This is a genomic window from Mangrovibacter phragmitis (assembly GCF_001655675.1).
GTDB classification, from domain to species: domain Bacteria; phylum Pseudomonadota; class Gammaproteobacteria; order Enterobacterales; family Enterobacteriaceae; genus Mangrovibacter; species Mangrovibacter phragmitis.
The window spans coordinates 115,343-229,386 of sequence record NZ_LYRP01000012.1; the positions used below are offsets into that span (position 1 = coordinate 115,343).

Annotated in this window: 115 protein-coding genes, 1 tRNA gene, 7 pseudogenes and 1 riboswitch (1 of these 124 cut by a window edge); of the genes and pseudogenes, 57 read left to right on the plus strand and 66 right to left on the minus strand. The window is 52.1% G+C overall.

Translation table 11 applies throughout. The features are described 5' to 3' along the window. The 5 genes in view from A9B99_RS10770 to A9B99_RS10790 are tightly spaced (at most 4 nt apart) and all read right to left on the minus strand, a layout consistent with a single transcriptional unit that may run on beyond the window. Positions 1-549, minus strand: the 5' portion of a protein-coding gene (locus A9B99_RS10770; protein WP_064597354.1) for a flagellar biosynthetic protein FliR. Its footprint begins 228 nt before the window's first position; only the first 549 of its 777 coding nucleotides appear in the window; its start codon is at positions 547-549; its stop codon lies beyond the left edge, outside the window. A 2-nt stretch (positions 550-551) separates the two neighbouring features. Further along, complete coding sequence (gene fliQ, locus A9B99_RS10775; protein ID WP_064597357.1) at positions 552-821, minus strand: flagellar biosynthesis protein FliQ; 270 nt, start codon at positions 819-821, stop codon at positions 552-554. Between the two features lie 4 nt (positions 822-825). Further along, positions 826-1,569, minus strand: a complete 744-nt coding sequence (gene fliP / locus A9B99_RS10780) for a flagellar type III secretion system pore protein FliP (protein WP_064597359.1) — start codon at positions 1,567-1,569, stop codon at positions 826-828. Then, complete coding sequence (fliN, locus tag A9B99_RS10785) at positions 1,566-1,967, minus strand: flagellar motor switch protein FliN (RefSeq protein WP_064597361.1); 402 nt, start codon at positions 1,965-1,967, stop codon at positions 1,566-1,568. Before fliN ends, fliP begins: the two co-directional genes overlap by 4 nt. Continuing rightward, positions 1,960-2,862 (minus strand): FliM/FliN family flagellar motor switch protein, encoded by a 903-nt coding sequence (locus A9B99_RS10790; RefSeq protein ID WP_197499267.1) that lies wholly within the window; start codon positions 2,860-2,862, stop codon positions 1,960-1,962. The genes fliN and A9B99_RS10790 overlap by 8 nt, the downstream gene beginning before the upstream one ends. Positions 2,863-3,342: 480 nt before the next feature. On the opposite strand from A9B99_RS10790, the gene A9B99_RS10795 reads away from it, so the two are divergent. The 7 genes from A9B99_RS10795 (at position 3,343) to fliJ (ending at position 9,898) form a co-directional block, all read left to right on the plus strand. Beyond that, positions 3,343-4,368 carry a sigma-54 interaction domain-containing protein gene (locus A9B99_RS10795; RefSeq protein ID WP_064597363.1) on the plus strand — a complete coding sequence of 342 codons (1,026 nt, stop codon included), beginning with the start codon at positions 3,343-3,345 and terminating at the stop codon, positions 4,366-4,368. Between the two features lie 25 nt (positions 4,369-4,393). Continuing rightward, positions 4,394-4,744, plus strand: a complete 351-nt coding sequence (fliE, locus tag A9B99_RS10800) for a flagellar hook-basal body complex protein FliE (RefSeq protein WP_064597365.1) — start codon at positions 4,394-4,396, stop codon at positions 4,742-4,744. Positions 4,745-4,805: 61 nt separating this feature from the next. Then, positions 4,806-6,416, plus strand: a complete 1,611-nt coding sequence (fliF, locus tag A9B99_RS10805) for a flagellar basal-body MS-ring/collar protein FliF (protein ID WP_414855553.1) — start codon at positions 4,806-4,808, stop codon at positions 6,414-6,416. Next, a complete protein-coding gene (locus tag A9B99_RS10810; RefSeq protein WP_064597368.1) occupies positions 6,388-7,416 on the plus strand; it encodes a FliG C-terminal domain-containing protein in 1,029 nt (342 codons plus the stop codon). Before fliF ends, A9B99_RS10810 begins: the two co-directional genes overlap by 29 nt. 12 nt (positions 7,417-7,428) lie before the next feature. Further along, positions 7,429-8,139 (plus strand): flagellar assembly protein FliH, encoded by a 711-nt coding sequence (gene fliH / locus A9B99_RS10815; RefSeq protein WP_064597370.1) that lies wholly within the window; start codon positions 7,429-7,431, stop codon positions 8,137-8,139. Beyond that, positions 8,126-9,445 carry a flagellar protein export ATPase FliI gene (fliI, locus tag A9B99_RS10820; protein WP_064597372.1) on the plus strand — a complete coding sequence of 440 codons (1,320 nt, stop codon included), beginning with the start codon at positions 8,126-8,128 and terminating at the stop codon, positions 9,443-9,445. The genes fliH and fliI overlap by 14 nt, the downstream gene beginning before the upstream one ends. Positions 9,446-9,463: 18 nt before the next feature. Continuing rightward, complete coding sequence (fliJ, locus tag A9B99_RS10825) at positions 9,464-9,898, plus strand: flagellar export protein FliJ (RefSeq protein WP_064597373.1); 435 nt, start codon at positions 9,464-9,466, stop codon at positions 9,896-9,898. A gap of 47 nt (positions 9,899-9,945) precedes the next feature. Here the strand turns inward: fliJ and A9B99_RS10830 are convergent, their stop codons facing one another. The 4 genes from A9B99_RS10830 to flgA form a co-directional block, all read right to left on the minus strand. Continuing rightward, positions 9,946-10,611 (minus strand): DUF4396 domain-containing protein, encoded by a 666-nt coding sequence (locus A9B99_RS10830; protein WP_197499268.1) that lies wholly within the window; start codon positions 10,609-10,611, stop codon positions 9,946-9,948. 62 nt (positions 10,612-10,673) lie between these two features. Continuing rightward, the gene (gene flgN, locus A9B99_RS10835) at positions 10,674-11,114 is read right to left on the minus strand and encodes a flagellar protein FlgN (RefSeq protein ID WP_064597375.1); all 441 of its coding nucleotides are present in this window, start codon (positions 11,112-11,114) and stop codon (positions 10,674-10,676) included. Beyond that, a complete protein-coding gene (gene flgM, locus A9B99_RS10840) occupies positions 11,111-11,392 on the minus strand; it encodes a flagellar biosynthesis anti-sigma factor FlgM (protein WP_197499269.1) in 282 nt (93 codons plus the stop codon). The genes flgN and flgM overlap by 4 nt, the downstream gene beginning before the upstream one ends. A gap of 115 nt (positions 11,393-11,507) precedes the next feature. Beyond that, positions 11,508-12,290, minus strand: a complete 783-nt coding sequence (gene flgA, locus A9B99_RS10845) for a flagellar basal body P-ring formation chaperone FlgA (protein WP_064597378.1) — start codon at positions 12,288-12,290, stop codon at positions 11,508-11,510. 79 nt (positions 12,291-12,369) lie between these two features. On the opposite strand from flgA, the gene flgB reads away from it, so the two are divergent. The 12 genes from flgB (at position 12,370) to A9B99_RS10905 (ending at position 22,122) form a co-directional block, all read left to right on the plus strand. Continuing rightward, positions 12,370-12,720 carry a flagellar basal body rod protein FlgB gene (flgB, locus tag A9B99_RS10850; RefSeq protein WP_064597380.1) on the plus strand — a complete coding sequence of 117 codons (351 nt, stop codon included), beginning with the start codon at positions 12,370-12,372 and terminating at the stop codon, positions 12,718-12,720. 20 nt (positions 12,721-12,740) lie between these two features. Beyond that, entirely contained in the window at positions 12,741-13,169 is a 429-nt protein-coding gene (gene flgC / locus A9B99_RS10855; protein WP_064597382.1) for a flagellar basal body rod protein FlgC, read from the plus strand. Continuing rightward, positions 13,169-13,840 (plus strand): flagellar hook assembly protein FlgD, encoded by a 672-nt coding sequence (gene flgD / locus A9B99_RS10860; RefSeq protein WP_064597384.1) that lies wholly within the window; start codon positions 13,169-13,171, stop codon positions 13,838-13,840. Before flgC ends, flgD begins: the two co-directional genes overlap by 1 nt. 30 nt (positions 13,841-13,870) lie before the next feature. Further along, positions 13,871-15,067, plus strand: coding sequence for a flagellar hook protein FlgE (gene flgE, locus A9B99_RS10865; RefSeq protein WP_064597386.1), 1,197 nt, complete (start codon positions 13,871-13,873; stop codon positions 15,065-15,067). Further along, on the plus strand, positions 15,067-15,798 hold the full coding sequence (locus A9B99_RS10870) for a flagellar basal body rod protein FlgF (RefSeq protein ID WP_064597388.1): 732 nt from the start codon (positions 15,067-15,069) through the stop codon (positions 15,796-15,798). The genes flgE and A9B99_RS10870 overlap by 1 nt, the downstream gene beginning before the upstream one ends. A 30-nt stretch (positions 15,799-15,828) precedes the next feature. Continuing rightward, positions 15,829-16,614: a flagellar basal-body rod protein FlgG gene (flgG, locus tag A9B99_RS10875; protein ID WP_064597390.1), complete on the plus strand. Its 786-nt coding sequence runs from the start codon at positions 15,829-15,831 to the stop codon at positions 16,612-16,614. Between the two features lie 16 nt (positions 16,615-16,630). Then, entirely contained in the window at positions 16,631-17,299 is a 669-nt protein-coding gene (flgH, locus tag A9B99_RS10880) for a flagellar basal body L-ring protein FlgH (RefSeq protein WP_064597392.1), read from the plus strand. Between the two features lie 10 nt (positions 17,300-17,309). Continuing rightward, on the plus strand, positions 17,310-18,404 hold the full coding sequence (locus A9B99_RS10885; protein ID WP_082917863.1) for a flagellar basal body P-ring protein FlgI: 1,095 nt from the start codon (positions 17,310-17,312) through the stop codon (positions 18,402-18,404). Between the two features lie 11 nt (positions 18,405-18,415). Then, on the plus strand, positions 18,416-18,721 hold the full coding sequence (locus tag A9B99_RS10890) for a rod-binding protein (protein WP_064597397.1): 306 nt from the start codon (positions 18,416-18,418) through the stop codon (positions 18,719-18,721). An 89-nt stretch (positions 18,722-18,810) separates the two neighbouring features. Continuing rightward, positions 18,811-20,175, plus strand: coding sequence for a flagellar hook-associated protein FlgK (flgK, locus tag A9B99_RS10895; protein ID WP_064597398.1), 1,365 nt, complete (start codon positions 18,811-18,813; stop codon positions 20,173-20,175). A gap of 18 nt (positions 20,176-20,193) precedes the next feature. Continuing rightward, positions 20,194-21,114 (plus strand): flagellar hook-associated protein FlgL, encoded by a 921-nt coding sequence (gene flgL / locus A9B99_RS10900; protein ID WP_074388791.1) that lies wholly within the window; start codon positions 20,194-20,196, stop codon positions 21,112-21,114. A 6-nt stretch (positions 21,115-21,120) separates the two neighbouring features. Then, on the plus strand, positions 21,121-22,122 hold the full coding sequence (locus tag A9B99_RS10905; RefSeq protein ID WP_064597401.1) for a hypothetical protein: 1,002 nt from the start codon (positions 21,121-21,123) through the stop codon (positions 22,120-22,122). 26 nt (positions 22,123-22,148) lie between these two features. Here the strand turns inward: A9B99_RS10905 and A9B99_RS10910 are convergent, their stop codons facing one another. Further along, complete coding sequence (locus A9B99_RS10910; RefSeq protein WP_064597403.1) at positions 22,149-22,613, minus strand: hypothetical protein; 465 nt, start codon at positions 22,611-22,613, stop codon at positions 22,149-22,151. Beyond that, entirely contained in the window at positions 22,585-23,652 is a 1,068-nt protein-coding gene (locus A9B99_RS10915) for a transcriptional regulator (protein ID WP_064597405.1), read from the minus strand. The genes A9B99_RS10910 and A9B99_RS10915 overlap by 29 nt, the downstream gene beginning before the upstream one ends. A 752-nt stretch (positions 23,653-24,404) precedes the next feature. On the opposite strand from A9B99_RS10915, the gene A9B99_RS10925 reads away from it, so the two are divergent. The 14 genes and pseudogenes from A9B99_RS10925 to A9B99_RS10985 all read left to right on the plus strand — a co-directional run bounded on the left by A9B99_RS10925 (position 24,405) and on the right by A9B99_RS10985 (position 33,953). Continuing rightward, positions 24,405-25,265: a flagellin N-terminal helical domain-containing protein gene (locus A9B99_RS10925; protein ID WP_064597409.1), complete on the plus strand. Its 861-nt coding sequence runs from the start codon at positions 24,405-24,407 to the stop codon at positions 25,263-25,265. Positions 25,266-25,539: 274 nt separating this feature from the next. Beyond that, the gene (gene fliD / locus A9B99_RS10930) at positions 25,540-26,835 is read left to right on the plus strand and encodes a flagellar filament capping protein FliD (RefSeq protein WP_064597412.1); all 1,296 of its coding nucleotides are present in this window, start codon (positions 25,540-25,542) and stop codon (positions 26,833-26,835) included. Between the two features lie 13 nt (positions 26,836-26,848). Next, positions 26,849-27,244 (plus strand): flagellar export chaperone FliS, encoded by a 396-nt coding sequence (fliS, locus tag A9B99_RS10935; protein WP_064597414.1) that lies wholly within the window; start codon positions 26,849-26,851, stop codon positions 27,242-27,244. After that, complete coding sequence (locus A9B99_RS10940) at positions 27,237-27,542, plus strand: hypothetical protein (protein ID WP_064597416.1); 306 nt, start codon at positions 27,237-27,239, stop codon at positions 27,540-27,542. The genes fliS and A9B99_RS10940 overlap by 8 nt, the downstream gene beginning before the upstream one ends. Beyond that, on the plus strand, positions 27,542-28,687 hold the full coding sequence (locus A9B99_RS10945; protein ID WP_064597417.1) for a flagellar hook-length control protein FliK: 1,146 nt from the start codon (positions 27,542-27,544) through the stop codon (positions 28,685-28,687). The genes A9B99_RS10940 and A9B99_RS10945 overlap by 1 nt, the downstream gene beginning before the upstream one ends. A 24-nt stretch (positions 28,688-28,711) precedes the next feature. After that, positions 28,712-29,182, plus strand: a complete 471-nt coding sequence (locus A9B99_RS10950) for a flagellar basal body-associated FliL family protein (protein ID WP_064597419.1) — start codon at positions 28,712-28,714, stop codon at positions 29,180-29,182. Between the two features lie 14 nt (positions 29,183-29,196). Continuing rightward, entirely contained in the window at positions 29,197-29,934 is a 738-nt protein-coding gene (locus A9B99_RS10955) for a FliA/WhiG family RNA polymerase sigma factor (protein WP_064597420.1), read from the plus strand. Beyond that, positions 29,913-30,779, plus strand: coding sequence for a flagellar motor stator protein MotA (gene motA / locus A9B99_RS10960; protein ID WP_064597422.1), 867 nt, complete (start codon positions 29,913-29,915; stop codon positions 30,777-30,779). The genes A9B99_RS10955 and motA overlap by 22 nt, the downstream gene beginning before the upstream one ends. Then, the gene (lafU, locus tag A9B99_RS10965; protein WP_064597424.1) at positions 30,776-31,675 is read left to right on the plus strand and encodes a putative lateral flagellar export/assembly protein LafU; all 900 of its coding nucleotides are present in this window, start codon (positions 30,776-30,778) and stop codon (positions 31,673-31,675) included. Before motA ends, lafU begins: the two co-directional genes overlap by 4 nt. Positions 31,676-31,709: 34 nt before the next feature. After that, on the plus strand, positions 31,710-32,519 hold the full coding sequence (locus A9B99_RS10970; protein ID WP_064598026.1) for a C40 family peptidase: 810 nt from the start codon (positions 31,710-31,712) through the stop codon (positions 32,517-32,519). A gap of 483 nt (positions 32,520-33,002) precedes the next feature. After that, positions 33,003-33,179: pseudogene (locus tag A9B99_RS24190) on the plus strand (DUF2778 domain-containing protein); the annotation flags it as partial. Beyond that, the gene (locus tag A9B99_RS10975) at positions 33,151-33,426 is read left to right on the plus strand and encodes a hypothetical protein (RefSeq protein ID WP_064597426.1); all 276 of its coding nucleotides are present in this window, start codon (positions 33,151-33,153) and stop codon (positions 33,424-33,426) included. The pseudogene A9B99_RS24190 and the gene A9B99_RS10975, both read left to right, overlap by 29 nt. 1 nt (position 33,427) lies before the next feature. Next, a pseudogene (locus A9B99_RS10980) lies at positions 33,428-33,631 on the plus strand (type VI secretion system tube protein Hcp); the annotation flags it as partial. A gap of 13 nt (positions 33,632-33,644) precedes the next feature. Then, positions 33,645-33,953, plus strand: coding sequence for a hypothetical protein (locus A9B99_RS10985; protein WP_156519042.1), 309 nt, complete (start codon positions 33,645-33,647; stop codon positions 33,951-33,953). 230 nt (positions 33,954-34,183) lie between these two features. On the opposite strand, the gene A9B99_RS10990 is transcribed toward A9B99_RS10985, so the two are convergent. From A9B99_RS10990 to A9B99_RS11010, 5 genes are read right to left on the minus strand one after another with little or no spacing between them, the layout of a single operon-like run. Next, positions 34,184-35,887, minus strand: a complete 1,704-nt coding sequence (locus A9B99_RS10990; protein WP_064597430.1) for a pectate lyase — start codon at positions 35,885-35,887, stop codon at positions 34,184-34,186. Between the two features lie 10 nt (positions 35,888-35,897). Continuing rightward, entirely contained in the window at positions 35,898-36,983 is a 1,086-nt protein-coding gene (locus A9B99_RS10995; protein ID WP_064597432.1) for a pectinesterase family protein, read from the minus strand. Positions 36,984-37,002: 19 nt separating this feature from the next. Further along, positions 37,003-38,592, minus strand: a complete 1,590-nt coding sequence (locus A9B99_RS11000; protein WP_064597434.1) for an SGNH/GDSL hydrolase family protein — start codon at positions 38,590-38,592, stop codon at positions 37,003-37,005. A 44-nt stretch (positions 38,593-38,636) separates the two neighbouring features. Next, entirely contained in the window at positions 38,637-39,386 is a 750-nt protein-coding gene (locus tag A9B99_RS11005; RefSeq protein WP_064597436.1) for an oligogalacturonate-specific porin KdgM family protein, read from the minus strand. Between the two features lie 26 nt (positions 39,387-39,412). Then, positions 39,413-40,240, minus strand: a complete 828-nt coding sequence (locus A9B99_RS11010; protein ID WP_064597438.1) for an oligogalacturonate-specific porin KdgM family protein — start codon at positions 40,238-40,240, stop codon at positions 39,413-39,415. A 475-nt stretch (positions 40,241-40,715) separates the two neighbouring features. On the opposite strand from A9B99_RS11010, the gene A9B99_RS23835 reads away from it, so the two are divergent. Beyond that, the gene (locus tag A9B99_RS23835) at positions 40,716-42,302 is read left to right on the plus strand and encodes a hypothetical protein (protein WP_064597439.1); all 1,587 of its coding nucleotides are present in this window, start codon (positions 40,716-40,718) and stop codon (positions 42,300-42,302) included. A 189-nt stretch (positions 42,303-42,491) separates the two neighbouring features. Beyond that, on the plus strand, positions 42,492-43,043 hold the full coding sequence (locus A9B99_RS11020) for a flavodoxin family protein (protein WP_064597440.1): 552 nt from the start codon (positions 42,492-42,494) through the stop codon (positions 43,041-43,043). Between the two features lie 1,526 nt (positions 43,044-44,569). On the opposite strand, the gene eat is transcribed toward A9B99_RS11020, so the two are convergent. Together eat and A9B99_RS24380 are read right to left on the minus strand one after the other, a co-directional pair. After that, positions 44,570-45,934: an ethanolamine permease gene (gene eat, locus A9B99_RS11025; protein ID WP_036116622.1), complete on the minus strand. Its 1,365-nt coding sequence runs from the start codon at positions 45,932-45,934 to the stop codon at positions 44,570-44,572. Between the two features lie 150 nt (positions 45,935-46,084). Beyond that, positions 46,085-46,210 carry a hypothetical protein gene (locus tag A9B99_RS24380; protein WP_269448067.1) on the minus strand — a complete coding sequence of 42 codons (126 nt, stop codon included), beginning with the start codon at positions 46,208-46,210 and terminating at the stop codon, positions 46,085-46,087. On the opposite strand from A9B99_RS24380, the gene A9B99_RS11030 reads away from it, so the two are divergent. Both A9B99_RS11030 and qhpR read left to right on the plus strand, forming a co-directional pair. Beyond that, positions 46,209-47,216: a phosphotransferase enzyme family protein gene (locus A9B99_RS11030; RefSeq protein WP_064597441.1), complete on the plus strand. Its 1,008-nt coding sequence runs from the start codon at positions 46,209-46,211 to the stop codon at positions 47,214-47,216. The two genes, A9B99_RS24380 and A9B99_RS11030, sit on opposite strands and share 2 nt — an antisense overlap. Before the next feature lie 187 nt (positions 47,217-47,403). Then, on the plus strand, positions 47,404-48,480 hold the full coding sequence (gene qhpR / locus A9B99_RS11035) for an AraC-like transcriptional regulator QhpR (RefSeq protein ID WP_197499272.1): 1,077 nt from the start codon (positions 47,404-47,406) through the stop codon (positions 48,478-48,480). A gap of 167 nt (positions 48,481-48,647) precedes the next feature. Here qhpR and sra read toward each other — a convergent pair whose 3' ends face one another. The 11 genes and pseudogenes from sra to yiaK form a co-directional block, all read right to left on the minus strand. Beyond that, complete coding sequence (gene sra / locus A9B99_RS23200; RefSeq protein WP_074388793.1) at positions 48,648-48,791, minus strand: stationary-phase-induced ribosome-associated protein; 144 nt, start codon at positions 48,789-48,791, stop codon at positions 48,648-48,650. 94 nt (positions 48,792-48,885) lie between these two features. After that, positions 48,886-49,356: an Hsp20 family protein gene (locus tag A9B99_RS11040; RefSeq protein WP_064597444.1), complete on the minus strand. Its 471-nt coding sequence runs from the start codon at positions 49,354-49,356 to the stop codon at positions 48,886-48,888. A 170-nt stretch (positions 49,357-49,526) separates the two neighbouring features. After that, positions 49,527-50,669 (minus strand): alpha/beta fold hydrolase, encoded by a 1,143-nt coding sequence (locus A9B99_RS11045; protein ID WP_082917864.1) that lies wholly within the window; start codon positions 50,667-50,669, stop codon positions 49,527-49,529. A gap of 177 nt (positions 50,670-50,846) precedes the next feature. Beyond that, positions 50,847-51,542, minus strand: a complete 696-nt coding sequence (gene araD, locus A9B99_RS11050) for an L-ribulose-5-phosphate 4-epimerase (protein ID WP_064597445.1) — start codon at positions 51,540-51,542, stop codon at positions 50,847-50,849. Next, positions 51,536-52,396, minus strand: coding sequence for an L-ribulose-5-phosphate 3-epimerase (locus A9B99_RS11055; RefSeq protein WP_064597447.1), 861 nt, complete (start codon positions 52,394-52,396; stop codon positions 51,536-51,538). Before A9B99_RS11055 ends, araD begins: the two co-directional genes overlap by 7 nt. Beyond that, the gene (gene ulaD, locus A9B99_RS11060; protein WP_064597449.1) at positions 52,396-53,049 is read right to left on the minus strand and encodes a 3-keto-L-gulonate-6-phosphate decarboxylase UlaD; all 654 of its coding nucleotides are present in this window, start codon (positions 53,047-53,049) and stop codon (positions 52,396-52,398) included. Before ulaD ends, A9B99_RS11055 begins: the two co-directional genes overlap by 1 nt. Next, a complete protein-coding gene (locus A9B99_RS11065; protein ID WP_064598030.1) occupies positions 53,046-54,572 on the minus strand; it encodes an FGGY-family carbohydrate kinase in 1,527 nt (508 codons plus the stop codon). Before A9B99_RS11065 ends, ulaD begins: the two co-directional genes overlap by 4 nt. Positions 54,573-54,612: 40 nt before the next feature. Beyond that, entirely contained in the window at positions 54,613-55,935 is a 1,323-nt protein-coding gene (locus tag A9B99_RS11070) for an MFS transporter (protein WP_064597451.1), read from the minus strand. A 119-nt stretch (positions 55,936-56,054) separates the two neighbouring features. Beyond that, positions 56,055-56,184, minus strand: a pseudogene (locus tag A9B99_RS24195) (DUF4862 family protein); the annotation flags it as partial. Between the two features lie 49 nt (positions 56,185-56,233). Further along, entirely contained in the window at positions 56,234-56,701 is a 468-nt protein-coding gene (locus tag A9B99_RS11075; protein WP_064597453.1) for a NanQ anomerase/TabA/YiaL family protein, read from the minus strand. Between the two features lie 10 nt (positions 56,702-56,711). Then, positions 56,712-57,710, minus strand: a complete 999-nt coding sequence (yiaK, locus tag A9B99_RS11080; RefSeq protein WP_064597455.1) for a 3-dehydro-L-gulonate 2-dehydrogenase — start codon at positions 57,708-57,710, stop codon at positions 56,712-56,714. Positions 57,711-57,936: 226 nt separating this feature from the next. Here yiaK and A9B99_RS11085 point away from each other — a divergent pair, with 226 nt between their 5' ends. The 6 genes from A9B99_RS11085 to A9B99_RS11110 all read left to right on the plus strand — a co-directional run bounded on the left by A9B99_RS11085 (position 57,937) and on the right by A9B99_RS11110 (position 64,550). Further along, a complete protein-coding gene (locus A9B99_RS11085) occupies positions 57,937-58,752 on the plus strand; it encodes an IclR family transcriptional regulator (RefSeq protein ID WP_064597457.1) in 816 nt (271 codons plus the stop codon). A 347-nt stretch (positions 58,753-59,099) separates the two neighbouring features. Then, complete coding sequence (locus A9B99_RS11090; RefSeq protein WP_064597458.1) at positions 59,100-60,641, plus strand: sugar ABC transporter ATP-binding protein; 1,542 nt, start codon at positions 59,100-59,102, stop codon at positions 60,639-60,641. After that, a complete protein-coding gene (locus A9B99_RS11095) occupies positions 60,631-61,740 on the plus strand; it encodes an ABC transporter permease (protein WP_064597460.1) in 1,110 nt (369 codons plus the stop codon). The genes A9B99_RS11090 and A9B99_RS11095 overlap by 11 nt, the downstream gene beginning before the upstream one ends. Before the next feature lie 12 nt (positions 61,741-61,752). Beyond that, a complete protein-coding gene (locus A9B99_RS11100; RefSeq protein WP_064597462.1) occupies positions 61,753-62,853 on the plus strand; it encodes an ABC transporter substrate-binding protein in 1,101 nt (366 codons plus the stop codon). Positions 62,854-62,864: 11 nt separating this feature from the next. Next, on the plus strand, positions 62,865-63,719 hold the full coding sequence (locus tag A9B99_RS11105; protein WP_064597465.1) for an SMP-30/gluconolactonase/LRE family protein: 855 nt from the start codon (positions 62,865-62,867) through the stop codon (positions 63,717-63,719). A 426-nt stretch (positions 63,720-64,145) separates the two neighbouring features. Then, on the plus strand, positions 64,146-64,550 hold the full coding sequence (locus A9B99_RS11110) for a hypothetical protein (RefSeq protein WP_156519043.1): 405 nt from the start codon (positions 64,146-64,148) through the stop codon (positions 64,548-64,550). 27 nt (positions 64,551-64,577) lie between these two features. Here the strand turns inward: A9B99_RS11110 and oxyR are convergent, their stop codons facing one another. From oxyR to A9B99_RS11155, 9 genes are all read right to left on the minus strand, one after another. Continuing rightward, positions 64,578-65,489 carry a DNA-binding transcriptional regulator OxyR gene (gene oxyR, locus A9B99_RS11115; protein ID WP_064597468.1) on the minus strand — a complete coding sequence of 304 codons (912 nt, stop codon included), beginning with the start codon at positions 65,487-65,489 and terminating at the stop codon, positions 64,578-64,580. 730 nt (positions 65,490-66,219) lie between these two features. Further along, complete coding sequence (locus tag A9B99_RS11120; RefSeq protein ID WP_064597471.1) at positions 66,220-67,230, minus strand: glycosyl hydrolase family 8; 1,011 nt, start codon at positions 67,228-67,230, stop codon at positions 66,220-66,222. A 108-nt stretch (positions 67,231-67,338) separates the two neighbouring features. Further along, positions 67,339-68,268 carry a UTP--glucose-1-phosphate uridylyltransferase GalU gene (gene galU, locus A9B99_RS11125; RefSeq protein ID WP_064597473.1) on the minus strand — a complete coding sequence of 310 codons (930 nt, stop codon included), beginning with the start codon at positions 68,266-68,268 and terminating at the stop codon, positions 67,339-67,341. A 125-nt stretch (positions 68,269-68,393) separates the two neighbouring features. After that, the gene (locus A9B99_RS11130; RefSeq protein ID WP_064597475.1) at positions 68,394-69,347 is read right to left on the minus strand and encodes a sensor domain-containing diguanylate cyclase; all 954 of its coding nucleotides are present in this window, start codon (positions 69,345-69,347) and stop codon (positions 68,394-68,396) included. Between the two features lie 98 nt (positions 69,348-69,445). After that, positions 69,446-69,904 (minus strand): cellulose biosynthesis protein BcsD, encoded by a 459-nt coding sequence (gene bcsD / locus A9B99_RS11135; RefSeq protein ID WP_036116673.1) that lies wholly within the window; start codon positions 69,902-69,904, stop codon positions 69,446-69,448. A 16-nt stretch (positions 69,905-69,920) separates the two neighbouring features. Then, positions 69,921-73,685, minus strand: a complete 3,765-nt coding sequence (locus tag A9B99_RS11140; protein ID WP_064597477.1) for a cellulose biosynthesis protein BcsC — start codon at positions 73,683-73,685, stop codon at positions 69,921-69,923. Further along, positions 73,678-76,014 (minus strand): cellulose biosynthesis cyclic di-GMP-binding regulatory protein BcsB, encoded by a 2,337-nt coding sequence (gene bcsB, locus A9B99_RS11145; RefSeq protein WP_231889174.1) that lies wholly within the window; start codon positions 76,012-76,014, stop codon positions 73,678-73,680. The genes A9B99_RS11140 and bcsB overlap by 8 nt, the downstream gene beginning before the upstream one ends. Next, positions 76,001-78,118: a UDP-forming cellulose synthase catalytic subunit gene (bcsA, locus tag A9B99_RS11150; RefSeq protein ID WP_064597479.1), complete on the minus strand. Its 2,118-nt coding sequence runs from the start codon at positions 78,116-78,118 to the stop codon at positions 76,001-76,003. The genes bcsB and bcsA overlap by 14 nt, the downstream gene beginning before the upstream one ends. Before the next feature lie 197 nt (positions 78,119-78,315). After that, on the minus strand, positions 78,316-78,708 hold the full coding sequence (locus tag A9B99_RS11155) for a hypothetical protein (protein WP_064597481.1): 393 nt from the start codon (positions 78,706-78,708) through the stop codon (positions 78,316-78,318). Between the two features lie 556 nt (positions 78,709-79,264). On the opposite strand from A9B99_RS11155, the gene A9B99_RS11160 reads away from it, so the two are divergent. Further along, positions 79,265-80,917 (plus strand): EAL domain-containing protein, encoded by a 1,653-nt coding sequence (locus tag A9B99_RS11160; RefSeq protein WP_064597482.1) that lies wholly within the window; start codon positions 79,265-79,267, stop codon positions 80,915-80,917. A 134-nt stretch (positions 80,918-81,051) separates the two neighbouring features. Here A9B99_RS11160 and A9B99_RS11165 read toward each other — a convergent pair whose 3' ends face one another. Further along, positions 81,052-81,360 (minus strand): hypothetical protein, encoded by a 309-nt coding sequence (locus A9B99_RS11165; RefSeq protein ID WP_156519044.1) that lies wholly within the window; start codon positions 81,358-81,360, stop codon positions 81,052-81,054. Between the two features lie 870 nt (positions 81,361-82,230). Here A9B99_RS11165 and A9B99_RS11170 point away from each other — a divergent pair. Continuing rightward, complete coding sequence (locus A9B99_RS11170; RefSeq protein WP_064597486.1) at positions 82,231-82,683, plus strand: YaiI/YqxD family protein; 453 nt, start codon at positions 82,231-82,233, stop codon at positions 82,681-82,683. Positions 82,684-82,805: 122 nt separating this feature from the next. Here A9B99_RS11170 and A9B99_RS11175 read toward each other — a convergent pair whose 3' ends face one another. After that, a complete protein-coding gene (locus A9B99_RS11175; protein ID WP_064597488.1) occupies positions 82,806-83,015 on the minus strand; it encodes a YdgH/BhsA/McbA-like domain containing protein in 210 nt (69 codons plus the stop codon). A gap of 212 nt (positions 83,016-83,227) precedes the next feature. Between A9B99_RS11175 and dsbG the strand changes: the two genes are divergently transcribed. Further along, a complete protein-coding gene (dsbG, locus tag A9B99_RS11180; protein WP_064597491.1) occupies positions 83,228-83,989 on the plus strand; it encodes a thiol:disulfide interchange protein DsbG in 762 nt (253 codons plus the stop codon). A 64-nt stretch (positions 83,990-84,053) separates the two neighbouring features. Here the strand turns inward: dsbG and eno are convergent, their stop codons facing one another. The 14 genes from eno to A9B99_RS11250 all read right to left on the minus strand — a co-directional run bounded on the left by eno (position 84,054) and on the right by A9B99_RS11250 (position 95,003). Further along, positions 84,054-85,346 carry a phosphopyruvate hydratase gene (gene eno / locus A9B99_RS11185; RefSeq protein WP_064597493.1) on the minus strand — a complete coding sequence of 431 codons (1,293 nt, stop codon included), beginning with the start codon at positions 85,344-85,346 and terminating at the stop codon, positions 84,054-84,056. A 25-nt stretch (positions 85,347-85,371) separates the two neighbouring features. After that, positions 85,372-85,800 (minus strand): adenine nucleotide alpha hydrolase family protein, encoded by a 429-nt coding sequence (locus tag A9B99_RS11190; RefSeq protein ID WP_064597495.1) that lies wholly within the window; start codon positions 85,798-85,800, stop codon positions 85,372-85,374. Continuing rightward, positions 85,797-86,084 carry a hypothetical protein gene (locus A9B99_RS11195; RefSeq protein WP_064597497.1) on the minus strand — a complete coding sequence of 96 codons (288 nt, stop codon included), beginning with the start codon at positions 86,082-86,084 and terminating at the stop codon, positions 85,797-85,799. The genes A9B99_RS11190 and A9B99_RS11195 overlap by 4 nt, the downstream gene beginning before the upstream one ends. 85 nt (positions 86,085-86,169) lie before the next feature. Then, a riboswitch (Fluoride riboswitch) is annotated at positions 86,170-86,240 on the minus strand. An 80-nt stretch (positions 86,241-86,320) separates the two neighbouring features. Next, the gene (locus A9B99_RS11200) at positions 86,321-87,280 is read right to left on the minus strand and encodes a YbgA family protein (protein ID WP_064597499.1); all 960 of its coding nucleotides are present in this window, start codon (positions 87,278-87,280) and stop codon (positions 86,321-86,323) included. Between the two features lie 15 nt (positions 87,281-87,295). Next, positions 87,296-87,826 carry a DUF3833 domain-containing protein gene (locus tag A9B99_RS11205; RefSeq protein ID WP_064597501.1) on the minus strand — a complete coding sequence of 177 codons (531 nt, stop codon included), beginning with the start codon at positions 87,824-87,826 and terminating at the stop codon, positions 87,296-87,298. Further along, positions 87,823-88,374, minus strand: a complete 552-nt coding sequence (locus A9B99_RS11210; RefSeq protein ID WP_414855554.1) for a hypothetical protein — start codon at positions 88,372-88,374, stop codon at positions 87,823-87,825. Before A9B99_RS11210 ends, A9B99_RS11205 begins: the two co-directional genes overlap by 4 nt. Before the next feature lie 5 nt (positions 88,375-88,379). Continuing rightward, entirely contained in the window at positions 88,380-88,868 is a 489-nt protein-coding gene (locus A9B99_RS11215) for a DUF2878 domain-containing protein (protein ID WP_064597503.1), read from the minus strand. Further along, positions 88,865-90,085: an SAM-dependent methyltransferase gene (locus tag A9B99_RS11220; protein WP_064597505.1), complete on the minus strand. Its 1,221-nt coding sequence runs from the start codon at positions 90,083-90,085 to the stop codon at positions 88,865-88,867. Before A9B99_RS11220 ends, A9B99_RS11215 begins: the two co-directional genes overlap by 4 nt. After that, on the minus strand, positions 90,082-90,804 hold the full coding sequence (locus tag A9B99_RS11225) for a DUF1365 domain-containing protein (protein WP_064597507.1): 723 nt from the start codon (positions 90,802-90,804) through the stop codon (positions 90,082-90,084). Before A9B99_RS11225 ends, A9B99_RS11220 begins: the two co-directional genes overlap by 4 nt. Beyond that, positions 90,797-92,068, minus strand: coding sequence for an NAD(P)/FAD-dependent oxidoreductase (locus A9B99_RS11230; protein WP_064597509.1), 1,272 nt, complete (start codon positions 92,066-92,068; stop codon positions 90,797-90,799). The genes A9B99_RS11225 and A9B99_RS11230 overlap by 8 nt, the downstream gene beginning before the upstream one ends. After that, entirely contained in the window at positions 92,065-92,784 is a 720-nt protein-coding gene (locus tag A9B99_RS11235) for an SDR family NAD(P)-dependent oxidoreductase (RefSeq protein WP_064597511.1), read from the minus strand. The genes A9B99_RS11230 and A9B99_RS11235 overlap by 4 nt, the downstream gene beginning before the upstream one ends. Next, positions 92,781-93,215, minus strand: a complete 435-nt coding sequence (locus tag A9B99_RS11240; protein ID WP_064597513.1) for a nuclear transport factor 2 family protein — start codon at positions 93,213-93,215, stop codon at positions 92,781-92,783. The genes A9B99_RS11235 and A9B99_RS11240 overlap by 4 nt, the downstream gene beginning before the upstream one ends. Positions 93,216-93,484: 269 nt before the next feature. After that, a complete protein-coding gene (locus A9B99_RS11245; RefSeq protein WP_064597515.1) occupies positions 93,485-94,213 on the minus strand; it encodes a MerR family transcriptional regulator in 729 nt (242 codons plus the stop codon). A gap of 85 nt (positions 94,214-94,298) precedes the next feature. Further along, positions 94,299-95,003: an SDR family NAD(P)-dependent oxidoreductase gene (locus A9B99_RS11250; RefSeq protein ID WP_064597517.1), complete on the minus strand. Its 705-nt coding sequence runs from the start codon at positions 95,001-95,003 to the stop codon at positions 94,299-94,301. 129 nt (positions 95,004-95,132) lie between these two features. Here A9B99_RS11250 and A9B99_RS11255 point away from each other — a divergent pair, with 129 nt between their 5' ends. From A9B99_RS11255 to A9B99_RS24200, 5 genes and pseudogenes are all read left to right on the plus strand, one after another. After that, complete coding sequence (locus A9B99_RS11255; protein WP_064597520.1) at positions 95,133-96,101, plus strand: LysR family transcriptional regulator; 969 nt, start codon at positions 95,133-95,135, stop codon at positions 96,099-96,101. Positions 96,102-96,156: 55 nt separating this feature from the next. Continuing rightward, positions 96,157-97,011, plus strand: coding sequence for an AraC family transcriptional regulator (locus A9B99_RS11260; protein ID WP_064597522.1), 855 nt, complete (start codon positions 96,157-96,159; stop codon positions 97,009-97,011). Positions 97,012-97,069: 58 nt separating this feature from the next. Next, the gene (locus tag A9B99_RS11265; protein ID WP_064597524.1) at positions 97,070-97,480 is read left to right on the plus strand and encodes a DUF2000 domain-containing protein; all 411 of its coding nucleotides are present in this window, start codon (positions 97,070-97,072) and stop codon (positions 97,478-97,480) included. 16 nt (positions 97,481-97,496) lie between these two features. Next, positions 97,497-97,676 (plus strand): annotated as a pseudogene (locus A9B99_RS23205) (MipA/OmpV family protein); the annotation flags it as partial. 174 nt (positions 97,677-97,850) lie between these two features. Next, a pseudogene (locus tag A9B99_RS24200) lies at positions 97,851-97,928 on the plus strand (hypothetical protein); the annotation flags it as partial. A gap of 216 nt (positions 97,929-98,144) precedes the next feature. Here A9B99_RS24200 and A9B99_RS11270 read toward each other — a convergent pair. Further along, entirely contained in the window at positions 98,145-99,011 is an 867-nt protein-coding gene (locus A9B99_RS11270) for an SDR family oxidoreductase (protein WP_064597526.1), read from the minus strand. Positions 99,012-99,119: 108 nt separating this feature from the next. Here A9B99_RS11270 and A9B99_RS11275 point away from each other — a divergent pair, with 108 nt between their 5' ends. Then, entirely contained in the window at positions 99,120-99,995 is an 876-nt protein-coding gene (locus A9B99_RS11275; RefSeq protein ID WP_064597528.1) for a LysR family transcriptional regulator, read from the plus strand. 202 nt (positions 99,996-100,197) lie between these two features. Next, positions 100,198-100,457 (plus strand): annotated as a pseudogene (locus tag A9B99_RS11280) (NADP-dependent oxidoreductase); the annotation flags it as partial. A gap of 286 nt (positions 100,458-100,743) precedes the next feature. On the opposite strand, the gene A9B99_RS11285 reads toward A9B99_RS11280, so the two are convergent. Then, complete coding sequence (locus A9B99_RS11285) at positions 100,744-101,145, minus strand: winged helix-turn-helix transcriptional regulator (protein WP_064597532.1); 402 nt, start codon at positions 101,143-101,145, stop codon at positions 100,744-100,746. Between the two features lie 99 nt (positions 101,146-101,244). On the opposite strand from A9B99_RS11285, the gene A9B99_RS11290 reads away from it, so the two are divergent. Then, positions 101,245-101,976 (plus strand): SDR family NAD(P)-dependent oxidoreductase, encoded by a 732-nt coding sequence (locus A9B99_RS11290; RefSeq protein ID WP_064597534.1) that lies wholly within the window; start codon positions 101,245-101,247, stop codon positions 101,974-101,976. Between the two features lie 71 nt (positions 101,977-102,047). On the opposite strand, the pseudogene A9B99_RS11295 reads toward A9B99_RS11290, so the two are convergent. From A9B99_RS11295 to A9B99_RS11325, 7 genes and pseudogenes are all read right to left on the minus strand, one after another. Next, positions 102,048-102,287: pseudogene (locus A9B99_RS11295) on the minus strand (primase-like DNA-binding domain-containing protein); the annotation flags it as partial. 472 nt (positions 102,288-102,759) lie between these two features. Beyond that, a complete protein-coding gene (locus tag A9B99_RS11300; RefSeq protein ID WP_064597538.1) occupies positions 102,760-104,082 on the minus strand; it encodes a hypothetical protein in 1,323 nt (440 codons plus the stop codon). 478 nt (positions 104,083-104,560) lie between these two features. Further along, complete coding sequence (locus A9B99_RS11305; RefSeq protein ID WP_064597540.1) at positions 104,561-106,891, minus strand: primase-like DNA-binding domain-containing protein; 2,331 nt, start codon at positions 106,889-106,891, stop codon at positions 104,561-104,563. Positions 106,892-106,905: 14 nt separating this feature from the next. Then, positions 106,906-107,226 carry a DUF5375 domain-containing protein gene (locus tag A9B99_RS11310; RefSeq protein WP_036116722.1) on the minus strand — a complete coding sequence of 107 codons (321 nt, stop codon included), beginning with the start codon at positions 107,224-107,226 and terminating at the stop codon, positions 106,906-106,908. After that, entirely contained in the window at positions 107,223-107,447 is a 225-nt protein-coding gene (locus A9B99_RS11315) for a hypothetical protein (protein WP_264193584.1), read from the minus strand. Before A9B99_RS11315 ends, A9B99_RS11310 begins: the two co-directional genes overlap by 4 nt. Positions 107,448-107,452: 5 nt before the next feature. Beyond that, positions 107,453-108,001: a host cell division inhibitor Icd-like protein gene (locus A9B99_RS11320; protein ID WP_064597543.1), complete on the minus strand. Its 549-nt coding sequence runs from the start codon at positions 107,999-108,001 to the stop codon at positions 107,453-107,455. Beyond that, positions 107,998-108,264 carry a helix-turn-helix transcriptional regulator gene (locus A9B99_RS11325; RefSeq protein WP_064597545.1) on the minus strand — a complete coding sequence of 89 codons (267 nt, stop codon included), beginning with the start codon at positions 108,262-108,264 and terminating at the stop codon, positions 107,998-108,000. Before A9B99_RS11325 ends, A9B99_RS11320 begins: the two co-directional genes overlap by 4 nt. Positions 108,265-108,824: 560 nt before the next feature. Between A9B99_RS11325 and A9B99_RS11330 the strand changes: the two genes are divergently transcribed. From A9B99_RS11330 to A9B99_RS11340, 3 genes are read left to right on the plus strand one after another with little or no spacing between them, the layout of a single operon-like run. Then, the gene (locus A9B99_RS11330) at positions 108,825-109,559 is read left to right on the plus strand and encodes a hypothetical protein (protein WP_064597547.1); all 735 of its coding nucleotides are present in this window, start codon (positions 108,825-108,827) and stop codon (positions 109,557-109,559) included. After that, positions 109,556-109,801: an ogr/Delta-like zinc finger family protein gene (locus tag A9B99_RS11335; protein WP_064597549.1), complete on the plus strand. Its 246-nt coding sequence runs from the start codon at positions 109,556-109,558 to the stop codon at positions 109,799-109,801. Before A9B99_RS11330 ends, A9B99_RS11335 begins: the two co-directional genes overlap by 4 nt. Positions 109,802-109,816: 15 nt before the next feature. Continuing rightward, positions 109,817-110,383 (plus strand): phage polarity suppression protein, encoded by a 567-nt coding sequence (locus A9B99_RS11340; protein ID WP_064597550.1) that lies wholly within the window; start codon positions 109,817-109,819, stop codon positions 110,381-110,383. Between the two features lie 329 nt (positions 110,384-110,712). Here the strand turns inward: A9B99_RS11340 and A9B99_RS11345 are convergent, their stop codons facing one another. The 3 genes from A9B99_RS11345 to A9B99_RS23840 form a co-directional block, all read right to left on the minus strand. Next, the gene (locus A9B99_RS11345) at positions 110,713-112,452 is read right to left on the minus strand and encodes an ATP-binding protein (RefSeq protein ID WP_064597552.1); all 1,740 of its coding nucleotides are present in this window, start codon (positions 112,450-112,452) and stop codon (positions 110,713-110,715) included. Positions 112,453-112,465: 13 nt separating this feature from the next. Next, the gene (locus A9B99_RS11350) at positions 112,466-113,647 is read right to left on the minus strand and encodes a tyrosine-type recombinase/integrase (RefSeq protein WP_064597554.1); all 1,182 of its coding nucleotides are present in this window, start codon (positions 113,645-113,647) and stop codon (positions 112,466-112,468) included. A 162-nt stretch (positions 113,648-113,809) separates the two neighbouring features. Further along, positions 113,810-113,904, minus strand: a tRNA-Sec gene (locus tag A9B99_RS23840). Positions 113,905-114,044 lie beyond the last annotated feature (140 nt).

Consider the following 114,044-nt stretch of genomic DNA (forward strand, 5'->3'; position numbering starts at 1 on the left):
AGAGGCCATGATCCAGCCCAGGCTCTCTACCAGCATCATCAGTGTGGGTGTGTTAATCGCCTGTCCAGGAGGCCAGTAAATAAAGCCTTTGAATAAAATGGTGACCACCAGCAGGTGCCCGTCCAGGGAAAAAAACAGTAATGCACAGAAGATGAAAATGACCTGGGAGATAACGGTGGTTGAGCTGCCATTCACCGGGTCGCTCATCATTGCCATCCCCAGCCCCATATTCATTGAAAGGATGTGCCCGGCAGTTTGCAGTGCAACAAAAACCAGTTGCAGCGCCATGCCAAATAACACACCCCACAGAATTTGTTCCCCTACCAGTAGCAGTGTGTGCAGGCTGAAAAAAATCCCCGGTAGTGGGTAAGGTGGCAGCATGGGCCCCATCACTGCGGTTAACGCCAGTGCCAGAGCAATTTTGCTGCGCCGGGAAAACGCCTGGTTATCCAGCACCGGGCAGAACTGCAGGAGTGCCAGAATGCGTACAAACGGCAGCACCAGCAGCAACAGGCTGTTCATTAACTGTTGAACCTCAGCACCAGACATCGTCAGCCCACCAGCGCAGCAGCCCGGTGGAATATTTCCACCGTGAAATCGGCCAGCCGGGTCAGCATCCATTTCCCGGCAACAATCAGAATGGTCAGCGTAACCAGCAGGCGCGGCAAAAAGCTCAGCGTCTGTTCGTTAATCTGTGTCGTGGCCTGAAAGATGCTCACACACAACCCGACCAGCAGGCCTGGAACAATCGCCACGGCAGCAATCAGTAATACCAGTTGAATACCCGAGGCCATCACATCCCCGGCGAGATCCATATTCATTGCGCTACAATCCTTGTACGCTGGCGGTAAGCGTCCCCACCATTAATGTCCAGCCGTCACACAAAACAAACAGCATCAGCTTGAACGGCAGTGAGACAATCAGCGGCGAGAGCATCATCATCCCCATCGCCATCAAAATGCTGGCAACAATCAGATCGATCACCAAAAAGGGGATATAAATCATGAAGCCTATCTGGAAGGCGGTTTTGAGTTCGCTCAGCAAAAATGCCGGGGTAACCACTGTCAGATCCTGCTCTGTGGCGTCGCCCTGGGCCTGTGCAATAGTCATTATTTGCCCCATTGCTTTTTTGTCGGTTTGCGCCAGCATAAACTGGCGTAACGGCGTGGCTGCCCGGGTTAACGCCTGTTGCAATGAGATTTCATCGTTCTGGAAAGGCGTAATTGCTTCCTGATGTACAGTGGTCCATACCGGGCGCATAACCAGTAATGTCAGCGCCAGCGCAATACCGGTCAGGATCTTATTCGGCGGGCTTTGCTGTAGCCCCAGCGCCTGGCGCAGAATGGCCAGCACAATAATGAAACGGGTGAAGCTGGTCATCATCAAAACCATGATGGGCAGCAGGCCCAGCAAGGTCATCATTATCAGAATTTCGATATTAACGTGGTAATCCTGGCCCGAACCGTTATCGCTGGTGCTGAATAAAGTTATATCGCCGCCCGCAGCCAGCGCGGGCAGGGCAAACAAAGTGGCGGCCAGCACGGGTAACGCTAAATACCAACGCTTCATGATGCCAGCTCGCCTAAATCGTGGCTGTTAAATTCCACAATACGCAGACCGTACTTGTCATTAATCACCACCACTTCGGCTTTCCCGAAAGGAATACCATTTACCTTGATATCCAGAGGGTCGCCCGCCAGTTTATCCAGCTCAATCACACTGTTGCCATCCACCTCCATCAGGTCTGCCAGGGTGACATCCACTGACGCCACTTCCAGAGTCAGCGTCACCGGAATACGGCTGAATAATGCCATCTTGCGCCGCTGTGCCGCGTTATCCGCCACCGGCTCCTGCCCCTGTAAATCAAGGCGCAGGTTGCCTTCAACCCGGTCTTCCATTGGCAGCTCACCCAGGTCGATATCACTAAAATCCAGTGGCATCTCCAGTCCGTTTTCTAAATCAGTCATGATGTTTCTCAATCAGGTTGTCATTAAAATCGCAAAAAAAGAGTTTCCCGCGTTCCTGGGCAATGCTGGCAGTCAGGATTTGCGCCTTATTCACAAACACTGGTACGGGTTCATTGAGCGCAATGGGAATAATGTCTCCAGGGCGGATTTCAGCCATCTGGGCGACGGTAATAGTCATGCCCGTTAGTTTGCCGTTTAGCCGCACTGGCATATGTGAAACCAGGTGTTCAAGCGCCGCAGGAGGCCGGAGAACAGCGCCAGGGGATTGCGCAACAGAACCACTACGCAGGCGCTGTAATAAACGGTCAACCAGTGCGTTATCCAGCAACAGCCTGAAACACCCTTGCTGGTAACCATCCATTTCCAGTTGAATACACCCTGCCCACTGATGAATAATGGCGCCATGATCTTGTTCGGGCTGAATATCCACCCCAATAAGCGTGTTATCCAGCACCAGAGAAATAATGTCCTGGGCGATTTTATTTTTCAGCCGCTCCTCTGTTTTGGTCACCGGAAGCGTAATTTCTGTTTGTTCATGATCAGTTGATGAATGATGTTGGGTGTCATCATTTAGCCCATAGTAATCATTAAGAATTCTCAGCAATAACGGGCGCTCAATATCGAAACCCACATGGCCATAACCGGTGGAATAAACCTGTGCAGGGCGATGGTCTTTTCCTGGCAAGAAGTTGAGCGCAGCCAATGAAACATTTACACGTAATTTTTTCAGAAAATAGATACTGAGCTTTGCATCCAGAATCTCAAAATTGTCATTTAACAATGCAGGTAACTTATGCCAGGGCTTGCCCAATTTGCTGGCGTCGAGGTAAACAAGAGGTTCTACCTCACTCACCTGATGAATCTTTATTCTTTTGCGAAACATGTCCTTGTTCATTGATACTGTCCTTACAGGCCGTAACCCTTGCATTCCATGTGAAATATATCCTGGCTTGTTTAACTTCTTGCCGTGAAGTGCCGCTTATATCTTTGTTATACATGCAAACAAAATGCATGCATTAATTAGAACCTTATAAGAACTAAAAAACAATACTAAGAAAATTATTATTTGATAAATAATCCTTTTTAATCACACAGGGATTTAATGTGTTAACTGTATGATTTTTAATGATTAATATTTTAATACTCATTAAAAATGAGACATTATCTCCCTCACTGCTCATACTTAAGAAAATTCAAAGTGAAGATTCTTAATAAGAGGCGGGCATGAAAAAAACAATCTTAAGAAAAACACTCACTCATTGGCTGATATAGCTTAAAGATAAGAGTAAATATAGTTTTAATTAAGATTTTCTTGTTGTTATAACTGATTGCTTGCCAGCAAGGCTGCTAACCTGAAAATGAATGAAGAGCACTTATGCGTACATTATTAAACACTGAAAATATGCATCCTAATCGTTTTATTGCCAGCGACCCAAATAGTATGGATGCATTTTCTCTTGCACACCGTGTGGCGCAATTTCAGGTTCCGGTATTAATTACCGGTGAAACCGGTGCCGGTAAGGAGTGCATTGCCAAATACATTCATGAGCACGCTTTTGATGAGGAGGCGCCTTATGTTGGTGTGAACTGTGCCGCTATTCCAGAAAATATGCTGGAAGCGATTCTGTTTGGCTATGAAAAAGGTGCATTTACTGGAGCAATCACCCGTGTTGCGGGTAAATTTGAGCAGGCAAATGGTGGCACATTATTGCTGGATGAAATTGGTGATATGCCAATGGCTCTGCAGGTAAAGTTATTGCGCGTATTGCAGGAAAATATGGTTGAACGGCTGGGTGGGAATCAGAAAATCCCGCTCGACATTCGTATTATTGCCTCAACCAATAAAGATTTATCAGAAGAAATGGCCTGTGGGCGTTTTCGTGAGGATTTGTATTACCGCATTGCTGTTATGCCTATTCATGTAGCCCCCTTACGGGAACGCCCTCAGGATATTTTACCGCTGGCGCGCCATTTTATTCGTAAATATCACCAGTTCCACGGTGCGGATATCCACCTGAGTGGTGATGCCTGCCAGGCTCTGGTGCAACACAGCTGGCCGGGTAATGTGCGTGAACTGGAAAATGTTATCCAGCGCGGGCTTATCCTTTGCGATGGTAAAGAAATTCATGCCCGTGATTTTGGCCTGGGCCACACCAGCAAAGAGGCGGCCGGTTCTCACCTGACACCTGCCGGGGAAACTGATTCACCACAACCACCAATACACCGTATGAAACAACAAGGCCGCCTGGCGGAATACCACTATCTGCTGGAGTTATTGCGCCGCCACGACGGGAATAAATCCCGTACTGCTGCGTTTTTAGGCATTACCCCACGCGCTCTGCGTTACCGTCTGGCCGCCATGCGGGAAGATGGTCTGGATATTGCCGCCAGCGCGAATTAATTGCACACAATGAAAGGACTCAGAAATGGCACAACCTATTTCAGGCGTAAGCCTGGCTGACGAGCAACGCGCCCTGGTTCAGGCTCTGGCACAAACCGCTGCCACGGCAAGCGCCGGTATTACCCGTGCAGCACAACCTGCAACACAGGCGGGCCAGCCCTCTTTTACCGCACTTATGAATAACGCGGTCAATAGCGTTAATCAGCTCCAGCACAGTGCTGCAACCCAACAACATGCCGTGGCAACGGGCCAGAGTGATGACCTGGCCGGGGCGATGGTGGAAAGCCAGAAAGCCAGTATTGCCTTTTCAGCGATGACACAGGTTCGCAATAAGCTGACCCGGGCGCTGGACGACATCATGAATACACCGTTGTAAGGTGGCGACCGTGCTAAATAAACTCACCACTCGCCTGCGTACATTTGCGCTACCTGGCAACATGAACAAAACACAATGGCTGATGGGCGCTGGCGGTCTGGTGCTCACCGGCGCGATTGTGTTATCCCTCTGGCGTAACGACCAGGGCTATGTGGCGCTCTATGGCCAGGCTGAAAACATTCCTGTCGCACAAGTTGTGGAAGTACTGGGCGCAGAAAACATTGCCTACCGGGTTAACCCGGTCTCGGGTGATATTCTGGTAACGGAAAAAACGCTGGCACGGGCGAGAATGGCACTGGCCGCCAAAGGGATTTCCGCCACGTTGCCCGATGGCTACGAGCTGATGGACAAAGAGGAGATGCTTGGCTCCAGCCAGTTTATTCAGAATGTGCGCTACAAGCGCAGCCTGGAAGGAGAGCTGGCACGTAGTGTGATGGCGCTGAACGCCGTGGAGCGGGCGCGGGTGCACCTTGGCCTGAGCGATGCCAGCTCATTTGTCCTGAATAATCGCCCTGAAAGCAGTGCCTCTGTGCTGGTGCAACTGGCACCGGGCAGGCAACTTGATGACGCGCAAATCGCAGCCATTATTCAGTTAGTCACTGGTAGCGTTCCGGGAATGAAGCCAGCGAGCGTCAGTGTTGTGGACAGCAGCGGCAATCTGCTGTCAGAAGCCTTTGCTGCCAGCCAGGGCAATGCGATGCAAAGCCGTGCCAGCCTGGATGCCGTACAGCGTATTCGCAATGAAACCACACACAATATCGCTGTGTTGCTGACCCCATTGGTGGGAAATGGCAACTTCCGTATCAGTGTCGCGCCGCAGGTAGACTTAAGCCACATCGAAGAAACACAGGAACGGCTGGGAGAACAACCCAAAATCCGTGAAGAAAACCTGAGCGAAGAAAATACCAGCCGGGAACTGGCTCTGGGTATTCCTGGCTCACTGAGTAACCGCCCGGTTACGCCTGCGGCCGAAGGAAGCGCTGCACAAAATACCACTAACCCGGCAGGCCCTGTTGCCAGCCGCAGCAATGCCCAGCGCAGTTACGCTTTTGACCGGGATATTCGCCATATCCGCCACCCGGGCTGGCGGCTGGAGAAACTGCAGGTTGCTGTTGTCCTGAACCAGGGGGCAGTGGCAACTCAGGCCCTGACACCTGAACAACTGGCAGATATCACCAGGATGGTTGAACAGGCGGCTGGCCTCAATGCCACCCGGGGAGATGTGCTCAGCCTGAGTGTCCTGGCTTTCAGCGATGCACCTTCTCTGCCAGATTTACCTGCAGAAAAGTGGTGGCAGGACAGAGCAATTCAGTTCTGGGGCCAAAACGCCGGGCTGCTCCTGCTGGCGCTGCTGGTATTACTGTTCGGCCTGCGCCCCCTGGTGCGGCGCTTTACCACGGTGAAAACCGTTCCGGCGCAGCCCGTTCCCGCTGAACTCCTGACGGAGGCGCAATCGCCGTCACCGCAGGCAGAAGGCAATGAAGATACACCACCAAAAGCGCTGGCAAACAGCCCTTTCCAACAGGAAGAAAATCTGCCACCGATGAGTTCCGGGTTGGAAACCAAAGTTGAGTTTCTGCAAACCCTCGCCAGCAATGAAACGGACCGTATGGCGGAAGTGATGAAACAATGGATTAGTAGTCATGAACGAAACAGCGAAAAAGAGCAGTAATCCGCAACCAGGCAACCGCACACCTCTGGAACAGGCCGCGATTCTGTTACTGAGTGTTGGCGAAGAAGCCGCTGCGCAACTAATGCAGAAATTCTCCCGGGAGGAAGTCCTGGTGCTGAGTGAAACCATGGCACGCCTGCACGGTGTAAAAGTGAATCATGTGCGCCATGCCATTAACCGTTTTTTCCAGGATTACAGCGAACAAAGCGGGATTAACGGCGCATCACGCAGCTATTTGCAGGGAATTTTGCAAAAAGCACTGGGCAGTGAAATAGCCAGTAGTGTGATCAACGGGATTTATGGCGAAGCGATTCGCTACCGCATGACGCGCCTGCAATGGGTAGATGTCCCGCAGTTAGTTGCGCTGATTGAACATGAGCACCTGCAATTACAGGCGGTATTTCTGGCCTTTTTGCCACCCGATGTCGCCGCCAATGTGCTGGACGCGCTCCCCAAATCCCGACAGGACGAAATTCTGTGGCGTATTGCCCGTCTTGATGATGTTAACCGCGACGTTATCAATGAACTTGACCGGCTGATTGACCGGGGCGTGGCGGTGATTTCTGAACATGGCTCCCGGGTTGCGGGTGTGCGCCATGCCGCCAATATCATGAACCGCATTCCGGACAACCAGCAAACACTGCTGGCCCAGTTGCGCGAACGCGATGAGCAAATCGTCGATGCATTAAAAGATGAAATGTATGAGTTCTTTATTCTCAGCCGACAGAGCCCGCAAACCCTGCAACGCATTATGGACGAGGTGGCACTCGATGCCTGGGCGATAGCCCTTAAAGGCACTGAGCCGGTACTGCGCCAGGCCATTTACAGTGTGCTGCCCAAACGCCAGGTCACGCAGTTGCAAAGCAGCACTGCCCGCCTTGGCCCGCTACCGGTGAGCCGTATTGAGCAGGAGCGCAAAGCCATTATGGCAACGGTTCGCGAACTGGCAGAGCAGGGTGAAATCGACATCCAGTTGTTTGCTGAACGCACCCTGGAATAACCGGAGACAAAGATGGAAAAACAACCCCGTCAGGCGGTAATCAGGCCGCGCCGTTACCAGTTTCCCCCATTGCGTCCGGCGCAACCAGACCACGCACCAACAGATGCCGGCCAGCAGGGTACAACCCAGCAGCAGCTTTCCCGTGGCTATAACGATGGCATGAACCAGGGTTTTGCCCGCGGGCTGGAAGAGGGGAAGCAGGAAGGTTACCAGGAAGGTGTACGCCTGGGTTTTGAAGAAGGCATGCGCAAAGGGCTGGCTGAAGGAAAACGCCAGGCCCGGCAACAATTTGACGATACCGTCTCGCCACTGGACAGCGCCAGCCTGGCTGTGAACCGCTTTTTAGCGGACTACGAGCAACAACGGCGTACTGAACTGCTGCAACTGGTGGAGAAAGTCACCCGCCAGGTCATTCGCTGCGAGCTGGCACTGCAACCTACGCAATTGCTGGCACTGATAGAAGAAGCCCTGAGTAGTCTGGCCGGGCCGCCGGGGCAAATTCGGGTACAAATGAACCCGGAAGAGTTCGCCCGCATACAGGACACCCTGCCTGAGAAAGTCCAGCAATGGGGGCTGTGTGCAGAAGCCACACTTGCGGCTGGCGAATGCCGGGTTATCACTGAGCAGGCAGAAATTGATATTGGTTGCGCACACCGTCTTGATCACTGCATGGACACACTGAAATCCACATTGTTAGCAGAGCAACCCCATGAAACCGAATGATTTTGAACAGGCACTGCGCGCTATCAACACCACTCCGCTGGCCAAAGTCGCCGGAAAGCTGGTACGGGTGCATGGTCCGTTGCTGGCCTGCACGGGTTGCCAGCTGGCTATTGGCCAGCACTGCCAGGTGGAAGACGCACGCAGTGGGTATATTGCGGCCCAGGTGGTGGGCTTCGACAAGGACATCACCTGGTTAATGCCGCTTTCTCAACCTGAAGGGCTGAGCTCTGGCGCCCGGGTTTTCCCAACCGACAAGAACGACAGGCTGATGATTGGTGAACACTGGCTTGGGCGTGTTATCAATGGCATGGGAGAACCGCTGGATGACAAAGGCAAGCTCCACGGCGAAACCCCACTTGATGCACAGATTAGCCAGGTTCACCCACTGAAACGCCGGGCGGTAAATACTGTGCTGGATGTCGGGGTCCGCGCCATCAACAGCCTGTTGACCATTGGTAAAGGTCAGCGCGTTGGGTTGATGGCCGGGAGTGGAGTGGGAAAAAGTGTGCTGATTGGCATGATAACCCGTTTTACGCAGGCTGATGTGGTGGTGGTCGGGCTGATTGGCGAACGGGGGCGTGAAGTCAGAGAGTTTATTGATGAAGCACTACAGGAAGAAGGGCTGGCGAAATCCGTGGTGGTGGCCGCCCCTGCGGGTGAATCGCCACTGATGCGCATTCAGGCCACTGAATTATGCCACCGTATTGCCGCCTGGTTTCGTGACCAGGGAAAAGATGTGCTGCTGATTGTCGATTCCCTGACCCGCTACGCCATGGCACAGCGGGAAATCGCGCTGTCTTTGGGCGAACCACCGGCAACCAAAGGCTACCCGCCTTCGGCTTTCGCCATGATCCCGCGCCTGGTTGAAAGCGCGGGGAACAGCACCAGTGCAGGCACCATGACCGCCATCTATACCGTACTTGCCGAAGGCGATGACCAGCAGGATCCGATTGTTGACTGCGCCCGTGCGGTGCTTGACGGACATATTGTGTTATCCCGCCAGCTTGCAGAAAGCGGCCACTACCCGGCCATTGATATCGGGCAATCCATTAGCCGTTGTATGAGCCAGATAACCGTGCGCGCCCATCAGGAAGCAGCCCGGGCATTTAAACAGACCTGGGCTGCCTGGCAACAGGTAAAACCCCTGATTCCCCTGGGCGGCTATGTTGCCGGAGCAGACCCACTGGCAGACAAAGCCGTGAGTCTGGCTCCCGCTATCGGGCGTTTTCTGCAACAGGATGTTAATGACGCGGTGGCTACCCTTCAGGCTATTCATGAACTCAGCACCCTGGTACAGGCAGGCTGATACTATGAGGTTGATACTATGACCAACACACTGCATACCCTTGAACAATTACACCAGTTGCGCCGCCGTCAGTTAGACGAAATGAGCCGCGACTTTTCCCACCACCAGCAACAGCAACAACGCCTCAAAACCACGCTGGATACGCTAACCCGCCTGGCAACGGAACTGCCCGTCACCACTTCGCCCAGCCCAGGCCAGTTGTGCAACCAGGTCAATTACCAGCGCACATTGCAACGGGTTATAGACGGGCAAACTCAGGCCCATGCTCTGGCGCAGTCAGAAACCCGCCGCCTGCAGGGGAAATTATTACTCGCGCGTAAAAAGCTCCAGGGGCTGGAAAGCCTGCTGGGCCAACACCGTGAACAACAACAGGAAACCCTGCGCCGTAAAGAACAACAGGTGACGGATGCCCTTGCTGCACAACATGTAAGACACCCAATGATGGGAGGGTAATACGCGGACGAGGTTTGTTTCATGAATGGCCCGCGCAACCCGGTTATTTACATGGCATGTTTGATACCGCGTTTCAGCAGCAAATAATTCGCTGGTACGGAAATCACATAACCGACGAACATAGCCACTATCATCTGGCCCCAGAATGTGACTGAGCCGGTATCCGGTGCGCTGTTGACATCGCCTCTGCGAAAAAACCACAGGCAAATAAACATACCGGCCTGGAAAACCACCAGGGAAATCGTGTCGGCTTTGACCGCCTTGATTAAGGCTGCAACACGCGATTTTTCCCCCATTTCGCGCATAGGCAGATACTGAAACAAAATACCCAGTAAAAATGCCGCAACAAACGACACCAGAGTATGCCCAAAGAAGGCTGAACCGGCCAGGGTCACTTTGGTGAAAGCCGCAACAGGCGCAGCGATAATATCGCCAGTCACGCATCCTGCGCCACAGTGCGTAGCCGAGACACAAGCATCCCGCCAGCTTATTGTGTGGTGGTGTGCGGAGTGCGCACTGTGGTCATGAGTGTCAGTGCGCTTATGTGCTCCCAGCGCCTGCCAGACAAACCAACCAAAAACCGGCATATAAAGCCCTGTTACTGGCCAGGTGACAGACATCACTTTCATATGCTGAGGATGATGGCGAATATCCCAGGCAATCCCCAGTGCGGTGCAAACACTTGCAATAATCATCAGACTGTATAAAAACACGCAACCTCCTTCACTTAACATTTAAGTTTAGACGGTCTGCGTTTTTATGCAGGCGGGCAGCTTCAGCGGTGCTGGTAGAGCCAGTTCTCCGGCTCGCTGGCATTGAGTATGCTTTGCACGATGTCGTACTGCATATTCAGCAAGGTGCCATTATACTGGTTCGCTGTCTGTGCCTCTCTGGCCTGTGTTTCTACCTGCTGCCATAAAGCTCTGCCCCTCTCCTGCCAGGCCGGGGGCAAATGGCGAATCAGGCGCTGCACACCCTGATGATTAGTGCTTATCCCCAGAGCGCTTAACAACTTTTGCCGCGTGTTTCCGGTGCTGCTCAACTTATGGTACAGGCCAAAAATTTGCTGGTTGATGGTCTCCAGTTCCTCACTATTGCGTGCCAGGATTGCCTGACGCTGGCGGAGTAACAGAGCATTCAGGCCGCGCCAGGCTTTATAGTCCTGGCTGAGGTCGTACATGAACTGCTGCAAATACTGGCGGGCCTGGTTGTTCATTGGCCCCCCTGGTGAAACTGGCACATTGCCTGGCTGAGTGCTTCAGGGTCGATACTGAACTCACCCTTAGCAATCGCTGCCTTCATTTCTTCAACTCGCGCCATATCTACCTCGGGCATGGCTTTTAGCGCTGCCAGCGCCCCTTCAGGAACCGGCTCATTTGCGGCAGATAACGGCATGATTGCCGCAATACTCTCTTCATTACCTGCCGCTTTTGCAGGCAGGCTTTCTGTCATCTGGCGGATGACAAGCGGTTGTGAGCCGGTAATTTTCATCATTTTTATCCTGTCATAAAAAGCCATCACAAATCTGGCCTGGGCGGAAAAACAGTTTCCACTGTGGTAAACGAGGAAAACGGCCGGTCCGTTCAGAAACTTAAATATTCACTGCGGATTATTCTTCTGTTTCTGCCACCACTTTTACCAGACCGGCACTTACCACCTGCGCCAGCACAATACGTTCGCTGGAAAGATTTTTGACCCGAATCATGCCACCGGCTCGCCCATTCTGGAGTGCCTCCCCCTGGGTACGGGCTTCAATTCCCTGCTGGCTGGCAACCAGTGTCACCTGCTGACCACGAGAAATAACCTGCGGTTTATCGACATGTTGCAGCGAAATAACCTGGCCTTCCCGCAACCGGCGCTTTACGGAAAATCCGCTAAGTTTCTCGATTTTCGTCTCATATCCCCCGCGAATAGCCACAATATTTTGCTTTTTCATCACCAGATCTTGCGCAGTAAGCAGATGTTCCCGGGGCAAGGCGTGGCGGGCGGTGACAACAGGCAGGAGGATCTCGGGTTTGACTGTGACAGTGGTTTGCCAGCTCAGCGCGCCAGTGCAGCGCACATTCACTTTCATCCGGCTGAAATCCTGAGCAGACAGACCACTTAACTGTGCTTCTGGTGGGGTGGCGCAGCGTGGGTAATTCGCTACATCCTGCAGGGCAAAGAGCGCAACGCGTAACTGCCAGTCTTGCCATTGCTGGCGTTTTGCTTGCTGGTTTACAGCCTGGTTTACCGCCTGGCGGGCGGCGGATTCAATCTGCAGGCGCGCGGAGGGCAGGCCATTTGCAGCAACCGTGGCGCAGGCGGAAAAAAGCCATAAAACAGCGGCGCTTACGGGGAAAAGAAACTTCCCATTGAGTGAAGAGGCTAAATGCAACTTACTGAAATACATAATATTAAATTCCTGGCACGATGATTGCTATTAAGAGTGTGAGGAAGCAACCAACCAGAAATAAACAAGGACATACTCAGTGAGTATTCATTTTGACAAAGCGTTAGGCATTCACCCCGAAGCCCTGGCTTTGCGAGTAACCCGGGCAGAAGTGCTTTCTGCCAACCTGGCGAATGTCGATACGCCGGGTTACCAGGCTAAAGATATTGATTTTGCCGCGCAGATGCAACGCGCAAATTCACCAGGATTACGCCACACCACGCCAGAAACATTGTACCGCGTGCCTTACCAGCCTGCGGCAGATGGCAATACCGTGGCTCTGGATGTCGAACAGGCAGAATTTGCCAAAAACGCCCAGGCGTTTCATATGAGCCTGACCTTCCTGAACATGAAGTTCGCTGGCCTGAAAAAGGCTATTGAAGAACGTTAACCCGCAAGGTAACCCTGAAAATGGCATTTGAAGCAATTTACCAAATATCCAGTTCAGCTATGACGGCCCAGACCGTACGGCTGAACACGATTGCCAGTAACCTGGCCAATGCAGAAACCCCGGCGGCAGCCGAAGACAGCACCTATAAGGCGCGACGTCCGGTGTTTGCCTCTGTCTACCATACGGCGCAGAACCCGCACCACAGCGCACTGCAAAGTGCCCGTGTACAGGTGCTGGATGTTGTAGAAACCAGCGGTGCGCTCCAGCGTTACCAGCCCGGGCACCCACTGGCAGATAACGGCGGCTATGTCTGGTACCCCGAAATTAATGTGGTGGAAGAAATGGCCGACATGATGTCCGCTTCGCGGAACTTTGAAACCCATGTTGAAGTGCTGAACAACGTCAAAAGTATGCAGCAAAGCCTGTTGCGCCTGGGCGAGGCCAGCTGATGAATATCAACCAGACCAGCGCCACTACGCACACCACCAGCAATAATGTAGTGAGCAACAGCACCGCGTCATCCATGAACACCATGTTTATGCAATTGCTGGTGGCACAAATACAAAACCAGGACCCACTCAACCCCACAGATGGTACCGAATATGTCAGCCAACTGGCACAGCTCACTCAGGTGCAGTCCATGGAAGTGATGTCGCAGTTAATGGCGAACAACACCGTGCTAATGGACAACCTCCAGACCCTGAGCACCGGCAATCTGGTAGGGCAACCCGTAATGGTTAATACCGACCGCTTTAGCTGCGATGGTGAAACCAGCGTAAATGGCCGCCTGACACTGGAACACCCGGCAAGTGTCGTGACAGTCATCGTCAAAGAGAGCAATGGCACTGAGCACAAGATTGAACTCGGCAGCCAGGGTGCAGGCCAGGTGGATTTCACTATCGACCCGGAAGAACTGGGCATTGAAGCCGGTGATGTCACACTGAGTGTGGTCACTGACACCGGAGAAACCACTGCCCCTATTGAAATAGGCGGTGTTGTCACTAACGTGCGAATACCGCTCGATGGCAGCGCGACGCTGCTGAACATTGCCGGACTGGGAGAAGTGGCTTATCACAATATTACCCAGTTTGGCGCATCCACCCCACCACGCGCGGCATGACGCCGCCCGTTAATACAGGACGTATTCTTTATGAGTTTCAATGTTGCAATTTCTGGCCTGAATGCCATCAACGACCAGTTGGGCGCTATTTCCAATAACATCGCCAACTCCGGCACAGTGGGTTTTAAATCCGGCCGTGCGGAATTTGCCTCGCTGTATGCTTCCAGCCAGCCACTGGGCGTGGGAATTAGCGGCATGACGCAAAGTATTACCAAAGGCGGAAGCATTGCTTCCACCGGCAACAGCCTGGACCTGGCGATTGCCGGTAATGGCTTTTTTATGGTGCGTGATGCGAGCGGGAACACGGCGTTTACCCGTGCGGGGTATTTTGGTACTGATGCCAATGGTAATTTGGTGAACAACCTTGGTATGCAGCTACAGGGTAACCCGGTGGATGCCAACGGTAATCTGCAAACGGGTACAGTTTCCGGGCTGCAAATTAATAACAATGCCATTGCGGCCAAAAGCACCAGTAACCTCGATTTTACCGCTAACCTGGATGCCCGCGCTGAAGTACCGGAAGTGACGCCTTTCGACGCCGATAACAGCGAAAGCTGGAATAACGTGTATACCACGCAAGTGTACGATTCCCTGGGCCGGGAACATACGCTGAACCAGTATTATGTGAAAACTGACGATAACACCTGGGAAGTGTGGTACACCCTGAATGGCGAACCGGTCGATTCCCCGTCAGGCCCGCAAACGCTGTCATTTACCGAGCAGGGTACGCTGGCTTCCCCTACCTCTCCAGTCGATATTCAGGTGGATATCCCCGGAACTGCGCCGTTATCGCTGGCGGTGAACTACAACGGTTCCACACAGTTTGGTTCTGATTTTTCGGTCAGCAAAAACCAGGGCAATGGTTACGCTTCTGGCCAGTGTACCGGGCAAATGATTGACGACGAAGGTTTCGTGTACGCCACTTACTCCAATGGCGAGCGCATGCTTCAGGGGCAACTGGTACTGGCAACCTTCACCAATCCGAACGGTTTATCCAGCCAGAATGGCACCACCTGGGTACACACCTCCAGCTCGGGTGATCCCATTATCGGCCAGCCCGGAACAGGGTTACTGGGCGGTATTGTTGCTGGCGCACTGGAGTCTTCCAATGTGGATTTAACCAATGAACTGGTCGGCCTGATGACCGCACAACGCAACTATCAGGCTAACACTAAAGTTATCAGCACCAATGACAATATGCTGAGCTCCCTGTTCCAGGCGGTGTAATGGATAAGCTGATTTTTACCGCTGTCAGCGGGGCTTCGCGCAATTTATCCCGCCAGCAGATCCACGCCAATAACCTGGCTAACGTCAACACCGCCGGGTTTCGACGCGACCTGGAAACGGCCAACAGCCAGTTGCTCACCGGCGCAGGTTACGCTTCACGCCAGTTGGTCAATACCGCAGCCAGTTCAGTGGAAATGGCGCCAGGCGCGTTACGTGAAACCGGGCGTGAGCTGGATATTGCCATTAAAGGCGAAGGGCTGATTGCGCTGGCTGCGGGTGACCGGGAAATCTATACCCGTAACGGGCAAATTACCCTGGGGCCGGAAGGCGACCTGAGTATTAATGGCTACCCGGTTATTGGCGATAACGGCCCGATTATTCTGCCGCCTTTTTCTGCTCTGCACATTAGCGATGACGGCGTAATTTCGCTGGTGGCAGAAGACGGCAATATGGCAACGCCGCTGGATGTGGACCGTATCAAACTGGTGAGTGTTCCCGGTGCCGCGCTCAGCAAAAATGACGCAGGCTTCCTGGTGACCGCCGCACGGGAAAACCCACGCGATGAAGATATCGTCATAGCCAGCCGCCACCTGGAAAGCGCCAATGTCTCTGTGATGGATGAAATGCTGTCCAGCATTGCGCTGAACCGCCAGTTCGAGGCGCAAATCAAGATGATGAAAGCAGCGGAAGAACTGGCGAATGCCGGAAACCGGTTATTACGCGGCGCATGATGCGCTGGCAAGAACAGAAAAGGATAAACAATGAACCCCGCATTATGGATAAGTAAAACCGGCCTCGCCGCGCAGGATGCGCGCATGGCCGCCATCTCCAACAACCTGGCGAACGTCAACACCACGGGCTTTAAACGCGACCGGGTGATGTTTTCTGATTTGTTTTACCAGAACCAGCGCGCCCCAGGTGCGCTACTGGACCAGAACAATACCGCTCCAACCGGGATTCAGTACGGCAGCGGCGTCAAAGTCACTGGCACCCAGAAAGAATTTACGGTGGGCAGCATTCAGAACACGGGCAAGGATCTGGATATTGCTATCTCCGGCCAGGGCTTTTTCCAGGTGGAAACCAGTGATGGCGATATTGCCTACACCCGGGCCGGAAACCTGCAGATTAACCCCGATGGCATGATAACCAACGCGCAGGGGCTGCCTCTGGTTCCGCAAATCGACCTGCCAGATAACGTGCAGTCACTTCAGGTGGCGCGGGATGGCACCGTGAGCGCCATTGTTGCCGGAGAAACCGACCCGGTGGAGTTAGGGCAAATCACCCTGGTCAACTTCGTGAATCCCGCGGGCCTCGAAGCGCTGGGCGGAAACCTGTACCGGGAAACCGCCGCCAGTGGCGATGCGGTAGAAGGTGTGCCTGGCGAAGACGCATTTGGGCATCTGGAGCAAGGTTCACTGGAAGGCTCTAACGTGCAAGTGGTGGAAGAAATGGTGGACATGATAATGGTGCAACGGGCTTATGAAATGAACGCCAAAATGGTCTCTGCTGCTGATGACATGCTGAAGTTTGTTACCCAGGCGCTGTAGCAAGAGGCTTAACGTGATGAACAGAACAACCATGATGATAGCCGGTGCGGTGTTCTTGCTGGCGGGGTGCGAAAGCCAGACCCTGCTGGTCCATAAAGACGATGCCCAGTACGCACCCCCCGCTATGCCTGTCGAAACGCCCGCCAAACCCGCCAATGGCGGGTTATACAGTGCCGGATACAACTGGTCACTGGTGCAGGACCGCCGGGCTTACCGGGTGGGCGATATCCTGACTATCCGGCTGGATGAATCCACTCAGGCCAGCAAGCAGGCGCGTACCAATTTCGGCAAAAAGAACGACGTTTCGATTGGTATTCCGGAAGCTTTTGGCCAGTCTGCCGAAAAACTGGCGGGCTCGGTGGATGGCAGCCGTAATTTTAATGGCAACGCAACCAGCCAGCAGCAAAACAGCCTGCGCGGGGCGATTACGGTGGCGGTTTACAGTGTGCAACCCAACGGGGTACTCGCCATTCGGGGCGAAAAATGGCTCACCCTGAACCAGGGCGATGAATATATGCGGGTAACGGGCCTTGTCAGGGCGGAAGATATTGAGCCGGATAACTCCATCTCTTCCCAGCGTATCGCCAACGCGCGCATTGCTTATGCGGGCAGAGGCGCACTGAGTGACGCCAATTCCGCCGGGTGGCTGACCCGTTTCTTTAATCACCCACTGTTCCCTTTATAAGGAAAATATCATGAAAGGATTCAGGTCATTGGTATGCCTGCTGTTGATTACCCTAAGCGCCCGCGCCGAGCGGCTGGGCAACCTGGTCGATATCCAGGGAGTGCGCGGCAACCAACTGGTGGGCTACAGCCTGGTGGTTGGCCTGGATGGCACTGGCGATAAAAACCAGGTGAAGTTCACCAGCCAGTCGGTCACCAATATGCTGCGCCAGTTTGGTGTACAAATGCCCGCTAATATTTCCCCAAAAGTAAAAAACGTCGCGGCCGTTGCGCTCAGCGCCACGTTGCCACCTGGGTATTCCCCCGGGCAGACCATTGATGTCACGGTGTCTTCTATTGGTGATGCCAAAAGCCTGCGTGGCGGCACCTTACTGTTAACCCAATTGCGCGGGGCTGATGGTGAGGTGTATGCGCTGGCACAAGGCAATGTGGTGGTGGGTGGCATGAAAGCCGAAGGCAACAGCGGGTCCAGTGTCACCATGAATACCCCCACCGCCGGGCGCATTCCCAATGGCGCAACGGTTGAGCGCCCGGTTGAATCTGATTTCCACACCAGTGGGCAGGTTACCCTCAGCCTGAAGCGCCCGAGTTTCAGTACCGCCAATAATGTGGCGATGGCGCTCAACACGGCGTTTGGCGCGGGCACGGCCACCGCTCAGAGCGCGACCAATATCAGCGTGAATGCTCCGGCAGACAGCGCCAGCCGGGTGGCGTTTATGTCTGTGCTGGAGGATGTCCGGGTGAATGCCGGGAAAGTAGTACCACGGGTAGTCTTTAACTCCCGCACCGGCACCGTGGTAATTGGCGACGGCGTGGTGGTGCGGGCTGCGGCTGTCTCTCACGGCAACCTCACGGTGACCATTAACGAATCCACCCAGGTCAGCCAGCCGGGCGCACTGAGTCACGGCGCGACTGTAGCCGCACCGCAAAGCGAGATTGGAGTACGCCGTGACCGCGGCCAGATGGTCACTATCCCGGCAGGCACCAGCTTGCGCAGTATTGTGAACACGATTAACAGCCTGGGCGCAGCCCCAGACGACACCATGGCTATTTTACAGGCACTGCATGAAGCCGGTGCGCTGGATGCTGAGCTGGTTGTGATTTAAGGAGAAGCGCCATGATAACCCCATTAACCACGACCGCCGGTTCACCATTCAGCCCTGTTGCGGGTGAAGCCCGCCCACAAAATCTGGCGGAAGCCGCCAACCAGTTTGAAGCGATGTTTCTGCGCACGTTACTCAGCCAGATGCGCAGCGCCAGCACCGCACTGACTCAGGATTCGTTGTTTAACAGCAAACAGCAAACCCTGCTGCGCGAACTTTATGATGACCAACTGGCAAACCACCTGGCGGCGCAAGGTAGCGCGGGTATCAGCCGCCTGATCCTTGCGCAACTGGACGGGCAGAATCCGCCAGCAACTTAAGAACCGGGCCTGGCTTGCCGTTTTAACCAGATAACAGCGGGCTTCCCCGCAAGGGAATATGACGATTTTTCCACCCAGGAAAACCACGGATGAACATGATCAATACCGCATACAGCGGGTTACAAACCGCCCAGATGGGCATGAACGTGACAGCGATGAATGTTGCCAATATGCTGACCCCGGGGTACAGCCGGCAAGGGATAGTGCAAAGCGCTGTCGGCCCTTATGGCACAGCTCAGGTTGGCAATGGTGTGCAGGTAGACAGCATTCGCCGCATATCGAGCCAGTATCTGGTAAGCCAGGTCTGGCACACCAGCAGCCAGGCCAGCTATTACCAAATCAACCAACAATATTTCAGTGCGCTGGAGCAGGTGATTGGCAATGACAGCACCAGCATTAGCAATGGTCTGGATGATTTTTTTAGCGCCCTGAGCGAGTTAACCACCCAGCCCGAATCCCCGGCGTTACGCCAGCAGTTTCTTAACCAGTCCCGTGCCCTGGCAACCCGTTTTAACAACACCCAGGACATGATTAATTCCCAGCGTACGTCAATTAACAGCCAGCGGGATGCTACGGTTTCTCAGGTGAATACTCTGACAACGGGTATTGCCGAGTACAACCAGAAAATCGCCGCCATGGAAAGCGCAGGTGGTAACAGCAGTGTGCTGCGCGACCAGCGTGACGAGCTGGTCAGGGAATTAAGCCTGTTAACCGAAGTGAACGTGGTGGAAGACAGCCAGGGCTACTACAACGTCAGTATGAAAAGCGGGCAGCCACTGGTCAGTGGCACCACTGCCGGGCAGATGAGCAGTAGCCGTGACGAAAACGGCCTGCCGGTATTAAGCCTGCAATTTGCCGATCACCACTTTCCTTTGCCGCCTTCTCCAGGAGGGCAACTGGGGGCGTTGTACGATTACGAAACCGGAACGCTGAATGCCATGGAAACGGCACAGCAGGGCATGGCGGAAGCGCTGGCGCAGCAGGTGAACGAGCAACTGGCACAGGGCTACGACCTGAATGGCAACCCCGGCAAACCGTTGTTTTCGTTTGACCCAGGCAACCCGGCAGGCATGTTACAGGTTAATACCCTCAGCCCTGACGAGCTGGCGCTTTCCGGCGCGCCTGCTGAGCCAGGTAACGGTGATAATCTGCAGTTCCTCCTGGCGATTCAGGAGAAAAAAATGGATCTCCCGGGGCTTGGCAATATGAGCCTGGCCGAAGGCAGCGCAGCGATGGTTTCAACGCTGGGCATCGCCAGCCGCAACAACCAGACGGAACTGACCGCCTCTCTCACCATTCTGGAACAGGCACTACAACAGCGCGATAACCTCAGCGCCGTCAACCAGGATGAGGAAGCCATCAACCTGCAAATTTACATGCAGGCTTATCAGTCCAATATGAAGGTCATTTCGGCAGGGAACCAACTGTTCAGTGATCTTCTCGGCCTTTTTTAACCAGGGAAGGAATGTTTCATGCGGGTAAGCAGCCTGAATACCAAACAGATGATGTTGTCGCAAATGCACAGTAACAATATGAAAATGAGCCAGATTATGCAGCAGTTGTCGACACAAAAGCGGGTCAATGTTCCCTCCGACGATCCTATCGCCGCAACGCGTATCAACCAGTTGCAGCGGGAACAATCCACCATTGCGCAGTACCAGGACAATATCACCCGGCTATCTGGTTCATTGTCGACCCAGGAGGCACAAGTACAAAGTGCCAGCGATCTGTTATGGGCGCTGAACGACACACTGTTGCAGGCAGCTAACGGCGCCAATGCAGATAAAAATATGCAGGGGCTTGGCCTGGAAATCAGTATGTTGCTTGATTCCCTGGTTGATACCGTGAATACCAAAAGCGCATCCGGCAGTTATGTGTTTGGCGGCACGAAAAACCAGACTGCCCCGATTCAGTGGGATGATGCCACAGAGCGTTGGGTATTTATGGGCAACCATAATTCCCGGGAAACCACGGTCGCCAACGGTGTTAATGTCACGGAAAATGTCCATCTGACTCAATGCCTGAGCCTGGGGGGAGATGACCTGGGATTACTGAATGAGTTGTATACGCTAAGTGAAAAAATGCAAGACCCGGCAGTGTCACCCGCCAGTTACCAGCAGGATATTCAGAACCTGCTTGATGCACTCAGTGATGCCCAGGACGGAATTGGGGCGATTTTTACCGAGCTGGGTGGCCGCCAGAACCAACTGACTCTGCTGCAAAATGCGCATACTGATGTCAGCATGGCGAACGGTCTGGTGCTGAGCGAACTGGCTGATGCGGATGTGGCGACATCGACCATTGAGCTGCAGCTCTATGTGAACGCGACCCAAATCACCTTCAAGGCCTGGAACATGGTCAACCAGTTGTCTTTATTTAACACGATGGGGTAACACACTATGCAGGTCAGTTTATCCCCAGCTAAAACCCGGTTGACGCAAACCGCGGCGGCGCACACCCACAAAATGCAGCAAGCCGCCCGTGTCAGCTCGCCTGCTCAGGTAACACCTGCGGCAGACTTTCCTGAACCGGCGCTACTGTCGCGCAAACCTGCTCGCTACAACATTCAGCTCAATGCGCAACTGACGGCTATTCAGCAGGCCGAAGATTACCTGCAGGGCCTGGAAGGTGTATTGCTGCATTACCGCCACACTAAAGGCCAGCCCGGTAGTCCATCGCGTGATACCGCAGCACTGCAACAACAACTGGCACAGCGTCTGCAACGATCCGCCGGTACAGTCGACCGGCAGTTGAACATCTCGCTGACCCGTGATTCACAAGTACACTTCAGTCTGGGATTCCCACGCGAAGTGTTCAGCCAGCCACAAGGCGAAACACTGATCTTTGCCGCCGGAAAAGGGTACAAACAGCTGGCGGCGGTAACGTTGCCAGAAGCGGCGTCGCCCCGGCAAATTTTGGCGCACCTTAATGCCAGCCTGGGCAAGTTTGGCATTCATGGCGAGTTCAGCCCGCGCGGCGAGTGCCTGTTTACGGCGGATGAGTCGCGTTGGGACACGCTGAAAGGGTCATTGCGGGTACGGGGGGAAGGGATACATTTTCCGGCAGACAGCTTTACGCTGTTATCGCCAGTTTCTCAGGCAAGCCCGGTTGACAGCCTGCAACAGTTAACCGGCCAGTGGGATAAACATGCGCGCCGGGAGGTTGAACAGGTGTTGCACCATATCACCCATCAGCAAACCACTCTGCGCCAGCATAAAGCCAGCGTCACTGAGCGGATTCGCGAAATGTCACCGGCACTGACCACGCAACATGTTCAGCAAACAGCTCAGGGTGTCGGGCAGCAACTTGCCAGCAGCCGTAATCATTTTGAACAACTGGCCCGGTCGCTGGCGGCGCAGGCCAATATTCCCCAGGCCACTGTCAGGCATTTACTCGGGTAACGCCAGGTTACCCGAAGTCGTGCGGCTTAGCGCGGTGGCAGGTAAATACCGCCGCTTTGCCAGACAAAGACACTTTGCCCGTCAATCACCAGCCGCCAGGTTTCAATTTCACGGCTGAGAAACAGATCCATCATGTTCTCCAGCATCAGATCATTTTTCTCTGTGGAGAACGCCACCGGGTGAAATTCGTAGAACCTGCGTTCGCCATCATTGCGCCGCATAATGAATTTACCCTGCATACGGAAGTTGTTGCCATCGGTACTGGCAAAGGTGGTAATCAATTCATTGTTAACAACTTTTGTTGTGAAATCATAGTGTTCACTTTTGCCCGAGCTGAGGTCATAGTAACCAAACGGGATAGTACCTTCCACGTTACCGCGCACCCCAACCCAGGTATACACGGCCCAACGATTCTGATACCACAGCAAGGCCACGATTGCGCAAACCAGACCGATAAGCACACTAATTTTTAGCGCAGGTCGCCAGGTCATGCATTTCTCTCCGGGTTTCTTTCAAAATCAAATCATTAAGGCGTTCTGTATTCACCCGCCAGTGGTGAATCACCATTACATACTGTTGCTGGCTACACGGGCCTTTAACAATAAAACTGTAATTCAGGGATTGCCCCAGCGTCTGGTAATACACCGACATGCTGGCGGACTTCTCGCTCAGTTCAGAATTCAGCGTATAAAACGTTTTCTGTAACCGGGCGAACAGGTTGTCCTGCCTGCTGCCACTCATATTTGGCTCTTCAATGCCATACAGGCGAATATTGCTGAACGCTTTTTCATTACTGCGATTAACATGTAAGTGCATATCATGGCGTTCTTGCCACCAGGTTTGCCCTGCAAGGAACACCAGCACCACGGCAGCAAACAATACTGACAGGTTAAGCGGGCTACGCAGCCAGCTTTTTTTAACCCGGACTTGCCGGGAATGGTGGGGAGCCAACGCAACTGACGCGGCCGCTATTTCGGCTGGTGGCACCGCTGGCATAGCAGAGTCTTCCGCATGAGACTCACCCGGTGTCGCCACAGGCGCCTCTTGCTCAGGCACTTCAGATGACGGGGGTTCAGCGGAGTCATCGGCTGTTTGCATGGCGTTTGTAGCAACGTCCGCCCTGATAAGGTCAGTCTGTAACCCAACCAGGTCTGCGGATTGGAAGGACAACCTCTGATTATCCTCAGCGGGGTTACTTCGTGGCTGTACGTGACAATATTCTGCAGACAGCAAATATCCACGCTTAGGTATAGTGCGGATAATGCGTTGTGTTTTGCCGTCATCTTCCAGAGCGGTTCGCAGGGCATGCACCGCGTTTGGCAGGCTGTTACTGCCTATCACCCTGTCCACCCAGACCATATTGGTGATATCTTCGCGGCTCAGTACCTTGCCGGCATGTTCAACCAGCACAGTGAGCAGGCGAAACTGGTACTCGCCAAGCTTGCGTAATTCACCTGTGTGGGCGTTAACAAGCGCGTTCGCTGATTCATCGATTAACCAGTCATTGATAAAATAATCGTGTTTATCCATCTTAAAACCAGTGGTCACAGACTATTCCCTTAAATGCATTTATTATCAGGTAAGCATGGCTCTTATGCGATTGCAACGCACCAGACAACGCAGAGCGCAACCAGGAATAAAACATTACCGACTCACGGCACCAGACACGGCCTGCTATGGCAGGTGGGGTATCCACCGATTTACCGCCTCCATTTGGGGTTGCAAAAGGGTGGCGGAAAATATACTCAAAAATCATGAAAAAGTTAATAATATCGCTGAATATGAGCTACATATTGTTAACTAAACTATATGCCAAAATTATAACACAGTAATATAAACTATTCATAAAACAGAATAGATGAATAAGATAACCAAAGAGGGGGCCATTTTTATTCAACCTGTTACTCATACACAACTTTGCGTTAATAACCCCCGCCTTCCGGGGTTCTCGTTATGCTTAACCAAATTAAACCTCACCAGGCCAGGCAGGCACAACAACAGGCCTTTACATGATGTATTATTCTTATTCCTGGCAGGTAGTAATAAGAATTTTCTTGACAGGCCAACGGCACGGCGCGAGAAGAATTAAACAAATAGCGCAAAATTTACATTTTTTTATCTTTTGTTTGTTTTAAAAATAACACATAAAAATCATGATGTTATGTAGTAATGGAAAAATTTCCATTTTTGGAAAAAAAGAATTTAATTTCTGGCGAGAATATTCCGTTTTATCCCAGTGACAGGAATTTACCTGATAACCAGGTCACAAGGAGATAAAACTTATGTCAATGTCCATTTTTACTAACGCTTCTTCCATGGCTGCTGTTAACGCAATGAACAAATCCAATAACATGCTCTCTACCGCCATGGAGCGTTTGGGTACAGGGAAACGTATTAACTCAGCGGCAGATGATGCGGCAGGGCTGCAGATTGCCACCCGTTTACAGGGCCAGGTCAGTGGTATGGCTGTTGCACAACGTAATATCAGTGACGCCACCGCATTACTGCAAACAGGTGAAGGCGCATTTGATGAAATGACCAATATTATGTACCGCATGAAGGACCTGGCAACCCAGGCATCGAACGATACTAACTCTTCAGCGGACCGCACAGCAATTCAGGCAGAACTGAACCAGTTGGGCATGGAGATGGGCAATATTATGTCCAACACGTCTTATGCCGGGGACAAACTGTTTGCTGAAGGAGGCAAGTTCGACAGCGAGCTGAATTTCCAGATTGGCGCCAGCTCTGGCGAAGTGATGAAACTGGATATCTCAGACCAACTCGAAGGGTTGCGCGGTGCGCTGGAAAACCTGATCCCTGAAGATGCCGATACCCCGGCCGTGGATGTCAGCAGTGCCGCCTCCGCCCAGGCGCTGATGGACACTCTGGAATCCGCTATTGATGATGTCAGCGCCATGCGTTCGACTTTTGGCGCCAACATCAACCGCCTGGGCCACTCCGCAGCGAACCTTGCGAACATGAAAGACAACACTGAGCTTGGCCTGGGCAACATTCGCGATGCTGACTTTGCGGCAGAAGCCACCAACATGACCCGCAACCAGATGCTGGCCCAAACCAGTATGTCGATGCTGCGCCAGTCCAACAGTATGTCTGGCATGGTGATGTCTCTGTTGGGCTAATCCTTGCGTAACACACCGTTTCCAAACACCGCTTCGGCGGTGTTTTTTTTACCGCGTTACTTCCGCTTTCACAAAACAGGGGGAAATTCACCTTCCCCGCTAAAAATTCAACTATTTGATTTTAAATAAAAAATAAGTTGGCATGCGCTTTGCAATCTATAAAACCATGAGGCGCAGGGTATTGCGGTAAAGCACCGTAGTCGCACATGCCAGCACCCGGTGGAAAGGAAAGGACGCGCACCTGTTTTTATTGTTTTAAGGGAAAAAATTAACCATGTCAGATTTACTCAGCCTTGATCCACAAACGCTGGCAACTCAACTGGCGTTTTACGATATCCAGCCCATGCAGAATGCGATTAAAACGCAAACCGCCACGCTGAATGCCCAGCAAACCGCATTGCGGGCCTTGCGTACTGCGCTGACAGATTTTCGCACCGCCATTCAGGGTATGAACCAGGCGGGCCAGAGCATGTTGCAAACCCAGGCGACCACCAATATGGCAGGCATTGCCAACGTCACCACCACCGATGCGGCACAAAAAGGGACCTACAACATTGAAGTGGACCAGTTAGCCAGCGCCCATCAAACCGGTTATGCCGGGCTGACGGACGAAGATATCCGCAATGCCAGCGGCACCATGACTATTGCGCTGGCAGGTGAAGAGCTGGATATCGACCTGTCTGAAATCGATTCCCTGGCCGACCTCGCCGCCGCTATCAACAACGCAGAAGATAACCCGGGAGTGACGGCTTCGCTGGTGCGCACAGATGGCAAGGTCATGCTGATGCTCAGCAGCGACGAAACCGGGGCAACCAATACGCTCGATGTACAAATCAGTGGTGATGACGCCACTCAGGCTTTGTTTGCCAACCCGGCTGAAATTTCCCCGGCTCAGGATGCTCAGTTTCGCATGGGCGAGGTGTCATTCACTCACAGCAGCAACACCATCGACAACCTGATTGACGGAGTCACTGTTGAATTAATTGGTGTTACTGATGGGAAGCCACTCACCATTCATGTGGATACCGATATCGATGCCACTAAAGACCAGGTAAATACCTTCGTTGATTCCTGGAACACACTGATGACCTCGCTCAATACACTGACCTCAAACGGCGCAGACGGTGAGCGTGGCGCCCTGGCGGGCGACCCGACAATCAGTGCCCTGCAACGCGACCTGAATACATTGCTGCGCAGCGATATTGATGGTTTCACCATTGCGGATTTCGGTATCAGCGCTGACCGCAATGGCAAACTCAAAATCGACAATGACACCCTGACCAAACAACTGCAGTCCAACCCGCAATCAGTCACCACATTTTTCAATGGCCCGGACGGCATGCTCAGCAAGATGGATAAATCCCTCGACCGCTACCTCAACAGCACAGACGGCCTGCTGAAAAGCCGCCAGGAAACGCTGGATCGCCGCCAGGAAGAAATTGATCGCAAAAGCGAAAAAATGAATACCCGTTATGACAGCGCTTACAACCGCTATCTGCGCCAGTTCACTCAGTTGCAGCAAGTCACGCTGCAAATGAACAGTACCATGAGCATGTTCGGCTTAGTTTAAGGAGGAACACCCGATGTACCACAACACAAAAGACTATTCAGACCACTATCAGGCATCTGACCTCGCGGTTCAGGTTGCCTCTGCCAACCCGCATCAACTGGTATTAATGCTGTTTGACGGCCTGCTGGATGAACTTGAACGTACTAAAAGCCACATTGTGGCGCGCCGTTTTGAACACAAAGCGGCCAGTGTGAACAAGTGTATCGATATCCTGAACGCCCTGACCAGCGCACTGGATTTCGACAAAGGTGGCGATGTAGCGGCCAACTTATCCCGGCTGTATGACTACTGCGTTTATCGCCTCTACCACAGCAGCCACGCGTTATCGGTTGAGCAGGTTGATGAAGTCACCCTGATTCTCCGCCAGCTCCAGCAGGGGTGGCAACAAATGGGCCTGCCGCATGACTAATCCACAGGCTATTTACCACCTGGCGACTGCATTGCGCCAGGCCGCCAGCGCCCACAACTGGGCGCAGGTGATCCAGGTTGACCAGCAGATTGCCACATTACTGAGTGACCTTCAGGGGGCGACACTATCCCCCGCGCAAAGTAAGGCGATTGATGTACTGCAAACCACGCATCGTCGGGTGAATACCTGGTGCCATCAGCAAAGCGAAGTGCTGCGCGGAAAAATGGAGCAAACCCGCAACAACCGAGAAAGAGCGGCAGCGTATGCCACATTTATGGATGAAAAGGACTTAGGTTAATGGCGTGGATATCGGCACCGGAACAAGGGCAGCACTGGCAGGATTCCCCTTCACTGCCAGAAAACAGCCTGCCGGCATACTCCGGCACAATCGCTTCCGGCACTGAGCAGGTACCGGAAACATTCTCCCATCTGCTGTTCAGTATGGAACAGGGTATTTTCCCGGTAGCAGCGGAGTCTGTGCTGAATGCTCCTGTATGCCCACAGGAACCGCTCATGGGCGTTAGCCTGAGTGATGAGCTAACTGCGCCCCGTGAAGTAGACCGGCTTCCGGGCACTTTGCTGCCTGCCAGTACTACAGTGCTCTCAGCGCCACAGGCCTCATTCGTGCCACCCATATCAGGCGTATTTTCTGTGGATGCAGCCCATATTCCTGCCGGTGAGCCAGAACGCTTTGCATCACTGGCTGTTACCGCAACGCTGCCAGCCACACGACAAGAGGTTGCGTGGGAAGCAGCAGGACAACAACCTGTTACCCCCGGTGATACCCGGCAGGCTCCTCACCAGCCCCAGGCGATGGAAACGATGACGACCATAGCCAGCATGGCAACACCGACAACCCAGGCAACATCAATGCCGGGCACCGGGCGTGACAACGCCAGTGTGGCCGGTCAACACCAGGCGTCTGTCGCGCCGGCACAACCGCCCATTGCCGTAGCCAGTCAGCCGGAGCCAGTTGCAACCGATGCCAGCCAGCGGCCTGCTGCGACTACGCCCACCCACCAGGTAAGTTCAGCGTACCAGCCGCAAACAGAACGGCTACAGGCCGCACTGGGTGCCAGGTTACAGATGCATATTGCTAACCGCACCCAAACCGCGCATATCCGGCTGGACCCGCCAGCACTTGGCAAAATCGACATTCACCTGCACCTGGAGCAGGGCCAGCTTCAGGTTGCACTGCACGCGCAACACGAAGACGTTGCACGGGCGCTCAGGCTGGTCAGCCACGGTTTACAGGAGCAACTGGCGGCTGACACCACGCAACGCGTCAGTGTTCAGATATCGACAGGCCATGGTCACTCGCCACGCCAGCCACAGGATGAGAGAACCCATCATCACTCCGATGAGAGCACTCCGGGTGCAGGTGTACTTACCCGGCAGGCCTCAGAAACACAGCAGGATTCAACCATCCTCCTGACGATATAACTCAGCGCAATAACAAGGAGCGTTATGAAACTCAAAGTCATTTTAGGTGCGGTGATATTAGCCCTGTGTGTTGCCGTGGGCAGCGCCGCACTCACTCTGTTCGGGTTACAGCATATGGAAAACCGGCCTGACAGGAACGAACAGACTACTGGCGATGCCCGCCGCGCCCGTACAGCTGATACCGTTGAATTTATTGAGATAACCAACCTGATTATCACCCTGAAAGGGATTCATGGTGAACCGCGTTATTTGTTACTGGAACAGGCACTGGTCACCTCGAACCCGGAGGATGCCCGGCGTACCCAGGCGTTACTGCCCGCGCTACGTGGCGCGGCTGTTGGCCTGCTTAATGGTCTGCCTTATCTGGATGTACGGGCCATGCCAGTAGAAACGCTCACGCAGCAACTCACCGCGCGTTACGACGAGCAACTTCAGCAACTCAACACCAGCAAGCCTTTTGAGGATGTCATCATCAGCAAAATGGTGTTCCAGTGAATAAGGACTACCGCATGAACACAACAAATGGATTTACTGAAGCGGCTCTCACCCCCGCTCAGGAAGCGCAATACCTCAATGACTGGCTACCCCTGGTGCATAAAATTGTGAAACAGATCAGCTGGCAGGCCAGTGGGATTATCGATAAAGACGATATGGAACAAATTGCGTTGATGGGGCTGCTCGCTTCACTGCGTCGTTATGGCGTACCCGATGAGCAATTTCCCGGTTATGCCTCCCAGCGCATTCGTGGCGCGATTCTGGATGAATTGCGCCAACAGGACTGGCGCTCCCGGCGGCTACGCCAAAAAAACCACCAGCTCAGTGATGCTATCAGCCGTTTAGTCAGCAAACTGGGTTATGAACCGCGGGCAGAGGAAATTTGTGAACGCCTCAATATTTCTGCTGATGACTACATGGAATACCAGCAACTGGAATGCGCTAAAACGCTGCAAAGCCTGGATGAACTGTTGTCTTCATCAACCCATCACGCAGTGCTGGGAAATACCTTTTCCTCACGGAAACTGGACGATGAAATCGAGATTGCCGACCTGCTGCGCCATGCACTGAGCAGCCTGGAACCACGCGAACAACTTATTCTCACCCTCTATTACCAGCAAGAGATGAGCCTGAAAGAAATCGCGCTGACGCTCAACCTGACAGAAGCACGGGTTTGTCAGATAAACAAAAAACTTGCCTGGAAGATCCAACATTTTTTTGAGAAACAGACATGCAAAAATTTATCGGCTTAATCGTCATTATGGTTTGTGTTGTCGGGGGATTCCTGATGTCTGGCGGCAGGATGGCCGCGTTCTGGCAACCCGGTGAAATCATTATTATTTTAGGGGCTGGTTTTGGCGCGACAATGCTTGCCAACCCGCGCTCAGTTCTGCAGGAAATGTACCGCCAGTTTCGTGGTGTACTGCGTAAAAATGAATACACAGATGAATACCAGCGCCAGTTACTCATGCTGCTCTTCGAGCTGCTGGAACTGGTACAGGAAGGTGGCCTGAAGACGCTGGATGAACATATTGAAGTGCCAGAAAATAGCGCGTTATTTCAGAAATACCCACGCATTATGCGTGACAAAGCGCTGGTCACATTTATTTCCGACAACTTTCGCCTGATGGCAATGGGAAAAATCAACGAACATGAACTGGAGGGCCTGCTCGAACAGGAGCTGGGCGCAATGGAAGAAAACCTGCTGTTGCCATCACGGTCGTTGCACCGCACTGCTGAAGCTATGCCGGGTTTTGGTATTTGTGCCGCTGTTCTGGGGATTATTATCACCATGCAGTCCATTGACGGTTCCATTGCGATAATTGGCGTGAAAGTGGCCGCCGCTCTGGTGGGGACTTTTCTTGGCGTGTTCTTCTGTTACTGCCTGATGGATCCACTGGCGAATGCGATGGAGCAACGCACGAAAAAACAGCTGTCTATTTTAGAGTGCGTCCGTACCGTGCTGGTCAACCATGTGGCCGGGAAACCCACCTTACTGGCGGTGGATGCCGGGCGAAAAATGTTGCCCATGGACGCCAAACCCACCTTCGCAACGCTGGATGGCTGGGTTAATGCAATGCAGGATGACGCCGGATGAAAAAGCACAATGGCCACAGTACCACAATCATAAAGCGTAGCGCCCGACGCAGCCATGCGAGTCACCATGGTGGTGCGTGGAAAGTTGCCTTTGCCGATTTTACCCTGGCCATGATGGCACTTTTTATGGTGTTGTGGATTATGGGGGCATCTACCGAAGAAGAGCGTCATGAGATAGTTGCTATGTTTTATACCGATACGCTGTTCGATATTTTTTCTTCCCGTGAAACACCGGCAGGCAGCGATACACTGCCGCTGTTCGACCCTGGCGGAAACCCGTTGCCAGTGGCGCAGGCTACTACAGCACCTGCTCTGGAGCCAGAAACGCCTCAGGCGCGGGAAGCACGTTCACAGCGGGAAATTGAGGAGCTGGCGCGTTTAATTGCGCAAATCACCTCGGCGTATAATGCCCAGTCTAACCTGCATATTGAAATCGTACCCCAGGGGTTACGTATTCTGATAACCGATGACCAGCAGCGGGAAATGTTCCAGCGCAGCAGCGCAATTCTGGCACCCTTCTTCCAGCGGTTGTTAAGCGAATTTGCCCCTGCACTGAACACCATTGAGCACAAAATCATGATAACCGGCCATACCGATGCCACCCGGTATCGTGACCAGCAGCGCTATAACAACTGGAACCTCTCTGGTGACCGGGCGTTACAGGCGCGACGGGTACTGACCGATGCCGGGCTGGACGAACAGCGCATTGTGCAGGTCAGTGGCATGGCCGACCAAATGTTGTTTCACCCCGAAGACCCGCACCATGCCGCGAACCGGCGCATTGAAATTATGGTACTGACACATTCAGCGAGCGAAGCGCTGTACCAGTTTTTCGGCCACCACGGGAAAAACGTTGTGCGCCCCATTATTGATAAAATCAGCCAGGTCTCTGAATAACCCGGCTTTCAGTAGAAAGGAGAGAATGCTGTTTATGACAAGGAGCGTCACAAAACACCTGCCCGTACCGGCATCATTATTACTGACCTGCCTGCTGTTCCTGCCACTGGATGCAATGGCGACAGGTAATGAAGAGCGGCGTAAACTGCACAATACTCGTAGCACTGCGACGAACAGCGTGGGCCAGGCCGGTGACGCCGTGCGGGCGCGCATGCGTAACCGGGACAAATTACTGGCAAAGCGCCAGTCCCGGCCCAGTGCAGTACCACCAACACCCGGCCAGCGGCAGCAACATGCCGCGAATCAACCCGTTGAGCGGGCGAAAAACCGGGAATTACTGGCGATGTATGCCAACTGGTTGCCCGGACAACATAGTGCGGCCCAATCCCCCGAAGACTCACGCTGGTCCACCGGGGGGCAGACACACACATTGCGCGAGCAGCACACCATTCACCATGTTGTGAACCGCCTGAAAGCACAACTGGGAAAGCCTTATGTCTGGGGCGGCCACTCACCAGAAAGTGGTTTTGATTGCAGTGGCCTGGTATGGTACGCCTTTAATCCGCTCCTGAACCGTAAATTACCCCGCACTGCAAACGCCATGTATCAGGACCGGCAGCTCAACCCGGTTCACCGCCAGCAACTGCGTAAAGGCGATTTGGTATTTTTTAGTATCAAAACGCCCAATGCGGCAGACCATGTGGGGGTTTACCTGGGGGACGGGCAGTTTATTGAAGCGCCCCGCACCGGGAAGAATATTCGTATCAGCGAATTAAATAATGACTTCTGGAAAGCAAAATACCTGGGAGCGCGCCGGGTTATCAAAGAATCAGTCCTGTTATAAACAGAAAAAAAGCGTGAGCAACCTGCTCACGCCCGAGTCTGATGACAAACCTTATGTCCGCACAGAACGAGAGGATGTCACCCAATAAAAAAACAAGGAAAATCAATTTATTGATTTTCGGCTGCTAACTAAAAAGAAGGAAAAACCACGTTTTTTCCTTCTTTTTCATCAATCTGAAGCGTGAGCAACCCGCTCACGCCCATGAGTTATCCGTACTGATGGTTTCCTTTCCTGAAAGGCTAACAACCCTTAAAAACAACAATAAGGAAATATGTTAGACAAGCATTAGATTAATGATTTCAATCATCCCGTACACAGCGCCATCCTCAACAATTGATAAATAAATCACCGTGAAAAATCCTAACCTGCTAATTGCATTGATTAAGCGCACAGTTCTTAAGCTAAATTTCGCTACTAATATAGCTCTTTACTCATCAATTTCAGGCTGCATTACGAGCAGACAGGCTGGCACGAAGGAGCTGGTTGCACCCCGGCCGAGTTTTTGAAGGGTGTATAACAATCGTTCATGAGTCTGATTTTGCCATGATACACAACGCCCTTATGAATACCCCTCTCATACAGGTGCCATGTATGCGGTTCCTAATGGCTCGCGGATGGATAGAGGTTGTTGATGGCGGTTTTACAAACACTTGCCCGTAGAGCGGCAAAAACAGTCTTTTTCATAGCGTCATCAATCGCTGTAGGGCGAACTTTAGGCCCTCCCGAAAATTGGGTTAGCATCAATTTTGTTCATCAGCTTGGGAGGGCCATTTATGGCCCTGGAGATATCGGAGCAGATAATTTCTGGGATCTCATGTTTTACATTGATTTTCTCACTGTCATTTCAATTACGACTGTCATCTACATCGTAACAATGAAGTTAATAACCAAAATAAGGAAAAAGTGAAATGCCAATCCCTCCATATATGTGGCTTAAAGACGACGGCGGCGCAGATATTAAAGGCTCCGTGGGCGTGCAAGACCGTGAAGGCAGTATTGAGATCATCGGCCTGAGCCACGGCATAAACCTCCCGGCAGACAATGCTAACGGCAAAATAACCGGTACCCGCCAGCACTCATCCATGCGGATTGTTGACGGCAATATCATGTACACCGATGCATGGAATGAGCGTCCGACTGCGTAAGATGAATTCCACCTCGAAGTTATTGGCTGTAATCAGGTATATCTGTCGCGCCATTCTTGTGCTGATTGCTTTCTTCTTCGCCAGCTTCATTTTTTCAGGCGTAGTAGAAGCGATGATTCCAGAAACGTGGATCGATTGGGTGCAAGGCTCGCTTAATTTTAGGCAAAGCATTGAAGGTTATTACGATGCATGGGAGTTAATCGCTTTTCTTATCAGCCTGCCAACGGCCATGCTGGCATCCTGGTTAACCTTCCGTCTATCTGGATATCTGCCTTTAATCCGCTCCTGAGCCGTAAATTACCCCGCATCGCAAACGCCTTGTATCAGCGAATTAAATAATACTTCTGGAAAGTAAAATACCTGGGAGCGCGCCGGGTTATCAAAGAATCAGTCCTGTTATAAACAGAAAAAAAGCGTGAGCAACCCGCTCACGCCCATCACCACATTCCGTGTGATAAAGAGTAACGCCAGGAATCACCAGCCTGACGTTACCCGGGGATATCATCACCGTTGTTACGGTTACTTTTTCCCGTTCGGTTGCAATTGCTCACCGACTTTCAGCCGTAACAACTCATCATCCCGGGTTGAAACACGGGCACTGCCATCAGGCATCCGGTAAGCACCTTCAGTAAACCCGGCACCGTTAATAAATGGCGCAACAGCGTCGGGTTTATTCTGCCGCGCGGCTTCCAGCGCCAGAATGGCGTAAGGGTCGATACTGTCGATGCTGGCATACTGCATATCCGGGCTATTCATAAAGAAGCCATGATGCAGGTTATGGGCAATAATGTTGTCTGCGACCTTTTCAGCCACTGCCAGGTATTGTTTATCCTGGGTGGCACGCCACAAATCAATCAGAGCAAAAATTGCGTATGGTTCACGATTACGGGTATTCAGGTCTAATTTCGCTTTCCCCGACACCACGCCAATATCGCCCAGGCCTCTTGCCAGGGCAATGCCCCGTGCGACAGCCCACAATTCCGGGTCTGGCGCAATGGCATAAGCGCGTGCGTAAGAAAGGAGAAACTCACTGCCTGCCGGGTAGGGCGTCAGTACTGTGCCTTTTTTGCCATAATAGCCATCCCGCGGGAGTGTATAACCCGACAAATCTGTGCCATTAGCCAGCATCGGCCGGAATGTATTGTCGCGGGCGTCATACGCGTATTTGGCAAAGGCTTTCAGCCCGTCCACTGTCCATGTTTTTAGTGTATCGCCTTCCGCCCCCAGGTCCGCTGCCAGTTGCAGTTGCATCAGGGCATTTTCAGAATAAAGGGTACTGGTTCGCCCTTTAAGCAGCATATTGCCTTCCAGGGCATCCGGCCCAAACTCCGGGCCAAACTGGCGCTGAGCGCGGTCGCCATATTTGGAATGAGTGTCACTGTCATCGGTGGTTTCCGCCCGCTTTAACGCCTGGGTAAACTGGTAAACCCCAAGGCCGGTTTGCTTATCGCGCGGTAGTACATATTGCTGTGCCAGGCGCAGCGCCCAGGTCAGCGCTTCGGGCTCGTGGTTATATTTGGCAAGCAATGAAGCAGAATAGATAAGGTCATTGCCCGCATTTAAAAAACTGAGCCCTTTAGTGGCGAAAAATGGCGGTTGCTGGGTGAAATCATTGCGCCATAATTTTCCCATTGGTTTACCGTATTCACCGTGACGGCTGGTCTCCAGGGCTTTCCAGTCGTATACATGGGCATTCCAGAAAGCATGAATAAACCGAACTGTTGCGGGTTTATCTACCTGAAACATCAACGAATAAAAGGGATAGGCATTCTTGAGTTCATGCACCAACTCTTTCTCGCTCGGCCCTTCGGGTTGCAAGGTTTTTAAGTCTACAAAACGGTGCCCGCCCCAGAAAAGCAAACCACTTTTATCCTGGTAATGATCAAAATAGTAACGCACCAGGGTTTGCGCCCGCTCAGCATAGCGTGGGTCGCCGGTGAGCTGCGTTAACCCCACCAGTACCCGCATAAAGTTTTGCTGGGCTGAAAAATTGGATAGCACAGCATGGCGGCCATCAGGGAAAACCCATTCCAGCTGCTGGCCGGTTCGCGGGGCTACACCATCCGCCAGCAGAGGAGAAGGCGTATCACCATGGTAGTGATCGGCCGCTTTATCCAGCACCGTATCGGCATACTGTTTTACCACATCAATGCGCGAAGCAGCCTGTACCTGAACCGCGACCAGGCTGGCACAACATAATGCAGCCAAAGACTGTTTTTTCATTGCGATATCCTTAGTCAAAAAGGGCTGCATCCCAGCCAGAGAAAATAGCGTGTAGTTGATAATGTGAGGCCAGCTCCGGCGCTAATTGATAATGTTCGCCCCCACGCCCGGCTCCGGGGCCTGTATTGTTCATTTCGTAAAAACGGCTGTCCTCAGGATAAAACCAGACCTGTTCACCCTGTTTATCTTTGCCGGACATTTTGTCCCAGCCATAGATATGGTCATCTATTTGGCACTGTATAAAGACGGCTGTGCCAATGGCATGGGGATCTGCGTAGCGGCCATCTGCAAAAGTCGTTGTGGGGTGCCACGGGCGACCAAGAGCAAAGCTTCCGGCGGGTACTCCTGGCTCTTTCGTCAGATGGCTGTGCATGAAAATAAGCCCGTAAGGTTTGTCATCCGGGGTGCTGGGTGCCGTGATATACCCCAGCGGCGGGGCGATATCACTACGATTGCGGGCAATAATGGTACAGCGGTCAAACACCGCAATACCGCCGCCAAAAATAAAGTCCACATGGCCGCTAATTTCGCAGTCAGTAAAATAGCTGCGGCTGCCATTCTTGCTGTAGAACGTGTCCTGGTAACCTTCCAGGCGCACTTTGCGAAACCGCGCCTTGTCAATATTCTTGCCAACCATTAATGCTACAGCCTGGGTGTCTTTCAGCTTGTTGGGATCGTCTGCCGGTAACGCACTGTTTGCCGGGAAATCAAAGCTGTTGCGCACTGTCAGGTTTTCCAGTGTTACACCCGAAGCCGCCACCTCAACAGTACTGGTGCGGAACGTTCCCAGTTTTTTACCCGCGGCATCCAGAGCACCTGCTGGCGTGTTGGCTTCAATAATCGTGTTCTCCCGGGATTCGCCCACTAACGTGACGGGTTTAGTGATCACCAGACGCTCATGCCAGACACCATTCTGAATTAAAATACGCCAGGGTTTACCCTGCTCTGGCGCAGCCTGAAGCGCCGCCTGGAGAGAATGGTAATGGTTGCTACCTGGTGTGGAAGACACAATGGCGTCCCAGGGGCTGGCATGAACCATCCCACTCGCCATCATTGCCATCGCGAAGCAGGTGGCAGGCAAAAATGAACGTGTCATAAGCTCAGTTCCTCCATTCTCAGGGTTGTAATTGCGTAGCGAGAGATTTCAATTGCGGGTTTTCCCGAATCAACCCGGCGACCAGGGCAGCAATGGTTTCTGCGCCTTTTTGCTGAAAGTGGGTCGTGTCAGGGTTTGCCAGCGTGCCGCTGGTTTGTGTCTGGTACCAGGGGTAACGGGCAGGATCAACCGCCAGCCAGTAAGTCTGCCAGTCCTGTGGGTGCTGGTTAGCCAGGGCGAGTGTCGCCGCTTCCAGATCAAGCAAAGGCACTGCGTTATCTGCCGCGGTTTTACGCACACTGGCAATATAGTCGCCACTGAACAGGTAGCCCGGTTTTGCCGGGGTGTGATGGCTGCTGACTACTGGTTGGGCATCGCCGTTTACAAAAGCCGTTTTCCCCCGGGCGTTTTTGACTCTGGCGGTTGGGGTAAGCAGTACAGGGTGTGCGCCCTGAGCCCGCGCCAGTGTGATATAACGCTCAAGAGAGGTTTGGTAGGACATCTCCGGATGCCCTTCCGGGAACTGGCGTTCCCCTTTGTTGTTATTGGGGTAGGTACACAGGTTTTTGACATCGGCTGCGCCACGCAGTGGTTTGCCGCTGTTACAGTTCTGGTCGTTATGCCCGTGAGCAATCAGCACATAGTCGCCAGCGCGCATAAAACGCGCCATTTGTTGGTACCAACCTTCATTATAAAAATCCCGGCTGGAACGCCCGGCACGGGCGCCATTGAGCACTACCACGCCGCTATCTGGCGCAAATTGTTGCTCAAAAACCTGGCCCCAGCCCATGCGCGGCAGGCGGCTGACTTCATAGGTTGCGGCCGTTGAATCACTGACAATCATTACCCGGGTTTTCGCCGCCAGAATGGCCACTCTCTCTTTTACAGCACGCGCATAATCAAAGGGTTCATATGGCCCGGCATTTTGCAGGCCCACCAGCGGGCGGAAACTGATATCTGTGAGGATAGTGCCTGCGGCTTCACCACTGTTATTGTCATAACCGCGGTTATGGTTGATAACGGCCAGAATCTGGCTCATCCCATCGCCCGGTTGCATTGGCAAAGTGACGGGATTTATATGCTGCGGTACCAACCCCACCTGCACCAGGGCATCATGCATTCCGGCCTGAAAACGCGCTAAAGGGGCTGCCAGTTGTGCTGTGTCGAGGGCAATACCTTTAGCCATGATCCATTGTTGCGGCCCGATATACCCGGTAGCCGTGGCAATTTCCGACACCATGCGGTCAGTAAACGGTGTGATATTGGCGATATTGGTTCGGCTGGCATCCAGCACAGGGAGCAATGACGCCATGCAGCGCGCCCGTGGCTGGTCATTATGCAGGCAATCCTGGCTGGTGACCCCTTCCCAGGGATGAGTGTTAATAGCGGAAAGACGTAAAGGGGCGCTTAACCCCTGAGCATCCAGTTGATAGCGGCCTTCATTATCCGTGACAGCAGTACGTTGCAGCCCGTAGCTGTCAGTGACAGTGACGGTGACCGCGCGAAAAGGCTGTTCAGCTATCACCATCCCTTCCAGTACCGGTGCTGCGGTGGCTGATAATGCCGGCCCGCATAGCCCGGCACAGAGTAAAAATTGACGCGCTTTCATACTCTATTTCCTGTTCAAAGCGGGTGCGAACACCCGCTGGTGAGTTAGAAGGTGTAAGTAACGCCGGTTTTCAGGAGTGCCTCGCGCCCGCCTTCCTGAGCGCTTTTCGCCACATCCTGGGCACCCACATTCAATTGCCATGCAGGGTTTACTTGCCAGTCAATATATATATCTTGTTGATAATCATGCTTTTTGTTATCTGTCAGGACATAATCAGCTTTGTGCCAGTAGGCCTTGTAACGTAGCGCCAGGTTTTCCAACAGTTGATACCGGGCACCTACTTCGTAGCGGTGACGATGGCGGTTGAGTTGCTCCCCTTTCCCGGCCCGGCCACGCGCAAGTTTGCGGTAGTCGTAACGGTATTGGGTGTATAACGACAACGGTTCTGCCGCTTGCCAGGCCAGCATCAGCCCCGGAGTGTAGCGGGCTCCGGCTGTCTGGCTGTCGCCCATCTCACCTGGCGTTCCTTCACCGCTGGTTCCCCCGGAATAAAAGCGGGCCTGCAAACTGGGGCTGAGTGTTAGTTGATTATTTAAATGGAAATGGTAACCAGAGAAGAATGAATAGGAATTAGAAACCACTTCATCAAACGCGGTATCTTTATTTTTCCCATAGAAATCGATTTTTATTTTAAACCAGGCATCTCCTTGCTCATGCAACAGGCCAAAGTTGTCACTGTGAATCCGGTTTTCAGTTGCATAACTGTGCTCATAAAAAAAGTATGTTTCCGCTGCTGAAGTGACAGACGGTAAAAAAAACAGGCCGGACAGCCCCAGAGTAATGATTTTTTTCATTATTAATTCCCTATATATGAATAAACTCAGTCGAATAAATAATTAAACCCGATTTTGTATTGCTGCTGGCGTGACTTAGAGTTACCAGAAACTGTAACGTCATCGACTTCAATATAGGGACGAAACTGTTTGAAATACCTTACTGCGATTTTGAACTGATGCTCGGTATCAGTCTTCTTACCGTTATAAACAGCATACTTATTGGCAGTGAATACACCGTTTTTATAACTCCATGAATCATTAATGTTATCGCCAATAAAGTAGTTATACACATAACTCAGTTGCAGATGAGGAATCCCCGAATAACTGATACCACCATCCAGGCGGTGACGGCCAGTATCTGAGCGGGAACGGTAGACTTCACCAGCATGCCCGTATTTATCGGACTGGCTTATGGTGCTGTAGCGGTAATCACGCGTGAGTTTTTTCAATTCATAACGATAACGCCCATAGACTGACCATTCCTTGTTAATAGAATAACTTAGTTTGGCTCCTGGTTGATAAGTCAGCGAGGTATTACCAAAGGCAAACTCCATTGAAGGTGTCAGTGTGGCTTTACGTTCTAACAGCTTAATGTCTTTCTGAAGAACAATGCCGCCAGAGCCACCCTGCATATCATCATAGGCGACATCATAATTGCGGCTACTGCCCGCAGAGGTGCCAAACTTAATTTCGAAATGCCATAGTTCGGGTGTTTTATGGATAAGTTTCAACGTATCATGGTGACGCCTGTCTGTTGTTTTGAATTTATGTTCATACTGGAAAGTTGTTCTGCCATCTGCAGCCAGTAATGAACAGGGAATACAACCAACCAGAATACCGATTGTGAGTTTATTTATGATACAACCTTTCATGACATCCTCTTTTATTGTCGGAAAGGGTGCTTACGCACCAGGAATATCATAAATCCCAGAGGTGTTTTTATAGTTATATGACTCATGCTGTGCTCAGTGAATGGCACAGCTAATAATAAACTCGCCCGGCACCTGAGCCGGAAAGCAGCGAGGTTTTGTTATTTTGACTACGGGTGATTAGTCAGGTTTTCAGAAACCTCTTTACGATTTTTGACCTGCACATGATGCATCAAAAGAAACGACGTTTTAATTTAAAAATCACAATATTTCACTTTTGTTTTTGCATTTGTGACGGTGCTCAACATTAAATAACGGCCGGGGTTGTTTTTATTCCGGGTTCTTTTAATGACAATGTGCCATGAAATGAATATTTACCTTCAGTCATCATTTCCGGTAGCAAAGACTGAGGAAGTACCAAAAAATGCCGATATATACTTAACTGTATGCCAACTACCCGGTCCACCAAGGAGGCACCATGCGTACCTGGTTCGATAAACTGACAGGCAAGAACAAACCGCCCCGGTTTATGAAGAGCTGGGCCCCGGAGCGGGAAGCGATTTACCACTGGATGGCGACCTGGCAATGTAGCCAGCACCACGAAGAGATGGCCTTGCCCGATGAGCCGCCTGCTGAAGATGAGAGCTTGCGCTGGGCACCCGGGGCGCTGGATGGCACCCTGGCGTGGCATACCGGGCAACCCGACGATGTACGCCAGAAAGTCGCCCAGAGTATTCATGCACTCCAGGCCGTACTGGCTGTGCCATCCGACGAAACGGCAATGCAGGGACTGTATCGTTTGCTGAACGAAGGTTATCCACTGAGCTATATCGATGCCCTGTTGCAAGAAATCGCTAACACGCGAACCATTGCCGCTGAACGCCTGCGCTGGCTTGCTGAGTGGCTGGCAACAGAAGCACCAGACCGCAATGTGGTGAAAGTCGCCATGGCTTTGTTGATGTTTTTCCCCGGCGAGCGGAGTGTATCAATCCTGACCACGCTGGGCGCGCATGATGAGTTTACGCTCTATGCTGTCGTCGCATTACGCGCCATGTTAAGCCAGGAAGAATACGCACAGGTCTGGTTTACACTGGCGCAACAGGCTGAAGGATGGGGGCGCATTCATCTGATTGAGCGCTTACCCACTCCACTTCCCGATGAGATTCGCCACTGGCTGCTGCGCGAAGGTTATAGCAATACCGTCATGAATGAATACACCGCCTGGCATTGTGCCAGTGGTGGAGATTTACCCCGGGCATTGCAGGAAGAACAGGACGAAGCACTGCTATTGGGTGCGGCGGGCATTATTCAGGCTCTGATTGCTGGCGGCCCCGCCCGTGATATGCGTAATTATGACGACAACGACCTGCTGTGTACCCGCTGGTTACAGCGAATACACACTCTGCCGCCTGCCGATTTACACTATTATCTGTGTGCCAGTGCTATTGCCAACTGGGCCGCACGCCAGGCAGAAGAAGATACCGACAACGCGCCACGCTGGCTGGATTTACGCCATCTGGCCGTAGATGTACTGGCTAACCCCGGCTGGGCAGAGTGCATTAGCGAAGAATTTGACCAGCCGGACTGGTCACGCTTTTATCTGGCAGTACAGGCAAGCCAGTGCCGGGGAGAAGACCCCTGGCCCAAAGTTTATGAACGCCAGAGCCGTTTTCCGAATGAAAGCCACTGGTATACGCTGCTGCAAACTCACGCCAGAGAGCGGGCCAGCATGGTTCAGGCGCTGGCAGAACAGCAATTGAACCTGGCGCAGATAGCCAGCGGCCCTTCTCTTGAGGTGGGGATTGGCACGGGCTGGCATGATCACCATGTACTGGATGGCATCTTATATGGGTTGCAACGTTTCCCGGGGGTGGGCTGGTCACTGGTGGATGCAGGGCTATACAGCCCATTGATTCATAACCGCAGTGTCGCTCTGCAAGTGCTTGAAGCCTGGTCATTACCCGACGATACGCGCTGGCGGCTGGAGCATTTATTACGTGTTGAGCCAGACGATGAACTGCGTCTGCGTATTAGTGAGCAACTGGCCACATTATCCACCGCATAACATTTTGTGCGGTTTCTCTGACGGGCAACGGGTACCCGGTTTGTGTGCCAGCCAGCATACGCTCTGATACGGGTGTTGAGGTAAGTATCCGGGGCAGGTAAAGCCCGGATAAAAGTGAGTTTGTATTCTGTCTGTTCCTGCGTTATATCCTTTTAGCAAAGTGTTAATCATCCTCATGACGGAGAGACCATGACTAAAGTTGCAGTGGTTTATTATTCTGGCTATGGACACACCAAACTGGTAGCTGAAAACGTTGCCGAAGGTGCTCAGGCGGAACTTATCGAAATTGACCAGGAAGGCAATATTCCTGAAGCCGCATGGGACACGCTGCAGGCTGCAGACGCCATTATTTTTGGTGCGCCGACCTATATGGGTTCAGCTCCATGGCAGTTTAAGAAATTCGCCGACGCCAGCTCCAAACCCTGGTTCACCCGTGCCTGGCAGGACAAAGTGTTCGGTGGTTTCACTAACAGCGCCAGCCTGAATGGCGACAAACAAGTCACCATGATTGCCATGCAAACCCTCGCTGCGCAACATGGCGGGATTTGGGTAAGCCTGGGCCAGTTGCCAGCAAATACCCTGGCATCCACCCGTGACGATGTGAACAACCTGGGTGGCTCCGCAGGCCCGCTGGTACAGTCTCCTTCTGATGCTGGCGCGGATAAAATTCCGGCAGGTGATTTGGAAACTGTTCGCCTGTACGGCGCCCGTGTTGCCTCTATCGCTGCACGCCTGAAATAAGCCACATCACTTGATGTAATCCTCTGGCGCGGTAATCTGATGCCGGGGGATTACGTATTTGGATACAGCCTCCACAGTTGCACTTACATTGCTAAAGTGAACTGAACAATCGCACCAGCCAGGGTGAACTGCCCCCGTTCTGCCAGTACTGAGCAAATTGCGCGCCGTGTCAGCCACACTGCTTTCTCTCACCAACTGCGCCCGGCGCCCGCAGGGGGCACTGGCCCCCTGCACCCCCTCTTGTGGCCGGCAAAATCGCCGCTTCGCGGACATTCGGCTTACCCCGGCGGCCTGTTCGGGTACCGCTCCGGGTCGGCTTCCTGCCTCCCGTCGCTCTGCCTGCGTCCTGCAGGCAGCCCCGGCCCGCCAGGCACGCCTCAACGATTTAGAGGCCACACCCCACACCCGCCTGTCATATCTCAGCAAAAAACACACAAAGACATACCATGCACAGAACATACAGCCACTCAGCACAACACAAACTATCCGCTACTTGCAGCGAGGGTTGTGTCGCGTAAGACCGGTGAACCGCAGAAAGGAAGACAAGGTTATTCCGCCCGGATGGCGGAATAAGGCGAACCGAGGCATGGATGCCGAGTCGAGCCGGCCGCAGGCTGACTGCCCGGAGGTGAACGCAGTGCGCAGCACCGGTCGCCCGCGAAAACGGGGATTGCAAAGGGGGCGAGCCCCCTTTAGCCCGTTCACAGGCTGTGAAGCCACATTGAGCGCATCACTTCAGGTGAACGGAACTTCCACCACACTGGTAACAGGTTCAGTAAACAGTACTCAACCACAGTAAAATGATCTGCCAGCACAGAGCCAGTTGCGCGCCGTGTCCATCACACTGCTTTTTCTCACCACCAGCGCCCGGCGCCCGCAGGGGGCACTGGCCCCACCCCCTTTTGTGGCCGGCAAAATCGCCGCTGCGCGGACATTCGGCTTACCCCGGCGGCCTGTTCGGGTACCGCTCCGGGTCGGCTTCCTGCCTCCCGTCGCTCTGCCTGCGTCCTGCAGGCAGCCCCGGCCCGCCAGGCACGCCTCAACGATTTAGAGGCCACACCCCACACCCGCCTGTCATATCTCAGCAAAAAACACACAAAGACATACCATGCACAGAACATACAGCCACTCAGCACAACACAAACTATCCGCTACTTGCAGCGGGGACAGTTCGCGTAAGACCGGTGAACCGGAGAAAGGAAGACAAGGTTATTCCGCCCGGATGGCGGAATAAGGCGAAACGAGGCATGGATGCCGAGTCGAGCCGGCCGCAGGCTGACTGCCCGGAGGTGAACGCAGTGCGCAGCACCGGTCGCCCGCGAAAACGGGGATTGCAAAGGGGGCGAGCCCCCTTTAGCCCGTTCACAGGCTGTGAAGCCGCATTGAGCGCATCACTTCAGGTGAACGGAACCCGCTACACTGACACACTGCAAGTGAACGGAAACAACCACGCTGCAAGTGAACGGAACAGTCACCGTACTGGCACCACTGCAAGCGAACAAAAAACCGCCCACGGGCAAAAAACACTACTCACTCTCCAACACCATCTCCGCATTCGCCACATCATCCCGGCGCGACTTCGTCGACAGAAAATAGAGATAACCCGCCACCATAAAGGCAATAAACAACCCACCAATTTCCGGGTTAAACCACAGCATCGCCACCAAGCAAATCACGGAACAAACCAGCGCAATCGCCGGGATAACCGGGTAACCCGGCGCACGATAACTGCGTTCCAGTTCCGGTGCGCTACGGCGCAGGCGAAACAGGCTCAGCATACTCATGATATACATCACAATGGCACCGAACACGGCCATGGTTATCATGGCGGCGGTCAGGCTCATACCCTGCAGATTTACGCCATCACAGAAAATCGCGATGATACCAATCACACCACCGGCCAGAATTGCACGATGCGGTGTCTGGAAGCGGGACAGTTTTGCCAGACCATGAGGCAGGTAACCGGCACGGGCCAGAGCAAAGAACTGGCGGGAATAACCAAGAATAATCCCGTGGAAACTGGCAATCAGGCCAAACAGGCCAATCCACACCAGCATATGCATCCAGCTGGAGTGTTCGCCAACAATCATTTTCATTGCCTGCGGCAGTGGGTCGTTAATGTCGGACAGTTTACGCCAGTCACCTGCGCCGCCTGCCAGCAACATCACACCAATCGCCAGTACCACCAGAGTAAGAATGCCGGTGATATAGGCGCGGGGAATGGTGCGTTTCGGGTCTTTCGCTTCTTCTGCGGCCATTGCAGCCCCTTCAATCGCCAGGAAGAACCAGATAGCGAAAGGAATGGCGGCAAACATCCCGGAAACAGAACTCAGTGAGAAACCATCGCTGCCTGCCCAGCCATGGGCAACAAAATTACTCATGGTAAACCCAGGGGAAACCACGCCCATAAACACCAGCAGTTCGATAACCGCCAGAATGGTGACCACCAGTTCGAACATGGCCGCCAGTTTTACGCCCAGAATATTCAGCCCCATAAAGACAATATACGCGCCCACCGCCGCATATTTCGGATCCAGCCCGGGGAACTGCACATTCAGGTAAGCCCCTATCGCCATGGCAATAGCGGGTGGTGCAAAGACAAACTCAATCAGAGTTGCCATGCCTGCAATCAGGCCGCCCGTATCGCCAAAGGCTTTACGGCTGTAGGCAAACGGGCCACCGGCCTGTGGAATGGCGGTGGTCAGCTCGGTAAAGCTGAAAATAAAACAGGTATACATTGCAGCAATAAACAATGTGGTAATCAAAAACCCCAGTGTGCCTGCCACTCCCCAACCATAGCTCCAGCCAAAATACTCTCCGGATATGACCAGACCCACGGCAATACCCCACAAGTGCAGGGCGCCCAGTGTGGGCTTAAGTTTTGTCGTCATATTTGTATCCCCGTCAGTTATCGTCGTTGTGTGAACGCGTTATTTTGTGAACGTCTTATTTTGCGAATGTTGGTGCGTTTGCTCTCTGATAATGCCGCCAGTGCGGTGGGGAAAACTTGACATCAGCGCGTCGATTCTTGCGCGCTGATGTCAAGTTGACGGGGAAAAGCGGCGGGAATAGTGGTCTGGGTCAATTTTTGCGGCTGTAGTGTCAAGCACGGCAAGGGGAAATAACTTCATGCTGAATGCACCCTGAACCAGACGGACAATATTCATGAGCGCAAAACAGTATGACACCCTGGACAACACAACTCTGACACGACTGGCGCAGCAGGCACTGCGCCGTTACCCGGCACCATTGCAGGGTGAACTTCGCCTGTTATGCCGTTCTGAAAACGCCACCTTTGTCGTGACTGCCGGGGGAAAACGCTATGCCCTGCGCCTGCACCGTGGCGATTACCATGAAAAAGTGGATATCGAAAGCGAGCTGTTGTGGCTGGATGCCCTGCGCGAAGCCGGTATTCCGGTGCCAGAGGCACTGGTTGACTGTGAAGGTGTGCGGGTACAAACATTGCCGCTGGCAGGCGGGCAGGTACGCCATGCTGTTTTATTTCACTGGATTGAAGGCGACATGCCAGACACCGGCGTGGATCCCAGAGCTTTCCGCCAGTTGGGGGAAATTACCGCACGGTTGCACCAGCACAGCAGGCAGTGGCGCAAACCGGAAGGTTTTCGGCGTATTTTGTGGGACCACCCTTCAATGGTTAGCCCGGAAGGGCACTGGGGCGACTGGCGCGATGCACAAGGGCTTACCCACCACAACCATGACGTGGTGGATGCAGCCCTGGCGCGTATTCGCCATCAACTCAATGAATATGGCCGGGATCAGGCGCGATTTGGGCTGATCCATGCCGATCTGCGCCTCACCAATTTATTGCTCTGGCAGGGTGAAACCCGGGTGATTGACTTTGATGATTGCGGCATGGGCTGGTACCTCCATGACCTGGCTGCCGCTATTAGTTTTGTTGAGCACCACCCGCGGGCTGAAGCCTGGGTGGAGAACTGGCTCGCCGGTTATGAACGAGTGGCGCATATTTCTGACGCGGATATGGCGGTGGTTCCCGCCTTACTGATGCAGCGGCGTATACAGCTTACTGCCTGGGTGGCCTCTCATGCACAAACAGAAATGGCACAAAGCCTCGGGAGTGAATGGGTTGGGCATACCGTGCGTTTGTGCCACCGTTTTATGGAAGAAGACGCCCTGTTGCCTGTTGGGGCATAACGTTTGCTGCAGTAACCCTTGTGATGCACAGTAATGACCAGGTGCACTACGAGTGGGCAGCCTGGCTCCCGGGCGCGCACCAGCAGGGGCTTCTGGCTGCTAACTGATTGATTCTGTTTAACCCCATAAGTGGTACGAATATTGCTCTCACTTATCCCATTCATTAACAGGTAAAGGTGAAGCAATGATGACAACGCCTTCGCTGCATTCGGCGCTCTCTGGTTCGCTTAACAGCGCAGCAGGGGGAAATATGGGGGTTTTATCTGCCGCCGCCTCTGGTCTGGGTGATTTCATTAGCCAGTACGGTGGCGATGCAGACCGGGTGTTTGGTATCAGTGGTGTCGACCCCGAACTGCTTGCCAGCCCTACACTCAGCCTCGGGTTGGTGAATTACTGCCGGGTAATGGAAGAAGCTGCGCATAACTCAGGTTTTGATAATTTCGGTTTACACTACGGACGGCAGTTTAAACCGCAGTCATTAGGCCTGATTGGCTATATCGGTTTGTGTTCCGGCACACTGGAACAGGCGCTGCATAACGTGGCAAACGCGTTTCCGTATCACCAGCACGACACCTTAGTGCGCATGGTGGATAAAGGCGATTGCTGGCGGCTGGATTACCAGGTACGCCATGGTGCAATTCTTGCCCGTCGCCAGGATGCCGAACTGACGTTAGGCATGTTTATGAACCTGATTCGCCATGCTATGGGTCCGCACTGGGCACCACGGGAAGTACATTTTGAGCACCCACGCCCGGAACAGTGGCACGAACACTGTAAACTGTTCGATGCGCCGGTGTATTTTGAGCAGCCTTTTAACTCACTGATAATCCCTAAACGCGAGCTTTCCCGGACCATGCCAGACAGCGACCCTATGTTGCTGCTGGTAATGCAGGATGCCATTCGCCGCCTGAACAACCGGGTGCCCAACCAGGGCATTGTTGACCAGACGCGCACGCAAGTGCACCTGCAACTGGCTATGGGTGAACCGGTTCTTGACGATGTCGCGGAAAAAATGGGCCTGTCTTGTGGTTCATTGCAACGCCGGTTACGTGAGCAGGGCGTGAGTTTTACCACGCTGGTGGATAAAGTTCGTTGTGAAATGGCGACACACTATTTACAACAGAACCAGTTACCGGTGTCGGAGATGGCACTGTTACTGGGGTATTCAGAAGTGAGCGCGTTTTCCCGCGCGTTCCGTCGTTGGTTTGGGGTAAGCCCACGCCAGTGGCGTAAAGGTGAGCAGGTTCTGGCTTATCGGGAATGATAAAGCGCCGGGAAGCGTGGGTTCTTACCTGTCGGTGTGGCTGTTATTCGGGGAAGTGTACTAAAAGAAAAACTGTGGCATTAATGCAAGCGTGCCAGTTGAGACGCGATAAAAAAATGCGTCCGGGGCTGTTAGTCACAAGGACACCCCCGGACGCATCAATTCACTTATTCACTTTGGTTGAGATGGCGGTGCCGCCCGGAGCCATGTTTTACAATGGTGGCGGTATTATCGTGAATGACCAGTTTGCGGTGGTTCGACAACCAATGATCCTGCCCTAATAACTGACGTGCCTGACGATTCGTCTTCATGCATTCTCCTTACGTTGTTCAAAGATGTTAAGGATACTTCGTGTTATCAGAGCGCCTGGCCGGAACCAGGCGCGGCCTTACTGTTATGCGACGCTTACTCCTGGTGTTCAAGTGCTTTACTGTTGCTGTTTGTAATCGCAATCCGCTGTGGTTTTTCCTCTTCCGGAATTTCCTGCAGCAGACTGATAGTGAGTAACCCCTCGTTCAGAGCCGCTCCGGTGACGGTGACACTGTCTGGCAGGCTGAAGCTTGAACGGAAGCTGGCGCGGCTGATTCCGCGATGAATCCAGCTTTCTTCACTGCCGCCTTTTTCTTCTTCATGTTTACCGGAAATAGTGAGCTGCCCGCCTGTGGTTTCAATTTGCAGTTCGTGTTCTTTCCAGCCTGGGACACTCAGAATTAAGTCGTAACGGTTATCGCCAGTGCGTTTGATATCGTAGGAAGGTGCGCCACTAAGCGGTGTATCGCCAGTCAGCTGGCTGAACAACCGGTCAATACGGTTGAAGCGGTCAGGGAACAGTGAATCTGAAAGCAATGGGAATAAAGACAAAGCATTACGTGCCATGATTAACCTCCTGAACATAGTCAATATTCAAAAAGCAGTTCATGTTTTGTGGTGGGGGTTGTGCCCTCTCCGCAATGAAATATAGGGTGCCTGGCGTTTTTTTCAACCCCAGGAAAGTGAAATTTTTTTGTCGCCAGCCCCGGCCTTGCTGGCCGGGGATGTGAGCACAATTATTGTTTGGCAGATAGCGCGTGAATCACAAACGGCACGGAGTCACGTAAGGACGGGTTAACCGTTCCACTGTGGTCCAGTCCAGGATATTCACGGATTTCAACATCTGTTCCGGCCGCTTTCACCGCACTGGCGAAGTGCTGCTGCATGGCGGTGGGCACATTGATGTCATTGCCGCCAATGCCAATAAAGACCGGGTGGTTGATATGCAGGGTTGGGTAGCGCAGTGTGGGGGTTTGCTCAACCAGAACCGACTGGATCGCGGGTTTCAGGCTGTTGGCCGCATTGAGTTTTTCAGCCATCACTGCCTGGGTCAGCGGTGTGATGCACAGCTTACGGGCCTCATTGAGTAACGGCAGGGCTTTTTGCTGAAAATCGTTTTCCGGTTTCAGTGCCGGGTTGTGGTCGGCAGCGGAAAGGTAAATATAAAACGCATAAGGAATTTTTGGGTCCCCGCCATCCCCGGTTGATTCTCCGGTGAAGAGTTTATCGGCAGAAAGCGTGTCATCAAAAAAAGGTGTGCCGGTTAACACGGTGGCGCGTACGTGCAATTCCGGCGCGTAGTCAGGCTGCCAGCCTGCACTGGAAAAGGCCGCATGCGCCCCCTGAGACTGCCCAACCAGCACCAGTTTGTTAGCCAGCGGAAAGTTTTTCAGTGCCGCCCGCACGCTGTCCAGCACACTCCAGGCTTCTGCCCGTGCGTTCAGGTAATGGTGTAAACCGGAAGATCCCAACCCGGCATAATCGGGTGCAACCACTGCGAACCCCAGCGATAACCAGGTATTCAGGTACTGGCTGTCTCTGGCGGTACGTGGGTTCAGTGATGGCGCGCAATCCCGGCCCACACCCACTGTTCCGTGTGTCCAGACCACCACCGGCCAGCCACCGTCTGGCATTTTGCCATGGGGAATAAACAGTGCGGCGGTGTCTTCGCGCGGGGTTTTCCCATCCACACCACTGACCGAGCGGTAGGTTATCAGGTATTGTTCGGCGGCTTCCTGCAAACCGTGGTCGGCAGGCAGTGCGACTTTGTTCACCAGCTCACCGGCAGTGGTATCGGGTGCGGCGGCATAAGCCAGTGAAAAGGTGAAAGGTAATAATGCAGGCAGCGCCCAGCGCGCCAGTGAGCGAGGTATCAACATAGCGTGTTCCCTGTTTGTGGCTACAAGACCGCCACCTGGCAGTCAGTTTCAGGGGGTAAGTGTAGCGAAATTAACCTGATGATGCCGTCTTTCTGCAAGGAATATTGCTTATTCCTGGTCACGACTGGCCTGGTTGTCGTTCCAGGACAGTCGTGTTGTGCGTGATGGTGTTGGCGATTATTGCCCGTAGTAGGCATTTTTCCCGTGTTTGCGTAAATAGTGTTTATCCAGCAGGGTTTGCTGCATATCCGGTAATTGTGGGGCAAGCTGGCGCGAGAACAACCCCATATATGCGCACTCTTCCAGTACCACCGCGTTATGAACGGCATCTGCGGCATCTTTTCCCCAGGCGAATGGGCCATGGGAATGCACCAGCACGGCCGGAACCTGCAGAGGATCAAGGTTGCGCTGTTCAAACGTTTCGATAATCACATTACCGGTTTGCAGTTCGTAATCCTGCGCGATTTCAGCATCATGCATCAGCCGGGTACAGGGTACTGCGCCGTAGAAATAGTCTGCCTGGGTGGTGCCCCAGGCGGGTAAATCCAGGCCAGCCTGCGACCAGATTGTCGCATGGCGGGAATGGGTATGCACAATGCCGCCAATGCCCGGAAAACGGCGGTACAACGCCAGGTGGGTGGCAGTATCAGAAGAGGGTTTCTTTTTCCCTTCCACCACTGCGCCAGTTTCCAGATCAACCACCACCATGTCATCGGCAGTCATCACGTCATACTCTACGCCTGAGGGTTTGATAATCACCACACCCTGCTCGCGGCAGACAGCGCTGACATTTCCCCAGGTAAATGTGACCAGCTGGTGTTCAGGAAGCGCCAGGTTGGCAGCCAGCACTTCATCTTTTAACTGTTCTAACATGGGAATCCTCCTTCCTGCATACGTTGTTCAATCCACTGGCGAGCCTGAATAATTTCCAGCACCGGCTCCTGGGCTTTCTCTGTCCACATCTCAATTAAAAAGGCACCGCGATAATTCAGTTCTGCAAGGGTTTTGAAGATGCCGACAAAATCGACACAGCCCTGGCCAAAGGGCACATCACGAAATTGCCCCGGGCTTTCAGCGGTGACCGCCAGCGTGTCTTTCAGGTGAATGGCGGCAATGCGGTTAATCCCCAGGCGGAGCTCACTGGCAACGTCATTTCCCCAGGCACTGAGGTTGCCAACATCCGGGTAAACACTGAACCAGGGTGAGGCAAGTAAGTCGTCCCATTTTTTCCATTTGGTAATGGAGTTCATGAACTCGGTGTCCATGATTTCCACAGCCAGCATCACCTGTGCGGCGGCTGCCTGCTCAACAGCCCAGGCCATGCCTTCAGTGAAATAACGCAGTGTGGTTTCATCGTGGGTTTCGTAATAGACGTCATACCCGGCTAACTGGATGGTGCGGATCCCCAGGTCGCGTGCCAGCCTGATAGCCTGGGTCATAATGGTTCTGGCACGCTGGCGAATGGCTTCATCTTTGCTGCCAAAAGGGAAACGGCGGTGCGCGGACAGGCACATCGATGGTATGGATACACCGGTTTCCAGCATGGACTCCACCAGAGCGGCTCGCTGGCTGGCAGACCACTCCAGGCGGGATAAACGCTCATCGGTTTCATCGACTGACATCTCGACAAAATCAAAACCACAGCTTTTCGCCAGCACTAACCTTTCCGGCCAGGTGAGGTTTTTAGGTAAGGCCTTTTCATAAATACCGAGTGGATGCTGGCGCATTATTTGCTCCCCCAAATAGTCTGAATTTGTTGGTGAAAGGCACTGGCAACAGCGGGCGGGTTGGGATTTTCAACCAGCGCACGCCCGGCAATAAATGCGCGCACTGCGATATCACGGAACAGGTGCAGGTCGTCAGGTGTGATGCCGCCGGTAATTGACAGTTCCAGGCCAATATCCGAGAGGGTTTTCATGCGGTTAAGATCTGTCTCACTCCAGGTTTGGCCGCTGGCCTGAGCATCCCGGCCGCGGTGATAAATCGCCTGGCGAATACCGGCTTTATACCAGGCGCGGGCATCATCGAAAGTCCAGTTGCCAAATAGCTCAATCTGAATATCGCCCTGATGCTGTTTAGCAACGGATAATGCTTTTTCCACCGTCGCCAGGGGGGCGGCACAAATCACGGTCATCCAGTTGGCACCCGCGGTCATTGCTTGTTGGGCCAGCGTTTCTCCGGCGTCGGCCACTTTCCAGTCGGCTACCACGATTTTTTCCGGGCAACGAGCCCGTAATTCACGCACCGCATGCAACCCTTCAGACAGGCATAAAATGGTGCCAGCCTCAATAATGTCCACATGGTGATGCAGCTTTTCCACATCCTGGAGTGCTGATGCCAGGCTGGTATGGTCCAGGGCCAGTTGTAACAAGGGTTTCATGCGTTAGATTCCTTAGCACGTTGAGATGCGGCGCAGCGAGCGTGAAACTGCTGTATGGCATCAATCAGATATTGGTAATGCTGGTATTTATGTTGATAGCGCGCGTGAGCGTCCCGGTCCGGGGTCAGGCGCTGAATGGGGTTATCCAGGTGCTGGCAGGCAACCTGAAATGAGGGATACACGCCACTACCCACCAGGGCGGCGAGTGCGGCGCCAAGGCAGCCGGTTTCTTCCACCTGGGGTAACTCCACGGTTAATCCGCTTATGTCGGCAAACATCTGCATCCAGACGGCTGAATGTGCCGGGCCACCGGTTATGCGTAAGGTGCGGGCTTCGGTAAAACGGGTTTGCATACGGTTCAGGTGAGCCATATGGCTGAAAACCACACCTTCATAGACGGCCTGCAGCAGGTGAGCCCGCTGGTGAATCGCCTGTAACCCATAGAACCCGGCGGTCATTTCCAGACCGGCGTTGCTGCCATACAGAAATGGCAGAAAGTAGACATCTGAACCGGCCTTCGGCAGGCTGGCAACCGCGTTATTAATCTCATCAAAAGAGAGTGAGCCCCACTGGTTCGTGAGCCATTCAAGATTGCCGGATGATGTGGGGCTGGCCTCATGGACAATATAGAGACCCGGGTCGGCGTAACGGCCATAGACATAACGGTGAGCTTCGTTGGGATGAATCCCGGATGTCACACCGCTGGTAACGGCCCAGGTTCCCATAACGGCATTGAGTGTGTGTTCATCCTGTAATCCGGCACAGAGTGCGGTGGAAACCACATCAAACAGCCCCCCCACTACAGGCGTACCTGCAGCGAGACCGGTCAGGGAGGCGGCATGAGCGGTGATTTCCCCGCATATTTCTGCCGGGCCAACAATTGGCGGTAGAGCGGGCATGATTTCTTCAATACCCAGCATTTGCGCCAGTTTGGGGTCATATTCACCCCGCGCCATGTGGTACAGGTTCGATTCGGAAATATTGGTTTCTTCTGCGCTTTTTACCCCTGTCAGGCACCAGCGCAGATAATCGTGGCCCATCATCACGCAGCCAATGTTCTGGTAGCGGTGTGGCTCATGGTCCTTAATCCAGCGCAATAATGATGCCGGGTGGCCGGTCCATAATGTCTGACGGGTTTCAGGATAGAGCCGTTCAGGCATACCTTCCTGTTGCCACTGGCGTACTTGCGCCATAGCCCGGCGGTCTGAGGAGAGAATGGCGTTGCCGAGAGGCTGATTCTGCTTATCGAGCAGAAACAGCCCCTTACCCTGAGCAGAAATACCAATCGCCTGAATCCGTGAGCCATTTACCTCTGCCCGGGTCAGTAACTGGCGAATGGTACTGGCACACTGCTCCCATAACGCGTGCATATCGCGCTCAGCGTATCCTGGTTGTGGGTTGAGGGTGGTCAGTACGCCACGCTGGATATAGCGTTCTTTGCCAGCGCGGTCATATAATCCGGCTTTCAGATAGGTGCCGCCGCAATCAATACCCAGCCATAAAGGCTCACTGTGTTCTCTCATCATTGCTACTCGTTTATGCGCGCCGTAGCGCGCAGGCGTCTCAAATAGTGGATTTATTAGCTACACCCTGGTGTGTTGGGTGAGTTTCATCGTTGTCGCATTTGGCAGGCAGGAGAAGCGCCAGAATGGCAGACAGCAGCAGTGAAACGGCCAGGCAATACACACCGGCATCTTTGCTGTAGAGGGTTATCAACACGCCAACTGCATAAGGGCCGCAGAAACCACCGAGATTACCCAGGGCATTAATGACGCCACGCGCGCCACCGGCCATTTCGGCGTTGAACAGGCGGGCCGGAATGGTCCAGAACACGCCCGCGGCGGATTGCAGGAAGAAACCGCAGCCAATCAATGCCAGGTACGACAACCAGACATGCTGTTTCAACGTGACGGACAGAAACATGCACAGGGCAAAACCCAGCAACGGCAGGAAAACGAATAATTTACGTTTGCCAGTGTGGTCAGACAGAGAGGAGAACAGGAACATACCCGCCATCGCGGCAACGAAAGGCAGCACTGCCAGTAAACCGACCTCGCTCATGCTACTGTGAGTCAGGCTTTTGAGAATGCTGGGTAACCACAACGTGTAACCGTAAATTCCGGTCTGGTAGAAGAAGTTCAGGGCAATTAACTGCCAGATAGTTTTGTCTGCCAGCACCCGTTTCAGTGAGGCATTGCGCACCTGTTTGCCAGCAATTGCCGCCTGTTCCTCTTTCAGTGTCCGGATTAACCACTGCTTTTCAGCCCCGGATATCCAGCGGGCTTCTTCAGGCCGGTCGCTTACGGTGAGTGACCACAGGATAAGCACGGCAACAGAGAACAATCCTTCAATAATGAACAGCCAGCGCCAGTCCAGGACAGTAATGAGCCAGCCTGAAAGCGGAGCGGTGATAATGCCAGCAATAGGAACGAACATAATGACGATAGCGTTAGCTCGCCCACGCTCTGCGTCCGGGAACCAGTTACTGACCATTGTCAGTACTACCGGCAACATCCCGCCTTCAGCCACCCCCAGCAGGAAGCGCAAGGCAAGTAACTGGTACTGATTAGTAATCAACCCGGTAAGAATGGATAAAATAGCCCAGGCAACCAGAGACCAGCCAATAAAGCGCTTGCCGCTACCATGTACCGCTATTTTTCCGCCAGGCACCTGCAGAAATAAATAACCGATAAAGAAAATACCACCGGCAAGCCCTGCCATGCTGGCCGAAATACCTAATTCACTATCCATTCCACCTGGCATGGCAAAGGCAATATTTACCCGGTCCATATAAGAAATAATACAGGCGATTAATATAGGTGGGATAATTCTCAACCAGCGCTGGCGGGGAATATGTTGAGATTGTAGGGTACGGGTCGTGTTCATAATATTATTCTCTTAGTCGTCGTGAGATAACACGCTGTGGCCTGAGTTTATTCAGGCCACTGAGGTATTCTGTTGTTATTATGTTTTTGCCTGGTTTAAAGCACAGCCTCCGCCGTGCCCAGACCACGAATATCTGCACTGCCAGCCAGTTGACGCCAAAAACTGGCTTCGTCATTCTCATTTTTTATAGTGTAATGAAGGTGCGCAAGGGTACGCACCAACAATATAACCCGGGTGTTGGCTATTCATTGTAGTGGTTCCTTATTATTTGCTGTAATTCAGTAAATAAATAACAAGGCTAGTTTATTGTGGAAACATCCACCTTCACGACAACTTTTCTAATATTGCAACTATGCTGGTTAATACAGCCCGGGCGATGCACATCCTGAGGGAAAAAAATGGCATAATTACCCGGGGTCATATGTATAAAAGATTCATTTTCTGCTGACTGGTAGAAAATAATATCCCGCTCGGCAAGTAATGATTCACTAACAGGATTGGTACCATTATCTGGTGCGATACCAATGCGTTCATCCCCACTGACTAAAAACTGAATATCAATATACCGGCGATGTACCTCAGGCAGGTTCTCCGTGACAGGTTTTGTCGTGAGATCCAGGATTTGCATGTACAGTTTCTTGCCGTTCACTTCCACCATGCCAGGGTCAAGACGCGAAAAGTCAGTTTCCCGCAGCAGTGCCAGCGCCTGTTCCAGTGGTGGTGGCAGTGAACAAGGATTGGGATTGCTTATATGGCCGAAAATCATGGTATTTCCCCTACAGAGCCTGGATTTTTTCCCATACGCTGTCGTCAACGGTGATACCGTTGCGGCGATTTTCTTCGAGCAGTCGCGCAAATTCGTGGCCTGGCAAACGAATAGCTACATTCGGGTCTGCGCGTTCAGCCGTGGTGATGTAATCCATAATGCGTTGCAGTTTTTCATCACGGGTTTTACCGTCAATAAGCCTGTCTACTTCAATGGCGATAAAGATCTGCGACACGCCATATTCATCACTGTTTTCTTCCGTGACCTGGGCGACAGAACCGCCGTTAGAGAGCAGGGTGGCAATCATGTCCAGCACAATAGACAAGCCTGAACCTTTCCAGTAACCCATTGGCAGAATGCGGCGATTTTTTTCCACGGTACCCGGGTCTTTGGTGAGGTTACCGTCGTCATCAAACCCGCCATCTACCGGTAACTGGCGGCCAGCCAGACGGTTCACTTCCAGCATGCCGTAGGAAAACATCGACATGGACATATCCACCATCGTAATTGGGTTGCCCGGTATCGCCACAATCAATGGGTTGGTGCCAATCCGGCACTCTTTAGCACCCCAGGGCGGCATGACGGCGATGGAGTTCGTCCAGCAAATACCAATGTAGCCTTTTTCTGCTGCCTGCCAGCCATAGCTGCCACCGCGCATCCAGTGGTTGGCATTACGCAATGCAACCAGCCCAATACCGTGGTCTGAAGCCAGTTCAGTGGCGCGGTCCATCATTTTTTGCGCTGTCAGGTTGCCAATGGCGCGGTGGGCATCCCATTGTTCTATGGCACCCAGTGAAAGCATGCGTTCAGGTACAGCATCCGGAATGATATCGCCAGCATCGAGTTGCTGAATAAAACGAGGGAAACGGTTTACGCCGTGGGAGTAGACCCCTGATTCGGTGGTGCGGGCGAACATTTCTGCACAAGCATCCGCTGTTTGTGGATTGACTCCCCGGTTCACCAGTACCCGGTTAAATGCAGCTTTTAACTGCTCAAACGTCACTTTCATTCCTGAACTCCTTCGGTTTGTGGGAATGGCGTGAATGAATTTTTAGCTGTAAATTTCATATTGTGGAATCTGATTTCAAATATAACTATCAAAAAATGAGATGTCAAAGCATGAATGAAAACTAAAAATAAAGTAAATTCAGTGTGTTAATAATTTATTGCACAGATCGTGAACTGAAACACACTTTGCGCTACGATCAGAAAACGATAAAAGCAGGATGAGAGACATGAGTGAAAAAAGAGCGAATGCGGCCCTGGATAAAGAGCGGCCCGCAGGCAGCCAGAGTTTGTTTCGTGGCTTGCAATTAATTGAAATTTTGAGCAATTACCCAAATGGCTGTCCGTTGGCCCACCTCTCGGAACTGGCACAACTGAACAAGAGCACCGTGCACCGTCTGCTGCAGGGGTTGCAGTCTTGCGGCTATGTGACGGCTGCGCCAGCGGCCGGGAGCTACCGGCTGACCACTAAATTTATTTCTGTGGGGCAAAAAGCACTGTCATCCCTGAACATTATTCATGTTGCCGCACCCCACCTGGAAACCCTCAACCTGGAAACGGGTGAGACCGTGAACTTCTCAACACGGGAAGATGACCACTCGATTTTGATTTATAAGCTGGAACCCACGACCGGTATGTTGCGTACCCGGGCGTATATTGGGCAGCAGCAACCGCTGTATTGCTCGGCAATGGGGAAAATTTACCTCGCCTTTGGGCAGGAAGATTACGTACAAAAGTATTGGGAAATACACCAGCCACAAATTCAGTCGCTGACGCGCAACACGATTACCCGGCTGGGAGATATGTACCAGGAACTGGCGTCCATTCGCGATAAAAACATGGCCATGGACCGTGAAGAAAACGAACTGGGAGTATCCTGTATTGCTGTGCCAGTGTTTGATATTCACCAACGGGTGCCTTACGCGATTTCTATCTCGTTATCCACTTCCCGTTTAAAGCAGATTGGTGAAAGGAACCTGTTGAAACCACTCCAAAAAACAGCACAGGCTATTTCCCAGGAGTTGGGGTTTAACGCACAGCTATAGTGCTTTGCCTGACAGTCTCTTTTCCTGCTGTAACATACCGGCGCAGTATGTCGTTTTGCATACTGCCCTTGCATGGCTATTGCTGATATTTTGCTACTAATAATTAGCTGAATAACCTTCTTATTCGCACGATTTAATAAGTGCGCTCCTCGTCACATTTTAGATAAATAAAAATAACTAATTGATAATATTGATTATTTATTTATTCACCTTCCGTGATATTTCATGTTTACTTTTTATTGTGAATTTGAAATTTGATTTCGCATATTGAAACACTGGTGCGTTTTTTTTCGATCCTGATGTGAAAAAAAACTTTGTTAGCGGGTCACCCATGAAGAGGCATCGCTATGAATCAAATTCGGGCCCAGCAACCCACGCTGGAAATGCAGCATATTGTGAAACGCTTTGGCGGCAACCCCGCAGTCAATGATGTCAGCCTTCATGTTATGCCTGGCGAGGTCCTTGCGCTGCTTGGTGAAAATGGCGCGGGAAAATCAACATTAATCAAAGTGCTGGCGGGCGTTTATTCCCGTGATAGTGGCGACATTCTGTTTAAAGGCCAGTCTATCTCTTCTGCCGCAGCAATTAAGAGTGCCACACAACAACCTATCGCATTTATCCATCAGGATCTTGGCCTGGTGGATTGGATGACGGTTGCGGAAAACATGGCGCTGGTCATGGGGTTTCCGCGCAAACTGGGGCTGATTCGCTGGCGTGAAATTGAACGCCGTGCTCGCCAGGCACTCCTGGATGTGGGAATAGATATTGACCCACAGGCCAGGGTTTTTGAGTTATCGCGCACTGAAAAATCCCTGCTGGCGATTGCGCGTGCCGTCGCCGTTAACGCGGAGTTACTGGTGCTGGATGAACCCACCGCCTCATTGCCTGCCAATGATGTTCGCCACCTGTTCAGTGTTATTGCCCGTTTAAGGGAAAAGAATGTCGGGATGATTTATGTCACGCACCGCCTTGACGAAGTGATTGAGATTGCCGACCGGGTGTGTGTGATGCGTGACGGATGCTATGTCGCAGGAGGGATGACGGCAGACTATACCGTGCGTGGTCTGGTGGAATTAATTGTGGGCGAGCAAACGGCGCAAGAACAGCGTGAACCTTTACCTGAAGGGCGCTCCCCGGTACTGGCGCTGGAAAATGTCCAGGTTGGGGAGACCGGCCCGGTGAGTTTCACATTGCAGCCAGGAGAAATGCTGGCCCTGGCCGGGCTGCGTGGGGCAGGCCAGGAAGAAATTGGTCGTCTGTTGTTTGGGCTGCGCCAGCGTGAAGGCGGCAAAATCCAGTTTTGTGCACAGCCTTATGCTGCCAGAAACCCACGGGAAGCAATGGCGCGGGGCGTTTCTTTAGTTGCCGGAGACCGGACAGGCGAAAGCCTGGTGATGTCGATGTCGGTGCGGGAAAACCTGTTTATGAACCCCTGCGCCAGCGGTCATCGGGTGCTGTCCCGCTACGGCGGGCGTGAGGAAATTGGCGAAAGCTGGTGGAAAGTACAGCTATTCGATGTCCGTCCGAAGGATGTCAACATTGATATCAGTGCGTTATCCGGAGGTAACCAGCAGAAAGTGGTGATGGCTCGCTGGATGCATCTGGCGACACCGTTGTTGATTCTGGAAGACCCAACGGCGGGTGTGGATGTCGGAGCCCGGGCGGAGATTTATCACCTGTTGAATAAATCATTGGGCGAGGGCGTGGCAGTACTGGTTATCTCAAATGATTTCGAGGAGATAGCGCATATCTGCAACCGGGCACTGGTGTTTAACCGGGGGCGTGTTGTGGGTGAACTGCGCAATCAGGATGTGACGTTTGCGAATTTATTGGCACTGGCGTCTGCCAGTTCTGAAGTCACTAAAGGGCAAGAAGATTATGTCGAATAAAACATCGGTAAAATCCACCGCGTTGGAGCAGCGCGTCAGTCTGTCCCGTGACGGCGTCAGCCCCTGGATGATGCAGGTCGTCACGCGCTATGGCTTGTTATTATTGTGCGTGGTGTTGACGCTGGTGTTCTCCCTGACAACACCCTCGTTTGCGTCCATGCTGACATTGCAGGCTATTCTTGCCAGCAAATCCAAAATCGCCCTACTGGCGCTGGCCGCCACCATTCCGATGATTGTGGGCAAAATCGACTTGAATGTTGGGTTTGGCATTGTGTTGTGGCACATCCTCGCTATCACGTTGCAGGTGCAATACGGGTTTTCCTGGGAAATGGCCATTGTGATTGTGCTGATTATCTCAGCATTGTATGGCCTGCTTAACGGTATTCTGGTGGCGCTGGCCGATATCGACAGCTTTGTTGCCACACTGGGCTCTGGCACGGTGCTGTATGCGGTTGCCCTGTGGCACTCCGGTGGGCGGCAAATCGTTGGCGACCTTCCGGATGCTTTTATTGCTATCGACCACGCTGAAATCTTTGGTATTCCGGTTGCCGCGTTTTATGTCGTGGTCGTGGCGGTGTGCCTGTGGTTGTTAACCGAACACACGCCAATGGGGCGCTGCATGTACGCGGTGGGCGGAAATCCGGCAGCGGCGCGGCTTAATGGTATTCCGGTGAATCTGTATGTGATGGGTTCATTTATTGCATCCAGTGTCCTGACTGGTTTTTGCGGGGTACTGATTGCCTCAGAACAAGGTGTCGGCCAGGCCAGTGTAGGTATGGATTACCTGTTACCGGCACTGGTGGGCGCATTTTTAGGTAGTACCACCATTCGCCCGGGCCGGGTGAATGTGTGGGGCACTGTGGTTGGCATTTGTATTTTGGCGATTGGCATTGCCGGGATCCAGCAATTTGGCGGGGCGTTCTGGGTTGAACCTCTGTTCAATGGTGCCACGTTGTTACTCTCCATTACGCTTGCCGGTTACGCACAGCGCCGCCGTATGGCGAATCAGAAAGCCGTTCAACGGCGACAAACGACAGGTAGTGCGCAGCCTGCGCAACTGTCCACACCTTCCGACGCTAATCATGTCGTTAAATCATAAGGGGTATTTTTCATGAAATATCGTTTGTTTGCATTGGGTTTGAGCTTTGCTTTGTTCAGCCAGGGGCCAGCTTTTGCGGATGATTTTATGTCTCAGGTGAAAGCGGCAGTTGCCAGCGCGACCGCACCAGTGACGAAGTGGGACGGGCCAACAACCGGGCCAGTATTGCAAAAAAATAAGAAAATTATTTTTATTGCCTCCGATATGAAAAATGGCGGAGTGCAGGGAGTACAGCAGGGGCTGAGTGAAGCGGCGAAAGTGGCAGGCTGGCACCTGGAAACTCTGGATGGCGCGGGTTCGGTAAAGGATCAGTTATCTGCGCTCAACCAGGCAATCGCCCAGAAACCCGATGGCATAGTGATTGGTGGCTGGAACCCTAACGTCGCGAAAATTCCACTCGACCATGCGGCAAAACTGGGCATTGTGTTAATCGGCTGGCATGCCATTCCACAGCCCGGCCCGGTTGAGAAATACCACCTGTTTTACAATGTAACCTCAGATTCTAATGACGTCGCCCGGATTGCTGCCGATTATGCGATTGCACGTTCTGATGGCAAAGCACAAGTTGTGATTCTGACCGACTCGCTGTACCAAATTGCGCTGGATAAAGCCAATGTGATGAAAGCGGAAATTGGCAAATGTGCTTCCTGCAAAGTGCTGGAGTTTATTGATACGCCACTGTCTGATACCTCCAGCCGTATGCCGTCGATGACATTCAGCTTGTTGCAGAAATACGGTGACAAATACCAGTACACACTGGCGATTAACGACCTCTATTTTGATTTTATGGCACCCGCGTTGAGAACAGCGAACAAAGGAGGGAAAAACGCGCCCTTTAACATTTCAGCTGGTGACGGCTCCATTACGGCGTATCAGCGCATACGTACCAGTAACAGCCAGCTTGCCACGGTACCTGAGCCCTTGAAGCTGCATGGCTGGCAAGTACTGGATGAGTTTAACCGTGCTTTTGCCGGGCAGAAGCCCTCTGGCTATGTCACGCCGGCACACCTCGTGACGAAAGAGAATATTGATAAAGATGGCGGGCAAAACAATATGTATGACCCACAGAATGACTACCAGGGTCATTACAAAGCAATTTGGGGAGTCAAATAAGCGAGGCGGGTATGCAGGTAACATGGTCAGGGGATCTGGAACGGTTATGCTCGCCCGCTCAGTGGGCGGAAGGCCCTGTCTGGCTTGAACAGGAACAGGCCGTGGTATTCAGTGATGTAAAAGGCAACCGTATGTTTCGTTGGTCTTCCGGTCACGGTGTACAGTTATGGCGGGCATCGGCGAATTATGCCAATGGCAACGCAGTTGATACTGAAGGCCGGGTGGTGACTTGTGAACATGGTCGTCGTGGTATCAGCCGCACGGAGCGGAACGGTGATGTGACACTACTGGTTGATAAACTGGAAGGGAAACGCCTGAATTCTCCCAATGATGTCGCCGTGCGTTCCGATGGTACGATTTGGTTTACTGATCCGCCCTATGGCATTGTCGGCGATGATGAGGGCTATAAGTCGGAAAGCCAGGTGATTGGGTGTTATGTCTACTGTTTCGACCCGCGTGATAACAGCCTGACTATTGCAACCAGTGATACCCAGCGGCCCAATGGTATTGCTTTTTCACCCGATGAGCGCCTGCTGTATATTGCCGATATGTCTGTTGTTGATTTCCCCGGCCAGGGACGCCGGGAACTCCGGGAATATAAAGTCGTTGGTAACCGGCTGGAAAACGGGCGTCGTCTGGCTGAGGTCGCACCAGGTTTTCCGGATGGCTTTTGTGTGGACCGCTACGGGCATATTTTTTGTAGTTGTGCCGATGGCGTTATCATTTTTTCAGCACAAGGGGAACAAATAAACAAAATTCAGGTACCTGAGCGGGTGTCCAACTGTGTGCTGGGTGGGGTTGCGCAGGATATTTTGTTTATTACGGCGACAACATCGCTCTACAGTCTGCGGTTGCAATATTTATAGCGGTTTATAGCAATATTAGATGGAATCAACTCTTCCGGCAGCGCGGGGGCATCTGTCTCCGTACTGCCGCTAAAACGTAACTTCCTCTGTGTTTCTTCATCATCTGACTATGTGTAGTGCCAGGCTGGATCAGCCCACTTTTTTATTAGTAAAACCAATGAAACCACAATGACTGATCGCTCGCATCAATAAGTGATCAATATTCACACTGATTACGCCTGGTAAGATTTATAACTTATGAATAAACAAGACATTTTTTGATATTTTAAGAAAAACCGTATGGATAAAACAGAATTTATTATCTATGTTGAATAGACAAATATTTAAGAAAATGAAATATCGGCCGATAACCATTTAATCTAGCTGGGTGGCCGATGGCATGGATTAGCAGGAACACCCTGTTCCAGGCACAAAGGATACTGAAAAGTGAAATCTGACCGTTTGTCACAACATTCCCAACAGGGATTCCCCGCAGTTCCCGTTCCACCTGTAGTGGACGCTATTGCTGTGCGCCTTGCCTGGGTTACGCGGGGTGATGAACACCAGGTTGCCGGGTTACTGGCGCAGCCTTATTTACATGGGCAGGTGATTCAGAGCGACCAGGAGCAACTTCTGGTGCAATTTCCGTTCTTTTCTGCAGTCCACTCCGGGATGACCACCAATGACTACACTCTGGCACTGGTGAATTTGTGGCTGGCAATTGAAGCACAGTACAGCATGGGTAACGTGCTTGCGGAAGATGTGCTTAACGGACTAAAGGCAGCAATGACAATCACGCGCCAACGTGATTGTCAGAGAAAATATAGCGGTATTACGGTATCCATGGAGTGATAATCGGTTCACCCGGTTATGCGATGGTCATGCGGTAATACTGTCGGCCTGTAAATACTTCTCCATATGTTTCGCAATAATGTTGCGCAGCATTTCATACTTCTTACGCATCGGGTCGCTACGGTGAAACACCAGCACCATTTTGCGTGTGGGTTCTGGTGCCACGCAGCGTAAGTATTTCACTTCATCGCGGGTTTCTTCCTGAGTGGAAAGCAGTGGGAAGAAAGCGATTCCCTTGTTAAACGCCACACTGCGGCGCAGTGTCTCAAGATGCATGGCGATAAACCGGTTATCCGGTTCCAGCTCAAACTGATAGCAATACCGCAAGATTTGGTTGTGCAGGCAGTTGCCGTCATCCAGCATCAGTATTTTGTTATTTTTGAGATGGTCCATGTTGATTTCATCGAACCGGGCATAAGGGTGTTTGTGGCTGACACCCAGTACCAGTGGTTCTTCAAACAACGGTAATTCAACATACTTACTGGTTTCTTTGCTGGCCATGACAATCGCACATTCAATGGCGTCGGATTCCAGCATTGCCAAAAGGTGCTGGGTTTGCGCTTCATGAATTTCCATTTCAACTTCCGGGAAGTTTTCCCGGCATAACGTATTCATATGGGAAAAAATGTACGGCGCAAGGGTTGGAATGATACCGATATCCAGTGTTTGAGACAGGCTGTTCTGGCTACTGTTCGCCATGTTTTTCAGCGCTTCAATTTCCCGCAGAATCACCTGAGTTTGCTCCACCAGGCGCAACCCGGTTTGTGTGAAACGAATTTTACGGGTAGTGCGCTCCAGTAATTGTAATCCCAGTTCATTTTCCAGCTTACGTAACTGGGCGCTGAGTGTTGGTTGGCTCACGTTACAGGCTTCGGCTGCACGCTGAAAATGGCGGTATTTAGCCAGGGCAACAAGGTACTCTAAATTACGAATGTTCATTTTTTTCCCCGGGTTGCAAATGCTGACGTTGTACGGGTAGATTTATATAATCTGTTTGGTTGTGATGCCTTGTTATTATTCTTAACTCGGTCATTTCTCCCCCATGAATTGCATGAGAACTAATACTTTTTTATTATTCTTCCACTAAATCCTGTCATTCTCTTATGAACAAAAAGTGCGGATTAATCTTTGTTCACAATAATGGCAAGCACTGTTGTTAATTTCATAAAAATTTCACCACGATAATACTTGTGTAATAACGTAAGTGTTCAGGTCTGTTAAACCGCGCGTCAGGCCAATCTCAAGTGAGCGGCTGGATAAGCACGCCAGTCTGGCTCTCATTTTCATTCCCGGAAGAAGTAACAGATTCTGTTGCAATGCCTTTTTATCCCATCGCTACATAGCCCGGGGTTTTTCGGTTTCTGAAAACCGTTTTACACCCTTGCGCTGAAACGCTGGTACGGACTGGTAACCAGTCAGCCCTTCCCTGCAGCTGGTCACATATTTGTTATAAAGAGCATCCTGCCAGCATTCGGTAACCCATAATGAGGGTTTACCTGGTCGTACATACTTTACGCCCAGGTGAAAACTATCGTATCCGCAAAATAATGTGACATGGAACAATATTTACCGTAGTGGTTAATAGCAATATTGCGTTTATTTTGACCTTAATCAAACTCACATTTTATGACAGTTAACGGTATACAAAAATTTTAAGCATGATTGTTTATCATCCTTTTAAAGATGCTGCAAATAAAGAGAGCATATGGAGTGCAGATAAATAGTAACCTTCGCCAGGGTGCAGTGATTTATCCATTTGATGATAATCTCCCATGGTTAAGTCTCGTACCGCCAGTATTCCGCCAGACATATCGTAAGTTGCCTGACTGTTGCCAGAAACGTCTACCCAGGCAGGGGTTGAATTCCGGGTATAGCTGGACCAAAAGTGGCGGAAATTTTCTGTCGCGCCAGGTTTAACATCACCCAGGCTGAGGTATAACGGAATACGAATGGCATCATAACTAAAACGGGCAGGCCAGTTTTTGGCGGGTGAGACATCACCGTTGTCTTTGACAAACACCCAGTCGCTGGGGAGTTGGGTTTTGCCAAAGCGCGCTTTGTCCAGTAGTGCCAGGCTGGACTGCTTCAGTTTCAGCCATACTGAATTGTGGCTGGCTTTCCAGAAGCTTTCCCAGGCCGGGAAGATAAAGTAAGACGGGTTAACAATATAGCCGTCGTCACGCACAAAACCCTCCAGCCCCGGTAACAGCAATGTCTGGTTGTCTTCCTCAATTACCAGGCAGTTGATAAGCGCATCCTGAATATGTGATGAGGCGTCGGTCCAGCTCTGCTCATGCCATTTTTCGCCAGCGAGCAGTAGCGCCCAGGCTATCAGTGTATCGCCATCGCTGGCGTTGTTGGTATCGGTCACTTTGTTGACGGCCGGGTCATAGCGCCAGGCGAACAACCACAACGAAGGGCGTAATAAGGTGTGTTCAGTCCAGCCCCAAATGCGCTCAAAAGCCGGGCGGTCGTTATTCATAACGGCCAGTAACATGCCGTATCCCTGGCCTTCAGAATGGCTGATGTTGCCATTTTCACGGTCGATAATGCGCCCGTCCTGATTCAGGTAATTGTGTTTAAACACCGCCCAGTTGTTTTCCTGAGCGGACGCGGCGAAAGAGCTCATGGTCAGCGAGAGCAGTAATAGCCATGGCGAGAACCAGATCGCTTTTAACATGATAGAGAATGTTCCTTTAGAAAACGCATATTGCTTTGTGGAACGCCGCCCGCAAAGGGCAGCGTATTCAGCGTACAGGGACACAACAGACTGTTTCGCCGCCAGAGGTTACATAACGGCTTCAGCCTGTGCCCCGGTAACAGGTTTACGTGCCAGGCTGATATCATTTTGCAGCCACTGACGGAAAGTTTCACCCGTTGCCTGATGGCGCAGCCCATATTCAACAAAGGCTTTCATATAGCCAATTTTGTCGCCGCAATCATGAGATTTACCCACCAGGCTGTAAGCTTCGACAGTAGATTCTGTCAGTAGCATATCAATGGCATCGGTGAGCTGGATTTCGCCGCCCGCGCCAACCGGTGTTTTATGCAGCAACGGCCAGATTGCTTTAGACAGGACATAACGGCCAACAACCGCCATATCGGATGGGGCGTCTTCTGTGGCCGGTTTTTCCACCATGCCCAGAATGCGGCCAAAAGCGCCTGCGCTCAGGTTCTTTCCACCACAATCGACCACACCGTAACGGGACACATCTTCATGTCTGACGCGCTCAATCATTAACTGGCTGGCACCCGTCGCCGTGAAGCGCTGGATCATCGCGGCAAGGTTATCCTGCGCCAGGTTGCAGTGGCTGTCGTCAATCAGGACATCTGGCAGCACGACAACGAAATCATCATCACCCACCAGTGGCTGTGCACACAGCACGGCATGGCCCAGGCCTTTCGCCTGGCCCTGGCGCACATGCATGATGTTCATGCCAGCCGGGCAAATGGTACGCACTTCTTCCAGTAACTGATTTTTTACGCGTTGTACCAGCAGGGATTCGAGTTCAAAAGAGGTATCAAAGTGGTTTTCAATCGCGTTTTTGGATGAGTGAGTGACCAGGATGATTTCCCGGATGCCACTGGCATAACACTCCTGCACGATGTACTGGATAAGGGGCTTATCCACAATCGGCAGCATTTCTTTAGGGATGGCTTTGGTTGCAGGCAGCATACGCGTACCAAGACCTGCAACAGGAATCACAGCCTTTAACATTCTCGTTTCCTCTGTGTTAGCGCAGCAATACACGTCGTAATTCAGGCTGATGGCAACCTGAGTTACAGAGTGTGCACAATTTAACTATTTATTTTTATTAACTATTTCGTCGTTAACGATTGACATCAGACCGACCCGACAATGCTGTGCGAGTCCGCTGTTGAGACAATTTGGTAATTAATAAAGTCGTCTCCACCCAGTGCTTTTACCTTATACAGCGCGGTATCTGCGGCCTTTAACACGGATGCAAAGTTGGTCCCGTGCCTGGGCCAGGTAGCGACGCCAATGCTGACAGACAGCGCCACCTGGTGACCAATAGTCTGCAGGTACATGGGCAGACGGGTTTGCTCAATAATCCGTTGCAGCAATAACCCGGCATCATGTTCGTCAGTCCCGTCAATAAAGGTCAGTGCGAACTCATCACCGCCCAGGCGGCCAAGCAGAGTGGTGTTGCTGATGCACTGTTTCACCCGGCTGATAAAGTGGCGTAAAACTTCATCGCCTGCGGCATGGCCCAGCTCATCGTTGATGGTTTTAAAATTATCTAAATCAAGAATGGCGACGACGGTTTCGGCACCGCTGGCCTGGGCCGCACGAAATTTTTTCCGGCTACGGATGTAATACCCCTGGCGATTCAACGTTCTGGTTAATGCATCGTTGTGCGCCCGGTAATGCAACCGTTCACGTATGGTGACATGGTGCGTGATATCAAAACACACCAGGATAAAAGCAAAAACATCACCACGTTCATCGCAACGCGGCAGTAACGTGACATCGAGCCAGAGTGGTTCGTTGTTTTTCTTGCGCAGAAAAACTTCGCCCTGCCATTTTTCACCTGTCAGCCGCGAGACTTTCAGCCCAGCCAGTAGCGAAGATGTGTAGTGCTCTTCGCCGGGCTGGAAAAGTGGGGCGTCCAGCACGTCATCTCTGTCGTATCCGGTCAGCGCGTAATAGCCTGGGTTGGCATAGCTCACCTTGCCCTGAGCATCGAGCACCAGGGAGATAAAGGCATCCTCTTCCATATAACTGATACTACCGAGTTCAAGTTTCCTTCCTGAAACAGTGAGTTCATTCAACATTATGGTCACCTGAAAGTTGATATGGCGGAATGCCTTTACCCCACGAAAAGTCACGGGCCGGTCTCAACCTGCCCGTTGATGTTGTGGAGAGAGGGGGATTATTCCGTCATGGCGTAACGAAAAATTAAAACATCTTCAGTGGTGTTTTCTTTCCAGCGCACTGGCACGCTATTGCCTGCGCCCTGGGAAACCAGCCACTGCGAGTACGCGCCTTCCAGTACATAAGCACTGGCCCGGCGCCATTGCGCTTCATCGCGGGATTCCGGGGCATGCGGCCAGGCACAATGGATCAAAATCAGTTCACGTTGTGCTGGCGCCATTTTTACAAAGCCCCAGTTGAACAGTTCCAGCACATGGTTAATGTGTTGTTCCAGTTCATTCACCGTATTTGACGGGTCTATGGGATACCATTGCGCCAGCATGCCGCCGATACGGCGCAGCGTGTCCGGGTCTTTGTCCTGCTGGCTGTTGGTGAATTCGTTAAAGAACAGATACACCAGGTCGTGCCAGCCAGCCTGATAGTTACGCTGTAAATAGGTATCCTGATTGCTAAACATGTTTATATCCCACCGATTAATTGTCTTGATCGACATAATATTTAAAATAAATCAGAGCTTTACCTTCGTTGTAACTGCCAAAGGTGTCATACCCCAGGTTTGCGCCCAGTGCGATGTTGTCATTCAGGCGATAACGGGCGTCCACACCGAGGGTGTAGCCGATACCGTTTTTCGCGGTTGCTTTGTAAACGCTGTCCACATCGTCATCTGAGCTGGCATAGCTTTCGAGTGTTGACTGCAGGCTGCTGTGGCCTGGGTAGTAATCACTCTGATCCTGTTTATAAGACTGGTAGCCGACGGAGCCACTCAGTGTCATGTCCCAGTCACCCCAGTGGCGGCTGAATGTCACAGGTAATGTCAGCGACATATAATCCTGCGGGCTGAAGTAACCGCCCTGGCCGGTGGTGAAGTAACTGAGGTTGCGCTGGAAATCCATGTAGTTAACGTTCACGCCCATACGCAATTCGCTTTCTGGCGTTTGATACAGGCGAATATAGCTGCCTGCCATTGCGTTAACAGAATGGTTCGTGGGGACGTTGGTACCCAGGTAAGTGTCAAAGCCGAGTTTGGTATACAGGCCGACCAGGTCATTATCCCAGGCATACTGTGCGGAGACGCCGTTACGGGTAATGGCACCCCATTTTTCGCCAGTGGTTTTATCTTTGGCGCCCACGTAAGACAGCAGGCTGTCTGTGACTGCGCGGCGTTCAGCTTTCAAATCCAGCGAGCTGTGGTCAGTCAGTTGTGGCTTCCACTCCACGCCACCAACCAGCCGTGTCATCTGGCCGCCAGTAGGCGTGCTGCCAACATCCAGTTTGTAGCTGTCGCCGCTCAGGGATAAATGGGTTTCCACCCCGTTGGCCTGCTGGCTGCCCTGGCTGTCTGCATTGGTGGATGTAGTGCTGGTGGAGGTTGCCGCCGCCAGTTTCGCCGCATGGCTGATAGCGCCATAACCAAAGCGGTTAGCGGATTCCCCCGACATTTCTCCGGCATTCAGCGTGACCGGTGCCACATCCAGGCTCAGGCGGGCATTGCTGTCGCCCAGCGTACCGGAAACGGTCATCGGGGCTTTGACTTCAGTCAGTTGGCCCAGCCCCGCCTCGCCGTTACGGGAACGAATTGAGACTGCCCCACCAGTCCAGGTTGCGGCTTTCTCTTGCAGAAAGCGCATCATACTGTCGATGTCATTCAGTGCGGTCAGTTGGGTTTGCTGCGCGGTTGATGGTATTGACAGCACGCTGTTGATGGCATCGTCGCCATTGCTGACATCATCGGACTGTATACGCCATCGTGCCGTGCGTAACAGTGACATCGCCTGCTGGTTTTGACCTTGTGCGGCAGCAACATGGGCGGCAAGCAGTAGATAGTCGGTGTTCTGGTTTGGTTCCAGTTGAGAGAAATACTGCTTCGCTTTGTCGCTGTCGTTACGCGCCAGTGACAGCCAGACTTCGCCGGTGAGCGCCTGCCTGTCCTGTGGGGATTTACGCAGCACATACTGATAGATTTCATCGGCTTTATCAGTCATATGGTCTGCCTGGTAAATCCGTGCAACGGTCAGCAACAAGTCAGTATTGGTCGGGTTATTGCGCAGGGCTGGCATCACCAGATCCCAGGCGGCACGGATTTTATTGTGTGCACGCAGGGTATCCGCCTGGGTTATCAGGTTGGCGAGGCGGATACGGTCTATTTCTTCCTGGCTGGAAGCGTTTTGCAATGCCGGGGCGTTAAGTACGCTTTCCGCTTGCGCAAACAGCCCGGCCTGGTTGAGTACGCGGATCTGGCTGGCGTAATCGGCCAGTGAACCCTGTAACCCCTGCGCCTGGCTGTTACGTACCAGTGCCAGCGCACCGGCGCTGTCGCCAGCCTGCATTAATAATTCGGCAAGGCGGCCAGCATCCACAGGCGCTTGTGGCGGCGTTCTGGAAAGTATACGCAGGCTGTTGAGTGCCGCCGCGCGGTTGCCTTGTTTAATATAGTTCTGGGCAATATCCAGCTGGCGGTTCAGCAAAATGCGGCTGTTAAGCGCCCGCATATCATCGCTGAAATGGGCAGTGGGTACCTGTGACATCAGGCTTTGGGCTTTGGACCAGTTGTCATCTTCGACAAAATAGACCGCTGACGCATACAGTGCATCGTTATGCTGGGTTGCTGTCAGGCCACTTTGTTGTGGCAGGGCAGACATGATTACTGCGGCGCGTTGCTTTTCACCACTTTGGCGTAATAAGCGGGCGTAATCGAGCTTAAGCCAGGCATTTTGCGGGTATTTCGCCACCGCAGCCTGCAAAATTTGCATCGCCTGGGATGTGTTCCCCCCTTTGATGGCTGCTTCGGCAGCTTTGCGCTGCTCATCGCCGTTATCACCCCAACTGGCATAACGGGTGCGCAGGCGGGCGGGCAGGGTACGCAGAATTTGCGCCGCTTCGGTCTCTTTATGCTCTTGTTTGAGGATCCAGAACAGGCTGGTGCGCGCGGTGGTGTTCTGCGGGTGTTCGTCCAGTAACTGGCGGTAGACCTGCTCAGCGTCAGACAGTTTTCCCTGGCGGCGGTAAATGTCCGCACGCAGCATATCGGCGGCCTGGCGCTGGTCAGTTGACGTTCCCTGGGCATTGTCCAGCCGGTTTAATGCTTCAGCATACTGCCCTTTTTGGGTCATTGAGCGGGCCAGATTCAGTGTGCCATAAAAATGGGCGTTGTCTGCGTCTTTGGTCCACTGGGCGTCATTGGTATTGCCGGTGTCTTGTGCTGAAGCCTGGCGCAGCAGCGTTTCTGCTTGGGTAAAATCTCCCTGACGTAACGCGACATAGCCCAGCCCTGCCAGCGCGTTGCTGTCTTTGGGCTGTGTTTTGAGCACTTCAGTGAATTTTGTTTTTGCTGTGCTCAGGTCGCCACCATTCAGTGCATCAAAGGCTGCTTTGGTTGCCCCGCCATCCACACTTTTACGGTAGTGATCCATGGGGGCGGTGTCATCCGGATGGCGGCTGGCATAAGCGGTGTATACGGGTAAATCTGTTGCTTTCGGGTTCAACCAGAGCAACGCTTGTTGTAAGGCTTTATCGGCAATTTTGTTGTCTGGGGCCAGCCCGGAGAGTATGGCGATGCCTTCGCGCCGCCCGCTTTCCTGCCAGGTCAGTGCTGAACCCAGAGCCAGTTGTGTTGCTGCATCCCCGGGCAGCATATGTGCCCGGCGGCGCAGGCCATCAACACCTTGTTGCCATGTGTCACTGTCGCCTGCCAGCGTCTGGTAATACTCCAGCGCCAGTTCATCCGGCGGCGGGTTGCCATGTAGCAGAGTACGGTATGTGGCAATCGCTTCTTTGATATGCCCGCTGCGTGCCAGATCCCGGGCGGTATTCAACTGCCCACGGGAAATGGTTTGCATTGAGTTCGCGCCATCCAGTGACGCCAGATGCGGGTCATCCGGGGAGATGTCACTGATTTTTTTACGCCAGATAGCGGCCTGTTGTGTATTGCCGCTTTGCATCTGGTACAACGCCATCAGGTACATGGCATCAATATTGTGGTTATCCACCGCCAGCACTTTTTGTAGTGCTTCCATAGCCATGTCATCGTGAGCTTTGCTGTGCCAGTAACTGGCCTGAGCCAGCAGCTTTTTCACCGCGTCATCGTTAGCGGAACCGGGTTTATCGCCCACAGTATCGCCTGCCGCCGCATTATCTGACGCGGTATTACCAGGCTGTGTGTTGCTTGCCGCGTCTGCAGGGTAACTGGCACCGACCAGACACAACAGGGCAAAGGCGTGTGTCAGCTGTTTCTTATTCATGTTTCGATGTTCCGTGCAGGCGTTGGTGGGCGTGTTTCTTCAGCCACTGGTACAGCAAGGTGCTGGACAGTAACGCAATCAGGCAGACAATCAGCGCCAGGTAAAAAATGTGCTGGCTGGCATACCACAGCACGCGCATCCACACAGGCAAATCGCCAGTGATGAACTGCGTGCCAACACGCCAGGTTTTGACATCGCCTGCCCCTGTCACGGCGGTAAAATCGCCAGATGCTACGGACTGAAACCCTTGCCGGGCCATATCCACCGGGAGTTGTTGCAACCCTTGTGAGCTGGTCGCGGTTGCCAGCACGACCACACGTTTAGCGTTCCACGGGGAGCGCAGGCTGATAAACCCACGCCAGGCACTGTTGTCGGCCAGAAAACTGGCGGCATCGGTGTAGTTTCTTCCCCAGTCACCGGTCAGCAGCGAAATCAGGCGGCTGGCAGCATCAGGAGCCTCCACCTCCAGCGTATTTTCGTTCAGTGAGAACAGGCTACCCTGTAGCAACGGTGCGATTAAGTTGCTGTTTTTCAGGCTGCCGATTGCCAGAATATCGCTGTCAGCCAGGCGTTGCTGGCCTGCATCTTGCTGAGGAATTCCGGTATAAATCTGCACAAAACTGGCAGCGACACCGGTGTCACGACCAGACTGCGCCATCATATCCATCAGTAGCGTGACATCTTCTGAGCTGGGGTGAGGCGGCAGCAGAACCGCAGTCTGCGCCAGGTCAGCGTGGCGGGTGAACGGGAACATTGCGCTGGTGAACCAGGCCAGGTTAGGTAATTGCCCAAAGTGCCATGCATGAGTGAAGTCCAGCGTGGAATCACCCTCTACCCGGCTCTGAATACTGTCATCCGCCATGGCGCTGCAGGGCGCGTTTTTCCGCACACTGGTACCAAACCAGAACCCCAGTTGGTTATTTCCAAATACGGTCCCCGGGTCGATATTGACAGTGGCGTTTTGTTGGCGGCTGGACAAACCCAGCATATCCATCACGGGGGTGAAAATACCGCCACGGCTGGCTGGCAGGCGTTTGAGAAATTCGCCATTGATGCTGACATTCAGGAACGAATGCTGGTCATCAATCCAGGTTTTCTGGGCGAAGCTGTAATTCAGGTGCAGCGGTATCGTGGTGCCATCCCACATAAATAAGTCTGGTGCAGCGCGGAATGCCAGTTGGTTAGCACCGTGCCAAATCCCGTGGGCAACCAGTGCGCCGCTGTTGGCTTCCAGAGTGCTGAGTTTTACCGGGTGTTGGGTATTCACCCAACGCGGCGCATCGTAAGCCTGGCGTTGGGCCAGTGTGATAGCCGGCACTTGCAGGGTATCGGTGTCGGGTAACCCCGGCTGGGTTAAGCGCCATGCCGCCTGGCGCAGCTCAGCTTCATTGCGGCCACTGACTACCAACAGTTTGTATGCCGGGTTAAGCGGGTTATCGATAACCTGCAATGTCGGGCCACTATTGTCGGCAATGACAACCGGGCCAATATGGTCGCCAGGTTTGCCAAACAGAATCCCATTTCCTGGGGGGAGTTCATTATATTTGGCCGCAAACTGGGTGCCTTTCTCGCTATTCATTACCCCAAACTGCGAAGCGACAATCGCCGATGCCGTTAACACAGAGGCATCCGGGTTTTCTGGAAATGCGACGTTTAACAAGGCACGCTGCATCTGCTTAACATCAAGGAAGGGGCGCGGGAAGGTGCTCAGATTTTTACGCACATCCAGCCACAATCCCTGGTAGTTCAGTGCGGAAGAAGGCATCAGAGTAACCCGGTAATTCGCCGGAAGTTCGCGCTGGCAGCTCCAGGTGTCGTTAATGATGTCGTCCCCGGTTTTTAACTGAAAACTGAGGTTGTTATGGGAGGCAATCATGGATGACGGAATATCCAGGTTCCAGAAGCCCTTACTTTGCTGGAGCTGATCCAGCGGTATGGCGCCCAGAGGCTGGCCGTTCAACATTAATTGCAGGTTTTCACCCGGTACACTGACCGCGCTCAGTTGCAGGTTAAGGTTGAGGTGCGCAGCGGTAATCACCAGGTCACCTGGCAGAGTAAACGATAACCCATTCTGCAACTGTTGGCCGGAAATCATCAGGCCAGTGGTGGCCCCCATATCTTTAAAACTGATGGTGTTGGCGACATTCTGGTTACTGTTGTTTGCCGCGGTGATACTGGCAACATCCACTGCTGGAGTATTTCCCTGCACACTGACGGGCAGGGGCAAATCCGGCAGGGCATCTGCTTTATTCTGCAATGCGGCGAAACTGGCCTGGCTGGCGGCACATAACAGGCAGGTTGCCAGAAGCGGGCGTTTAAATCGCATCATTAACCTCTGCCTGTGTTTTGGGAACTTCCGCCATTTGGGCATTAAACCCGTTAGCGTGTTTTTTACGGCCAAAGAACAATTCCCATACACATTGCAAAATGCTCAGGAAAGAGGCGATCGGGCGGTCTGGCGCATGAGGGGGTTTAAACCAGGCATCCGCGCGGGATAACACAACACGTACCAGTTTGCGGCGTTCATTCAGGGAGAAGTTGTCGAACTCCATACGCAATTCGCCCACCCCCGTACCAGTGGTGCGCAGGGGAATATGCGCCACTTCGCCACCCAACCCCAACTCCAGCATGACTGCGTTTTTATGGGCAAGGTCATGGCCTTTAACCAGTGCCACACGCGCACCACCCATGGAAACATCGAGCGTGTGTGTATCCATAGTTGAGCCATCGGAGAAGCGCACTCTTGTAGGGAGTTTGGCGGTGATGCGGATGGTTTTACGTACTTGTTTTGTCTCTTTAGCAACAGCAATAGAAGCCAGCAGAGTAATGGTACTGAAGGTGCCCCAAATAATATTGAACAGGATAACCCAGGGGTCGATACCGGTGTAGAAACCCATGTAGTAGCGCGCACCCACCCAAATCATGCTGCCAACCATCAACAACGCCGTGATGATAAGTGGGCGCACAGTGGTGGCGTCAAAATAGTCTTTATCCAGCAGATCGCCTTTGTCGGTAACGTTAAATTTCCCCAGTTTGGGTGCAATCATGGTCACCAGGGTTGGCAGTATCAGGTGGAACGCCATGACGGTTTCATAGATTTCCCCCCAGAATGCATAACGGTAGCGGCCGGTGATTTTAGAGTTCACATAGGTGGATAAAATCAGGTGCGGCAACGCATAGGAGAAAATCAGCGTGGCGGAAGAAGAAATAATATTTAGGTTAAACAGCATGAAGACCAGTGGCGCGGTCAGAAAGATGACGCGTGGCAGGCCATACTGAAAGTGCAGCATTGCGTTCAGGTAACACAGGCGCTGAGTAAATTTCAGCCCCCGGCCCAGCATTGGGTTATCTACCCGGAAGATCTGAGTCATACCACGCGCCCAGCGGATACGCTGGTTAACATGCAGCGCCAGGCGTTCGGTAGCAAGCCCGGCAGCCAGAGGAATATCCAGGAAGGCAGTATTCCAGCCACGGCGCTGGAGTTTCAGTGCGGTGTGGGCATCTTCTGTGACGGTTTCAACTGCGAAGCCACCCACTTCATTTAACGCATCACGGCGAATCACCGCACAGGAACCACAAAAGAAGGTGGCGTTCCAGTTGTCGTTGCCTTGCTGCACCGGGCCATAAAACAGTGCGCCTTCATGGGGCACATGTTTAGCCGGTGTCAGGTTACGTTCAAAAGGATCCGGCGAGTAGAAATAATGCGGCGTTTGAATCAGCGCCAGTTTCTCATCCTGAAAGAAAGCACCAACGGTGGCTTGAAGGAAGACACGGGTTGCCACATGGTCGCAGTCAAATACGCAAATCAGTTCCCCACGGGTGAGTGTCATCGCATGGTTAAGGTTGCCTGCTTTGGCATGGCTGTGCTCGCTACGAATAATGTAGCCAACGCCTGCCTCTGCGGCGAAATCGCGGAATTCGTCACGTTGGCCATCATCCAGAATATAGACGCTGACTTTATCTTTCGGGTATTCAATACATTGTGCTGCAAGAACCGTATCACGTACTACATCCAGGCTTTCATTATAGGTGGGTACATAGATATCAACGGTAGGCCAGGTGCTCTGGTCTGCAGGCATTGGTGCAATCGGGCGCTTTAAAGGCCAGGACATTTGAATATAGCCCAGCACCAAAATTGTCCAGGAGTAAATTTCTGCAGCAAATAATAGTGAACCCAGCACCATTTCAACGCTGGAGTCAAAATGCAGCGTTGTTGTTGCACGCCACCAAATATAGCGAGTTGACATTAATAAAGAAAAAACCAGCATGGTTAAAACGGCTTTTTTGTTTTTAAATCTGCCAATAATAAATACTGCCGCAACCACAGCCATGCCGAAGATGTACTGCTTATTGCTATTCATTGGTGTGAAAACAACCAATAGCGATAATGCCAGTAACAAAATTGTAAGAATGAATCTCAGTATTTTTCGCATATTTCTTATCTTGAACAGGAAAATGAGCAGGATTTTCCAGCCAGTGCCTGTAAACCGGCGACCCCAAAAAATATTACCTGCCAGTTGAATCTGGCGACAAAATCAGACAAACATGCAAATCAATAGCCGGTATGTATGATACTGGCCTGGTTATATTCCGGCTGTTAAGCCGATACGGCTAAATATGAGATGTACTGCTATTTACCAATGACGGCGAATAAGATATCCAGGCGTACCGGATTTTCTTCGCGTGCGCGGGTTGCCGGGCGGGTCATTTGGGCAACACTTTCCATAATACCAGAAGCGAGGGAACTGCCCCGGTTACTGTGCACAGGGTTTACGGGCGCAACCTGGCGTTCGGCCTGTTTATGTTTTGCTGTGCTGACAGGCGCTGCGTTATTCACATTAGTGCTCTCCAGACGGTTGATAGATTTAACATTATCAGGTGCTGTGCCAGGCGTGACCGGAGTGGCTTCATGAGTTACAGTTACATCGTCTTCTGTATCACTGGTCTGGGCATCACCCATTTGCTGGAAGGCAACACCGGACATTTGCAGCTTTGCTGTCAAAGAACTGAGATCGTCATACATAATCGTGTCTGGCCCTAATATAAAGAACGTTGTGTGGTATTCGTCTTCTTTCCAGCCCGCCTGTGTGCTGCGAGTGGTAGCATTACTTTTTCACTATTCATTCACTAAAAAAGTAATGAAATCTGTTCATATCCGACGAATTGAGAATTTCCTTATATACTGTGTGTGAGGTCAGTACAGGTCAAGTGAGTGTATCGATAAATCAAAAATGATTTATTTTGTTTGTCTATGAATAATTAAAACTTTCTCTATGAATGCCAGGGGGAATTGCCCGCCAGGCCTCATGTGACACTGGCAAAGACGAAAAAGTTATTACGGGGAAGACTATAAATAAGCGTAGTTGATAGATAATAAATAACAAAAAAATTCATACTTCATTCACAATCCACAGAGAGTTATCGGCAGACATGAGTCTCTCTTTATCAATAAATAAAAGAGCATGTATAGATACCATCTATAAATGTTTATCTTTACCAGGATAATGCTGTCTGGATATTGAACAACGGAATTCTTTCTATTAGCATGAAGGCGAACTTTTCATCTAAGAAAAATAAATATGCATTCTGATAATGAGGTTTTCGGCTCTCAGAATATGCTTGTTGCATTAGAGCATGTTCATGATGCTGTTGTGCTATTAGACAGTTCGCAAACAGTTATTTTCTTCAACCATGCGGCAGAGAAGCTTTGGGGTTATCCGGGCGTTACCGTATTTGGCCGCCGGGCGGCAGAGATCCCGTTATTTTATACACCAAAACAAACAACGGCATCTCAGCAGACAACGCAGCTGACAGTGATTACCGCAACGGGCGAAGAAAATGCCTTAAGTGCAACCATCAGTTATGAAGGCGAGCAAGGGCAAGAAGTGCCGTGCATGATAGTTGTGCATGTCGACCAGGAAAAAATCACACAGCTTGCTAATTTTGATCATCTGACCGGCCTGCCAAAACGCCGCGCACTGCATCAGTATATTGATACTCTGATTGCCGGAGATGAACACGCGCGTGCCGCGTTGTTTTTCCTCGACCTGGATCATTTCAAAGATGTGAATGACGCGCTTGGCTATGCGGCTGGCGACCAGGTGCTGGCAGAGATTGCCCGCCGCCTGAGTAGTGAGTTTTCGCGCCAGGCTTTTGTCAGCCATGCCGACAGCGACTCGTTTGTAATGGTTATGCCGGATTGCGATGTCACCAGAGCGACGGCAGTGGCCCAGAAAATCCAGGCGTTGTTCCGCATTCCGTTTAATGTGGCTGACATGGCTTTGAACGTGACGGTCAGCACGGGTGTGAGCCTGTACCCTGAGCATGGCGCTGAGCGGGATATGTTACTTAAACAGGCCAACCATGCATCGCACCAGGCAAAAGCCGCTGCGTCTGGCGGGTACCTGTTCTTCCACAGTGAAATGAACCAGGTGGACCAGGAGCGGCTGAAACTGGCTGCGGCACTGAAGCTGGCGATTGCGGGTAATCATCTGCACCTGCATTACCAGCCACAAGTGTGGCTGAAAAATGGTGAGCTTTATGGCGTGGAAGCGCTGGCCCGCTGGACCGACCCTGTGCTGGGCGATATTCCCCCAGGAAAATTTATCGCGCTGGCAGAAGAGACGGGCGAAATTGAAGCCATTGGCCGCTGGACACTCCATGAAGCTTGCCGCCAAATGGCGGAATGGCGCAATAACAAAATCATGGTGCCTGTGGTGTCTGTGAATTTGTCGCCAATCAACTTTTATAACAGCAGCCTGCCACAATATATTGGCTATTTGTTGCGCCAGTTCCGTATTCCTCCAGAATGCCTGACTATTGAAATCACCGAAGGAGTGATGATGGATAAGCGCCCGGAAACCATGGAAGTGATTTGCGCTGTCCGCGAGCTGGGGGTAGGTCTGTCGATGGATGATTTCGGTACCGGGTTTTCCTGCCTGTCGCGTCTGGCGCATTTGCCAATGACTGAACTGAAAATCGACCAAAGTTTTATGCGCGATTTAAACGACGGCAGCAAAATGAAAGCCATTGCCACGACAGTAGTGAAAATCGGCCAGAGCCTGCAACAAACGGTGGTGGCGGAAGGGGTGGAAACGGAGCAGCAACGCAGCCAATTGTGTGAGCTGCAATGCGATATAGCTCAGGGGTATTTATATTCCCGTCCGCTTAATGCATCTGCTCTTGCTGTCTGGTTGATGAGCAGCCGCCCGCGGGTTGAAGTGGTGTTGTAACCGGGATAAGTCTTTTAGCGGTAATATTCAACAGGGAGCATGGTGCTCCCTGTTGTGCAGAACAGGCAGAATACTGGCTTTCAGCTCGTTTATTAATATCTTTCCGCCTGCCGTTCTCTGGATGGAAACCTGCTTCAGTTATAGTCCACTGTCACTAAATACATATTTTCCGCGGTTTTCCGGTAAGAAATTGTTTTCACCAGTGGTGAGAGGGTCGGTCGCCATGTGGTGTCGTTTATGGCAAAGGTTTGCTGAACTTTCCTGCTGTTATCGGCACACTGCAGGTTTACAGATTTTGCAGCAGGGTTATTTTCGATATTGCATACCGGGTTTACAATACTGCCCCGAAACGTAATGGTGCCGCCCTGGGGCGGTGAGGCAAATAAATACGGTGAAAACAGCAGCGCTGAGCTCAGCACCACAGGTATTATGCGTTTCATCATGGATACCTCGGTTGGCGACGCATGGCGTCAGTATGTTCGAGTGTATGCAGAGGATGAAAAGCTGTTGTGAAGAATAAAGACTGTTTTGTAGGCTATTTCTGCATTTTGGGTTGTGCGGTATTCACAAAAAGACCACGCCAGCGGTGGGGCCAGCGTGTGGAGAGAATTAGCTAATTAGCTTTAACCCCAGTGCAATAAGTAAAAAAACAATTATAGCCCAAAGCATTTGCCTGCCTGAGCGGTAGACTGGGTTGCTGTCAGTCGTTTTTTCTTGTGTATTGTTTATGCTCATATTAATTATTAGAAAGTGATTTTAATAATTCGCCTGAAAATTTATACAGGCAATGCTATGTGCACAGAACAAACCGTATTAATCCCAGAATAAGAAGAATGAAAAAAATCAAACGGGGGAATAAGCCCCATTTTAACTGCGTCCTTTGTGTATAAGACACGATGCTCTGGAGCTGCGCAGAGCCTTGTGTTACCTGAATCAGTAACTAAAGCGACCACAGCCCATCTGGGATAACATAACCCACTCTAAACAACTTAAATGACGGCCAGGTGACAAAACTAACCGCTCAAAAAATATCGAGTGAGAATTTATTATGAGTGCATGTGTAATATACATGAAAAAATAAGAAAGAAAATGCTTATAAAAGAGATGGTTGAATAAATAGTATGCATCTATTATTAATATAATGCTTAAGAGATAACATCAATAATTTAACCAGAAATAAATCTTTTTTGATTAAAAATAAAATTTCTTTGCAGTCTGGCTAAAGTCTCTCGCCAACTTCGCTTCCTGGTTCATAGGCGGAGAAGGTAAAGGGCGTTAAGATATGTGTATTGACTACAGCCAGAGGAAACGGAATGTCGGCTATATGGGTGGATGCAGATGCGTGTCCCAATGTGATTAAAGAAGTGCTGTTTCGGGCGGCAGAGCGGGCGCAGGTTCCTCTCACTCTGGTGGCGAACCAGATGTTGCGGGTTCCTCCTTCACGGTTTATTCGCACCATGCGGGTCGCCAGTGGGTTCGATGTGGCGGATAACGAGATTGTGCGTTTGGTCGAGGCTGGTGACTTGGTGGTAACCAGTGATATTCCGCTGGCAGCCGAAGTTCTGGCAAAAAGTGCCTGGGTGGTGACCCCCCGCGGTGAACGTTACACCGAAGAGACGATTCGCGAACGACTGACATTGCGTGATTTTATGGATACGTTGCGCGCCAGTGGCATTCAGACTGGTGGCCCGGCGGCGTTGAGCCAGAAAGACCGTCAGCAGTTTGCCAGCGAGCTTGAGCGCTGGTTACGGGAAGCATCACGTTAAGGTTTTGGAAATTAACCGGGTGGGAATAAAGAAATTGAGGAATTATTCAGGGGGAATAATGGTAACTCGCTGTCAGTAAACAGGGCGGGCAGCAGAGTGGCCCCTGCCGCGCCCGGAGTAACTTATTTGCTCAGTTCTGCAGTCATATGCACCTGGTTACCCGCATATGCTTCGGTAATGTGGTAATCAGCGCCTGCCTGTTTAGCCTGAGCGGCGATTTTTGCTTCTGCACCATCTAAAGTGGATGCTGATGCACTCACGGTTTGTGCGAAAGCGCCGAAAGACATAACAGAAAGAGCAGCAACTGCAACGAAAGTTTTGACAGAATTCATGGTCGTATTCCTTAATGGTTTGTTTGTTAGTAAGGCGTTTTGCCTTGATGTGATAAATCATAGCCCCGTCTCTCATCGATCAAAAGCTGAACAATTTGCTCATATTGTTCGAATATTTTGAATGAAAATATAGCAAGGTCTGCAACGGGCTCACTGCTATGCTGTGTGTGCCGGGCACGGCGTTGTTGTGCCCTTTTCCCTGAGAGGTTTCCATGAAAATAAGAACAGGTATTGCCGTCTGTCTGGTGTTATTCAGTGCAATGCAGGTACAGGCAGATGAGCCCTTACCTCCGGCGGTGGCGCACATTGCCAGCCAGGGCATTACTATTATCAAGAAAATCAAAGGGCCTGGTGGTATGCAGGGCTGGCTGGGTCAGTACCAGGGCATGGGGGTGACGATTTACCTGACGCCCGACGGAAAACACGCCATTTCAGGTTATCTGTATGATGAAAAAGGCAATAACCTGAGTGAAGCGTTGTTTAAACAGGAATTGTATATTCCACAAGGCCGGGCGCTGTGGAAGAAAATGATCCAGGGCCCGGTGATAAAATCTGGCCGGGATGATGCGCCACGCAAACTGGTGGTGTTCGCTGACCCATTCTGCCCTTACTGCATGCACTTTCATGCTGCGGCGCAACCCTGGGTTGATGCCGGTAAAGTACAACTTTATACCCGCCTGGTGGCGGTGCTGAAACCACAAAGCGGGCGCTATGCGGCGGCTATCCTCAGCGCCTCTGACCCGGCGAAAGCCTGGGATGCCTGGGAGCAGTCCGGTGGGAAAAAATCACCGGCTCCTGGAGAAAAAACGCCGCAAAGTGTTGTGCAGGCATTACAGGTGAATCAACAACTCATGGATGAAGCTGGTGCCAATGCCACGCCTGCCATTTATTACCTCAACCAGAATAACGAATTGCAACAAGTGGTGGGGATGCCAGATGAGCAACAAATGGCGGCAATGTTTGGGCCGAAATAGCACAAGGCAGAAATGACTGTGTGGAGCAGGCTAACCCCGGCATGGAGTCAGCCTGCTGTTGATATCAGGCCGTGTGGCGTACAAACGCTTTCGGCCCGGCAAACTGAGCTGCTGCGCCCAGCATCTGTTCAATGCGCATCAACTGGTTGTATTTTTCCACACGTTCGCCACGGCAGGGTGCGCCGGTTTTCAGGTGCCCGGCACGCAGTGCCACAGTCATGTCCGCGATAAAGCTGTCGGCGGTTTCCCCACTGCGGTGTGAAATAAATGTCCCCCAACCATGCTGCTGGCACAGCGCGACAGCATCAAAGGTTTCACTGAGCGAACCAATCTGGTTGAGCTTAATCAGCGCGGCATTCGCCACATTTTCTTCAATGCCGCGTTGGATGTATTTAACGTTGGTGACAAACAGGTCATCACCCACCAGCTCAATCTGCTGGCCCAGGCGGGCGTTCAGGTGCTGCCAGCCGCTCCAGTCATCTTCCGCCAGGCCATCTTCCAGTAACACAATCGGGAACTGCCCCAGTAATTCAGCATAGTAATCTGTCATTTCTGCGGCAGTGAGGGCGCTGTGCTCGGTACGCAGGTGGTATTTGCCATCGCTGTAGAACTCGCTGGATGCCGGATCCATACAAATACTGATATCTTCCCCCGGGCGGTAACCGGCTTTTTCTATTGCCTGCACAATCAGCTCCAGTGGCTGGCGGTTAGAAGTCACGGCTGGTGCAAACCCACCTTCATCGCCCACTGCGGCAGACAGGTTGTTATCCAGCAATATTTGGCGCAGGGCCTGGTAAACTTCGCTCCCCTGGCGCACGGCTTCAGCAAGGTCTGGTGCGCCAAGGGGCGCAATCATAAACTCCTGGAAGTCTGCTCCCTGGTTGCGGGCATGCACCCCGCCATTAATGATATTCATGCAGGGTACGGGCAACAGATTCGCCCGGGCTCCCCCCAGATAGCGGAACAATGGCTGGCGGGTGGAAAGTGCTCCCAGGCGTGCAACAGCCAGGGAAGCCCCTAAAATCGCATTGGCACCCAGTTTGCTTTTATTGTCGCTGCCATCCAGTGCCAGTAAAGTGTTATCCACCTGGCGCTGGTCGCACACCTGCAGGCCAGCCAGGGCTGCGTTGATTTCATTATTGACGGAGGCCACCGCGCCCAGCACACCTTTGCCGTTGTAACGGGCTTTATCGCCATCGCGGCGTTCTATGGCTTCCCGGGAACCGGTGCTGGCTCCGGAAGGTACGGATGCGCGAGCCATCAGGCCTTCGCTACTGAATGCCTCAACTTCTACCGTTGGGTTACCCCGGGAGTCGAGAATTTCGCGGGCGATAACTTTCTCAATTGTTGTGCTCATAATCTTTCCTCGTAGTCAGTTTGACTTACAGATGCCGGATAAGAACGTCGACATTCAGTTGGTTGATATAGGTCATAGAATGGGATGTCAGCAGCCCTAAAAAACGGTTGTGGTGCCCGGCAATAACCAGGTCTGCCACCTGCCGCGAGATACAAGCCTGCAGGTCTTTTATGCCCAGCGTCACCAGTTCACAAGTGTCCATATCCACTGAATCTGTGTTATCGAGTTCACTGAATATTTCACTGAACATGGCTTTCGCGCGGATAACTTCCTGTGAGACCGGGTCGTCCATCATGCTGTCGGAGACAAAATTGAGTTCGCGGTAGTCATCACTCAGGTGAGCAACCGTCACTTTGATATGCCATTCATGAGCCAGAACCAGTGCATGTTTCAGCAATGGTACGCCGTCTTCTTTGCCATGAATCAGTACCACCGCATGGGTATAGCCAGTCATGGTTTTCCTCCTGATAGCGTGAGTGGGTTTTCCAGCCAGCGAAGTAGCTGTTTTTCCGGCTGAGCATGCCGGGAATGGTGCAGGATTTGGCACCGCACAGCGCGGAGCCAGTAAAGTGAAGGCAGCAAGCGGGCTGACTGATGCCGGTAAGCATCAGTATCATCCTGCCCGAAGGCTGGTTTGCCATTTCGGCCTTCTTGCTGCGGCAGCAGCCATTTGGCGGTCACCCACGCGCTGCATATGGCATCGCTGTCGGGATTAAGGTGGCCAACAACCTGTATCATAATGAGTTCCTGAAATCAGGAAGCATGCCGGGCGGGGAAAGCAGGGAATCAAGACCAGCCTGACATACCTCTTGTGGAAATAAGAGTTACGCCAGGCGTCATCAGCCCCTTGAATGGGGCGGTTGGGTAAGGTGGAACACCATCACCTTGTGCTTTGCAGTGTGGATCTCATCGCGCTCTTTTGCAACCCCGTAACCTGGCAGAATCTGTTACGGGGTGTGAAGTGGTAAAGTGAGTTAATGCTCTGGCAAGCGCAGGCGTAGCGGTGCAGGGTACGGGGAAAAATACTTCTGGGTGGATAAATAGTCGTCCGGGTATTCAGCCAGGTAATGTTGCAACAACGTCAGTGGCGCAAGAATCGGCAGTTGCCCGCTGCGGTATTCAATAATCACATTTCTCAGTTCCGCACGTTGCCGGGCATTGAGCTGCTCGCGGAAATAACCCTGAATATGCATCAGTACATTAGTGTGGTTGCGTCGGGTGGCTGGGTGGCTCAGCAGAGCCATTAATTTTTCACGGTAGGCGTTGAAAAAGGCACCGAGGTCTTCCCATTCATGCAGGTGAGCGACAAAACGCCCCAGTTCCCGGTAACCCGCCTGGTGGTGCGCCAGTAACAGCAGTTTATAACGGCTGTGGAAAGCAAGCAGGCTCTGGCGAGTCAGGCCACTGGCGTATACCTGGTTGAGTTCGTGCAGCGCATAAATACGCAACACGAAATTCTCCCTGAGCATGGGGTCGTGCAGGCGACCATCTTCTTCAACTGGCAGCCAGGGGTAGCGGGCCATCAGCGTGGCGGTGAATATACCTGTGCCCGCTTTTTTGCCGCGCTGGTTTGCTTCATCGTACAACCTGACCCGCTCCATGCCGCAACTGGGGGATTTGGCGCAGACAATAAAACCACTTAACGAGCCGATATTATTCACGTACTTATCGGAAAACGCCTGCATTTTTTCAGTAATGTCTTCGTGTGGTTCACTACTGAACCGCAACCGGATTTCGTGTTCCGGGGTTTTTACCAGGCGAAGAGCCGGGCGGGGTGAAGGCAGGCCGACGGCCATTTCCGGGCAAACCGGGCGGAATGTTACCCAGTTTGCCAGTTCATCCATGACGAAAGGCATCCGTTTATGGCCGCCATCAAAACGCACGGTGTCGCCGGTGAGGCAGGCGCTGATACCAATTTCTGGTTTGCTGTTCATTGTCTGTTCCTTGTTTTATGGCGCTTTTTTAGTAAAAAACAGCGTGACCGTCGCGGCGGTGAAGCCGAATTTGGTCATAGTGGTTTTGTTAAACAAATGCCGGTCATCCTGCAGGTACATCCAGTCATCAAAGCTTAGCAGCCAGGTTTTGCCTTTTGCCGTGACATTCATTTTGTAGTGCCAGTTAAATGCGTTTCCTTCCGCCTGCCCAACGGCAACACCTTCAATGTCGTTTGCCGTGCCGGTGTACTGGTGGTTGGCTGTGCGGCGAATGTGCCAGACACGCTGCTGTTTTTCGCCGTCGTCATATACAAAGTGTTCATTAAGAGTGAGCGTATCGCCAGTCACCTGGCCGGTTATTTCCACATGAAAACGGCGCAATTGTTTACCGCTCCGGTCCTGCACCATTCCCCAGGCCTCGGTTTGCCCATTGAAATAGCTGAAGATATCCAGCGGAGGTTGTGTGCCCTGGTAATCGTTCAGGGTGGCACTGCAACCGGTCAGCAGGGCAAGTAATGCCAGTGCGGCACGTTTAAGGAGTGTCATGGTTTTTCTCCCGTTAATTGCTGTCTTAAGTTTGGGTAAGTGGTGCGTGGATCCAGCCAGATAGCCAGAAAACGCTCGCTGAACAGGGACGACTGCTGTGGCCCGAGTTGTGAAAAAGGCGTGCCAGAACCGGGCCGATACCAAAATTGCCCCCGGTGCTGCGTGGTCACAAACGCCAGCTGGCTACCGGGGGTGACGTCAGGCCACAACTGTGCCAGTGCCTGGAGCCACATTGTGCTTTGGGGCGTATTCTGAAGAATGCCGAGTGCCTGCCACTGGTCGCGGGTGGCATCCACCAGGTCGGTATGGCTGATAGCGCGCTGGTAAGTGATAACCAGTGCCAGATCACTGCCCAGCCCGTGGTAACGGCCATCCGGGGACAGTAAGCGGGCGTGGTACAGCGTAAACGGCCCCCAGGTAAAGGTGGCCGCGCCAACATTATGCCAGCGCAACCAGTCTGCGGCTTTTGTCGCCACGGGCGTCAGCAGACATGCCAGTAACGCCATAACACAGGCCAGCGTATTCAGCCGGTTGTTTCTTTTCCGCATGCAGATCATGGCTGGCTCCTGCGTAGTAACCCACACGATAACAGTGCCAGGCAGGCCCAGCCGGTGGACAGCCAGGCTAAGGCCTGCCAGACGGACCCATGAAAATTCATCGCGCCCAGGTAAGCACCCAGCAAATAAGCCAGCGGGCCTCCTGTGGCGGCGAACAAAACCAGCAACCAGGGTGGGATTGCCTGGCTGCGGGCTATCACCGACCAGACACAAGAGAACATCAGCCATAAGGCCACCATCCATAGAGGCACGAGTGTACTGCCCTGAAAGGCGATGCGCCCGGCGAGCACATGGAACGTATCCAGACCGCAACCCACCAGTGCAATAATCAGCGCATGACGCCGGGTTCCAGGTGGCAACATGAAATACACCACCAGTGCCATGCCCAGCCACAACAAAATGCCGCGTTCACGAAACAGCACAACCAGCGTCCAGTAGATATCGAACGCTATCGCGGCCAGCCCGGTACGCAGCAGGTTGTTCATACCCGCTCCGCTGTGATTTGCACCACACTGATGGTGCGGGCGTTAAAACCGGCTTCGCAGTAGCCGAGGTAATACAGCCACATTCGGCGAAAACGTACATCAAACCCCATGCTTTCTATGCGCGGCCAGGCTTGTAAAAAACGCTGCCGCCAGTGAGCCAGGGTCCGGGCATAATCTGGCCCCATATCAAACACGTTGCGCACAACAAAATCGGTGTGACGGGTCATCAACTGGCTCATGGCGGTGAGGCTTGGCAGGAAGCCGCCGGGGAAGATATAACGCTGAATGAAGTCCACGCTGTTGCTGTAATCCTGGTAGCGCTGATCCTGAATCGTAATGGCCTGAAGCACCATTTTGCCGCCCGGGCGCAGGCGCTGCTGGCAGGTGGTGAAAAAGTGTGGCAACCAGGCTTTGCCCACCGCTTCTATCATTTCCACCGAGACAATTTTGTCGAACTGGCCGACAAGATCACGGTAGTCGCTCAATAATACGGTTACCTGGTCCTGCAACCCGGCAGCATGGATACGTGCCTGCGCGTAATCGTATTGCTCGCGGGATAATGTGGTGGTGGTGACCCGACAGCCATAATGGCGGGCGGCATATTCTGCCAGTGCTCCCCAACCGGTGCCGATTTCCAGCAGATGATCATCGCCAGTAAGCGCCAGTTGTTCACACAGACGCTGCATTTTGGCGGTCTGCGCACTTTCCAAATCCTGGTCTGGCGCCTGGAACAGGGCGCTGGAGTAGAGTAGTTCGCGGTCAAGAAACGCGCTGTAGAATTGATTGCCCAGGTCGTAGTGGGCGGCAATATTCTTGCGCGCCTGGCGGCGATGGTTGCGGCGAAACCAGTGGCGCAGGCGTTCTGCTGGCAGGCTAAGCCAACGAAAACCGGTTTCCAGTTTGCCCAGTACTTTGCTGTTGAGTGCCACCACCTGCAACACCTGTGTCAGGTTAGGAGAATCCCACTCACCATCCATCCAGGTTTCGGCGGCTGCCATACTGCCCCCGGTTAATATTCGCCAGTAAAGACGGGGAGAGTGAACGTGTACTTCCGCCTGGAGCGGCGCATGGGCATCACCAAACTGGCGATACTGTGAACCTTCGTGTATTACCAGGCTGCCGTGTTTTAACTCAGCCAGCAACCGGAACAACGCTTTGCGGGCCAACCGGCTGTTATGGGGCAGACTGGATTCAAGGGCGTATACAGGGTCGGTCATGAGCGGGGTCTCCGGTTTGCCGGGTGCGAGTGAACCGGCACGCGTTTTAACAACAGCAACAGCGCCTGCCAGTAAATCGCGGCGACAGTTTTCACCGTCATCAGTGGGATTTTGATTAACAGGTAGCGAAGGTTTTTGCGGGTAAGCGGGCAACGGGCCAGCGTTAATGTGGCATCGAAAACTTTCGCCTGCTGGTGGTTTTCAATGTGCATATGCAACGTTTTGCCAGGCGTGTTAAAGCGCCAGTGGTACACCATCTCCATAGGGTTGAAGGGCGAAACATGGAAAACTTTATCAACCGGTTGGGTGTTGATGGCATCAATCGCATAGTAATGGCGTTCGTTCCACGGGGTGTTACGCACTTCAGCAAGGATCCAGCGCAGCTCACCTTGTTCGTTGTGGCAATAGTAAAAATTGACCGGGTTAAAATGGAAACCGAAATAGCGCAACTGGGTTAACAGCATCACTTTGCCATCCAGCCGTTGGCCGGTCAGTGTGGCGAGCCGGTCCAGTACGTTTTGCCGTAAAGGTGCGCCCAGTGGGTAATCGCGAGTATAAAACGAGGCCGCTCCCCAGCGGTTAATCCGGATGCCTGCCTCCGGCAGTTGCGCCAGCTCATCAAGGTCAATCCAGGCCATAAATACCTGGTAACTGAAATGGTGCTGGCGTGGTTGCCAGCGGCGGTGGCGTAATACCCCGTGGTACAGGCAGCTATTCATGGTGCCCCCTTGTGGCGGCAATTCCTGCCACCACATCCAGCGCGCTTCGCACACCATCTTCATGAAAACCGTTGTACCAGTAAGCACCGCAAAACCAGCTGTGTTGCTGGCCGTTGATTTCCCCCCGGCGTGCCTGAGCCTGCCAGCTTTGCGGGTTAAAGACCGGGTGTTCATAGCTAAAACGCCGCCACACCAGGTTTTCATCAATAGGCTCGGGTGGGTTGAGTGTGACGCAGAACAGTGGGCTGCCTTTCGGTAACCCTTGCAGAATATTCATGTTGTAAGTTACGCAGGCCCGGGCGTGCTCCGCGTTGTTGTTGCTCAGGCGGTAATTCCAACTGGCCCAGGCGCGCTCGCGGTCCGGTAACCAGCGCCGGTCACGGTGCAGGATAACGTCGTTTTGCTGCCAGCCAATCGCGCCCAGCACCTGTTGCTCTGCCGTGCTGGGGTTGCTGAGCAGCGCCAGGGCCTGGTTTGCATGGCAGGCGAAAATCACCTGGTCGAAATGTTCCTGAGCGTGGTTAACCGTAATTTCTACACCGCCCTGGTGGCGAGTGACCTGTTCGACAGGGGTGTTACTGCGGATGTCCAGACAACCGGCAAGGCGGGTAGTGATAGCGCGAATATATTCACGGGAGCCACCAGGCACGACATACCACTGGGGGCGCTGGGTAATATCCAGCAGGCCATGGTTGTTAAAGAACTGCAGAAACAGCGCCAGGGGAAAACGGCGCATTTCCTGCAGTGAGGATGACCAGATAGCCGCACCCATGGGCAGAATATAATGCCGGGCAAAAAAAGTATTGAACCGGTGGTGTTCCAGAAAAGTTTGCAGGGTGTCGTCATCGCCAACGGGCTGATGCAGCGCAGATTTCGCCAGGCGGTTAAAGCGCATGATTTCCGCCAGCAAATGCCAGAAACGGGGGTTGACCAGATTGGTGCGCTGGGCAAACAGAGAAGCCAGTGTGTGCCCGTTATACTCCATCCCGGTGATGGGGTTGTGCACCGAAAAACTCATTTCTGTTTTCTGGCCCAGGATCCCCAGTTCACTTAACAGCCCCATAAAACGCGGGTAGGTGCGGTCATTGTAAACAATAAACCCGGTATCAATGGCCCAGGTGCCCTGGTGTGTGTCTACATCCACTGTGGCGGTATGCCCACCGAGTGTGGGGCTGGCTTCAAACAATGTTACCTGGTGGTGCCCGGCAAGACGCCAGGCGCAGGTTAACCCGGCAATGCCGCTACCGATAATGGCGATATTCATGGTCGTACCATCCTGCGTAATAAAATGTGTTGTACGCAGGCGGGGAGTAACCCCAGTGCGCGTAACAGGAAGCTGAACCCGCAAGGAAAGGCGATATGATTTCGTCCTTTTGCCAACCCGCGGCGAATGGCTTTCACGGCCTGGTCAACGCTCACCTGGCCTGGCATAGCGAAGTCGTTGCGGCGGGTGAGTGGTGTATCGACAAAACCGGGGGAAACCAGGGTTACTGCAATGCCTTTGGGTTCCCAGTCCAGCCGCAGGCTGTTGGCAAACCAGGTGAGCGCAGCTTTTGAAGCGCCATAAGCTTCTGCGCGTGGGAAAGGTAGCCAGTGGGCCATTGAACTGACCAAAACCACACGGCTGCCGGGTTGCAGCTGTGTTTGCAGCGCCGCCAGGCAGTTTACCGGGCCAAGAAAGTTGGTGCGCATCACTCTGTCCACCAGACCGGTATCGATAGCGCCATGGTCAAGGTATTCGCAGGTTCCGGCGCACAGAACGGCGACATCCACCTGGCAGTTGAGCAGTGCCTTCTGGCAGGTGTGGGCATCGGTGATATCAAACTGGCGTGTGGTGATATTAGGGCTGTAACTTGCCAGCGCATCCAGCCTGGCCTGATCGCGCCCACAGGCGATAACCTGTACACCATCATCCGCCCAGGCTTTTGCCAGCCCTGCGCCAATACCCGAGCTGGCGCCGGTGACCAGCACCCGTTTCATGATGCCACCCGCTGTTTAACATGGCGTACCGCAATACCCAACAGTGGGATATGTTCATAGACCATACTACCTGCATCGTAGTAGTCCTGTTGCCAGGTAATACGCCCCTCGCGCACTAACAACATGGAGCAACCGGCTAATGCCAGTGGTTCACCACCCCGCAGTTTGGGGTGTGCCCAGTGCATCACCCAACTGAGTGCCGCGCGGTCGCCCTCGCACAGTGGCTGGTCGACATCGAACCAGCAACGGGTCACGTTGCCCAGCAGATGAGCAAAGTAGTGTTCGATTGCAGAAAGGCCCTCGTGCTGGCCAAACGGGTCGATAAGCCGGGCGTCATCGTGGTATAGCGCACGTAGTTTACTGAGCGACTGGAGATCCAGCGCCCTGTAGAACGCGATGCAGTTTTCCATGACTAAGCGGGTATCGCACATAGTGTTACCTTGGTAAGTTCTTCTTCCGGAGATGACCTGGTATTTATAATACTTGTACAAAATTAATTTTTTGTACAAGTATTTGTGAAGGTATTTTTAATTTTGTTTATATTTCAAAGAGATAAAAGTTACTTTTTTTGTGAGAAAAAGCAGGCGTTTTTCCATCGTAATGATGATGAAGCGCAGGATAAGAAGGTGATGCTGGCCGGGTAACAGGGTTGTTGGAGGGACCGGTGAGCGCCGCAGAGCAAAACGACGGCGGAGGCGTTTTACAACAGAATGACATCCAGGGAAGCGACCTGGTCACGCCATTTTTCCAGATCTTTTTGCCGGGCCTGAGTGAGCTTACCGGTGGTGACCAGTACCCAGTGGCGCTGAGGGAACAGTGCCGGAGCCAGAATGGCTGGAGACGCAGGCAACACATCTGCCCGGCTACCCTGGCCTGAACGTTTCAGGGCTTCCAGCCACACTTCACAGGTGTCGGCCAGTTGCCAGCCCGCCAGTACATAGTTTTCGCCGGGTGCTTTGCGGTCACCATCCAGGCAAAAAGCGGTATACCCGATGATAATTCCGTCCAGCACTTCCCGTAGTGTCATCATGGAGGCAGTGTTTGCCGCAAGGCGGCTGCGCAGGGGGCGAAGTACATTGGCGACCAGTTCCGGCCTGGGGTAATCCCGCCCGGAATTAAAGATTAACTGGCGCAGTGATTCGATTTTGCCCTCCTGCAGGCGTTGCAGCATAGTTTCCTGTAACGCCTGCCAGTTATTGGTCTGGCGTTGGGTTGGCCGCTCCAGCAGGGGTTTTATCTGGCTGACTGGCACACCTTTTTTAATCCAGTCGAGAATTTTCAGTGCCTGGGTTACATCATCGTCGTTGTACTGGCGGTGACCGCCTTCAGTGCGCAGCGGTTTCAGCAGCCCGTAACGGCGCTGCCAGGCACGCAATGTGGTGGCGTTAATGCCACAAAGCTGTGCGAATTCACCGATGGAGTAAGACATGATGCGTTTCCATTCTGAGTAGTACGACGATTTATATTATGGGTAAACGTTGGTGGAAGGGAAGTGGTCTGTTGTTACCTGACATTTACCACGGCACTGTGTTCCCTTTGAAATCAAGGTATTCCAGGCCTGGTCTGGCTTGTTTCTCCAGTAACACATTCACCAGGCTGGGAATCGTTTCTTCGAGGGTCAAGGGCGCTTGTGGCCCACCCAGCGCTGTGCGGATCCAACCGGGAGCCATACTCACCAGCGCCCGCTCTGTGCCTGCCTGGCGTGCAGCAAAGCTGCGCATAAACATGTTTAGTGCGGCTTTACTACCCCGATACAGTTCACGCTGGCCGTTAATATTGTTGGTAATACTGCCCTGCCCGGAAGACATCACACCCAGCAGGGCGCGGGAATGCGTATGTTTTTCCAGCTTTTCCAGAACGCGCATGGGGGCCAGCGCATTGGTGGTCATCACCTGAATAAATTCCTCTGTGGTGATTTCGCCAATAGTTTGCGACGGGTCCCGGTTTGTGGTGCCAGCGTTCACAAACAGCACGTCGAACTGGCTGCCGTTAAGCCGTGCATCCAGAGCGGCCAGTTGCAAGTCGTCGCACATATCCAGTCTTTCAATCTGCAGTTGCCCGGGCCAGGCATCCGCCAGTGCATGCAAAGGGGTTTGTTCACTGCGCACTGTGCCGGTGACATGCCAGCCTTTTGCCAGAAATTGTTCCGCCATGGCCAGGCCGATACCACGAGATGCGCCAATCAGCAGAACAGAGGGTACAAACGAAGGAAGAGACATAACAGCTCCTTGAATAATATTGGGTGACGTTTCTTACTGTAGTGCGGTGTGATATAAGGCGGAAGACGCAGGTGATGCATTAATACCCTGCACCAAACGCCCTGTATCAGCATTCCGGCAGGAGGACAAATGGCAGAGGCCGACCTGAACTTACTGATTGCGCTTGATGTTTTGCTGGCGGAAAAAAGCGTGGCTGCAGCGGCACGCCGCCTGGGGTTGAGTGAATCCGCTATGAGCCGCACTCTGGGAAGGTTGCGCCAGACAACAGGAGACCCATTACTGGTGCGGGCAGGCCGCCATATGGTGTTAACGCCACATGGCGAACAGTTGCTTGAGGCCGCGCCTCTGGCTGTGGCACAAGCCCGTGCATTGCTGAAACCCGCCGCCTCCGCGCTGAACCTTGCCACCCTGGAGCGGGTGTTTACGCTGCGAACTAACGACGGCTTTGCACAAGTGTTCGGCCCGGCTTTGGTGGCGGCACTGGCGCAGTCAGCCCCTCACGCAGGGCTGCGTTTTGTTGCCAAACCTGAAAAGGAAGATGGCCCGCTAAGAGAGGGGCTGGTGGACCTGGAAATAGGCGTACTGAAAAATATGGGCCCGGAAATTTACCTTCAGGCGCTGTTTCAGGACCGGTTTATTGGCGTAGTGCGTGCAGGCCACCCGTTGGCACAGAGCACAATACTGACGCCACAAGCATATGCGACATACGGGCATATCGTGGTTGCCCGCCACGGCACTGGCCGTGGGCCGGTAGATAACAAGCTGTCTTCCCTTGGGCTGGCACGCCATATAGTTGCTGTGGTGCCGGGGCTTGGTGCGGCGTTGTCCATTGCCCGGCAGTCGGACCTGGTGGCGCTGGTGCCTGCGTCGTTTTTCCTGCACCAGGCGCAGAACAGTGGTACAGGCAGTGTTCCCGGGCTTGTTGGCTTTGAGCTACCTGTGCAAACAGGCGCGATAACTGTTTCGCAAATGTGGCACCCCCGCCAGCATAATGACCCGGCTCATCGCTGGCTGCGCGAGTGCCTGCGTGAGGTGTGTACGAGGCAGTATGCTATGTTAAATGCAATGGCTGGTGTCGTTGTGGTCAACGGACAATAACCACCAGGCCTGTTTTATTCCAAAGTGGGCATGGTTATCAACCAAAGGTGTGCTAATGGGCAGTGTTAACAGCAGACACAACCAGCAGGATTGGGTGGATATTCGCCATGATGGCGAAACGGGGATTGAAACCATTCAGGCTCATTTTACAGGCCATGCCTACGATCCTCACGACCACGATGAACTTTTGTTAGGTGTAACTCAGCAGGGGTTGCAACGTTTCCAGTGTAACCGGTTTGTGCATACCAGTTGTCCTGGCCGGGCTATTCTGATTGAACCGGGCGCGATGCATGACGGCCATGCAACGCAGCCTGAAGGGTTTACTTATGCCATGATCTACCTGCCGCAACCCTGGGTTGCCACCATGATGCAACGGCGCAAAATGGGCGATATTGCTGGTGTGGGCGCTGCGTTTCGCCATACGCTCACCGATGATCCTCATCTGATAACGGCCATCAGCCAGGCCTGGTGTTCGATGCATTATGGCGAAGGCCGGTTGGCCCGTGATGAGCATCTGGATAATTTGATGACGCTGTTATCTGCGCATCTTGCCCTGCGGAAACCTTCAACCATGAATGCTTCTCTGGTACAGATGAACCGGGTCTGTGAGTATTTGCGCGAGAATATGGCTCAGGATATCGGGCTGGATACGCTTTCCCGTGAAACCGGGCTGGATCGCTTTCGTCTGAGCCGGCAATTCAAAAAGGCATTTGGTCAGTCACCTCACGCCTGGCTTGTACGCCTGCGTTTGCGTACTGCCCGGCGTATGCTGGCGCAGGGGATAACGCCGGTTCAGGTTGCTTCACTGGTTGGTTTTGCAGACCAGAGCCATCTGGGCAGGTGGTTCCAGCGTGCTTACCGGGTGTCTCCTGCGGCATATCAACGTAAGTGCACAAACGTTCTAGACTGACAGCCCCGCATTTTTCGAACATAGGCCTTCACGAAAAACAGATGGAGACCGGGGTGTAATGTTTGATACTAAAATAGCTTTTGTTGTGCGTAATGATTTGGCTGTGTGGCAGCGGTTAAATGTGGTGGCTTTTCTGGCGACGGGTATTACAAGTGCTGCGCCGGAAATTATGGGAGAAACCTATATTGATGCAAAGGGCCATCACTATGGCAATATTTCTCGCCAGCCGATGCTTATTTTCGAAGCGGATCTGGCCGCTTTACAGCGTACCCACCGTAAAGGGCTGGAGCGGGAACTCACGCTGATCCCTTATGTGCATGCTATGTTCTCAACTGGCCATGACGCTGACAACCGTGCGGTATTCCTGGCGGAAGACCCGGAGAATATGAACCTGGTTGGCATTGGGTTATTCGGGCCGAAGAAAGCTGTAGATAAAGTGATAAAAGGGCTGTCACTTCATCAAGGATAAACAGCAAACCTGACCCGCCAGTGCGGGAATTTATGCCTGGTCAACGAATCTTAACTGGACACACAAGTTCAACCAGGACTGGAGCATGGTTGCCGTAGCAGGTGTTACGCAGTTGACGGGTGATGCGCGCAATAGCCCGATTGTGCAACGACAAACATCGCCCACGGGAAGCCTGCTGGTGACATATCGTTTCTGATTGTTGTTCGTCGTGTGCTTCCCGCCAGCTTATGGCTCTGCACGGCCAATAAAACCTCTTCGATCCGCCCCGGGTTCAGAGAATGGGGCGGAGCTCGACACATTGAAAATTCGAAAGCATCAGCCCCAGGCCAGGATAAAATCTATTCACCGCCGCTGACACATCACAAAAGCGAACGAGAGACCGAGAAAAACACTGAAGTTCAAAACACCGAAAGAGATAATTGAAAAGGGTGTTGCGTTGACAGGTTGAATCTACAGCTACGCTTTTTAAAATTTGTTAGCGGAAAAAGCGCTGGCGAGCAGCAAAGAGAAAATTGAACAAATTGCCTTTAACGTGGCATTCACACAATATGTGGGTGTTCCACCTGGTGTTTTCAGACGCCAGAAGATCCCGCAAACACATTCCCCAGCCCTGAGCAAGGCGCGGGCTTTCCCTGAGCCCGCTCCCGCCTGTCAGCAATGCATTTTATTGCGCGACAAGTGCCGTCACGACGTCGCGGTAGGTATGCAACGGGCGGCCAAGAAGCGTGACCAGACGCTCCCTGTCGCCATCCTGTGGGAGCATGCCGTGGCTGACGTAGCGCTCAGCCATCAGACGCATTTCGTAGGCCATCCATTTCGGCATAAATTCTGCCATGCTTGCTTCAAATGCATCCGGGTTATCTCCGCCGTAAATAATCTCACGGCCCAGCACCTCACTCCATACGGCGGCGGCACTCTCCCCCGTCAGCGTATCGGGACCAACGAGATTAATCGTCTCGACAGGCAGTTTTCCGCTCGCCTGATCGCGTCGTATCAGTTCAATGGCCGCTACCTCGGCAATATCGCGTGTGTCTACCATCGCCAGGCCAATACCGCCGATCGGTATCGGGTAAACACTGTGATTCATGACCACATCCTTAATCATGACCTCATTGTCGATAAAGTAGGTTGGCCGCAGAATGGTGGCGCTAAAGTCCATCTCTTTAAGCATGCGCTCGGCCCCATATTTCACGGCGAAGTGCGGCACATTGACGGAAACATCGGCGCCAAAGACAGAGAGATATACTACGCGCTCAACGCCGCACTCGCGGGCAATGTTGAGGGTAATAATCGTCTGGGTATACTCGTCACCCGCGACCGCATTCAGTAAAAACAGCGTGTTGATGCCGCGGAAGGCGGTGCGTAAGGCGTCGATATCCAGCAAATCGCCTTTCACAACGTCGACATTTGCGGCAAAGCCCGCCTTAACGGGGTCACGGGTCAGCACGCGGAAATCAGCGCCGCGGCGAAGAAGTTGGTTAACGACATTGCGGCCGACGCGGCCGGTGGCTCCGGTGATCAGGATGGTCATGGTATTTACTCCGTGATGTTTGGTTGGTGTAAACAAACAGTATCGCGATCCATTTTCGCTTTGAAGATGCTATTTTTTAGATAGTTCGTTCCATAAATGAGACACTTCATGGATATTAATGCCCTTAAAGATTTCCACCTCATCGCGGCTTCTGGCGGCATCGGCGCGGCCAGTCGCGCCAGCGGAAAACCCAAAGCAACCCTTTCACGCAGGCTGACGGACCTTGAAGAGGCACTCGGTGTGCGTCTTATTGAGCGCGGCGGGCAGAGATTGCACATCACTGAGGCCGGTGAACGCCTTTTGTCACATACCGTTGGTGCTATACGTGACATTGATGAAGCGGTCGAATCTGCACGGGAAGCGTCGGCAAGTCCCTCCGGATGGCTGCGTATTGCGGCCCCGCTGCTATTTTCACAACTGGCTCTTGGGCAGCTTTTGGCTGCGTTTCGCCGTCGTTATCCGCGCATTCATGTTGAAGTGATTTCTGAAAACCGGATGAGTGACTTAGTGGATGAGCATTTTGATGTCGCGATCCGCATTAATCCGCATAAAAACAGTACGCTGGTTGGCAGACAGTTTGCCAGAGACAAACTGGCGCTGGTGGCGGTTCCCACGCTTGAGATGCCGCCTGGCGATGCACAAAACGCGCCTGAGATCCCGGCGATCGTGATGTCAACTTATTCGGATGGAGAGGTCTGGACTGTTCAGGGCGGGAAGCTTCATTTCGCGCCGCAACCGGTGATGCGCCTCTCTTCCCTTCTGACCGTGCGGGATGCCACCCTGGCGGGTGCCGGCGCGGCGATGCTTCCGCAATCTATTGTCAGCCAACAGTTGGAAAAAGGTGAGCTGGTGTGCTGGGGAGAAGCCGATATATTGACTGAGCTCTGGGTGCTGCATACATCCCGTCGGCTTCAGAGCCCCAAAGTTAAGGCTTTCGTGGAGTTCATCTGCGAGCAATATCCCACCGGCTGGTTCGCTGTCTGAACTGGTCTAAACGGGTATTACCGGGAGGTATATATCTGTTAAGCAAAAGATTTAGCGCAGCACAGTGATGACATTATTCTTGATTGCCCAACTACGAGCGAGTTCTCACGCTGTATTGTGCTGGTGGTCTGGCGTCTGGCGTTTGGTAAGAGAGTGTTATTCTGCGTAGAAAACCACCAACACGATGTGAGGTTCCTTTGTGGTGGGCGCGGAAGCCAGCGGCATTGTTGATGAAATTGGCGATAGCGTTTCTGGCGTTGTGGCATTTGGTTTTGGCGATGGTACCGTCTCTGAGAAAGCCATCTTCAAAAACTGGGCAGCCAAACCCGCTGCAGTATTTTTTGAGGTAGCAGCAGGCTTGCCCGTGATTGTTGATACGGCCAGCCGTGCACTTAATGAAGTAAATATTGAAAGGGACAGACGCAGTTGGTTAGCGGGGCGGCAGGTGGTGGAGAAACGGCGCCTGCGCGGCATTACCGTTATTGCTCCATATGGATATCAGCCAGGGAGCACAGACGGTTCTATCCATTCATCCTGGCTGGGCGGAGACAGCGATGGGCAAGCTGGATGGTACAGTGGATGAGGCGATTGATGTAAAAAGCAGCATCGACGGCATGATCAGTGTGATTGAGCAACACCGAAACGCCAGAAGCCACCTCTTCCTCGATTACGAGAACAACAGTTGGCCCCGGGAATAAACACCTGGGGTTAGCCTGTTCGCTGTAATTCAGAGGATCAGGCGGATTGCTCAGGCATCAACCTGACTCTCGCGTTTATTTTCATCCGCATGAGCTCGATCGTATTCAGCCTGAGCTAATGCAATGGCCGGACCAAACGCCTGTGCCCAATTCGCCAGCGCAATAAAAGGCTGCTGCAGTGACTGCGCCAGCGGCGTAATGGTGTATTCCACACTCACCGGGTATGTGGACAGAACCTGACGATTAATTAAACCGTTTCGCTCCAGCCGTTTCAGCGCATCGGCCAGCGCCTTGTGGGTAATTCCGTCCAGACGTCGGCGAAGTTCATTGAACCGGCAAGGTTCCGTACACAGTACGGTCAGAATTAATATCGACCATTTATTGGTGATGTGTTCTAACACCAGACGAGTATTTTTCTGGTCTATCAGGCAGTTATCATGGTTTTCTTGCATGGCGATATAGTCACTTATATTTGGTATAGCGAAAGTGCGTAATTGATATTAAGTATAAAATTTATATCATCTGTTTTCGACCTCAATCGGAGAAATCAGATGGGTAAAATAGAGAAAAAAGTCGCTGTGGTACTTGGTGGTGCGAAAGGAATTGGGCTGGCGATCAGTCAGCGTTTAGCCGCTGAGGGGGCCGTCACCTGGTTCACTTCCCGACGGGAAGAAGAACTTGAGACAGCCAAAAGCAAAATATCAGGAACCGCGATGCCGCTGCAGGCTGATGTCAGTCAGAAGAACGAACTGAGCCGTATCATGCAGACGGTATCAGAAAAATCAGGCCAGATAGATATCCTTATAATCAATGCGGGAATATCGGAATACGCCCCGCTTGAAGAGGTAAGTGAACAACATTTTGACCAGACGTTTGGCCTGAATGTTCGCTCCCCCGTCTTTGCCCTGCAGGCAGCATTGCCTTTGATGAAACCCGGCAGCAGTGTCGTTCTCATCGGTTCTATTGCTGATGTTCTCGGCACACATGGTTATGGCGTCTACTCGGCCAGCAAAGCCGCGCTGCGCTCTTTTGCCCGCACCTGGACATGTGAGCTTGCGGCGCGCGGTATCCGCGTTAACGTTGTCGCGCCCGGTCCTGTCGACACTGAAATGATGGCGGCAACGTCTGATGAAGTGCGTAAAAGCTTAACCAGCGCAATACCACTCGGCAGAATGGGCCAACCTGAAGAAGTTGCAAACGCCGCATTTTTCCTCGCAAGTGACGAGAGTTGTTACATTGCAGGTGCAGAGATTTGCGTTGATGGAGGCATGACGCAGGTTTAAGTGTGTATACGACGGCCATCCGAGGATGGCCGCTCAGAGTAAAAAGACCGGCATCAGCCGGTCAGGGTGGTTTATTTCGCGGCGGGTTCGTCGCATTTCGGCAGCCAGTCGGCGTTGCTTTCCTCTTTCAGTGTGAGGTTGGTCTGCATGCCCTGATTTGTCCGCCGTTTGTCGTAATTCAGGCCGTACTCTTTCAGCATGGTCGCGAATATGGTCAGGCTGAAGGTGTTATTGTAGCTGTGCGCCTCCATTTACCTCAGACAGGCGTAATAAAGGTACAGGCGCGGCTGACGCAGGACAATGTAAGCATTCCGGTAAAACAAAATACGCATTAACCGCGAATTCTGGCAGATGCCTCTGGACTAAACGGAGCAAAGATGTGATGAATAGACTGAAGAATAATGATTTTAAAACCACCGTGGATGGCTTCGGAAGACAGATGGCGGAAGATCACAGGAGTGCTGTAATCATAATAAGTAATTGTATTTATTGATATTTATTTGTGATGCTTTTCTTTTTTATACATATGTTTATACACATTTTCTTGACCGACAAACTCTCTATAGGTAAGCGGCAGTGATCGAACTTATCTAAAAAACTTTTTTTTGGAAAAACTGTTCACACTGTTCACTATGCAATTTTATGTTTAACATTCATATTGTTATGTGGTGAATGGTTGGTGAACAGTAAATACTTTACTGTTCACCCCTACTAGCCTGATCTGAGCAATAGTGGACATTAACGCCGAGTTTTGAAGAAAATTTGTCCAACAAAAGCACTTTATTAAATGCTTGAGATCAGAAATTTGATATCAAGCCCATTATAGTTATGGTTTGGCCAGTACTGTACAGTCAGTGTAATTGTTTTATTCCCAACTTTCTCGGAATGTGGGTTACAATCTAAAATGGCGCTTTTTATCTCTTGGGATAAAGGTAGATTTAAGCTTGAGATACTTAAAATTTCGGCTATGACCTCTAACTTTTCGCATGCATCGCGGGTTCTGGAAGAATCATTCACGTTCACAATGAGCTTTAGTACTTTTGCAGTGTCTTCAGAACCTTCAACATAATAAGCGATATTATCCGGGATGATACCATCGTTAAGTTCCTTCATTGGAGATGACGCAAACCATTCATCTTCGATAAATCTATTATAGAATCCAGTGCTCAACCCTTCGTTTACAAGAAATTCTTTGGCTTTATAAGGACTCCAGCCTTGTTCTATTGGCACTTCCTTTTGATTTTTCTCGGAATGTTTTGATTTAAAAATATATTTAAATGTATCAATAATATCCGAGTATGATTTTATGTCTGTTTTGGCAACTTGGAATGACCACCGTTCTAGCAGGCTAAGCCGAACATTAAAAAATATCAGTGCAAAGAATTTAGCTACACATCTATGAAACCTATTCTTTATTGAGAACCTAAGCATAACAAAGACCCTCTCATATGTTGAATAAACCAACATGAAAAAAATGAATGGCAGGTAAACAAGAGTTAGCAATGGGGGGGTTAAGAAATCATATGCAGTTTTCTCTTTCCCGAACTCACCAAAATCGGTCATTAACATGTACAAAGTGTAAATGATTAATATTACTCCAAATAAAGCTAGGCAATATTCTAGGAGATACTGAACCTGATGATACTTTCTATCGGTTTTAGCAATAGATAGCATAACTCCTAATAATACCAAAACAGGCACGAGAAGAATTTCGATCCAAAGAGAAAAGGTATATACGCTAACAACAAATTGAAGAGTTGCTAGTAATTTTAAGTTATCTAAAACCGAGTGTCTGAAAAAAGAGTGATCTTTTTTAATTTTCTCTATATTCAATAAGGATATAAAGCCAACAGAAACACACCAAAATAAAGTATTTTTTATTTGATCAAAATTCCATAATTTCCACTCAGAAAGCCAGTAAATAACAATTGCCATATAGGCAACCATTAGGAAAATGATAGTCATTATTTTTCTAACAAATAAAGCTGCTAGAACGTCTTTGGTAGCGTTTTTAAGTTCGACCATTTTCGGGGAGGAAAAAATGTAAACAGAAGCTGCTAAAATCCATAATGCAATTGCAATTTCTCGATTATTTAGAATATCCACGAAATTCCTTTATCATTTGACAGTTAGTTTAAGTTACGCAACGGCATCAAATGCACTACTCAATTTTTTCAATAGGATATTTCAGCGCCATTCTGAAGCAACTAGATCGTTTCCGGTTCTTTCCATATCCATATTGCCCAAGAGTCCCGTGATGATTCCTGCTCATCTGTATGGCTATGCATGGAAGTAACTTTCTGACATTTATAATAAAATATTAAAGCTGACACAGAATGCCAATCATAAATTCAACATGCATTAGTTCTCAAGGGTAGTCATCATATCCTAGCACTAAGCGGTCTGATATGTTTTGAAGACAAAAGTTTTTTCTGGAAAAACTGTTCACAGTGTTCACTCTGCATTTTTCTTCATTATATTCATGGTGTTATGTGGTGAACACCTGGTGAACAGTGAACACTTTACTGTTCACTCTGGCTGATTTTCAGGTAAAAAAAGACCGGCATCAGCCGGTCAGGGTAGTTTATTTCGCGGTGAGTTTGTCGCACTTCGGCAGCCAGTCGGCGTTGCTTTCCTCTTTCAGTGTGAGGTTGGTCTGCATGCCCTGATTTGTCCGCCGTTTGTCGTAATTCAGGCCGTACTCTTTCAGCATGGACGACAGCCCTTTACCGAACATGGTCAGGCTGAGGGTGTTTTTGTAGCCATGCGCCTCCATGTACACCAGATAGGCGTGATAAAGGTACAGGCGCGGCTGACGCGGGATAATGTTGGCGTTCCCCATATACATCCCGTCAGCGTCCGGCAGGGCTTCCAGATAGCCACAAAAATCAAAGGCCGGGTCAGCATCGCGCTTGATACTCAGTGCCTCGTCGGAGTTCTGCTGTGCCTGGAGTAACGTGCGGGCGCTCATCGGGTCGCTGAACTTCTGCATCAACTGGCGCACGATAACGGCCAGCTCACGGGCGATTTTGTCCTTAAGCTGCGGGTCACGGTCTTCCGGCGCAATCTGTTCCGGGAAATGGATTATCACCCGGCGGCGGGAAACGCCGCCGCTGCGGTCAGTGAAGCGCATCGGGTTGTTGTTCACCGCCAGAATCACTGCCGGAATATGCGTCGAGTACGGGTTCTGGTATTTCGGGTCAACGGACACCGCATCGCCGCCGGTAATGGCCTTGAGCCCGGCACCGTCACCGCTCCATTTTTCCTGGTCAGGTAAGCGAATCAGCGAGAACCCCGTCAGGGATGCACGTTTGCGCGGGTCTTCCAGTGTGTCAATGTCGGCCGAGGTGGCGTTATCCGCCCCGGCGAGCATCGTGGCAATTTCAGTCATAATACTTTTTCCGCTGCCACCGGGGCCGGTGACTTCGAGAAAGAGCTGCCAGTCGTAGCGGTTCGCCAGCACCATAAACAGCGCAGCCAGTATCACGTCACGTTTTTCCAGGCGGCCACCGGCGGCACGGTCGAGCCAGTGCCAGAAGTTCGGCGCATGGGTTTCCAGTGTTTCCCCTGCCACCGGCGCGGTGAAATCAACATCACACAGGGTGCGCAGCCAGTGCGATTTGTGGTGCGGGCTGAACAGGCCGGTGCCGGTATCGAGCACACCGTTACGAAAACCAATCAGGCGCCGTGAGGGTGCGCTCTGCTGCGGAATAATCAGTTTCAGGGTGTCCACCACCGCGTTAATGGCGGCCGACGAGAACGGCGCGCGCAGACGCTGAAACAGCCCGGCCACGTCACGGGCAAAATCCAGCGGCGGAATGATTTTCCAGATACCGTTTTCATAGCGGGACAGGAGCTGGCCGCCGGTGTCGACCGCCAGTGCCTCGCCGTAATGCTCATGCACCCGCGCCGCCTTTTCACTGGCTCTCATGGCAGTAAATTCCGCCTCGCTCATGGTGTCGAACGGGCTCTGTGCCGGTGGCCGCAGGGCGTCGTAAATGGCCTGACGCGTGGTGTCTTCGCCGTGCTGTATAAATGCATCATTCCAGTCACCGAACACCGGCGGCAGGGCGACCGTCCCTTCACAGGTTTTTGCGGCTGCTGCGGCTTTGCCCTGACCGTCACCGTTAAGGTCGCGGTCGGCAGCGAAAACAATCTGGCAGGCCGGGTGTTTCTGCCGGACAAGGCTCGCCAGGGAAAGAAGGTTCACGGACGACAGCGCCACCATGACGGTTTCCCCGGTCAGGTGATGCACGGTCAGTGCCGTGGCATACCCTTCGGCAATCCACAGGCGTTTCCCGGCCTGTTTCTGGCCGTTGAAGGTATGGCAAGCCCCTTTCACCTGGCCGCCTTTCAGCGTGCGTTTCTGGCCGTCTGCGCCGATAAGCTGGACATTCACCAGTGCGCCGGTGTCGTCATACAGTGGCACCACCACATCACCGGCGCAGTACGACACGCCACCGGCTTTGTGTGCACCTGTCAGCACGGCACATTCATAATCCGGGAAGCCCTTGCCGGTCAGGTAGGCGTTGCCGGTAGCCGTGCGGGTTTTCTCCATGAGCTTTACGGCCAGCGCGGCCGCTGCTTTTCGGTCAGCTTCTGTTGTGGCAGTCATTTCCGGGGCAACCGGCGGCAGATTACCGGTCACGGCATTCACCTTCCCGGCAGCCTCTGCCGCTGACACCCCGAACACCCTTTCAACCAGTGTCAGGCCGTCACCCGCGCCGCACCGGTTGCAGTACCATGTGCCGCGCCCCTCCAGGTCATCAAAGCGGAACCGGTCACTGTGCGCATCGCCACCACAAATCGGGCAGGCCTGATGGCGGTTTTTCAGCACCTTCACACCCAGCGCCGGGAGAATGCGCGGCCAGTGGCCGCGAGCCCGTTCTACGGACTCCGTTACGTTCATGTTCATGGTTATTGTCTCCCTCAGTGCAGTACCGGTGCGGTGATATGGCGGGCGCAGAGTTCATCCATCACGGCCAGCCCGAGAAAGGACAGCGACGGGGCGGCTTTCAGGGGGCCGGCTTCCATTAAATCTTCCAGTAAGGCACAGGCAATCTGGCGGCCTTTCTCCTCGCCGTGCTGGCGCAGGTAGAAGCCCTCCAGCTCGGCGGCAATGGCACTTTCCAGCGTGTCGAGGGTGAGCGTCGGGTAACGGTGCTGGCGTTCGCACAGGGTCAGCCAGGCACAGGCCACCGCACGGCGGTACAGTGCGGCACGTAATACGGGCGGCAAGGGGTGTTTCATGCGCGAACCTCCTCAGTGAGCCAGCGCTCATTACAGCGCTCGACCATATCGTCCAGCCGGGCGGTCATCAGGTGAATGACAGAGGTGAGCTGTGCCTGCTGCGCCGGGTCAGGCCGGGAAGATGCGCAGTCCTGCGCCTGCATGAGTTCGCCGATAAGCAGGCCAACGTTACGCAGGTGTTCCAGGTGCCGGAGGTCAGCGAGGGAAATGGTCAGGGTCAGTTCTTTCACGCACACACCTCCGCCACCGGCAAACGCCCGGCGAAGGCGAGAATGTAATCACGGACAAGGGAAAGGCGTGCGGCGCGTTCGTCACCAGCCACGGTGCGGAGCATACAGATACGGAAGTGACGGTCTGCACGGCGAACGGCGGCAAACACAAAAACAAACTGCGGGTGTGACAGGGTGAGGGTCGTAGCCATAAGGGCAACCTCCTTGAAGTAGCGGTAAACGCCACCACCGGAGTTCTCACGCTCTGGTGGTAGCCCAGACGGGGGTGAGAAACCGGCCTTCAAGGGAACCGGCCAGCCCGAAGGCTGCCCCGCCTGAGCCACCATTACGCAGATACAGCAACGGCTTAAGAACCGGTGCGTAAACAACAGGTGCACATAGGCATAGACACAAAAAAAGACGCATGGCGCGTCTGGTGTCGCCTTGAAGTAACTCGGGTTCTCACGCCCGGCTGTCGATTTTGCGACAGCGGGAAAACTATACCTGGGAATGACGGCAGGACGCAAGCCAGAAAAAGGGGCTTTTTGCAAAACAGTCTGTCTCATGCAATATATCCCCGGTCACGTTCCGCGATACGGTCAGCCATCCACCGGGTAATTTCGGAGTGTGCCCACGCCACATTTTTACCGCCGAGGGTCACCTGTTTCGGGAAAGCCTCCCGGCTGATGAGGTCGTAAATGGTCGAGCGGGAAAGCCCGCACAAATGCATCACTTCGGGCAGGCGGATAAAGCGTTCCTGAACGGCATCAGATACCGGCATCATTGGCGCGGCTGGGGCAGAAGGCGGGGAAGGAAAAGCAGTGTGCATCGGGCTACCTCATAAAATCCATACGGTGCCAGACGTGTCTGTCCGGCTTCGGGTAGCGCTCTATTTTCAGCATAAAACCGCGTATTGCAACAAGGGGGAGTAATGCCAGTTCTCATACATTACTGTCTATAAATCAACCAGTAATGAAATAAAGTGCATTGTAGTGCATCCTCACCCTTCCTCGCTCATTCTGCGAAAGTAAAGAACACTTATAACTATTGATTGCTTTGTGATTAATAGATATTAACAGGGAAAATTAAAGTTACAGAGAGACACCAGTGATAAAAGGCGGGTGAACAGTAGTGAACACCCTGTGAACACTTATTTCTCAACTGTTCACCTCTTATCTTACTGTATTAATTATATTTTTATTCAGAGTGAACAGTAGTGAACAGTTTTTATTATAAAAATAACCAGTGATAAGGGTTTCCTGCGACCTTTTCCTGGCAAGCCGGGTTTTGAGGTCTGTTTGTGTCATTTTTGCCACAACGGCAATGTGTCGTGTTGTTGTGTGTGACACGGCAGAATCTCCTCATCTTGAAACACTGAGGAGCCCGAACATGACCAAACCCCGTATGCCTGATTACCTGAAACCGGCACTGACACAACTGGACAGCGCCAGAGCCGCCCATCTTGAAAACGCCCGCCGGATGGATGACATCACCACCGCCATCAGCCGGGCAGCAGAGCAGAAAACCGCACTGGAGCAGGAAAACGACGGTGACACCGGCGCATGGCGCAGTGCCTTTCGTGCCGGTGGTGCCATCCTGACCGATGAACTGAAACAGCGGCATATTGAGCAGGTGACACGCCGGACGCTGGCGCAGGAATGCGAGAACCTCTCTGAAGTGCTGGCATTTGAGCGCGACCACCTGCGGGCGGCCTGTGACGGCACGGCCAGAGCCTGGCGGCAGGCACATCACCATGTCCTGAGTCAGTATGCAGAACATGAGCTGGATGCCGCATTACGCGAAACCTGCGGGGCGCTTGTCCGGGCGATGAAATTAAGCGTACTGGTACGGGAAAATCCCCTTGCCAACACCACCGGCCATCAGGGTTATACCGAACCGGAACAGGCGGTGATGCAGCAGGTGAAAAACTGGCTTGAGCAGTCGGTGAAAAACTGCAACATCCGTCTGACAGATGAACCGGTGTTGTACAAAACCGGGCTGTCGGCGGCCACACTGCCGCATATGGAACACGGTGTGGCTGCCACGCCCGTTCAGCGTCAGGTCTGGCAGGCGAAAATGCGCCAGCGTGAGTCTGACCTGAAAGCGCGGGGGTTACTGTCATGATGTGCTGCCCGTTCTGCCGTCAGGCTGCCCATGTGCGCACCAGCCGCTATATGTCGGAAAACGTCAAGGAGCGTTATCACCAGTGCCAGAATCTGGAGTGCTCGGCCACCTTCAAAACCCATGAGTCCATTTTTGAAGTGATTCGCTCACCGGTTGCGGAAGAAAAGCCCGCCCCGGTGCCGCCAGCACCCACAGCCACCGGCAGGGTTAAAGGCTGTTACCGCTCCCCCTTTCGCCACTGACCAGGAGAAACCCCGGTGACCACCATCACATTGCAGCAGGCCGCAGCGGCCTGCCAGACCAACAAAGCCGCCTGGCTGAACCGTAAATCAGAGCTGGCCGCGGCAGAACAGGAATACCGAGAACAGCTTCTGGCCGCTGATGACCCCATTCCGGCCAGAATGCAGGAACTGCGCGACATCACTGACATCAAAAAATGGGAAGTGAATCAGGCCGCCGGTCGCTATATCCGCTCACACGAAGAAGTGCAGCGCATCAGCATCCGTACCGGGCTGAATGACTTCATGCAGCAGAACGGCGCAGCACTGGCCGCGATTCTTGCCCCGGAACTGATGCACCTGAGCGGGCAGCCTGAGATGGTACGCAAACGCGCCCTCGACCGTTCATCTGATTACCTGCGTGAAGCCCTGTCGGTGTGGCTGGCCGGAGGGCATGACATTACTTATTCAGAACGGGACAGCGAGATTTTAACCGCCGCCGGATACCGGCCGGAAGCACCTTCCCGCGATGACAGCCGCGAGCAATTTACGCCCGCACAGAACATGATTTACACCCGCCGACGTGCCGACATGGCCGCGCAGTAACCTGCGTAAAAAACCGCGAAAATCCCGCCTTTTTCCCCAAAAAAAGCCATGCATGCATAAGGTGCATGGCTTTGCATGCGTTTTATGACTACCTTTAATGCTGTTCCCGCCAGTGCTGGCATGCGCTGAGACCGTTAATGCAGGTGCATTAAAACCGCCCCGGAAAGCGGGCAGGCGAGGCGGGGAAAGCATTGCGCGCTTACTACCTAAATAGCTTCGCACATTGATGCTGCACTTCTCATCGTCTGAGAGTAGCGCTGACGGACTGCCATCGCCTGCAAGTGTAGCGCTATTATGCGAAGCTATTTAGGTATAATTTCAACACGCTGCTATACTTTTTTATTTGCAATGCTATTCTCAAGTTTTAACTTAATTCTCTTTGTGCAATTAATTAGCTCTATAATGGCTCCGCACCGGAAGGAGTGTGTAATTTTTTTTTGGTAAGAGTTTAATTTTGAATAAAGAATATTTAGATAAGGTAACTCACCAGAGAGATAGTCGCAGAGGTTCGAAAAGTTATATAGAGATGATAAATAGTCAGTGAACTTTTGTATATCTCTTACGGACCAAGTTATTTTTATTCCAGAAATTATATTTTCTATTCCTAATGTTTCGATGGGGCTGTATTTGAAATCTGACTGATATATTTTTAAGTCTATAGCCGACCAACCACTGTTATTCATTTGCGTTATTAGTGATTTGATTTTTCTGTCTTTTATTATCGCTTGGTATTTTTTTAGAAAAAAATTATGCAATTCATTATCATCCTCAGCTAAAACATGAAAAGGTATGTCTTCTGATGTATTGTAATTTTCATTGAAATATAAGAGTATTTCATCATCACTAAAACTATTTTTTATTTCATTTATTTTTTTGCTTGTTATTTCCTTTATTTTTGGGATGTATTTCAATTTAGAAAGCCTAAAGTAATTGTTGGTGGAAATAATCCATGTGGATAATTTTTGAATATCTAACCTCAATATGGTTTTTTTGATTTCATCACAGTAATCAGTCTCTGTTATTTCATGTCTTTCTGGTCTGATTAATGAGGGGAAATCATCTTTCTTTATAGTCTTGTCTTTGAATATAAATGGTTTAATATCCTGAGGTGAAGTGCTATTAAAGCAGTATGGAACCATCAGGTCATTATAGGTCGTATATCCTGTTATATTCAGAAGGTCCATTTCTTCTTCACTTATAGTGTCGTCATTATTTTCATCTGAATTGTTAACTAATCTTTTTATAGATGATGCAAAGAAATTCTGCTGGTAATCATCTTCTTTATAAGAGAATTTTTCTTTAAGAATGATATGTGCGCATAGTGATCGTGTGAGAGTTTTAATTTCTGAATCCGTAGAGTTATCAATGGTAATTAATGGCATTAGCTTTGAAATGATTTTGTTTACAGTCCTTAAATTGTTTATTTTAAATTCAGTGATGGATGAGGATATTACTTCCCGATAATGACTCGTTAAAGAATTTAATCTGCTTGTCAATATTTCATCAATGTTATTAAAAGAAAAACTTACTTCATCACTAATGATTTTTTCTTTATGGTCTAAGATAACTTCACTCTGACTAGTAAAATTACCAACTAATATATAATCAAGATTGCTGTTTTCTTGATAACTTTGTAAGCAGTATGTGGAGATTTCATTGCGCAATGAAGTAGATATGCGTTCAAGATCATCAATTATAAATAATCCGACTAAATCTTTAAGGACATAACTTCTCATTGCTCCAGAAAACACGGATATTAACTGGTTTGCTAGTTTTCCACTAGTTTCTTCGTGAGTCAGCGCAGATGTCACATTTCCTGTTATCTCCTGCAACTTTTCTATTTCTTTAGTGGTATCAAGATACGTGACTCTGAGCATCTTATCTTTAAAATCATTCAGCGTAGTTAATCCCAATAATGAAATATAAAATATTGTCTTGGTATCATATAATTCCTTGAATGAATGCTGTAAAAAGTATGTTTTTCCTATTCCCCATTCACCATTTATTAATACTAGTCCATCTCTTCTTTCACTTAAAAGATGAATGAGTGTAGTGATTAATTTATCCAAGATGCACCTTCTATTATGATATGGAATAGAATGAAAAAATGTAATCAGAGTACCATTGCATCATTTGGGAACGCTTATGAATATATTGTGCATGATTATAAGTCCCCCTAATACTGTTCTTATCAACATGCGCCAATTGCATCTCAATCCAGGCACTATCAAACCCTTGCTCATGCAAAATTGTCGACATGGTATGCCTAAATCCGTGACCTGTTGCACGTCCTTTATAGCCCAGTAACTCAATCACCTGTGACACGCTTTCTTTAGATATTGGCTTACTGCGGTTGTTTCTGCCAATAAAAATGTAAGGGTAGTGCCCTGTGATAGGTTTCAGTTGTCTGAACAACTCAATCACCTGAGTAGATAGCGGCACAAGATGAGGCCTACGCATCTTCATCCGTTCTGCCGGTATTTCCCAGACACCTTTATCTAAATCCACTTCGTCCCAGGTAGCAAAACGCATTTCCTGCGTTCTGACACCGGTAAGCATCACAATCTTTGTCGCATTCTTTGTGATAATGCTGCCGGTATAGGCTTCGAGATCCCGAACAAAATGAGGTAATTCTTCGGCAGAAAGGAAAGGATGGTTTTTTTGCTTGGGAACGGCCAGTGCGATAGCTAAATCAGGAGCTGGGTTATATTCAGCCCGGCCAGTAATGATGGCATAGCGAAATACTTCCCCGCATCGTTGGCGTACTTTACGTGTTTTCTCCAGCGCACCACGTTTTTCTATGCGGCGCAGCACCTCCAGTAACTCCAGAGGTTTAATCTCACCAATTGGCCGTTTACCTATGAAGGGGAAAACGTCTTGCTCAAACGTTTTTATAATTTCTTCACGGTAGGCCACTGTCCAGCGGTCGGCTTTAGTTGCATGCCATTCACGGCTTACTGATTCAAATGAGTTTTCTGTTGAGAGTTTCTGTGCAATTTTCTGCTCTTTTTTCTCCTCAACGGGATCAACACCATTTGCGACTTGTTTACGGGCAATCTCTCGTTTCTCACGGGCTTCTGCAAGGCTGACTAACGCATAGCTACCGAAGGACATGAGTCTGGCTTTCCCGGCGAAACGGAAGCGAAAACGCCATCCTTTCGAACCATCCGGTTTGATGAGTATTGATAGTCCTTGCCCGTCGTTCAGTGTGTAGGGTTTGTCTTGTGGTTTTGCGCGTTTGATTTGTATGTCTGAAAGAGCCATGTGTATACGTGAAAAATGTGTATAAAAATTTTATACACATTACTATACATAAATTTCCCGGATTTGGGGAAATCGTCTCGGACTATCTCGGACGTGATACGTGCTAATTCACTTGAAAATAAAGGATTTTTTGGATTTCTGAGGACTTGCCCGGAAGACTGATGGCGGAAGATCACAGGAGTCGAACCTGCCCAGGACCGCTGGCGGCCCCATCTGGATTTGAAGTCCAGCCGCTTCACCGGAAACGACGATCTTCCTGCATCGATTGCTACATGGATGCGCGCGCATTATAACCCTTTTAAACCCCCTGAAAATCCCCCGACGAAAATATTTTCTTCGCTGCGAACAACTTAGCGCAAACCCGCCAGAAGACAGGCCCTGCCTGGCCTGAAATAAA

Bases quoted from the DNA above. Each gene is read 5' to 3' on its own strand.
- araD (WP_064597445.1), bottom strand. From the start codon at position 51,542: ATGTTAGAACAGTTAAAAGATGAAGTGCTGGCTGCCAACCTGGCGCTT.
- flgC (WP_064597382.1), top strand. From the start codon at position 12,741: ATGGCATTTGAAGCAATTTACCAAATATCCAGTTCAGCTATGACGGCC.
- A9B99_RS11095 (WP_064597460.1), top strand. From the start codon at position 60,631: ATGTCGAATAAAACATCGGTAAAATCCACCGCGTTGGAGCAGCGCGTC.
- A9B99_RS11350 (WP_064597554.1), bottom strand. From the start codon at position 113,647: ATGGCTCTTTCAGACATACAAATCAAACGCGCAAAACCACAAGACAAA.
- A9B99_RS11175 (WP_064597488.1), bottom strand. From the start codon at position 83,015: ATGAATTCTGTCAAAACTTTCGTTGCAGTTGCTGCTCTTTCTGTTATG.
- A9B99_RS10910 (WP_064597403.1), bottom strand. From the start codon at position 22,613: ATGACCTGGCGACCTGCGCTAAAAATTAGTGTGCTTATCGGTCTGGTT.
- A9B99_RS11160 (WP_064597482.1), top strand. From the start codon at position 79,265: ATGCATTCTGATAATGAGGTTTTCGGCTCTCAGAATATGCTTGTTGCA.
- qhpR (WP_197499272.1), top strand. From the start codon at position 47,404: ATGACAACGCCTTCGCTGCATTCGGCGCTCTCTGGTTCGCTTAACAGC.
- A9B99_RS11070 (WP_064597451.1), bottom strand. From the start codon at position 55,935: ATGAACACGACCCGTACCCTACAATCTCAACATATTCCCCGCCAGCGC.
- flgH (WP_064597392.1), top strand. From the start codon at position 16,631: ATGAACAGAACAACCATGATGATAGCCGGTGCGGTGTTCTTGCTGGCG.
- A9B99_RS10970 (WP_064598026.1), top strand. From the start codon at position 31,710: ATGACAAGGAGCGTCACAAAACACCTGCCCGTACCGGCATCATTATTA.
- bcsA (WP_064597479.1), bottom strand. From the start codon at position 78,118: ATGCGAAAAATACTGAGATTCATTCTTACAATTTTGTTACTGGCATTA.
- A9B99_RS11225 (WP_064597507.1), bottom strand. From the start codon at position 90,804: ATGAATAGCTGCCTGTACCACGGGGTATTACGCCACCGCCGCTGGCAA.
- A9B99_RS11030 (WP_064597441.1), top strand. From the start codon at position 46,209: ATGAGCGCAAAACAGTATGACACCCTGGACAACACAACTCTGACACGA.
- A9B99_RS11195 (WP_064597497.1), bottom strand. From the start codon at position 86,084: ATGATACAGGTTGTTGGCCACCTTAATCCCGACAGCGATGCCATATGC.
- A9B99_RS11055 (WP_064597447.1), bottom strand. From the start codon at position 52,396: ATGCGCCAGCATCCACTCGGTATTTATGAAAAGGCCTTACCTAAAAAC.
- A9B99_RS11240 (WP_064597513.1), bottom strand. From the start codon at position 93,215: ATGTGCGATACCCGCTTAGTCATGGAAAACTGCATCGCGTTCTACAGG.
- yiaK (WP_064597455.1), bottom strand. From the start codon at position 57,710: ATGAAAGTGACGTTTGAGCAGTTAAAAGCTGCATTTAACCGGGTACTG.
- A9B99_RS11020 (WP_064597440.1), top strand. From the start codon at position 42,492: ATGACTAAAGTTGCAGTGGTTTATTATTCTGGCTATGGACACACCAAA.
- oxyR (WP_064597468.1), bottom strand. From the start codon at position 65,489: ATGAACATTCGTAATTTAGAGTACCTTGTTGCCCTGGCTAAATACCGC.
- A9B99_RS11305 (WP_064597540.1), bottom strand. From the start codon at position 106,891: ATGAACATGAACGTAACGGAGTCCGTAGAACGGGCTCGCGGCCACTGG.
- A9B99_RS11205 (WP_064597501.1), bottom strand. From the start codon at position 87,826: ATGACACTCCTTAAACGTGCCGCACTGGCATTACTTGCCCTGCTGACC.
- flgA (WP_064597378.1), bottom strand. From the start codon at position 12,290: ATGTATTTCAGTAAGTTGCATTTAGCCTCTTCACTCAATGGGAAGTTT.
- A9B99_RS11230 (WP_064597509.1), bottom strand. From the start codon at position 92,068: ATGAATATCGCCATTATCGGTAGCGGCATTGCCGGGTTAACCTGCGCC.
- A9B99_RS11215 (WP_064597503.1), bottom strand. From the start codon at position 88,868: ATGAACAACCTGCTGCGTACCGGGCTGGCCGCGATAGCGTTCGATATC.
- lafU (WP_064597424.1), top strand. From the start codon at position 30,776: ATGAAAAAGCACAATGGCCACAGTACCACAATCATAAAGCGTAGCGCC.
- A9B99_RS11265 (WP_064597524.1), top strand. From the start codon at position 97,070: ATGTTTGATACTAAAATAGCTTTTGTTGTGCGTAATGATTTGGCTGTG.
- A9B99_RS23835 (WP_064597439.1), top strand. From the start codon at position 40,716: ATGCGTACCTGGTTCGATAAACTGACAGGCAAGAACAAACCGCCCCGG.
- A9B99_RS11075 (WP_064597453.1), bottom strand. From the start codon at position 56,701: ATGATTTTCGGCCATATAAGCAATCCCAATCCTTGTTCACTGCCACCA.
- A9B99_RS11045 (WP_082917864.1), bottom strand. From the start codon at position 50,669: ATGTTGATACCTCGCTCACTGGCGCGCTGGGCGCTGCCTGCATTATTA.
- dsbG (WP_064597491.1), top strand. From the start codon at position 83,228: ATGAAAATAAGAACAGGTATTGCCGTCTGTCTGGTGTTATTCAGTGCA.
- A9B99_RS10790 (WP_197499267.1), bottom strand. From the start codon at position 2,862: ATGAACAAGGACATGTTTCGCAAAAGAATAAAGATTCATCAGGTGAGT.
- A9B99_RS11120 (WP_064597471.1), bottom strand. From the start codon at position 67,230: ATGTTAAAAGCGATCTGGTTCTCGCCATGGCTATTACTGCTCTCGCTG.
- A9B99_RS11190 (WP_064597495.1), bottom strand. From the start codon at position 85,800: ATGACTGGCTATACCCATGCGGTGGTACTGATTCATGGCAAAGAAGAC.
- eat (WP_036116622.1), bottom strand. From the start codon at position 45,934: ATGACGACAAAACTTAAGCCCACACTGGGCGCCCTGCACTTGTGGGGT.
- A9B99_RS11210 (WP_414855554.1), bottom strand. From the start codon at position 88,374: ATGCGGAAAAGAAACAACCGGCTGAATACGCTGGCCTGTGTTATGGCG.
- A9B99_RS10925 (WP_064597409.1), top strand. From the start codon at position 24,405: ATGTCAATGTCCATTTTTACTAACGCTTCTTCCATGGCTGCTGTTAAC.
- A9B99_RS11140 (WP_064597477.1), bottom strand. From the start codon at position 73,685: ATGAATAAGAAACAGCTGACACACGCCTTTGCCCTGTTGTGTCTGGTC.
- A9B99_RS11330 (WP_064597547.1), top strand. From the start codon at position 108,825: ATGACCAAACCCCGTATGCCTGATTACCTGAAACCGGCACTGACACAA.
- A9B99_RS11170 (WP_064597486.1), top strand. From the start codon at position 82,231: ATGTCGGCTATATGGGTGGATGCAGATGCGTGTCCCAATGTGATTAAA.
- A9B99_RS11245 (WP_064597515.1), bottom strand. From the start codon at position 94,213: ATGTCTTACTCCATCGGTGAATTCGCACAGCTTTGTGGCATTAACGCC.
- sra (WP_074388793.1), bottom strand. From the start codon at position 48,791: ATGAAGACGAATCGTCAGGCACGTCAGTTATTAGGGCAGGATCATTGG.
- A9B99_RS11090 (WP_064597458.1), top strand. From the start codon at position 59,100: ATGAATCAAATTCGGGCCCAGCAACCCACGCTGGAAATGCAGCATATT.
- flgN (WP_064597375.1), bottom strand. From the start codon at position 11,114: ATGAACAACCAGGCCCGCCAGTATTTGCAGCAGTTCATGTACGACCTC.
- fliD (WP_064597412.1), top strand. From the start codon at position 25,540: ATGTCAGATTTACTCAGCCTTGATCCACAAACGCTGGCAACTCAACTG.
- A9B99_RS11320 (WP_064597543.1), bottom strand. From the start codon at position 108,001: ATGAGACAGACTGTTTTGCAAAAAGCCCCTTTTTCTGGCTTGCGTCCT.
- fliH (WP_064597370.1), top strand. From the start codon at position 7,429: ATGGAAAAACAACCCCGTCAGGCGGTAATCAGGCCGCGCCGTTACCAG.
- A9B99_RS11270 (WP_064597526.1), bottom strand. From the start codon at position 99,011: ATGACCATCCTGATCACCGGAGCCACCGGCCGCGTCGGCCGCAATGTC.
- A9B99_RS11130 (WP_064597475.1), bottom strand. From the start codon at position 69,347: ATGTTGAATGAACTCACTGTTTCAGGAAGGAAACTTGAACTCGGTAGT.
- A9B99_RS11250 (WP_064597517.1), bottom strand. From the start codon at position 95,003: ATGTCTCTTCCTTCGTTTGTACCCTCTGTTCTGCTGATTGGCGCATCT.
- A9B99_RS11260 (WP_064597522.1), top strand. From the start codon at position 96,157: ATGGGCAGTGTTAACAGCAGACACAACCAGCAGGATTGGGTGGATATT.
- A9B99_RS10985 (WP_156519042.1), top strand. From the start codon at position 33,645: ATGAGCGTCCGACTGCGTAAGATGAATTCCACCTCGAAGTTATTGGCT.
- A9B99_RS24380 (WP_269448067.1), bottom strand. From the start codon at position 46,210: ATGAATATTGTCCGTCTGGTTCAGGGTGCATTCAGCATGAAGTTATTT.
- flgG (WP_064597390.1), top strand. From the start codon at position 15,829: ATGAACCCCGCATTATGGATAAGTAAAACCGGCCTCGCCGCGCAGGAT.
- fliE (WP_064597365.1), top strand. From the start codon at position 4,394: ATGGCACAACCTATTTCAGGCGTAAGCCTGGCTGACGAGCAACGCGCC.
- A9B99_RS11085 (WP_064597457.1), top strand. From the start codon at position 57,937: ATGAGTGAAAAAAGAGCGAATGCGGCCCTGGATAAAGAGCGGCCCGCA.
- A9B99_RS11275 (WP_064597528.1), top strand. From the start codon at position 99,120: ATGGATATTAATGCCCTTAAAGATTTCCACCTCATCGCGGCTTCTGGC.
- fliS (WP_064597414.1), top strand. From the start codon at position 26,849: ATGTACCACAACACAAAAGACTATTCAGACCACTATCAGGCATCTGAC.
- fliP (WP_064597359.1), bottom strand. From the start codon at position 1,569: ATGAAGCGTTGGTATTTAGCGTTACCCGTGCTGGCCGCCACTTTGTTT.
- A9B99_RS11310 (WP_036116722.1), bottom strand. From the start codon at position 107,226: ATGAAACACCCCTTGCCGCCCGTATTACGTGCCGCACTGTACCGCCGT.
- bcsD (WP_036116673.1), bottom strand. From the start codon at position 69,904: ATGTTTAGCAATCAGGATACCTATTTACAGCGTAACTATCAGGCTGGC.
- A9B99_RS11000 (WP_064597434.1), bottom strand. From the start codon at position 38,592: ATGAAAGCGCGTCAATTTTTACTCTGTGCCGGGCTATGCGGGCCGGCA.
- galU (WP_064597473.1), bottom strand. From the start codon at position 68,268: ATGTTAAAGGCTGTGATTCCTGTTGCAGGTCTTGGTACGCGTATGCTG.
- A9B99_RS10990 (WP_064597430.1), bottom strand. From the start codon at position 35,887: ATGAAAAAACAGTCTTTGGCTGCATTATGTTGTGCCAGCCTGGTCGCG.
- A9B99_RS10945 (WP_064597417.1), top strand. From the start codon at position 27,542: ATGGCGTGGATATCGGCACCGGAACAAGGGCAGCACTGGCAGGATTCC.
- motA (WP_064597422.1), top strand. From the start codon at position 29,913: ATGCAAAAATTTATCGGCTTAATCGTCATTATGGTTTGTGTTGTCGGG.
- A9B99_RS11325 (WP_064597545.1), bottom strand. From the start codon at position 108,264: ATGCACACTGCTTTTCCTTCCCCGCCTTCTGCCCCAGCCGCGCCAATG.
- flgK (WP_064597398.1), top strand. From the start codon at position 18,811: ATGAACATGATCAATACCGCATACAGCGGGTTACAAACCGCCCAGATG.
- A9B99_RS11005 (WP_064597436.1), bottom strand. From the start codon at position 39,386: ATGAAAAAAATCATTACTCTGGGGCTGTCCGGCCTGTTTTTTTTACCG.
- flgE (WP_064597386.1), top strand. From the start codon at position 13,871: ATGAGTTTCAATGTTGCAATTTCTGGCCTGAATGCCATCAACGACCAG.
- A9B99_RS11065 (WP_064598030.1), bottom strand. From the start codon at position 54,572: ATGAGAGAACACAGTGAGCCTTTATGGCTGGGTATTGATTGCGGCGGC.
- ulaD (WP_064597449.1), bottom strand. From the start codon at position 53,049: ATGAAACCCTTGTTACAACTGGCCCTGGACCATACCAGCCTGGCATCA.
- A9B99_RS11100 (WP_064597462.1), top strand. From the start codon at position 61,753: ATGAAATATCGTTTGTTTGCATTGGGTTTGAGCTTTGCTTTGTTCAGC.
- A9B99_RS10870 (WP_064597388.1), top strand. From the start codon at position 15,067: ATGGATAAGCTGATTTTTACCGCTGTCAGCGGGGCTTCGCGCAATTTA.
- A9B99_RS10940 (WP_064597416.1), top strand. From the start codon at position 27,237: ATGACTAATCCACAGGCTATTTACCACCTGGCGACTGCATTGCGCCAG.
- flgD (WP_064597384.1), top strand. From the start codon at position 13,169: ATGAATATCAACCAGACCAGCGCCACTACGCACACCACCAGCAATAAT.
- A9B99_RS11105 (WP_064597465.1), top strand. From the start codon at position 62,865: ATGCAGGTAACATGGTCAGGGGATCTGGAACGGTTATGCTCGCCCGCT.
- fliJ (WP_064597373.1), top strand. From the start codon at position 9,464: ATGACCAACACACTGCATACCCTTGAACAATTACACCAGTTGCGCCGC.
- fliN (WP_064597361.1), bottom strand. From the start codon at position 1,967: ATGACTGATTTAGAAAACGGACTGGAGATGCCACTGGATTTTAGTGAT.
- A9B99_RS10955 (WP_064597420.1), top strand. From the start codon at position 29,197: ATGAACACAACAAATGGATTTACTGAAGCGGCTCTCACCCCCGCTCAG.
- A9B99_RS10975 (WP_064597426.1), top strand. From the start codon at position 33,151: ATGGCGGTTTTACAAACACTTGCCCGTAGAGCGGCAAAAACAGTCTTT.
- A9B99_RS10810 (WP_064597368.1), top strand. From the start codon at position 6,388: ATGAACGAAACAGCGAAAAAGAGCAGTAATCCGCAACCAGGCAACCGC.
- A9B99_RS11155 (WP_064597481.1), bottom strand. From the start codon at position 78,708: ATGTATGACGATCTCAGTTCTTTGACAGCAAAGCTGCAAATGTCCGGT.
- A9B99_RS11285 (WP_064597532.1), bottom strand. From the start codon at position 101,145: ATGCAAGAAAACCATGATAACTGCCTGATAGACCAGAAAAATACTCGT.
- eno (WP_064597493.1), bottom strand. From the start codon at position 85,346: ATGAGCACAACAATTGAGAAAGTTATCGCCCGCGAAATTCTCGACTCC.
- flgL (WP_074388791.1), top strand. From the start codon at position 20,194: ATGCGGGTAAGCAGCCTGAATACCAAACAGATGATGTTGTCGCAAATG.
- A9B99_RS10995 (WP_064597432.1), bottom strand. From the start codon at position 36,983: ATGACACGTTCATTTTTGCCTGCCACCTGCTTCGCGATGGCAATGATG.
- A9B99_RS10915 (WP_064597405.1), bottom strand. From the start codon at position 23,652: ATGGATAAACACGATTATTTTATCAATGACTGGTTAATCGATGAATCA.
- A9B99_RS11040 (WP_064597444.1), bottom strand. From the start codon at position 49,356: ATGGCACGTAATGCTTTGTCTTTATTCCCATTGCTTTCAGATTCACTG.
- A9B99_RS11290 (WP_064597534.1), top strand. From the start codon at position 101,245: ATGGGTAAAATAGAGAAAAAAGTCGCTGTGGTACTTGGTGGTGCGAAA.
- A9B99_RS11165 (WP_156519044.1), bottom strand. From the start codon at position 81,360: ATGATGAAACGCATAATACCTGTGGTGCTGAGCTCAGCGCTGCTGTTT.
- A9B99_RS10885 (WP_082917863.1), top strand. From the start codon at position 17,310: ATGAAAGGATTCAGGTCATTGGTATGCCTGCTGTTGATTACCCTAAGC.
- A9B99_RS11220 (WP_064597505.1), bottom strand. From the start codon at position 90,085: ATGACCGACCCTGTATACGCCCTTGAATCCAGTCTGCCCCATAACAGC.
- A9B99_RS11255 (WP_064597520.1), top strand. From the start codon at position 95,133: ATGGCAGAGGCCGACCTGAACTTACTGATTGCGCTTGATGTTTTGCTG.
- A9B99_RS11335 (WP_064597549.1), top strand. From the start codon at position 109,556: ATGATGTGCTGCCCGTTCTGCCGTCAGGCTGCCCATGTGCGCACCAGC.
- A9B99_RS10905 (WP_064597401.1), top strand. From the start codon at position 21,121: ATGCAGGTCAGTTTATCCCCAGCTAAAACCCGGTTGACGCAAACCGCG.
- flgM (WP_197499269.1), bottom strand. From the start codon at position 11,392: ATGATGAAAATTACCGGCTCACAACCGCTTGTCATCCGCCAGATGACA.
- A9B99_RS11010 (WP_064597438.1), bottom strand. From the start codon at position 40,240: ATGAAAGGTTGTATCATAAATAAACTCACAATCGGTATTCTGGTTGGT.
- A9B99_RS10795 (WP_064597363.1), top strand. From the start codon at position 3,343: ATGCGTACATTATTAAACACTGAAAATATGCATCCTAATCGTTTTATT.
- A9B99_RS11200 (WP_064597499.1), bottom strand. From the start codon at position 87,280: ATGAACAGCAAACCAGAAATTGGTATCAGCGCCTGCCTCACCGGCGAC.
- A9B99_RS10890 (WP_064597397.1), top strand. From the start codon at position 18,416: ATGATAACCCCATTAACCACGACCGCCGGTTCACCATTCAGCCCTGTT.
- fliF (WP_414855553.1), top strand. From the start codon at position 4,806: ATGAACAAAACACAATGGCTGATGGGCGCTGGCGGTCTGGTGCTCACC.
- bcsB (WP_231889174.1), bottom strand. From the start codon at position 76,014: ATGATGCGATTTAAACGCCCGCTTCTGGCAACCTGCCTGTTATGTGCC.
- fliI (WP_064597372.1), top strand. From the start codon at position 8,126: ATGAAACCGAATGATTTTGAACAGGCACTGCGCGCTATCAACACCACT.
- A9B99_RS10950 (WP_064597419.1), top strand. From the start codon at position 28,712: ATGAAACTCAAAGTCATTTTAGGTGCGGTGATATTAGCCCTGTGTGTT.
- A9B99_RS11235 (WP_064597511.1), bottom strand. From the start codon at position 92,784: ATGAAACGGGTGCTGGTCACCGGCGCCAGCTCGGGTATTGGCGCAGGG.
- fliQ (WP_064597357.1), bottom strand. From the start codon at position 821: ATGAATATGGATCTCGCCGGGGATGTGATGGCCTCGGGTATTCAACTG.